The sequence below is a fragment of the Tanticharoenia sakaeratensis NBRC 103193 genome (assembly GCF_000963885.1).
In the GTDB taxonomy this organism is placed as follows: domain Bacteria; phylum Pseudomonadota; class Alphaproteobacteria; order Acetobacterales; family Acetobacteraceae; genus Tanticharoenia; species Tanticharoenia sakaeratensis.
In genome coordinates, this window is sequence record NZ_BALE01000019.1 from 1 (window position 1) to 111870 (window position 111870).

Consider the following 111870-nt stretch of genomic DNA (forward strand, 5'->3'; position numbering starts at 1 on the left):
AAGCAGCAGGATATGAACCGGATTAACGTGGAACGGCTCTAGGAGACACCAATTATTACCAGCTCAACTCCGAACAGCGCCATTCGCTGATCATCGGAGCGCCCGTGTCGCTCAATCTCGGCCATGGCCTGACGCTTACGACCGAGCCCTACTGGATGCATTTTCACGGGGCCGGAAATGACGGCCAGGACCAGAACGAATATGGCTATAACGGCACGCAGCCGACCGGAAACCTGAATATTCCGGGCAACATGGACGGGCAGGCCGCCATCCTTGCCGTCGACAACTTCAACCAAACCGTCACCGGGTTCAACAACACGCTCTCATGGAAGCGCGGCCACAATGAGCTGCAGGCAGGCTACTGGTACGAGTATTACAATCACACGGAGCAGGCTCCGTTCGAACCGCTGGGCGCCAACGGGCTTGCCGCCAATTTCTGGGGCCAGTCGCCGATCCTGACCGACACCGGCACGCCGATCATGCAGTTCAATATCCATCTTGTCGAGCAGACCAATGCCCTGTTCCTGTCCGACACCTACAAGATGCTGAACGATCGCCTGGTGCTGAATGCAGGCTTCAAATACGTGATGCTGACCTATCACTCGACGAACCTGATCCCGGGCGACGACTACAATTACGGCCGCAGCGACGCCGAGCCGCTGCCGCAGGTCTCCGTCAGCTACAAGCTCACGAAGCATGACCAGATCTATTTCGACGCTGCCACGGCCTTTCGCGAACCCAGCGGAATCCTCGTCTATGGCAACCTGTGGGACGCCAACAGCCCGACCGTCGATGAAGAACACGCGACCAATCTGAAGGCGGAATATTCGATCTCGGAGGAGCTCGGATGGCGCCATACCGGCCTCGTGAACGTCAGCGCCTCGGTCTTCAATTACAACATGAGCAATCGCCAGAGTTCGACCTCGCAGTATTTCGGAGGCCGGCTGATTTCAACCTACATCAATGCGGGCGGCCAGACCTCACGCGGTGTCCAGGTGGCGCTGGGCCTGCGGCCGTGGCACTATTTCAGCCCTTACGTCTCGTTCCAGTATCTGCACGCGACGCTGGACAACAATCTCGGCAACGGCACCGACTATATTCCAAGTGCCGGAAAAATCGCGATCTACAGCCCGAAATTCACCGTCAATACCGGCCTTTCCTATGACAATGGCCATATTTTCGGCAACGGCTACATGAGCTATGTGAGCTCGCAATACTCGACCTTCATGGACAACGCGACGCTGCCGGCTTATGCGGTCGGCAATATCACGCTGGGATATCGCTTCCGCAATGTATGGCTTGCGAAATCGCCCCAGGTACAGCTCAATGTCCTGAACGTGACGGACAACAAATATCTCTCTTCCGGCGGCGGAAGCTTCACCGCGAAGACGATCAAGGGTGTCTACGGTCACACGATTACGGGAAGCCAGCCGCTCTATACGGTCGGCGGCGGTTTCGGCCTCGTGGTTTCGGTTTCAAGCGGGTTCTGATGACAGCAAAACGCCTTCTTCCTCTCGCTGCCCTTCTGTCAGGCACGGCCCTCGCCGCGCAGCCTCCGCTGACGACGGGCGCGCCGCGGACCACGCTTTCGGCGACAGGAGGTCAGTTCGGCAATGCCGCGATCGGCTTTACCTGGACCACGTCGAATAATCGCCTGACGGACGCCGCGATTATCGACCGTCTGCACGGCAATCGGAGCCTGCACCTCGTCGCACCGTTTTCGATCCGCCTTGCGACCGGCGAGACGATCACGAGCGCCATGCTGACGCTCGATCACGCGCCGGAACTGACACGGATCACGGCCGATCCGGAAGCTGCCAGGGCTGCGGATCAGAAAGAGGGTCTTGCACTGCGTGCGACATTCCACGATCCGAAAAATCGTCTGACGGTCGCATGGCGTCTCGAGCAGCGGGATCAATCGCCCTACCTGCGCGAGCTGATCTCCGTCACGGCGAATGGCGCCCCCCTCCCGATCAAGGGCGTTGACCTGCTGGATGCCTGGGACGACGACGGCGAGGTCTCGGGCGATGTCGACGGCTCGCCCGTCGTGATCGGGGACATGTATTTCGGCATCGAAAATCCTCTGTCCAACAATCTCGCGTTCAATGGCCGGTCCCGCCTGACGTTGCCGCAGGCGCTGCCGCTGCAGCCCGGCCATACGCTCGATGTGTCGGCGGTGGCAGGCGTTGTCCGGCACGGGCAGATGCGACGGGATTTCCAGCTCTATCTGGAGGCGCAGCGCGCGCACCCCTACCGGCCGTTCCTGAACTATAATTCGTGGTACGATATCGGCTATTTCACACCCTACACTCAGGCGCAGGCCGAGGATCGGATCCGCACGTTCGGCGACGAACTCGTGCGCAAGCGCGGCGTACAGCTCGACTCCTTCCTGTTTGATGATGGTTGGGACGACTACAAGGGAAACTGGGATTTCAGCCGCGATTTTCCGAAAGGATTCGCACCCCTCGCCGATCTCGCCCGACAGTATGGCGCGCAGCCGGGGATCTGGCTGAGTCCGTGGGGCGGCTACGGCAAGCCGGTGCAGATGCGCGTCGAGGCAGGGCGCAAACTCGGCTACGAAACGGCGGGAGACGGGTTTGCGCTGTCCGGCCCGCATTATTATCAGCGCTTTCATGACGTGGTCATGCATCTGCTGGACCAGGGCGTGAACCAGTTCAAGTTCGACGGCACCGGCAATGCAGACAAGGTCGTTCCCGGCAGCCCGTTCATGAGCGATTTCGACGCGGCGATTCATCTGATCGGCGACATTCGGGCCGACAAGCCGCAGACCTATATCAACCTGACGACGGGCACCTACCCTTCCCCGTTCTGGTTGTGTTACGCGGATTCGATCTGGCGTGGTGGCGAAGACGACATGCTGCTGGGCGTAGGCACGAAACGCCAGCGATGGATCACCTATCGCGACAGCGACACGTATCATAACATTGTCGTCCGGGCGCCGCTTTTTCCGCTCAACTCCCTGATGCTGCACGGCATCATCTTCGCGCAGAAGAACCAGCGGCTGAACACCGATCCGGGACATGATTTTGCCGACGAGGTTCATTCGTTCTTCGCGACCGGCACGCAGGAGCAGGAGCTGTACGTCACGCCATCCCTGCTGCATGCGCAGGATTGGGACCTGATCGCGCAGACGGCAAAATGGGCACGCACGAATGCCGATATCCTGCGGGACAGCCACTGGGTGGGCGGAGATCCCGGTCGTCTCGAAGTCTATGGGTGGGCCGCATGGACGCCGCAGAAAGCATTTCTGACATTGCGCAATCCTGACGACCGGCCGCAACGTTTCCTGCTCGATCTGCGTCGGGCACTGGAACTGCCGGACGGCGAGACCACCCGTTTCGCCGCGCATGCGCTGTGGAGCCACGGCAATACGCCCGGCACGCTGGATGCCGATACGCCTGTGGTCATCACCCTCGCACCTTTCGAATTGCGCACTCTTGAGCTGATACCAGCAAAGAACTGACGTTTCATGACCGGCGGGCCGACCAGACGGGATCTCCTGCGCATCGGCGTATTCGCAACGCTGTCCGCTCCGGCGGCGCGCGCAAGACCAGTACATGAGCCCGTTCCGGATGGGCGGCCGCATCATCTGACGTTCGTGCCCGACGGTTTTGCGCTCGATGGACAGCCGTTCCAGATCCGAGCCGGAGAACTTCATCCGGTGCGCATCCCGCGCTCCTGCTGGCGTCAGCGCATTCAGATGGTGCGTGCCATGGGGCTCAACACCGTGTCCGTCTACATCATGTGGAACGTCGTCGAGCCGCAACCCGGCCGCTTCGTATTCGACGATCGAGGCGATATTTCTGCGTTTCTCGAACTGTGCCGGGCGGAGGGCATGTGGGTCTATCTACGCCCCGGACCATATGTCTGCGCGGAATGGGATCTGGGCGGACTGCCGGCATGGCTTCTGTATGAAGGCGATGTGCGGCTGCGCACCACCGATCCCGCATTTTTGAGCCCGGCATCACGCTATATCGCCCTGATCGCATCCCTCGTGGCACCTTATATGGCATCGAACGGGGGCCCGATCCTGATGCTTCAGGTCGAGAACGAATATGCGTCCTTCGGGCATGATCGCACCTATCTCGAGGCGATCGCGACGTGCTGGCGTTCGAACGGCATCGAGGGCCCGTTCTCCATCGCCGACGGATTGCCGCAGCTACGCGCGGCAGGCACGACATTGCACGATGTGGCTGTCGGACTGGACGGCGAGACGGCACCGCCCGGAACGCTTTCGCCCGGCGGCCCGGTCTGGATCAGCGAGGCCTATCCCGGCTGGCTGACGCATTGGGGCGACAAGTCGATGGCGCGCGTGGATTTCGAGTCCGATTTCCGCACGATCCTGAAGCGGAACCTGTCCTTCAGCCTGTATGTCGCGCATGGCGGCACGAATTTCGGGTTTGGAGCCGGGGCCAATGCGGGACATGACGGCGGCCGGTTCCAGCCGGTCGTGACCAGCTATGACTATGATGCGCCAATCACGGAAAATGGCCACCCGAGCGCGAAATATCAGTCCATGCGCGCGATGCTGGCCGGCGTTACCGGGCGTCCTTCCCGGCCGCTGCCGGAGTTGTCACGCGCTTCGGATTTCCAGCCGGTGATGGCCCGCCACGGCGGCGACCCGCGACTCGCATTTGGTCGGGCGGTCTCCAGTGACATTCCGCAGTCACTGGAGACGGCGCTTCATCAGCCTCATGGCATTGGTCGCTATACGTGCATGCTCCCGGCGGGTCCTGCCGCCACCTTGCATCTGGGTGCCGTCCACGATGTGGCGAGTGTCTTCCTCGACCAGACCGATATCGGCACGGTCTCCCGCGTCTGGCGGGAGGGGCAGCCGCCACATCCGGATACCTCGATCGCTATTCCGGCGCGCGCGCATCCCGCCAGGCTTGAGGTGCTGATCGACAGCTTCGGCCATATCGGCTACGGGCCGGCGCTCGGCGACCGCAAGGGTCTGCTCGGTCCGGTGATGCTTGGCGACATGCCTGTCACGGGCTGGAAAATTCAGGGCCTGTCTCTGGACGAGGCTGATGTCGCTCGTCTGCGGGCTCTCCCTGAAACCACACCGCGCGCGGGTCTGGTCCTGTTCCGGGCGGACGTCCATCTGGAGACCGTTGCCGACATCTACGTGGATCTCGGGACATGGCCACGTGGCTATGCGTGGGTCAACGGCCATCTGCTGGGACGGTACTGGTCGATGGGCCCGCAAAGACGCCTGTTCTGCCCTGCCGAATTTTGGCGGCAGGGCTCGAACGACATCATGCTGCTGGACTGGCATGCGACCGACCCACATTCGATCTCGGGATTTGCCGACGCCGGAGACGCCTAGACGGAAACGTAACCGCGGCGGAACCACACGAGGCCGCGTGCATCATGGCCGGGCACCACGATCTGCTCGACCTCGGCGAAAATGACGGTGTGGCTGCCGACATCGGCCGTCTCCGTCACACGGCATTCCAGCGTCGCCAGGGCATCTTCCAAGATCGGCAGGCCCGTTTCACCGACCGTCCAGCGGCCCGAGGCAAAGCGTGTCTCCATGTCGAACTTGGAACTCGCGAACACGCCCGACAGCGCATCATGCGCGGACGACAGGACATTGACCGCCAGTTTCCCATGCGCCAGCAGATGCGGATGGGAACTGGCGTTGCGGTTGACGCAGACGAGCAGCGTGGGCGGGCTGTCCGAGACACTGCTGACCGCCGACACGGTAAAGCCATGGCGGCCATTGGGGCCGTCGGTCGTCACGATGGTCACGGCGCTCGCCAGCAGCGACATCGCCTCGCGGAAGGCCAGCGCCTGCGATGGCACGATCGTTTCGGTCATTTCGGATGCTCCACATTCATTACGTCTGCCGTATGGGCGCAGGATGCGATAAGTTCGCCTTTCCAACAACCGCAGAGAGTGGCCATGGACACGAGGCTCAACGAACCCGCCATCCTTCAGGAGTTGGAGATAGCGTCCGACGCTTACGAGCGCGCGCTGGCCGACAACGATATCGAAACGCTCGATCGCCTGTTCCATGACGGCCCGGAGGTCGTGCGCTACGGCGTCACCGAATGTCTTTACGGCGCGGAAGAAATCGCGGCCTTCCGGCGCGCACGGACCGGCGGCTCCCCGCCGCGCGAGAATCTGAAACGCGTCATCACGACGATCGGCAGCGACGTCGGCTGCGTCAATATCGAGTTCCAGCGGCTTGGCGGCAGCAAGCGGGGGCGGCAGAGCCAGACCTGGTGGCGCGGTCCCGATGGCTGGCGCGTGATTTCGGCACACGTGTCGCTGATGGGGTGAGCCGCGCCTGACATCACCTGCCCGGCGGCTTCAGTCCCGCTGCTCGCGGCGCCACGGCACACCCAGCGCCGCAGGCTGCCGGGCACGGCCGAAAAGGCCTGATATGGCGAGCGCCGACACCAGATAAGGCAACGCCAGAAACAACTGTGGTGGCATGCGGGCCGCGTCGAGCTGGATGACGAACTGCAGCGCATCCAGACAGCCGAACAGAACCGCGCAGGCTGCAACGGCAATCGGTCGCCAGCGCCCGAAGATCACCATGGCCAGCGCTGCAAAGCCCTGCCCCGCCACGACGGATTCCCGGAACAGCCCGATCTGGCACACCACGAGATAGGCGCCTCCAAGAGCGCCGGCGAGGCAGGACAGTCGCAAGCCCCACATCCGCAGACGTTCGACATCGAGACCGGCCGTCGCCGCTGCCTGAGGCGCTTCCCCGGCGGCGCGGAGGTTCAGGCCGACGCGGGACCGCCGCAGGGCGATCTCGGCGAGAGGAACCAGCAGGAGGAGCGCATAGAATGGCAGCGTGAGCCCCAGGGCGTCCGTCTTCGGAAGGGTCAGCGTCGCCAGCGTCACGCCTGGCGGGCAGTCCAGCCTGTAAAGGTACGCAGCCACGCCGGTCGCCAGTGCGTTGAACAATACGCCGACCACAAGCTGGCTTGCCCGCGCCCGGATGACGAACCATCCCAGCAGTTCCGCGCCCAGAAGACCCGTCGGAATCGCCGCAAGCAGGGCGACCACGACCGAATGCGTGTGCTCTGCCACGACGTAGCCCGCGAATGCGCCCAAGGTGAGCATGCCCTCGAGACCGATGTTGAGGACGCCTGCGCTTTCCGCGAATGTCTCGCCAAGTGCTGCGATCAGGATCGGCATGGCGAGCCGAAGCCCGGTCGCAAGCAGTGCCAGGATCGCACTCATGCGCGCGTCAACCGTCCGCGCCTGAGCGCCGGCAACGCAAGAGCCGTGAGCACCAGCAGACTTTCGAAGATCGAGACGATGGCGGACGGGATCTGGAAATCGCGCTGCATCGCACCGCCGCCTGCGATCAACGCGGCATAGATGAATGCCACCGGCACGGTGCGCAGGGGATGCAGTCCGGCGAGAATGGCAACGACGATGCCCTGAAAGCCGATGCCCTGTCCCATTCCGTCGATCAGCCGGTGCTGAAGCCCCAGCACGTCACACCAGCCGCCAAGGCCTGCGAGACCGCCGCCGCCGATCGCGGCCATGACCCACACGAGACCCGTGGCAATCCCGCCGTAGCGGGCAGCCTGAGGGCCCAGGCCCGTCATGCGCAGGACATAACCCGCCCGCGTCATGGACAGCAGCCCGGCCAGCAGGATTGCGGCCAGGACCGCCACGAGCACGCCGACATGCGCATGAAGGCCGGCAAGGCGCGGCATCCATTGCGCGCGTGCAAGGGCTGCCGTCTGCGGGAGATCGCTGCCGGCACGGATCGGGCCGCTCACCAGATACTGGACGATGAAGATCGCAACGAAGTTCATCATGAGGGAGCCGAGGACTTCGTTCCCGCCGAAGCGGGCGCGTGCGATGCCCGTCAGGGACGCCCAGAATCCGCCCAGGGCGAATGCGAAGATCAGCGACAGCGGCAGGAAAGCCCACGGGCTCAGGCCCGGCCAGACGATGGCCGTCAGGATCGCGCCCAGCGCGCCGCCCAGGTAGCAGCCGTCAAAGCCGAGATAGAGCAGGCCCGAGCGCCAGCAGACGATCGTCGCAAGCGCACAGAACTCCAACGGCGCCATGGCAATCAACGCAGCCGAAAGCCCGTGACGCGAGCGCACGGCGTAGGTCGCGATGTCCCACCATGCACGCCAGGGTGCGACATGGAATGGCAGGAGAAGCCCTATGGTCAGGGCGACCAGACACGCGACAGCCAGCCCCTGGCGCCATCGTTCACGCAGCATTGCCGTGCACTCCCGCCATTGCATGCGCCAGTTCACCAAGATCCGCCTCATCACGTGCAACGGCCGGCGTCAGGCGGCCCGCACTGAGGACGGCGATCTGATCCGCGCGATCAAAAATCTCGTCGAGATCGGACGAAATCAGAACGACGGCCGCACCCTCCAGACGCAGGGCATCGATTTCGGACCAGATTGCCGCAGCCGCCGCAACATCCACGCCACGGGTCGGATAGACCGCGATCAGCACGGTCGGTCTGCCCGACACCTCGCGCGCGACGATCAGCTTCTGCCGGTTGCCACCCGACAAGGACGCCGTGCGCAATGCCGGGTCGGCCGGCACGACATGACCTGCTTCGAGGATAGCGCGCGCGCGCGCGCGCAACGCATCCGGCCAGAGCAGGAATCCCCGCGCGCGTCTCCCCAGCTCGGCCGTCTCCTCCAACGTGGCTGCACCGATACTCCCGACATGCCCACGATCGGCGGGCACATACGCGACGCCCGCCGCGCGACGGTGCGCCACGCTCAGACCGGCAATGGAATGGCCGTCAAGCACGAGTGCGTCGCACGATGCGGGCATGAGACCCGCGATGGCATCGGCGAGTTCAGTCTGACCGTTCCCATCCACGCCGGCAATTCCGAAAATCTCGCCTGCCCTTACCGAAAACGTCACACCGATCCTGTTTCCCGGAAGACGAAGTCCACGCACGAGAAGCCGTTCGGCAGCGGGCGCGATCCGGGATCGGATCGGAAGCGCCGGCGCGTCACCCATCATGAGGCGCGACAACGCACCGAGATCGTAGGTTCCGCGTGCCCGGGTCTCGATGATCCGTCCGCGGCGCATCACGCTGACGCGGTCCGCCAGTTGCATGATTTCCGCGAGCTTGTGCGTGACGAGCAGCACGGCATGTCCTGCATCGCGCAGTTGCCGAAGCAAGGCGAACAGACCCGCGATCTCGTCGGGCGCCAGAACGGCGGTCGGCTCGTCGAGGATCAGGAGATCCGCTTTTCCGTAAAGCAGTTTCATGATCTCGACGCGCTGCCGCACGCCGATCGGCAGGGTTTCGATCCGTGCCGCGCAGTCGAGACGCAGCCCGTGCGCGGCCCCAAGAGCCTCGATCCTGCGTCGGGCCGCTGACCAGTCCGGAAACTGCCTGAAAGGACCGCGCCCTTCATCACGACCGAGCAGGATGTTCTCGATCACGCTCAGGGTCGGCACGAGCATGAATTCCTGATGCACCATGCCGATGCCACAGGCCTGCGCATCGGCGCTGCTCTCGAAGGCATGTGCCACGCTGTCGATCCGGACGCAGCCGGCATCGGGCCGGTAGAGACCATACAGCACCTGCATGAGGCTGCTCTTGCCCGCCCCGTTCTCGCCCAGCAGCACGTGGATTTCGCCGGGACGCACTTCCAGAGAGACATCGTCGAGCGCGACCACCTCACCGAATGTCTTGCTGACATGATCGAGTGCATAGACCGGCATGTCAGCCTCCCGTCGCCGGTTGCGGGTTGATCGTGCCGTTCGAAAGGCCGGACCAGATCTGCGCAAAACGATCAGCCGCCGCGGCTGTCACGAGAGCAGGATTGACCGTGCCGCCACGCCATTTCATGGCCCAAAGCTGATCGAGACGCGGCGCCCATATGCCGCCGCCCGGAAAGGCGCGCGCCTGCGTCAGACGAACAATCTCTTCGACCATCCAGGGAATATTGATGACCGTACTGGAGGCGACGGCCTTCGGCGCCACCATCCACTGATCGGTGTAGCAGCCGATGGCGCGCACGCCCGCTTCCTCAGCGCCACGAAGCGCACCCAGTCCCGTGACGTCCGCCGCATGCCAGATCACGCCGGCACCATGGCCGATCATGGTCGACGCCGCTTCCCGCCCCAGGCTCGCATTGTTGAAATCCCCCGGAACGATGCCCATCGCGTTGATCCCCGGAACGGTCGCGCGCGCACCGTCCTCGAAACGATACATCATGCGTCTCTGGGACGGGTTATCCTGGCCGCCGACAAATCCGACGCCGCGCCCCGCAGGAGCAATCAGCGCGGCCAGCGCACCGGCGGCGTAGGACAGGGCATAATAATTCATATCGACGAATGCGACATTTTTTGGAATCGTATCATCAGGCGCGAAAGCCGTCACGAAAAAGGACTGATCGGGATAATCCGGACCGATTTCCTGAAATGTCGCGGTAAACTCGAAACCGTGGCCGATCACCAGATCATAGCCGTCCTCGGCATACCCCCGGGACATGGCCATGACATCGGCCTGCGCTACGTTTTCGGCATAACCGGTGACGCAGCCTGCGCGGCTCACCTGCTGCAATCCCATATAGGCAAGCTGGTTCCAGCCGCCGTCGCCGATCGTCCCGTTCATGATCAGCGCGACGCGAAACGGCCGTGTCGCCCGGGCGAAACCGGGGATGGCAGCGAGTGCCAGCGTCGCGAATGTCCGTCGGCCGATCAGGGGCACGCGCGTAGGCTCATGCAAGCGGCGCTGTGCGACGGACGTCGAACGCATCGTCCAGCGTGTCCGTCTGCGCGCGCTGATACATCGCCTTGACCCACGGCGCGCTGACGGCGGCATGACGCGACAGCTCGGGGCAGATGACACGCTTGTACCATCTCGCCATATCGACGATTTCGGCGCGGATCGCGTCTTCATCGATCGTCGTCAGCCTGCGCTCTTCCATGACCACCCGGCCGCGAATGATCGAGGTGCGCACCACGTCTTCGCCCGCGCTGAACGCAAGGTGCCGGATCGGGTCGTACATGGGGATCATTCCCCATTCGTTGCGATCGAGGAGGATGATATCGGCGGATTTTCCGACCTCAAGGGAGGCGACCTCGTCCTGCATCAGGCTCGAGCGCGCTGCGGCGTGGGTTGCCATGTGCAGCACTTCGTGCGCGCTGACCCATTGTTCGTAATCCGGCGTGCCGATCTTGTGAATCAATGAGGCCAGCCGGAATGCCTGCAGAAGATTCGCCGTATCGGCCGATGCCACCCCATCGCAGCCGAGCGCCACGTTGACACCCGCACGCAGAAGCTTGCGCACAGGCGAGACGCCCGATCCCAGCTTGAGATTGGCCAACGGGTTGTGGGTAATCGAGCAGCGCGCCTGACCCATCATCGCGATATCGGCATCCGTCAGCCAGATCGCATGGTTCATCGTCAGCCGATGCGTCATGCATCCGGTCTCACGCAGCCAGGAGGGCAGGGTCATGCCGTATTTGCGCTGACCGGTGACGGCCTGCGTGCGCGTTTCCAGCACATGGCAATGAATGGGCGTATCGTCTCGTTCCGAGATTTCGGCCACATGACGCAGGAGCTTTTCCGAACAGCGCTGCGGTCCGCTCGGTCCCAGGATGATGCGGATCCCGTCGCGCCCGTGCCACATCGCGCGCAGTTCTTCATGCAGTTCGATCTGCGCTTCGGTGGCGGTGCCGTCCTGCGCGGCAATGCGCGCACGGACCTCGGCCGGCAGGATCTCGTCCATGTAGGGCAGACTTGCAACGTAATCCTCGTCCCACATCGACGTCGTGATCCAGCCGCGCAGACCGAGGTCCCGATAGGCCTGTGCCGCCTGATCGACCGCCGTCGGCTTGAAATGCAGGTCGATCAGGTCGTCCTGCAGGGACGTGACGCCGGATCGGATCGACACGATGCCGACCAGCATCGCGCGCAGGTAATGCAGCCGGGGCGGCAGATCAGGCAGATAGAAAAGCGGGTAGACCTCATTCAGCCAGAGTTCGAGGGGCTGGTTATCGTACCGCCCCATTTCGAACGCCTCGTTCGAATGCATGTGAGCATCGATCAGACCCGGCATGACGATGCGGTTCTGGGCATCAATCACCCGCGCGCCCGGCGGGACGGGCAGATCGACACCCACATCCGCGATCCGGTCGCCGTCGATCAGGACGTCTCCCCGCTCCAGAACGCGTCCGGCGATATCATTGACGATGACATGACCGCCCTTGATCATGATCATGACGCGTCGCCCCAGAATTCAGCCTGCAGCAGTGCCGCTTCGTCCGACAGCATCGGGCCGACGACCTCGACCATCTGCTGGCCCGCCGCGAACACGGTGCGGCAGGGAAGATCTAGCGTGGGATTTTCCGGATGCGCGCCGGTAGCGGCCTTCAGATCGGCTTCGGACTGCCCGTACACCACCCGGCCGATTCCGGACCAGTAGATCGCGCCCGCACACATCGCACAGGGTTCGGCCGAGCTGTAGAGCGTCGTGTTCCGAAGACGCGCGCTGCCGTATGTCCGGCTGGCACGACTGGCCAGCAGACGTTCGGCATGGGCCGTCATGTCGTGGCCCTCGGCCGAAAAGCCGTTGCCCTGCTCCATCAGCACCGTCCCGTCCGCATCGACCAGGATCGAGCCGAACGGATGGTCTCCGCCTTCGCGCGCGCGACGGGCCACTGCAAAGGCCTGTCGCAGGAAGAAGGCATCATCGAGCCCGCTCATGACAGAAGCCCCGCGCTGAGCATCTTGCCCGGATTCATCAGCCCCAACGGATCATAACGACGTTTTTCGGCCGCAAGGTCGGGCGAGGCAACGCGATGCATGCCCCCCTCCTCGATTGTCCAGACATGCGGATTGGCGATGAGCACGCCACGCGATTCATGTTCCGCGATGATGTCGTTCAGGCGCGCCTCGTCGCTGAAGCGCACGACAGGCAGAGCGGCGCAGGAAATCCCTCCCGCCATGACCATGAATTCCAGATGCATCATCACCTCGTCGCCGAACAGCGTGGCAATTTCCGCGACCTTGTCCAGTGTCCCGTCCGGCGGATATCCGCTTTGAAGATAAGTGTATCCCCGGTCCTTTTTCAGAACCTGCAAGGTCGTGTGGTTCCAGGTCAGCTCGTAGAGCGGCGTCTGGCCGGGCGTGTTCTCAGCTTCGAGCGTATCGGCCTCGTGAAACACCACGCCGCCCGCAGCCGTTGCCAGCTCCCGCGTCGTCTCGACGCCCGATGGCGCGATCATGAGCAATACGAGGGCCGCCCCGGCCGGCCCCTTGTCACGAAGGCTGCCGAAAAACGGCAGGAGCTTCTCGTCCATGACCGATACGAGCTTTTTCTGAACGCCCGCCTGCATCGCAATGTCGCGTCCGAATGCCGCTGCCTGCGCGAAATCGGGAAAGGCTACGGCCATGTCCTGCCATGCGACGGCCGGCTCGACCGTGATCTCGACTTCGGACATGAGACCCGTCGTGCCGTACGTATGCAGGATCGAGCGCACGGCCGGCCCACGGACCTCGACCGCTTCGGGCATGTCACCGGCACCAACGACGCGCCCCGCCAAGACATTGCCCGGCGTTGCAAGGCCGCCCCATCGCACCGACCCGATGCCGCCCGAGCCGCCGCAGAGAAAGCCGCCGATCGTCGCGGTGCGCTTGGTCGATGGATACATGCGCAGTTCCCATCCCTGCGCCCGCAATGCCCGGTCGAGTTCCAGCATGTTCATGCCGGCCTGCACCCGGGCGATCCCGTCCCGCACCCACAACAGATGCGATAGCCCCGTCATGTCGACGATGGCGCCACCTTCCAGCGGCACCGCCTGACCATAATTGCCCGTCCCGCCACCCCGGGGGGTCAGACTGGTTCCGGTTGCGCGCGCCGCCTCGACGATTGCGATCAGATCCGCCTCGTCGCGCGGCAGGACGACGATTTCACCGAACCGGTCGTCGAGCTGACGCTTCAGGACCGGGCTATACCAGTAGAAGTCACGGCTTTTCCGCTTCACGAGCGCGGGTTCGGTCTGGACGGGGATGTCGCCGAGCTGCGCTGCGAAGGCGTCCACGCCGCTCACAGCCCGAGCGCTCCATGCGCCGGCACGATACGGTCCAGCGGATAGGCTGCGATTTCCTCCAGCAGTTCGAGAAAGCCTGCAACCCACTGGTCCGCCACCGCGCGCCCTTTCTCGGCAGTGGCGATGCTGGCGTCGCCGGCTGCACCCGATGCGTGCAGATCCTGCGCGAGCCAGCCGAAACCCACCCGTCCCTCTGCTTCAAGCCAGCGCGCGCTTTGCGCAAGTTCCGCAGGCCACGGCGCGAAGTTTCCAGCGCGCTCCATCTCGACCAGATCGGGACGGAAATGCAGCATCAGCGACGTCTCGATATCGCCGCCATGGATACCGAAGCGCCGCTCCGCGTCGGTGAACAGGCCGTCAGGCACGCCGAAACGCGACCAGCCGACGCAGACGACGAACATGTCGTGCGTGCGACGCAGTGTGCGCGCCACGATATCGAGAATCTGCGGCTGCCCGCCATGGGAATTGAGCAGGACGAGCCTGCGCACGCCCGCGCGTGCGACGCATTCGCCGATTTCGATCAGAACGCGCGTCAGGGTCTCGGCACTGAGCGTCAGGGTGCCGGGATAGGCGATATGTTCCTCGCTCTTGCCGACCGACTGAATCGGCAGGGCCGTGGCCGGAACGCTGTCGGGCAGCAGATCGAGCGCGCGATCCAGAAGATGCTCGTTCAGGCAGGCATCGACATAGACCGGCAGATGCGGCCCATGCTGCTCGATCGCGGCCACCGGCAGGATCGCGACCGTCTCGGACGGAAGGGCACGGAACTGCCGCGAGATCATGTCGCACCAACGCTTCTTCGGCCAGAATACCTCTTTGCGCACGTCACTCATCGACAGATCACCTTTTTCACTCGTCAGATTTCAGCTTGATGGCGCGGCCATCGACCCACACCCGGACGATCGTCTCGCGGCCGGCGTGACAGACGATTTTCTGAACCAGCGTCGCGGCCGTGTCATCGTCCTGCAATCGAAGATGTCCCCGGCGGCCCGCGATGGCCACGGCATCGAACATCATGCCGGGTCGCAAGGCACCGGCGGAGACGCCCAGCGCCTCCGCCCCGCCGCGCGTCGCCAGATAGAATGCCTCGAGAAAATCGACGCGCGCACCGGCGACACCCCCGCGCAGCGCAGGCGGCTTGCCGGCATCGACGCCGCTTTCCCGCAGACGGCTGGACGTCACGGCCTGCCGGGCGTTCTCGAAAATCGACGGCGTGTAGCCACCCGCGATATCGGTGCCGAGGCCGCAGCGCACGCCTTCATCGAGGATCTCGCGGAGGGGCAGCACGGAATTTGCGAAATAGGCATTGGAAATTGGACAATGGGCGACGGCCGCGTCCCGTGCCCGGATCCGGTCGCGGTCGTCCCGATCGATGAAATTCGCATGCGCAAGGACCGTGTGCGGTCGCAGAAGGCCGAACCGGTCCAGTGCCTCGCTATCGGTGCAGCCAAGGCGCTCGATGACATGCTGATGCGCCCAGTCGCTTTCGGACGCATGCGTCTGCACCCGCACGCCTGTCTCGCGCGCCAGCGCGCCAAGGCCTTCCAGCAGCGCGTCCGAACAGGCAGGAATGAAGCGTGGCGTGATCACGGGCTGGACCAGGCCACGGTCGTTACCCGGCAAGGCCCGGACGGCAGCGATGAAGCGCCGCGTCGCATCGAGCGCTTCCCGGGCACTCGCGTGACGATAATCCGGAGGACAGAGGCCCGGATCGTCCATCGCGACCAGCCCGACAAAGCCCCGCTGTCCGTGCGCCAGACAGGCCCGCGCCAGCTCCAGACTGGCCTCTTCATGAATGGTCGAAAAATACAGAGCGCTCGTGGTGCCGCAGGCCAGCAGGGACAGCACGAGGTCAGCATATACCGCCTTTGCAAACGCAGGGTCGGCATAGCGCGCCTCGAGTGGAAAAGTGTAGGCGCCGAGCCAGTCTTCCAGCGGCCTGTCCAGCGCCTGACCGGCCTGTGGCCATTGCGGCGCATGAATGTGCAGGTCCGAAAGCCCTGCGATCAGCACATGATCGGGTGGAAGCACGATGGCATCGTCACGCAGGCGGAGCGCGTCGAACGCGTCCGTGCCGTCCGGCGCGCGTTCGACGATAACGCCTTCTGCATCGATCCGGAGTGCCGCGACCTCTGCCGTCGCCTCGCGGAGTGCGAGCGTGTCCAGCAACCGTCCGCAGACGACGAATTCGCTCATGCGGCGGCCCCGTATCGTACACCCCGTGCCTTGAGCCACCGGCGATAGGCGACGGACGATCGGTCCGCGAGCGTTGGAATTTCCGTCGAGGCATCGAGTGGCATCAGACGGGGCCGCTGGTTTTCGAGAACGATCCGGTCCTGAAGGAAGATCAGTTGCTGGAACTGCACGAGCCCGTCCTGTGCCGACGCCGCATCGACCAGAAACATCACCGGATGCGCGCGACAGACGGTCTGTGTCATTGGCTGGACGAACAGGGCAATCACATCCTGCCGGCCGGGTGCGGCGGGACAGGTCTTGTACAGGAGCGTCGAGAAGGGGTTCGCGACGCGATACGTGTAGTCGGTCATGATCCCGCCCGATGCGGAAAGCGCGGCCTGCGGCTGGAAGAAGGTGCAGTCGACTGCCCAGATCTCGGCGCCGTCGTCACGCGTTTCGATGCGGTATCGGGCCACCTCCGTCTGCGGCTCCGCACCCAGAACATCGGTGTGGATGAATGGGAAATGCGCAAGATCGAGGAAGTTTTCGACGATCCGCAGGCCGGAGGTGCGAACGGCGATCGATCCGCAGCAGACAAGCCTGCGATCCGGCTCTTCCGCTTCGGGAATGACCGCGATATCGCGCACCGGGTCGGCAAGTGCTGTCCAGAGATACCCGTATTGCGCGCGAGCCGGTAGGACAGTGCCGTTCGTCCTGACGGACCAGCCGTCGCCGACCGCGGCATATGAGACGTCCCGACCGAGCAACATGGTCGTCTGCGGCAGCGTATCGACGTCCGCCAGGCAGGCGAGCGGATACCATTGCGCGAGCGTCTCGGTCTCGATCATTTCCTCTTGCGCGGCATTGCACATCGGTCGAGGTTCTCCGGAACCGTTTCCGCAGCGGCACTGCTGTGGGACCGAGACACTAAACCGCATGGCCGACGCGGCAAGAGGCAAAATGTTCGCATCCGATAACGACCCGTTCCCGGATGCGCATTCCCGCCGGTATCGCATTCGCGGGCGGTTCGATTGCGCGCTCTTCGCCGCGTTCACGCGCCAGCGTGCCGCACTGCTGGCGCTTCGGATCGTTTCGCTCCGGACCGCTCCCGGACTGGTGGAGGCGCTCGTCGCGGGCGAACCTGCGCTTCTCGGCATGTTCGAGATGGCGTGCGCACTGGGACCGGGTAATTGTATCGTGGACGACATGACGAGCGAGGCTTGCGAATCCGACCGATGCCTGTGACGCTGTGGCCGACATGACGATGTGGCATCCCGTGGCGCTGGGCGCCGACATCCCCGCCGGCACCGTGGCTCCCGTCCGGCTGCACGGCGACGAAGTCGTGCTCTGGCGCGACGAGGCAGGCATTCTCCATGCCTGGGAAGACCGCTGTCCGCATCGCGGCATGCGGCTGAGTTTCGGGTTCGTGCGGAAGGGGCGCCTCGCCTGCCTCTATCACGGCTGGCAGTTCGACGGCGAAGGGCGCTGCCGCCATATTCCAGCGCACCCCGATCTCTCGCCGCCCGGAACGATCCGCGCCCGGACATGGCGGGCGGACGAGGCACACGGTTTTGTCTGGCTCGCCCACGACGGGTCGGAATCCCTGCCTGCGATGAAGGATGGGGCGTTCACGGCCGCCCGGAGCATTGCAATCGAGAGCGCGCGAGGGACGGTCGCAGCGGCCCTGGGCATCGGTCAGGATCCGGTGCTGTCTCGAGATGGCCTGATCTGCGCGGTTCATGCAGCCGATGGCGAAACGACCATGCTGCATGTCGCCGTAGCCAACCCCGCCGATGCAGCGGATGCGGCTCTCTGGGCGCAACGTACGCGCGATTCGATCGAGCGTGGGGAAGCGGTGGCATGGGAGTTGCACCTTTGAGCCATGCTGACATGATACTTCACGATTGGGCGCTGGACGATCGCTGCTACGCCGTGCGCCTCGGCGCGGCCCTGATGGGACGTCGGCTGACGATCCATACAACCTCCGAGGCTGCGGTACAGGGCCCTGTTCTGACCGGGACAGACGGGACGCATCGCGGGCCTCTGGCAATCCTCGATTTCCTGGCACGGGACACGCCATGGCGTGTCCCGACCACATCGCCCTGGGTCACCCGCGCGGACGAGATGCTGGTGACGTTTTCCGATCTGCGCCGGAACGCGCTGCTGGCATCCATGCCGCAGACGCCCAATCCGCCGGCCTGTCGCCGTCTGCTGCGCATGATCGAGGACCAGTTGAGCGCACAGCGCCATGCGGGCAGCGACTGGATTGCAGGCCCGGACGCCTCTATCGTCGACATCGCCCTGTTCCCGGTCGCGGCACTGAGCCATGACCTGGAAGTTCCGCACGACCTGTTCCCCGAACTGCGTCGTTTCATCCGCAGCTTTCGCGCGCTGCCCGGCTTCATCACGATGCCCGGCATTCCGGAGTATCACTGAGCGTGACCGCCCTTCTGACCCGACGCGCCACACTTCTTGGCGCTGGAGGCCTTGCTGCCCTGCGACCGGCGGCCGCATCCGCACTGCGACCGATCCGCGAGCAGGACGCACTGATCGCATTCGGCCATACCGGTCCGGTGACCGATGGCGGCTGGACCCATCAGCATGACCTGGGCGTGGAGGCCGTGCGTGCGGCCTTTCCGCGGCTCAAGACCATCTTCGTCGAGAGCATTCCTTATTCGGCCGATGCGACCCGCATCTTCCGCCAGTTCGTGGCCGAAGGCGCGCAGATGGTGATGGCCACGTCGAATTATGGCGATTTCATCCGCGATGTCGCCGACCGCGCGCCTGAGGTCGCCTTCATGGAATGCGACGGGCGCAACGTGAGCGGCAATCTCGGCTGGTATTACATCACTCACTGGTACGCGAGCTACATCATCGGCATCGCGGCAGGGCTCCTGAGCAAGAGCGGTCGGCTCGGCTATGTCGCATCCTTTCCGATCAGCTCGGTCTATGCGGGCGCGAATGCGACATTGCTCGGCGCGCAATCGGTCAACCCGAACGCCACCATGCAGGTCATTTCGATCAACGCATGGTTCGACCCGCAGGGCGCCAATCAAGCAGGAGCCGCGCTGGTCGACAGCGGCTGCGACTTCCTGTGCGGCATCATGGACGAACCGGCCTATCTGCGCGTCGCTCAGGAGCGCCATGTCTGGGCCGCAATGTGGAACACCGACATGCGGCGTTTCGGACCCGATGCCTATGTCAGCTCGGTCACGCTCGATTTCGCACCGTATTACGTGCAGCAGATCGGCGACCGCCTGCGTGGAACATGGCGGCCCGATGCGCACTTCCTGACGCTGGGCCACGGCGTGGACCGCGACGCCTGGGGGCGGAACGTACCGGAGTCGGTCCGGATGCAGGCCGATGCCGCGCGCACGAAGATGCTGGCAGGGTGGTCGCCCTTCGTCGGTCCGATCCACGATGCCTCCGGACGGATGCGGGTCGCCCCCGGCCAGACCATGGACGACATGGCGCTCTACAGCTGGGACTGGCCGTTGCGCGGAGTATCCGGTCTTGCTTGAGACACCGCCCGATCCCGCGACGCGTCCGGCAGGCCTCGCACCGGGTGTGCCCGCACTCCTCGGCTTGCGCGGGATTGCGAAATACTTCCCGGGCGTCATCGCCAACGAAGACGTGTCGCTCGACGTCTATGCCGGCGAGATCCACGCGCTTCTCGGCGAGAACGGGGCCGGCAAGTCGACCTTGATGAACGTCGTGACCGGGCTATACCAGCCGGATGCGGGCGAACTGATCCTCGATGGCTACGGCGTGCAGTTCGCAGGCCCCGATGCGGCGATCGCGGCCGGGATCGGCATGGTGCACCAGCATTTCAAGCTCGTGTCGCGCTTCACGGTCGCCGAAAACCTGCATCTGGGCTGGGGCGAAACGCCGCGACGCCTGTCGCCGCGCGCGCTCGAAGCCCGGGCCGATGCCCTGTCCGCGCAGTTCGGCCTGCCGATCCGCAGCAATGCGACGGTCGAGACGCTTTCGGCGGGCGAGCAGCAGCGCGTCGAGATCCTGCGCGTGCTGTCGCGCGGCGCCAGGCTGCTGATCCTCGACGAGCCGACAGCGGTGCTGAGTCCGGTCGAGGTCGCCGAACTGTTCCGCGCACTCCGGCGTTTCCGCGACGAAGGCGGGGCCGTCATCATCATCAGTCACAAGCTCGACGAGATCATGTCGCTGTCGGACCGGATCTCCGTGCTGCGACATGGCCGTCTCGTCGGCACCCATCGCACGGCCGAGACCACGATCCCGGATCTCGTCACCGAAATGATCGGCCGCCCCGCAACGCTCGACGAATCCTATCCGCGCAGCGTTCCACGTGACATGGCCGCTGCAACACCCATGGTGCTGCACGGCGTTTCGGCCCGGGACGACCGCGATGTCATTCGCCTGCATCCGCTCGATCTGGAGTTGCGCGCAGGCGAGGTGCTGGGCGTCGCGGGTGTCACCGGCAACGGCCAGCCGGAGCTCGGCGAGCTTCTGACCGGGCTGCGCGCGCCGTCCGGCGGCATGATCACGCTGAACGGGCGCGACGTGACCGGCGCATCCGCCCGCGTTTTTTCCCATAACGGCGTCGGCCATGTGCCGGAGGATCGCCTGCGCCATGCGCTCGCCCCATCGCTGTCCGTCGCGGACAACGCGGTGCTGCGCGAATACGATCGTCCGCCCGTTGGCGGTGGCGGCCGGTTCTCTGCCACACAGGCGGCGGATTTCGCCCGGACGCTTGCCGAACGCGCGCGTGTCATGCTGCCCGGCGTGCATGTCGCGATCCGGGCCCTGTCCGGCGGCAATCAACAGCGGCTTGTACTGGAGCGCGAAATCCGCATCGCATCTGCGGTTCTGGTGGCCAGCTATCCGAGCCGCGGGCTCGATATCGGCGCGATCGCCGCCATGCGCGCGATGCTGGCGCAGGCACGGGACCGGGGCGTCGCCGTCGTGCTGATGTCGGAGGACCTCGATGAAATTTTCGCCCTGTCGGACCGAATCGCCGTGCTGTGCGCAGGCAGGCTCATGGCCGTGATCGACCGCAGCGAAGCTGACCGCGACCGGATCGGCGCCCTGATGAGCGGGCGCACGGAAGGGAGTGTCGCGGCATGAGCGTGCACATGACCCGCCTGTCCATCGTGCCCGCGCGCCGTGTTGCGATCGGGCGGGCACTCGGCCTGCTGGTCGCGGTCATGATCGTCGGGATCACGCTGGCCGCGATGGGGCGACCGCCGCTCGAACTCCTGACGCTGATTCTGCGCTCGACGGTCGGCTCCCGCTTCGGGATCGAGGATCTGGCGCTGTTCATGACGCCGCTGATGCTGACCGGGGCTGCCGTCTGGGTGGGTGTGCGCGTGGGCTTGTGGAACATCGGCGCGGAAGGGCAGTTCTATGCTGGCGCAGTTGCGGCCTCCGCGATCGGGCTGTTCGGCACGATGCCTGCGATCGTCGAAATTCCCCTGATGGCCGTGGGCGGCATTCTGGCCGGGATGGTCTGGATCGCGCTTCCGGCGGCGGCGCGCGCCTGGCTCGGGGTCAGCGAGATCGTGACCACGCTGCTGCTGAACTTCGTGGCCAGCCTCATTGTGTTCTATCTGGCAACCGGGCCGTGGGCCGACCACGTCACCGGCGCCCTTGCCTCCACCGAGCGTCTGCGCGTGGGCCTGCCGGAAGTCTGGGGCGCCGTGCATATCGGCTTCTTCCTGAGCCTGCTGGCCGTGATCGCACTGGCCGCGTTTCTCTCGCGCAGCCGGTTCGGATACGAATCGGCCGTCGTCGGTGCCAATCCTGAAGCCGCGCGCTATGCGGGCATGGCGGTCTCCCGCAACGTGCTGATCGTGCTCCTGCTGTCGGGTGGCCTGGCAGGCCTTGCCGGCATGATCGAGGTCAGCGGCACGGTGCATCGGCTTCAGGGTGGTCTTGCCAATAATTACGGCTATCTCGGCATCGTGGTCGCGATCCTTGCGCGCCGCAGCTGTCTGGCGCTGATCCCGGCAGCCCTGCTGATGGGCTTCATCCTCGATACCGGGATCGTCCTGCAGACGGCGCAGATCAGCGCCTCCGCCGTGCTCGCGATTACCGGCCTCGTGATGATGGCCATCGCCGTGGGTGACGAACTGTCGGCCTATGCGCGGCCTGCGATCCAGCCCAAGACTTCGGGACAGACATCATGATGGCGCTGCTGAGCGGGCTTCTGAGCCATGCCGTCCTCTCCGGCGGCGTGCTGGCGCTCGCGGCGCTGGGCGAGGTCATTGCCGAGCGCGCAGGCGTGGTCGACCTCGGCGTCGAGGGCCTGATGTCGGTCGGTGCGGTGATTGCCGTGCTGATGGTCAATGTCGTGCCCGATCCATGGGTCGGGCTGCTGGCGGCGATGGTGGCGGGTGGCTTTGGCGCATACCTCTTCTCGCTGGCGGCCGTCGTGCTGCGCGCCAACCAGGTGCTGTGCGGCGTTGCGACCACGTTTCTCGGCATCGGCCTCAGCGCCGTCATGGGTCGCTCGGTCGCGGGCATGCCGGTGCCCGCGATCTTTCAGCCGATCGCGATCCCGGGATTGTCCCGCCTGCCTCTGATCGGCCCTGCCTTTTTCGCGCAGAACCTGCTGGTCTATCTGATCTTCGCGATACTCCCGGTGCTGGCACATGTCTGGCTGTTCCGCACGCGCATGGGCCTCGACCTGCGCGCGGTCGGCGAAAACCCGGCCGCGGCCGATGCGGTCGGCATCCGGGTCACGCGCCTGCGGGTTCTGGCGGTCGTGGCCGGTGGCGTTCTGGCGGGTGCCGCAGGTGCCGACCTGACGCTGGCGGTCGTGCCGGTATGGTCGGACGGCATGGTTTCGGGTCGTGGATGGATCGCCGTCGCCCTCGTGATTTTCGCAGGCTACCGACCGGGCATTGCCGTGCTGTCGGGGCTTCTGTTCGGCCTTGTGACCGCTATCGGCTTCATGGGGCAGGCGCGCGGCTGGCCGGTAGCCCCCGCGATGCTCAACACGCTGCCCTATCTCGGCACGATCCTGTGCATCATCGTTCCGGTCGTGGCCTTGCCCCGCCTGCGCCGCGCCATGGCGGCCCCCGCTTCCCTCGGCATGCCCTATCACCGCAGCGCCCGCTGACCCGCTTTTCAGGAAAGATCAGACATCCTCATGGCCCTTCCCGCCTTCTCCCGCCTGCAGCGCTCAGTTCTCGGACTGGCGGCGGCCCTCGCTTTCGGCGCCTCCGCCCACGCGGCCGAGCCCCGTCTGGTCATCCTCGACGATGACGGTTTCGCGCTGGCCCAGTGGATGGTGCTCAAGGCGCCGGGCGTGAAGGTGCTGGGCGTTGCGACCGTCAGCGGCGATCTGTGGCAGAAGGAGGCGACAGCCCATGCGCTGCGCGGCGTCGAGATCGCAAATCGCACGGATGTGCCGGTTCTGGCGGGCGCGACCTATCCCCTGCTCAACTCCGAGAAGCTGACCGACCGCTGGGAAGGTCTGTACGGGAAGCTGACCTGGCGCGGCGCGTGGATGCGCCAGTGGGTGGAGCCGACGACGCAGCCGCTGCCACCCTATCACGGTCCGGACGTCGTGCCCGACCTGCCGGAGGGCAATCCGCACATCAGGCCGTCGTCCGAGCGGGCTGCGGACTTCATGATCCGCATGGTGCATCAGTATCCGGGCCAGGTCAGCATCATCGAGACCGGCCCCATGACCAACCTCGCCCTGGCCCAGCGGCTCGACCCGGAGTTTGCGGGCCTTGCGAAGGAGCTGGTCTACATGGGCGGCAGCCTCGGCCCGCGCCGCAAGCTGACCAGCGAGGCCTCGGCGCAGTTCGCACGCGAATTCGTCAATTCGCCGCGTCGCGAGTTCAACATCCGTTTCGATCCCGAAGCGGCGAGCATCGTGATGCGGGCACCGTGGCGCAGGATCGTCATGGTACCGGCCGATCCGGCAACGGAAACCGAAATGAATGCCGATCTTGTCCACCGCCTGAGCACTGCCGATACACCGATCGCGCACAATCTGCGCGGCAAGGCAACGAATTTCCCGCTCTGGGACGAGATGACGGCGGCGATCTGGCTCGATCCGAGCCTGATCAAGACGAGCGCCAGTCTCTATATCGACGTGAACACGCAGTTCAGCGCGGGTTATGGCGACATCCTGTCCTGGACGCCCGGCTATCAGCCCGATCTGGACGAGCAGCGCGAACAGGTCGTCATGACGGTGGACGTGCCGCGACTGGAAGCGCTCATGGTCAAGCTGGTCGCAACCAAGTGAGCATCCCACGCCGCTGGTTCCTCGCGGGCGGCACGGCCGCCCTCGCCACGGGTGTGCGCGCGGATCCGCTCCCGCTGGCCGCGCGCCTCGCTGCCGACCCGTTGCGACCGCAATATCACTTCATCGCACCCCATGGCTGGATGAACGACCCATGCGGCCCGATCTATGTGGGCGGCCGATACCATATGTTCTACCAGTGGAACCCGGACCGGGCGGCCTTCGGCGACGAGCACTGGGGCCATGCAACAAGCCCCGATCTCGTACACTGGCATCATGAAGCCGCGGCCATGGCGCCGACACCCGGTGGCGCGGACGCAAAAGGCGTGTTCAGCGGCAGCGTTGTGATCGACGGGGATCGCGCGGTCGCGCTCTATACCGGCATCGAACCGGCCGTTCAGTGCATGGCGGTCTCCGATCTCGGCCTCATGCACTGGACGCGGCAGAAGAACGCCATCCTCGAGCAGCATCCGCCGGGGATCAAGGCGTTTCGCGATCCGCAGGTGTGGCGTGACGGTTCGGGCTGGTCGATGGTGCTGGGCGGCCTGTCGGACGGGTCGGTCTATGGGATCGGCGGCGTTGTTCTCCATTATCGCAGCGCGGATCTGCAGCACTGGACGTTCCAGAGCGTCATCTACGGCCCGAGCCACCTGCATTCCTCTTTCGATGACACGCTGGAATGCCCTGACTTCTTCCAGCTCGGCGACCGATGGGTGCTGCTCTATTCGATCAGCCGGATCGTCTGGGCGGCCATTGGCACATGGGATGGCAGACGTTTTACGCCGGAACGGGTGACGCAGATCGGCCACGGATTGTTCTATGCCGCGCGCTCCATGACGGACAAGAATGGCCAACGGGTGCTATGGGGCTGGATCAGCGAAACCATGGCGCACAGACCGGCAGCGCTGGTTGCAGGCTGGGCCGGTGCGATGTCGCTGCCGCGCATCCTGACGCTGGGCGCCGATAGCCAGGTCCGGATGCAACCCCACCCGGCGATCGCGTCGCTCGAAGGCGCCCTTCTGCATGACGGCACGCCCGGGGGCACGATCACGCTTGATACGACAGCCGCCCGGATCAGTCTGGAGTTTTCGGGCCGCGCGGCCGGAACGTTCTCTCTCCAGCACAGCGGGACGTTTCTGTCGGTGGATTTCAATCCGACGCGCGCGGGATCGGAACTGATTGCCAACGAGGTCACGGCTCCCTTGCCGCTCGCGGATCGGCTGACCCTCGATATCCTGCTCGATGCCTCTGTCGTCGAAATCTTCGCATCCACCGGAATGGCGCTGGTCGCGCGCGCCTATGGCGATCCCGCGACGCCTCTGCGGATCGTATGCAACGGGACTTTTGCAGAGGCTCACCTGCGGTGTCGGAAAATGACGCCGATCTGTACCGATCGGCTGACGTCCGGCGGATCGTCCACGCCGATCTGATGCATCGTCACAGGGTTTGGCGGGATGCTTCGGGCCGCCCGGACTGGTCCTTCTGACCGACGCTTATGTCAGAGGCGACTGCGCTTGATCCGGGGCCCGGGGCGGATCCGCCCCGGCTTCGGTTACTTCGCAGCCGTTGCCGGCTTTTTCAGCGATGCGGCGACCCGGCGATCCACCTCCGTTTCGACGCGCTGCATGTCCTGATGCAGCAGGCGGCCATGGTCCGTCATCTGCACGCCGCCGACATAGACGCGCGCCAGATCCTGCTCTGATGCGACGAACACGAGCGTCGCGTACGGATCGAAGACATGCGCGAAATGCGTCGGGTCGATCACGAGAAAGTCGGCAAACTTGCCGCGTTCGAGACTGCCGAGACGCGCCTTTTCGCCGATGACATCGGCACTGCCGAGCGTATGCAGCCGCATCACGTCATACGGGCTCATGATCGCGGCGTTCTGGTATTTGTCGCGGATCGCATAAAGCCCCGTGCGCATGTTTTCGAACGGGTCGACGAGATCAGCACTTGCTTGCCCGTCCTCGCCCATGCCGACCCGGATGCCGGCCTTCAGATAGGCCGGGATATCCGCAACACCTGAAGCGAGGCGACCGTTGGACAACGGGTTCCACGCCATTGCGCCGTGTGCCGCCGCGGTCTTCGCAATGATCTCCGGCGTCGTATGGATGAAATGGCCGAAGATCAGGCTCGGGCCCAGCAGGCCTGCCTTTTCGAACCAGGGAAACTTGTCCTGCTCTTCGCGGATGAGATCGGGCGGCTCCAGATAGTGAGACTGGTTGCCAACGTGAAACTCCCGCATCAGGGTCGCCTCGATCGTGGCTTCATCCGGCGTGTCCACGAAGGCCGTCGAACCGTTGATCATGACCGACAGGAAGTGCGGATCGCGCGGGCGGCGCGCCGTCCAGTCGAGGAAGCTCTTCAGGTGCTGACGGGCCACGTCGAGTGATGGTTTCGGCTGGTGCGGCATGTCGATGCCGTGGACGAAGCGGATGCCCGATGCGAGCTCTCCGTCGAATTCCGCGCGGTTGATGTCGGGACTGCCGGGCGGATCGTATGGCGAGTTGCCGCGGTTGAAATCGTAGGCCGCCGTCACGCCGTGCTCGAGATGATCGAGCGCACCGTCGAGCGTGAACCAGTAGAAATCCCCGTCATCCGCGCGGGACGCCACCTGTCCATACAACACGCCAAGCCAGCCGGTCAGCGTCTGGTCGGGAGCCAGCCCTCGATAGGCGGCCTGCCAGAGATGGGAGTGCGCCGAAATGAAGCCCGGCATGATCCATGCGCCATGGGCGTCGAATGTCTGGGCTGCGTGGAGGGAAGCCGGCGGGTCGCCCTGCCCGACATCTGCGATTTTTCCGTCCCGATCGACCGTCATGTAGCCATGAAACGGCGTTTTCTGATCCGGCGCCATGGTGAAGAACGTTGCGTTCCGCACGAGCAGTGCCGGATCCGCACGCTCCGCGCCCCCTGCGGCAAACGGTGCCGCGAGGCACGCGATCATCCCGAGCGTATGACGGAGCAGAGACGGCATGATGGTCAGATTCCCGGCAGAGGTGGCTTGCTGGCAGGCTGATAAGACGTTTCTTCCTCGCCGTGGTCGCGCAGCAGTTGCAGCAGGCGGCGACGCATGATGAGACCGGGCCGGTCCGACTGCATGTGAACCTCGATGCGCCGCGAGATGTCGACGATGGCGTCGCAATCGGTCGCTTCCAGGATGTCGCGGTCTTCCTCGACGATGGCGCGATCCCAGGCGATCAGCTTCTCCGTGCTGCAATCCTCCTCGCGATCGTTGCGATACAGCAGCTGGATGAGCTGGATCCTGCCGTCTTCGATCGGGGTCGCGCAATTGATGATGATGTGCCGGATGCCCGATGGATAGAGCATGTCCATCCGGCGCGAGAACGGCAGGTACCAGTGATTGCGCATGGTACGCGTGGTGGTCGGCGATGTATCCCCGGTGATCTCATGAGCATTGGGCGGATTCATCACGTCGACGATGGTCGTCGCCTCGAAACCGTAATCGGTTTCCTCGACCCTGTAGACTTTCGGCACCGGCTGGGTCGCGTCGCCGAACGTCGCGCGGTGGACGAACGAGAAATGCGCGTTGTCGAACGAATTTTCCATCAGGCGCAGCGGGGCCGTGTTCCACTGGTCGTAGAACTGGAAGATCCGCCGGAAGCCCGGGTCACGGTCTTCGGGAATGTCGAACAGGTCGGCCAACGGCTCGTCGAGCGCTACCCAGGCGTAACCGTAGCGACCCTGGCAATGATACGCTTCCGTCTTGTGCGAGGGCAGCGCCGCGTCCGGCTTCGACTGCGGGATGGCGACCACGGCGCCTGTCCCGTCATACCGCCAGCCGTGATAGCCGCAGACCAGAGTGTCGCCATCGCACCAGCCCTTGGACAGCTTCGCCGTGCGATGGCAGCAGCGGTCACGCAACGCATGCGGCGCGCCCGTGCTGTCCACGAACAGGACGATGTCCTGCCCCATCAGACGGAACGGCTTCGGCCCGTCCTTGAGGTCATGCAGCGGGATCGTTGCGTACCAGAAGCGGCGCAGGACGGGCTGTTGCGTCGTCAGCATGGCGTGATTTTCCTATGTCTCGTTCAGGCGGGCGACGGTTTCGGCAGCGCGCGCGATCAGTGCCGGCATGTCGAAGCCCGGAATGGCGCCGTCCACCACGACCCGGCGCCCGGCGCTCAGCACCTGGCGCACGGAACTTGCGCCCGATACGACGGGCGCGATCAGCGGATCGTGCAGTCCGGCATGGCGCGGCGCATCAAGCGCATGAATGGCGATGTCTGCGATCTGGCCGACCGCGATGCGCCCCAGTTCGGAAAAGCCGAGGACATTTGCGCAATCGGCCGTGGACCAGCGCAACACGTCTTCGGCCCGCACGGCGTCCGCCCCGCCGATCGCGCGATGCACCATCCAGGCCGTATGCATCTCGGCCGCCATGTCGCACGCCTCGTTCGACGCAGCACCATCGACGGCGAGTGCTACGCGGCCGCCGGCGCGATCCAGAGCCGGCGCGGGTGCGATCCCCGAGCCCAGACGGCAATTGCTTTGCGGGCAGTGCGCCATGCCGGTGCCGGTTTCGGCCAGGATCGCGATCTCGCGCAGGTCGACATGCACGAGATGGGCGAAAAACACGTCCTCGCCCACCCATCCGCAGGACGCGGCGAAGTCGACCGGACGGCAGTCGTGCACGTCGCGGCAGAACGTCACGTAGTTGTCCGTCTCCGACAGATGCGAATGCAACCGGATGCCCAATGCGCGCGCGGACTTCGCCATTTCGCGCAGTTCGTCCGGCGTCGCGCCCCAGGTCGGCGTGTTGGGGGCGAGGATGATGCGCCGGCGGCTGTCGGACGACGGGTCGTGATACCGGCGCACGAGGGATTCCGTATGCGCAAGCATGCTCTCGAGCGGCTCGACGGGCATCGGCACGAGCTCGGGCGTATCGAAGTTGCGCTGCCGCGTCGTGCCGCCACGCGACAGGACGAGCCGCATGCCGAACCGCTCCGCCGTCTCGAACAGGATATCGGCCGGATCGTAATCGTAGCGATCGGAGAACAGGTAGTGATGGTCGTTCAGCGTGGTGCAGCCGGACAGCAGCAGCTCGGCCATGCCGATTTCCGCAGCCGTGCGCAGCGCATCCGAATCCAGACGGTGCCAGTACTGCGCGGGCACAAGGCGCAGCCATGTCTCCAGCCGGGCGTCGATCGCGGACGGGACCGCCTTCAGCACGCTCTGGAACAGATGATGATGCGCACAGACAAGCCCCGGCGTGACCACGCAGCCCGCAGCGTCGATCACGTCATCACCCGGCTCGGGTGCGATCCGGCCGATGGCCGCGATACGACCGTCGCGGATGCGAATGTCGCCGCTCGCGCGCTCATCCGAACCGCGCAGCCCGGTCAGGATTCCGCGTGCGTTTCGGATGACGATCGAAGGCGCCTGGTCGGACGTCACATCGGCCATCATGCGGCCGACACCGCTGCCTCGTCCGCAAAGCGGGTCGAGAACGCATCCTGCCACGGCACATCAGCCGCCAGCAGACCGTTGGCCACCATGAAATCGCGCGTCGCCTGCCAGCGCGCCGCCGTCATGGTGCCGAGTTTCGCAACCGGGTCCGTCTTGCCGGTCAGCACCTGAGCCGTGCGCAGCGCGTCTATGCCGAATGCGATCCGCTCGGGGCTTTCCTTCGACGAGGCCTGGCGGATCAAGGCATTGCCGGGTCCGGGATCGCCATGCAGGTAATCGCGCCAGCCGAGCATCGTTGCGCGGATGAAGGCGGTGACCACCGAAGAATTGGCCCCGGCGAACGGCTTCGTCGTGACGATGGTGGTGCCGTAAGGTGGGTAGCCTGCGTCCGAGAACTGAAAGAAGGCAGCCGGAATACCCGCCTTGTGCACGTCGAACATTTCCGAGCTGGCATAGCCCTGGAAGGCGACGTCGGGCGATGTGAAGAAGGGCTGGAGATTGAACGTGTAGGGTGCGAGCTGCGTGTCGCTCAGGCCGTAGCGCTTGCTGAGCCACGGCCAGAAGGTCTGGTGCGAGGAACTGGCAATCAGGATCCGCTTGCCCTTCAGATCTGCCAGGGACGCCGCCGGCTGATGCAGGATCATGCCCTGTACGTCATGCTGGAAGGAGGCGCCGACCGTCAGCAGCGGCATGCCGCGCGCAACCCCATTGAGCGTCTGAAAATCATAGCCCGTGATGAAATCGCAGCGCCCGGCCAGCATGAGCTGCACGGCATTCACCTGAGGCCCGCCCATGGCGATCGTAACGTCCAGACCGGCATCGCGATAGAAGCCGCGCGCCAGTGCCTGATAGAAACCGCCGACCGGCGCCTGCGCATACCAGGCGAGGTTGATCGTGAGAGGCCGCAGGCCTGAGGCGCGCGCGGCGCGAGAGAGGCCAAAGGCCGCGATGGCCCCGGCCTGACCTGCGAGCAGCGTGCGTCGGGTAATCGGCAGCATGGGACGAAAGCTCCGGTGGTGATGCGGGAGACGCAACACTACGCCTGACACCGCACGAAAGCCGAGGGTCCCGATCCGCACAAAGCATCAAATTGCGCCCGGACCGATGCCTATATCCGCACGGTCCGGACGCTCGACGGACGCCCAAACTACAGGCAAGGTCCATGATCGTTGTCGGATCGTATGGATGGGATGTCATGACGGATACACCAGCGTTGCGGGCCCGCGCGGCCAAGACCGCGATGGTGGCGTCCCTGGGCATCTTTGGCCTTCTGGTCGCATTCAACAACGTCACCGACTACGGTTCGAACTTCGCCTTCGTGCGGCATGTCCTGCTGATGGACACGACCTTTGCCGGCAATGCCCTGCGGTGGCGCGCCATCAATGCCCCCCTGCTGTGGCATCTGTTCTATGCGCTCATCATCGCCTGTGAATTCGCAACCGGCGTGCTGTTCTGTCTGGCGGCATGGTCGATGGCGCGGGCGATCAGGGGAGATGCAGGCACTTTCCGGCGCGCGCGGTCGCTGGTTCCGGTCGCCACGGCCCTTGGGTTCCTGTTGTGGTTCTTCGGGTTTTCCGTCGTGGGCGGAGAATGGTTCGTGATGTGGCAATCCCACGACTGGAACGGCCAGCAGCCGGCCTTTCGCTTCTACATGACGATGCTGGCCGTGTGCATTTTCGTGCAGGCTCCCGAATGACGCGCCTTCACAACGTGGCCTGCACCCCGTTACGCTCCGTTGGCATGAGGCGAGGCGATGAACGCATGACGATGGCACCCGGACGACGCGAGGTTCTCGGCGGACTGGCGGCAGCCTTCGTGGGAGGCGGCACGGCACGCGCGGCAGGCGCGCCGCTCACGCTGCTGACGAACTGGTGTGCGCAGGCCGAACACGGCGGGTTCTATCAGGCGCAGGCATCCGGCCTGTATGCCAAAGCGGGGCTGAACGTGAACCTGCGCATGGGCGGGCCGCAGGTGAACGCCATGCAGCTTCTCCTGGCGGGACAGTGCGACTTGGCCCTGCTTCAGCCGGAAGAGGCGATCCGTGCCGGCATGCGCGGACTTCCGGCCGTCGCTGTCGCGACCACGTTCCAGAAAGGTCTTGCCGGGATCATGACGCATCCCGACATCCATGATCCGGGGCAGCTTCGCGGACACCCGATCTTCATCAGCGCGGAAGGGCGCAGCAGCTTCTGGCCATGGCTGAAAGCGCGCTATGGTTTCACCGACGATCAGGCGCACCCCTACACCTTCAACCTGCAACCTTTCATGTTCAATCCGCAGGCTGCGATGCAGGCGTTCGTCTCGTCCGAGACCTATGCCGCGCGCAAACAGAACGTTCCGTTCAATTTCTATCTGCTCTCCGACCTGGGCTATCCGACGTACGGCAACGTACTCCTCGCCTCGCGCTCAGCACTGCAGACCCGAAAGGACGAGATCGCCGCGTTTCTCGCAGCCAGCAGCGAGGGCTGGCTGCAGTATATCTACGGCAACGGTCAGGACGGAGACCGTGCCATTCTCGCGGCCAATGCGCACATGACATCGGATCAACTTGCGTTTTCGCGTGCGACGCTCAAGCGCATCGCAGCACTCGGCACGAATGGTGCATCAATCCTGTCCATGACGGACGCTCACTGGATGGATATCCACAAGACGTTGCTCCAGTCAGGCCTCATCACGGACGATCCACGCTGGCGGGACGGCTATACGCTGTCGTTCAACGGCGCACTGACGGCGCGCGTGCCGTCATGAGCGATACGGTCCTGTCTCTCGATGCGGTGGAAAAGGTTTTTCCAAATGGCGTGCGCGGCCTTGCACCGGTCGATCTCACCGTGCGGGCCGGCGAATTCGTCAGCCTGATCGGACCTTCGGGGTGTGGCAAAAGTACGCTGCTCAAGCTGATCGCCAATCTGCACGGGCCAAGCGCCGGCAGCCTGCGCTGGTGGGGCAGCGATTTTCGCGGCGTCGGCCAGAAGGGCCGGCGTCTTGCCTTCGTGTTCCAGGATGCGACCCTGATGCCGTGGGCCAATGTCGGACGTAACGTGCGGCTGCCGCTCGATCTGATGGGGGTTGATCGGGCCAGTGGTGACGCGCGCGCACGGACCGCGCTGGCACGTGTGGGACTGGGCCATGCGGCCGAGCGCTATCCGGCGCAACTCTCGGGCGGGATGCGCATGCGCGTCTCCATCGCCCGTGCGCTGGTGACCGAGCCGGACCTGTTGCTGATGGACGAGCCGTTCGGGGCACTCGACGAATTCACCCGCAATCGCCTTGACGAGGAAATGGCCCGCCTGTGCTATCAGGACGGCCTGACGACCCTGTTCGTCACGCACGCGCTGCATGAGGCTGCTTTTCTTTCCAGCAACGTCATGGTCATGGCGGCTCACCCGGGTCGGATCCATGCGCGCTATGCCATCGACCGCACCATCGTGCGCGACGAGGCGTTCCGCCTGTCCGAACGGTTTGCCGAGATCAGCCGGGAACTGGCCGTGCTGCTGGAGGCAGCCAGTCATGAAAGCCATCTGGCAGCGGAGATGCAGACATGAGATCCGCGCAGGCCATTTCCATTCTCGCCCCTGTTCTTCTGGGCATCGTCGTGCTGGCGCTCTGGCAGGGCGCGTGCCGTCTTTGGCATATTCCGCCCTATCTGATGCCGAGCCCGTCCGACATTGCCGCAGCCCTGTGGCATGACGGACCCGCGCTCCTGCATGCGCTGCTCAGCACGCTGGAAGTCACGTTCGCCGCACTGGCAGCCGCGGTGATCGGCGGCGTGCTGGTGGCATTCCTGCTGGTGCAGAGCCCGCTGATCGAGCGCTGCCTGATGCCCTATGTCGTCATCATGCAGGTCACGCCCATCGTGGCCATTGCGCCGCTCATCATCATTCTGGTGAAGACGACCCCCGTCGCGCTGACGCTCTGCGCCGCGCTGATTGCAATCTTCCCTGTCATCTCCAACACATTGCAGGGACTGCGCAGCGTCGATCCTGACCTCGCGGCCTATTTCCGGATGTACAAGGCCAGCCGCCTGCAGACATTGTTCCGGCTGCGCGTGCCGAGTGCCTTGCCGATGTTCATGGCCGGCTTGCGCATTGCGACCGGGCTTTCCCTTGTCGGCGCGGTGGTCGCCGAGTTCGTGGCCGGCACCGGCGGCAACAGCGCGGGTCTCGCTTATGAAATTCTCCAGTCAGGCTTTCAGATGGACATCCCGCGCATGTTCGCAGCCCTGTTCCTGATCACGGTCGCGGGCCTCGCACTGTATGGCGCAACCGCGGGACTGCAGCGGGCCGTACTGAGGCATCGGGCATGACCGCGCCTGCCGCCCTGCGCCATGCGCGCGTGCCATCCTGCCTTCTCGACCCGGCATCGAGGCCAGAGTCCGACGGGCTCGTCTCGTGCGACATCGTTCTGTCGTCAGGCCAGATCGCGGACGTCCTGCCTGCCGGGACGTTACCCGCGGCAGGGGCGGAAGACATGGAAGGGCGGATCGTCTGGCCGTGCTTCACGGACATCCATACGCATCTCGACAAGGCCCTGATCTGGGATCGTGCCCCTAATCCGGACGGCACGTTCATGGGCGCGATCACGGCGACCAACGCCGATCGGGAGGCCAACTGGACCGTCGAGGACGTCTCGGCCCGGATCGAGTTTTCCCTGGGTTGCGCCTATGCACACGGCACGCGCGCCCTGCGCACGCATTTCGATACGCTGGGCGCCCATGGCGCGCGCATCTGGCCACTGTTCCGCGAAATTCAGGCGCGCTGGGCGGCAAAGATTGCTCTGCAGGCCACCGCTCTCACGATCCCCGAACGCTATCTCGCCCCTGATGGCGAGACCATCGCGCGCGCGGTCGCGGATACGCCGGGCGGTCATCTCGGCTGCGTGCTGATGCGCGACAATACGACGCCCGAAGCGCTCGACGCCCTGTTCGGCATGGCGATCCGCTTCGGCCTCGATCTCGATCTGCATGTGGACGAAAACGGCGATCCGGACGGCACCGCGCTGGAAGCGATCGCCGACGCAGCGCGGCGACACCGCTTCGCGGGCCGGATCCTGTGCGGGCATTGCTGCAGTCTCGCGGTGCAGCCCGAAGAGGCACAGGCGCGGATCATCTCCAAGCTGCGCGACACGGGGATCGGCATCGTCAGTCTGCCGCTGTGCAATCTCTATCTTCAGGATCGCACGGCCGGGCGAACGCCCCGCCGGCGGGGCGTGACGCTGTTGCACGAGCTGGATGCGGCCGGCGTGCCCGTCATGTTCGCGAGCGACAATGTCCGCGATCCCTTCTATGCCTATGGCGATTTCGACATGATGGAAGTCTATCGGGAATCCTGTCGGATCGGCCAGCTCGACCATGGCCACGCCCTGTGGCCGGCAGCCGTGACGACACGAGCGGCGGACTGGATGGGGGCATCGCATCGTCTCGCTCGGGGATGCGCGGCCGATCTGGTGGTCTTTCAGGCGCGCTCGGAGAATGCTCTCCTGAGCCGCACGCAGATGGACCGCCGGGTCATGCGGCAGGGCGTTTTCATCGACGCCATTCCGCCCGCCTATGAAGAGCTGAGGGCCAGTCTCGCATGAGCGCGATCACCGTCCGCACTGAAACCATGATCGCGCGCGACGGAACGCCGCTTGTGGCCGATATCTGGCAGCCCGAGAGCGGCGGCCCCTACCCCGTTCTGCTGATGCGTCAGGCCTACGGGCGCAGGATCGGCACATCCCTGTGTTACGCGCCGCCGGAATGGTACGCGCGGCACGGCTATATCGTGGTCATTCAGGATGCACGCGGGCGCGGCGGTTCAGGCGGCGCTTTCGAACTGTTCGAGCATGAGGCCGCCGACGGGTCCGATACCATCGCCTGGGCCGCCGGACTGCCCAACAGCACCGGCGAGGTCGGCATGTTCGGCTTCTCGTTCCAAGGCAGCAATCAGCTTCTGGCAGCCGGCATGGCACCGGCCGCCCTGCGGGCGATCGCCCCCGCGATGATCGGCTGGGATCTCCGGCAGGACTGGGCCTATGAAAACGGCGCCTTCGCCCTGCGGGCCAATATCGGCTGGGCCACGCAACTCGCGGCCGAGACCGCGCGTCTGGCCGGTGATGAGGCCGCCCACGCCACCCTGTATGCCGCAAGCCGGGGGAGCGCGCCGGGCGGCGCGCGTCCCGCCTATCCGCCGCATGAGACACTGCTTGCACGCTACTCGCACTATGTGAGGTGGCGCGAGACGCCGGATGCCGGATCTTATTGGGATCGGATTTCGCCCGCGGCCCATCTGGAGGCGATCACGGAGCTCAAACCGGCCGTCCTGCTGATCGGCGGCTGGTATGACAGCCATCTTCCCGGCACGCTGGCTGCCTTTCGTGCCCTGTCGCCCGTTCTCGATGCCCGGCTCATTGTCGGACCATGGGCGCATTTTCCGTGGGATCGCTATGTCGGGGAACGCGATTTCGGGCCGGAGGCCATCACCGACATCGATCAGCGTCAGATCGCTTTTTTCGATGCCGCGCTGAAAGGGCGCACATGGGATGCACCGCGTGTTCGCCTGTTCGACATGGGTGCGGACTGCTGGCGCAACCTGTCGGACCTGCCCACGCCCACGACGACGTTCTCGCTGTCCGGAAGCGGACGCGCGGCCATCGACACGCGCGATGGCAGGCTCACTGAAACAGCAGACCACATATCGACCGAGCGACTGACGCTCGACCCCTGGCGCCCGGCGGGGCCATGTGGCGGCAGTTTCGGCCTGCCGCCGGGACCTGTAGACCGGGCGAAGACCGATGCGCGCTCCGATGTCCTGACGTTCACGACAACGCCTTTCACGCAGGCGCGTCTGCTGGCAGGAACGGTTTCGGCGACCCTGGCGGTCGAGAGCGAGCATCCGTCCTTCGATCTGCATGCCACGCTTTCGCGTATCGACATGGCAGGGCATGTATGGCCGTTGGCGGAAGGATTTACCGTCGCAGCCGAGGGACGGATCACCGTGCCGATGCGCGGCACCTGCGCCACGATCGGTGCGGGCGAACGCCTGCGCGTTTCGATTTCGCTCGCCTGCTTCCCGGCTTTTCCGCTCAATCCCGGAGATGGAACGCCCGCGCCCGAAGCCTCCATCGGGCAGTCTCTTGTGACCATTGTTCACCTGCGGTGCGGCGCCGGTGAATCCGAACTTGCACTGCCCTGGCACGACGAACTTCCAGCCTCCGGAGATCCGCTATGAACTTCATGAAATGCTCGCCTTCGGACATCAAGGCGTTTCGCATCACGCCGGAATCCACGAATTATTTCGCGCTCCTGTTCGACCGCGAGAGCGGCGGCACATCGTCGGTGGCCGTCATCGAGATTTTCGAAAAAGGCGGCGCGACGCCGCCGAACACGCACAGTGCGGCGGACGAGATGTTCTTCGTCCTGTCCGGCGAAGGGCGCGCCTGGTGCGACGGCGCCAGCACGGAGCTGCGCCGCGGCGATTCGCTCCTGGTGCGGCCAGGGTCTGAACATGTCGTGGAGAATACCGGCGAAAAGAAGCTCTACACGCTGACGGTCATGACGCCGGACGAGGAATTCGGTGCACTGATCCGCTCGGGCGTTCCGGTCGAACTCGATGCGGAAGACATGGCCGTCCTGTGCGGCGGTGCGGCATGACGCGGCTCGGCAGCGTTGCCGCCAACAGCTGGGGCGTCAGTCACACCGCGGTCGATCTGGTGCGCCCCATCGTAACGCCCCGGCCGGTTTCCCTCCCGGCGACACCGCAGACGCTCACTTTCGATCTGGCACGCAGCGCGATCATCGTGATCGACATGCAGAACGATTTCTGTCACCCGGACGGCTGGCTCGCCTCGATCGGCGTGGACATCGCGCCTGCCCGGGCACCGATCGAGCCTCTGGCCGCGCTCTTGCCCGCGCTGCGCCGGAACGGCGTCCCGGTGATCTGGCTCAACTGGGGCAATCGCTCCGATCGCCTCAACCTTCCGCCGTCGCTTCTGCATGTCTACGATCCGGCAGGACAGGGTAACGGCTTGGGCGCGGCGTTAGGCGGAGAAGATCGCCACGTTCTGGAACACGGCTCCTGGAATGCTGCGATCGTGGACGAACTGAGCCCGGAACCGTCCGACATCCATGTCGCGAAATACCGGATGAGCGGATTCTGGGACACGCCACTGGAGAGCATCCTGCGCAATCTCCGCTGCGACACATTGCTGTTTGCCGGCGTGAACTCCGATCAATGCGTGCTCAGCACACTGACCGACGCTGCATGCATCGGTTATGACTGCATCATGCTGGACGATTGCGCGGCCACCACATCGCCGGGTTTCTGCGCGGACGCCACACGCTACAATGTGCGGCAATGCTACGGTGCGGTGGCAACGGGCGCGGATCTGATCACTGCCCTGACTTGAGAGACGATTTTCGGCAGCCTCTGGGGAATTTCACCGCGAACCTGCACAGGAGCCCATCGTCGGTCTGCCTTCATGACGATGTGACACGACCTCGCTTCGGCTGGAAGCCTGGCCCGGGAAAACTGCAAGGACATGCAAAGTTTTCCCAAACGGGATCAGGCCCGCAACACCTCGCCCAATGTGTCCGCAAAGATCCCCGGCAATGGCGCTTCCGCACGGGCTCGGTGGGCGAACAGCCGGAGGGTCTGGGTGGGGGCGGCGCCGTGGATTGGACGAAAGACCAGTTCACCGCGCGTCAGTTCGGTTTCAATATTCAGACGGTTCAGGATCGCGACGCCTTCGCCTGCCACCGCCAGACGTTTCATGATCTCGACTTCGTTGGTCGTGACGATCGGCAGGATATTGTCCGCGTGTTCTCCGAACAGTTCCGTTATCTGCGCATGCAGCGACATGCCGACGCTCGGCAGGATCAGAGGCTGGGCCAGCAGATCGCTGGCCCGCACGCCGGGACGCGATGCGAGGGGGTGATCGGGTGCCATGACCGCGCCCAGCGGGCACTCGATCGCGAGCAATGCGCGCAGGTCTGACTGGCCTTCCGTCCCGAACCCCAGACCCAGCTCCGCACGGCCGTCCCTGACAGCCTCGATCAGGTGCTCGCGCGAGAAACGCTCGAACTGGAGCATGACTTGTGGCCGTCTCAGATGAAATGCCCGCGTCGCCCGCGCCAGCAGGTCGGCCCCCAGGCCACCCATGATACCGACATGAACCGTGCCGCGTTGCGTGCCACGCAACGCCTCGAGATGCGCACGTGTCCGCTCGAAATCCGTCATCGTGCGGCGGATATGGGCAATCAATGCCTCGCCCGCTGCCGTCAGGCGCATCTTGTGCGGCAGGCGCTCGAACAGCGGCGCTCCGATATCGGCCTCGAGGCCCAGTATTTGTCTGTTGATCGATGAAGCCGCCACGTTGAGCTGCTGGGCCGCCCGTCGGATCGAACCGAGCCGGACGACAGCATCAAGATAAAGCAGCAGGCGGGAGTGCAGCGTGCGCATGCAGACCAGAATGAGCGTCGCGATGCCTTTCGCGCAATGGCTCGTGCGGAAAAAACCGCACACCGCATCGCTGCGTGATGGCCTAGCGTTGCATGATCGGAGACCCGCCATGCCTCATCCTGCTCTCGCCGCCTTCCTCGAAACGATCGGCGACGTGCCGGTGCTGACCGACCCTGCGACGATCCGCCGCATGAGCCGCGACATGAGTGCGGCTTTCAGCCCCGTGCTGAAACGCGAGGCGGAAGGACGCGTGGCTGACGTGATCGTGATCCCGCGCGATCGCACGGATCTGCATCGGATCGCGGCCGCAGCAGCGCGATCGCGCCTCCCCGTGATGCCAAGGGGAGCCGGGAGCTGCAATTTCGGCCAGAGTATTCCGCTTCAGGGCGGCGCGGTCGTCGATCTGACCGGGTTCGACAGGCTTCTGTGGCAACGCGGCCCGGTCGTGCGGGCCGAATGCGGCATTCGCCTGGGCGCTCTGGATGAAGCGTTGCGCTCTTCGGGCTGGGAACTGCGCATGCACCCGTCTACGCGCAGGATCGGCACGCTGGGCGGCTATCTTGGCGGCGGCCATGCGGGCGTCGGAAGCTGTCAGTATGGAATTCTGCGCGACACCGGCAACATTCTCGGCCTTCGCATGCTCAGCATGGAGGAGACACCGCGCGAGATCGAACTGCGAGGCTCGGACGTCAACCTCGTGCATCACGCCTATGGCGCGAACGGCCTGATCCTGGAGGCGGAAATGCCGCTGGCGCCCGCCTGGGCATGGGAGGAGGCGATCGTCTGTTTCGAAGACATGATGCAGGCCGTGCGCTTTTCGCACGCGCTCATGGCGGCCAACAGTCTGGTCAAGAAGCTGATTTCCATCCAGCAATGGCCTTTGCCTGCCATGATGAAGCCGCTTGCACCCTTCGGACGTCCGGGCGAACACATGGTGCTGTGCATGGTGGCACGCGATTTCTTCGGAAGTTTCGAGATTCTGGTTTTAGAATTTGGCGGGCGCCTGTCATGCCGCGCGGCTGAGGGTGATGGCCCTTATGGTGCGCCCCTGTATGAGTTCTCGTTCGGCCATACCCGCCTGCAGATCAACAAGCACGACCGCTCACAGGTCAGTCTCGTCGGGCTGTATCGCGATCCGGACGCGGTAGCGGCCATCGCGCGATCGGTGCAACGGTTCAGGGACGTGGGACCGATGCATCTGGAGGCGAAACGAATGGGCGGTCATGTCGCGTTTCAGGGCGCGCCTGTCTTTCCCTATGTGGATGACGCCCAACTGGCGCGAATTTCGGCCGAGATGGAAGAAGACGGCGCACAGGCAGCCAACAACCATACGTTTCTCGTGCGCGAGAACGGCATGAAACCCGTCGATGACATCGAGATCGCATTCAAACATGCCATGGACCCGTATAACCTGCTCAATCCCGGCAAGTTGACGATCGATCCCGAGATGGTCGATGCAAGCGCCGGTGCCCGGTTCGGCAACACGGGCTGGTGGCCGGATCGTGCGGTCGTGAACAAGGACTGATCTGACATGCCACTTCCAGATTTCACCACGTCGCTGCCGACCCCCTATACGCTCGGCGACGCCCGCGTGCCCGCGTGTCTGCTTCCGGCGGAAGTCGCGCGTGATGCAGCGGTGGAACAGGGATGGGCACGTGTCGATCTCGGGATCGCAGACGGCGTGATCGCCTCGGTCGCGCCGAGCGGACGCGCACCGGCCATGTTGCCGGTTCTCGATATGTCGGGCCGCATCACCCTGCCGACATTCGTCGATCTGCACACGCATCTCGACAAGGGCCATATCTGGGACCGCGCACCCAATCCTGACGGCACACATGCGGGCGCTGCCATGACCGTCGCGCGTGACCGGCAGGCGAACTGGTCGGCGCAGGATGTATCGCGCCGGTTCGGCTTTGGACTCGCCTGCGCCTATGCCCATGGGACATCGGCCATTCGCACGCATCTCGATTCCTACGAGATCGAACAGGCGCGGATTTCATGGGGCGTTTTCGCGGACATGCGTGCGACGTGGGCAGATCGGATCGCGCTGCAGGCCGTGTGCATGGCCCGCATCGACGCCTACGGCGGCCCCGACGGACGCGAACTGGTATCGCTCGTCGCACGTCACGACGGGCTGCTGGGCGGCATCCTGCGTCTTCCGCCGGGACAGGAGGCAGCACTCGATGCGCATCTCGATACGCTGTTTCGACTGGCCGCCGAACACGGGCTCGACATCGACCTGCATGTCGACGAGACCGGCGACCCCGCAGCGGACGGACTGGATCGCGTGGCGCGCGCGGCATTGCGCAACCGCTTCACGGGGCAGATCAGTTGCGGGCACTGCTGTGCCCTGTCCGTACAGCCGGACCACGCGATGCACGAGACGATGGCCCGCGTGCGCGATGCCGGGATCACGATCATCACGCTGCCGATGGTGAATCTCTATCTGCAGGACCGCATCGCCGGTCGCACGCCCCGCTGGCGCGGCATCACGCCAGTGCAGGAACTGAGTGCAGCGGGGATCGACGTGATTGCGGCCAGCGACAATTGTCGTGATCCGTTCTTCATGTTCGGCGACCATGACATGATGGAGACATTTCGCGAATTCGTCCGCATCGGTCATCTCGATGCCGACATCGCGGATCGGATCGCGCACGTCTCGCACATGCCGGCACGGTCCATGGGCCACACCGCCCATATCGCGCCCGGCGCATCGGCCGATCTCGTCCTGTGCAATGCCGCATCGTCCGACCAGTTGCTCGCCCGTCCGCAGAGCGATCGCAAGGTCCTGCGCGCAGGGCGCCCGATCGTCACGACACCGCCCGACTACGATCTGCTTTCGGCATGATACCGACGCCTGGCGATTGACGGCGTCATGTTGTCTGACCTAAGTCAGATAATATGACGAACGATCCTGTCGCCCGCCTTCGCCGTTTCAACCGCGCCGTCACGCGTGAGACCGGCGCGCTCGATACGTCCTTTCTGGGACGCGGCCGCCCTCTGGGCGCGGCACGCGTGCTGAATGCGATCGGCCATGGGCGGTCCGAGGTGGGCACGCTGCGCAGCTACCTTGGTCTAGATTCCGGTCTCCTGAGCCGTCTTTTGCGTGGGCTGGAGGACGAAGGCCTGATCGTAACCGAACCACATGCCGATGATGCGCGGCGCCGCGTCGCCCGCCTGACGACTGCAGGCGCTCGCGAATTCGCGGCTTACGAAACGCTGTCGGACACGCAGGGCCGTGAGTTGCTGGGCCGCCATCCGAATCCGGATGCACTCCTGGCAGCCATGGACCTGATCGCCACGGCGTTTGGTCGGGACCGGATCACCATCGTCGAGACGGACCCGCAAGGGCCGGATGCACGCGTCTGCCTGGATGCCTATTTCGCCGAATTGTCCCGCCGCTTCGAGACGGGTTTCGACCCCGCGCAGGCGGCCATGCCGGACCCGGCTGCGCTGATGCGTCCGCGCGGCGCATTCTTCGTCGCGCATTCGGATGGCCTGCCGATCGGGTGTGTCGGATTGAAAGGCGAAGGCAATGGCACTGCCGAGATCAAGCGTCTGTTCGTGGCGCCACCGGCCCGCGGCCTCGGGTTGGCCCAGCGGCTCATGGACGAAGCCGAGGCCACGGCGAAGGACCTGTCCATTACCGTGTTGCGCCTCGACACCAATCGCGCCCTGCCGGAAGCCGCGCGATTCTATCGCAGGGCAGGCTGGGCCGAGATCGCGCGCTACAATGATAATCCCTATGCGGATTTCTTCTTCGAAAAGCGGCTGGCAGCCCCATTCACCCGGTAATGGCGCTGTCACCCCTTGCAGTTCGCCAGCGTCTCTGTTTCGCTATCGCCATGATTGCACGATCGTTTTTCACAGTGGCGCTGTTTGCATGTACAGTGCATGTTGCACAGGCTGCACCGCTTTCGATCGTTCGCGACGGGCAGGACACACCCAGGACCGCCGATGCGCTGGCAGGGCTGCCCGGCCATGCAACGCTGGACCTTTCCGCCACAACCGAGCCGCTTGGCCACGCGGTCATGGCTCTCCCGCTCGATGCGCTGCTTTCTCTCGACAAGCCCCTGAAGTTCACGGCATCGGACGGGTTTTCCGTCAATCTGACACCTGCCCTGTTCCAGGACGCTGCGCGTCGTGGCGCACGGCCCTGGATTGCGATCGAACAGTCACCGCATTCATGGCAGACCAGAGACGGGCAGGATCTGGGGCCCTATGCCCTCGTCTGGAGCGGGCCGGGCGCGTCCGCGATTCCGCGTGAGCGCTGGGTCGACCGGCTCGTGGCCGTTGTGTCCCAGCCGGATGCGGCCGATCCCGCGATGCTTTTGCCCAAGGCCGGTGCGCATCACGCAGGCGCCGTTGCCTTCGTGACGAACTGCCTGCCGTGCCATCGGCTCAAAGGTCAGGGCGACGGAGACAAGGGCCCGGACCTGGGAAAACCCGTCAACGTCACACGTTACATCACACGCGCGGGTTTCACGGCAATCGTCCGAAACCCGGGCAGCGTCCGAAGCTGGCCGGCGCAACGCATGGAGGGCTTCCCGGAAGAAGCGCTGAGCCGGAAAGATCTCGATGCGATCTGGGCCTATCTCAAGGCGCTGGGCAGCAGCACGCCCCTTCACTGACAACCGGCGGCAGCGTTTCCGCCATCGGACGCCAGCCGGCCCCATCGCGCACGAAACGCGGGGTTGCGAACACCGCGCGCACCGGCACGCGCACCCGATCCATCCATGCCCGGGTCTGCGTCATTGCACAGACGGCACCCGCGGGGGTGATATCGGCACGCGTCATCAGCGACACGGCGGCGGCAAGCGAGACGCCCGAACTCGTCACGTCGTCGACGAGAACGACACGCCGTCCTTCGAGAAGAGGCAAAAGGTTCGGATCCAGCCCCAGAGTTTTGGACTGATCCGGCGTAGTGATGGAGGAAATCGGCACCGATAGCGCAGGATCGTACCAGAACTTGCGTGACGTCGAGAGGGGGACATAGCGGTCATGGCCCAGCGCGTGTGCGATCGCGGGCGCCAATGTCAGACCCAGCGTCGGCACTCCCACGATCACGTCTGGCGCAAATGCCCGCGCGGCATCGGTCATTTCGGCCACGATCGCGTCCAGCACATCGAAGGACGCATGATTGACCAGAAGGGACGCGACCGCGTGCGTGCCATCCGGCAGCGGGCGGATCGGCAGATCCAGCATGCGCTTGCCGACCTGGACCGGAAAGCGGTCGTCGTAAGGCGCCTGTGCCGACGGGCCTGTGCGAAATTCCTGCCAGAATTCGAGGGTTTTGGCGTGCTCCACGCTCATCGGTTCTCCACGAAGGCCTGCATGACCGAAACTGCGACCGGCAAGGCGGCCTCGTCGAAATCGAACGCGCTGGCATGATGCGCATCGGCCAAATCAGCGCCGATCAGGCAGTAACCGGCCCTGCCACCGTGTTCCTGCACCCGACGCATCAGATAGGTCGCATCGTCACCACCACCGATCGGAGCCGCCTCGACGATGTCCAGTCCGCCAACCGCCAGCGCCGCCCGGCGCAGCCGCTCCCGGATCTCGCGATCGGATTCGATGCTGATGGACTCGCTACGCACGCGCGTCGCAACCGAACACCCTTGGGTCAGGGCCGCGCCCTCCAGCACGCGGTCGGACGCCGCCGCGAGACGGGCAAGTGCCGCCTCCGTGCCCGCGCGCAGTTCCATTTCCATTTCGGCGTGGTCCGCAATCACGTTGCGCGCCGTGCCCGCCACCAGGCGCCCGACATTGACACGTGTCATCGTCTGCCCATCGCGCGGCAATGCGTGCAATCCGAGCGTTGCCATGGCGGCGGCCAGCAACGCATTGCGCCCTTCCTCAGGCGCCATGGCGGCATGGCTGCCACGACCGGAAAACGTGACGTCCCGCTTCGTGGCCCACAGGAAACCATCTGCCATCAACGCGATTTTTCCGCTCGGCAACTGGCATCCAAGGTGGGCTGCCAGGAAAACGTCCACATCGTCCATCAGCCCCGAAGCCACGATCGGCAGCGCGCCGCGCCCACCCTCCTCCGCCGGCTGGAACAGCAGCCGCAGCGTCCCGGACCAGCGCGCATCAGGCCGGGCGAGCGCCTCCGCGACCGCAAGCCCGATCGCTACATGTCCGTCATGGCCGCAGGCATGCATCAGGCCGAGACGGATGGACGCATAACCACCGGAAGTGGGTCGATGCGTGCGATCGGATGTTTCCGTGACGGGCAAGGCGTCCATATCGAAACGCAGCACGGTTACCGGACCGTTCCCGCGCCGCAATTCACCACACACAGCCGTCTGGCCACCCGGCATCCGGTCGATCAGTGCCGGATCGGCGCCTGCGCGTCGCGCCTCGTCCTGAGCCCGCGCAATGTCGGCGGCACTCGGCAGAATGGCGGGATCATCGATCCGCATGATGTCCGGACCGATCCGCAGGCCATAGCCGAGTTCAGCCAGACGCTCCGCCACGATCGCGGCCGTGCGGTATTCGCGAAAAGCCAGCTCCGGATAACGATGCAGCGCACGCCGCATTGCCGCCGGATCGCGTGGAAACGCTTCGTTCATTCCGCCGGCACCAGCATGTCGGTCACGATCCGCCCGGTCATGCCATCGGTAATTCCGAGATCCGTCACATGTGGTCCCGGATTGCAGGCAAGGCTCGCGCCGATTACGAGCTTGACGATCGGAACCGCCAGTTTTTCCGGAACGATCGCATCCGACGCCGCACGCAACTGCGCGAAACGTGTGGCCACGACCTCAGGCGCCTCCTCGGACAGAAGACCGCAGACCGGGAGGGCAAGTTCGCTGATTACCTCGCCGTCTTTGGCAACCGCCATGCCGCCGCCGCATGCGATCAGCGCATTTGCCGCTGCCGCCATGTCAGCCGGATCGCGGCCGAACACCGCCAGATTGTGACTGTCATGCAGGATCGTGGTCGCAAACGCGCCCTCCCAGCGCCCCCAGCCCTCGAGCACACCCAGGCCCGGTGTCGAACTTGCGCCGTAGCGATTGAACACGGCCATCAGCAAAGTGTCTTCAGGCAAGACGACATGGCCTTCTTCGACCGCAACCTCCCGTTCGCCCCATCGGGTAAAGCGCGGGGTATGAACCGTCTGGATCGTCGCGCGCGTGCCCTTGGCGCGAATACGAAAAGCGTCGGGCGCGACAGGATCGAGGTGCATCGTCTCCGTCGGTGCGCGCATGCTGTCCGGACGCGGCGGGGCGCCCACAAGACGCCCTTCCGCCGCGACCTCCCGCCCGGAAGCGAAGACACGACGCACGGCAAAATCGTGCAGGTCCGCGAACACCACGAGATCGGCGCGCCGCCCGGGCGCGACGGCCCCGAGATCGCGCCGCTCCAGACGCATGGCCGCGTTCAGGGTGGCACAGCGCAGCGCGTCGAGGGGCTCCATGCCGTTGGCCGTCATCAGGCGCAGCAGATGGACAATGCCGCCATCACGCACGAGATCGTCCGGAAAGATGTCATCGGTGCAGAAGGTGACGGTCTGCGGCACACGGCCGATCTCACGGAATGCGGCAACTGCTTCCGGCAGCACACTCGTATGCGAGACGCGCAGTTCGAGCGTCAGCCCCGCTCGCAGCTTGTCCAGAATGTCCTGCCGTCCGGTCAACTCGTGATCGGATTCGATCCCGGCTGCGACAAATGCCTGAAGCGGCGCGCCGGTCAGATCGCGGGCATGACCGCAGATCAGCTTGCCGCTGTCGATCCCCGCCTGAACGATGCCGCGCATATGGGCCGAGCGTTCGATGACGCCGCGCATGTCCATGATTTCGGCAACACCGATCACCTCCGGCCAGGACAGCATCTCGGCCATTGCATCCGCATCGAAGACGGCACCGGCCCGCTCCAGCCCCGGTGCCGACGGCACGCAGGACGGCGCTTCGACCAGAATGCGCAACGACAGGTCGCGTGCCGCGGCGACAGCCCAGCGCACGGCATCCAGCCCCCCGACATTGCCGACCTCATGCGGATCCCAGGCAATGGTGGTCGTCCCCTGCGGCACGACGGTTTCCGCGTAGGTGCGCGGCGTCATCATCGAGCTTTCGATATGCAGATGCGTGTCGATCAACCCGGGTGCCACGACCGCACCATCCAGCGCCATGGATGTCTGTGCATCCGTGCGCGTGCCGCGCGGGTGAACACTGGCGATCAGCGGGCCCACGATTCCAATATCGGCCTCACGCAGTTCGCCCGTCACGACGTCGGCCACGACGCCGCCGCACAGCAGGACATCGAATGGCTCCCGGCCCGCCGCAGCCCGCACGGCACGATCGCGCAAAGCCGGAGCGTCCAGGTCGGTCCAGGCGCGGGTCATGGCAGAAATTCCTTGCTAGATGGCGGAAGGGCGCGAGGATAAGACGAGCCATTCCGGCTGCGCAATTGCAATCGACCGCCCGAAACTACGGTTCCGGGCACACCAGTTTGACAAGCCGCCTCCCCGGCTCCTACCTGTGGTCAACGACCGGGTAGCGAGGCATCCGCCAGCAATCATGGCTCACGCCAATCACCTTGCGAAACAGCCCGCTCTCAACCGCTGGCTGCTCGTCACACTTACGCTGCTGGGTTTTCTCGGCCAGCTGCTGATCGGCAATCAGGCGCGCCCCGATGAAACGCCGCGCGCCACGATCCAGCGGCTGACCGGGATCGATATTGCAGCGGCGGACCATGCGCCCGTCTCCGATACGGCGCCGCATGTCATGCACATGCCGGGGATGACGTCCAAGGCCGGACCAGCCCGATCTCATGCGCCCGGCCATCATCATGATGGGTCGTGCCCCCTCTGTCCCCTGCTCCATCTTCCCGTCATCGTCCTGACGGGTCTGATCATCCTGCCGCGCCTCCCCCTGTGCTGGGCGCCGTCGGCGCACCATCTCGCGCAGCCGCGCGCCCCGCCGTCATCGGCGCGTCGCATCCTGCCGCCGTCGCGCGGGCCTCCTTCGTCCTTCTGAGCTTTTCGAGCGCCGTTTCCGGCCGATGCGAAACGCATCCGGCCGGACGCGACCGCTCCGCCGCCAGAAGATCCGATGCGTCCGCCTGTCGCTCGCGACCATCCGTATGCCTCTCACGCGTTGCCCCGAAGGGTGCGATGCCGGGAGGCACACCGATAGTCATTGAACCGGGCCATTCGAATCCACTGGCATTTTTCCAAGGCCAGCTCAGGACACGATCATGCCCGGCCCAACCGCGCCCTGCTTCCGAAGAACCGGCATGCACCCAGGGGTGCTCGCCATTCTCATCATGTGCGCGCATCCCGTAGCCGTCCCTGTCCGCGCGGCGGAGACCGTCCCGCCGCCGCAGAGAAAGACGTCGGCCCATCCGCCACCCGCGCGGACGCCATCAGCAACCGTGCCCGCGTACAGAACAGAGACGATCGTGGTCCGGGGCCGCGCCGCGGCACCCGAGATCCGGCGATTTGCGTTGCCGCAGACAACGGCAGGCATCAACCGGCGGCAGATCGATGCAACGCTCAACATCATCGATACCGAAGACGCGCTCAGATACATGCCAAGCCTCATGCTGCGGAAGCGCTACAACGGCGATACGCAGGCGACGCTCCAGACGCGCACATGGGGCATTGCCTCCAGCGCGCGCAGTCTCGTCTATGTCGATGACGCGCTGATCTCGGCCCTGATCTCCAACAACACGACGACGGGTGCGCCGCGCTGGGGCATGGTGGCGCCCGAGCAGATCGAACGGATCGACATGCTCTATGGCCCGTTCGCGGCCGAATATCCCGGAAATTCCATGGGAGGCGTCGTTCTCATCACCACGCGCATGCCGGATCATTTCACTGCGACGATCAAGCAGACCGGCAGCGTGCAGACCTACGGCGACTACAGGACGCACGGCAGTTACGGCACCTCGAACAGTGCCGTCACCCTTGGCAACAGGATCGGCCGGCTGTCCTGGCTGTTCAGCGCCAACCGGGAGGAGACGCTCTCCGAGCCGCTCTATTACGTGCTCGATTCCACGTTCCCGACCGCAACGACGGGTGGCATCCGGGCGCTGAGCAAGACGGGCACGGCCGCCAATGTCATGGGCGCCGGCGCCCTGCTGCACAGCACGATGAACAACGTGACGCTCAGGATGGCCTACGATGTCACACGCTGGCTGGGCCTGAACTACACGATCGGCTTCTGGGACAACCAGACACGGGCGCGGTCGCAAACCTATCTGACCACCGCATCGGGCACCCCCACGTTCGGCGGCGTCGCCGGTTTCGCCAACGACACCTACAGCTTCAACGAAGATCATCTGATGAATGCGGTCTCGCTGAAGACCAATACACAGGGCCATTGGGACGGTGAGGCCGTCTTCACGGATTATGATTATCTGAAGGACATCCAGCGCAATCCCGCAGGCGTTCTCGGCGGGACCACGTTCACCCGCAACGGCTATATCGCGCGAATGGACGGATCAGGCTGGCGCACGGGCGACCTGAAAGGCATCTGGCGTCCCGCCGGCCCGACAGGCGCTCATGAACTGAGCTTCGGCGGCCATCTGGATCGATATCACCTCGAAAATCCGACGTATAACACCGGCAACTGGGCCGCCTCCTCCGATGCCGGCAACGGCACGCTGCACAGCGCCGGTCGCGGCACGACGACGACCTATGCGCTCTGGGCACAGGATGTCTGGAAATTTCTGCCGGGCTGGACACTGACGCTGGGCGGACGCGTGGAATTCTGGGGCGCGTCGAACGGTTTCAACAGCGCAGGCAGCGTGGCGACGAGCCAGCCGACCGCCCATTCCACTAATGGATCGCCCAAGGCGACCCTGGCCTGGCGTATCAATCCGGGCTGGACCACCAAGCTCTCGTTCGGCGAGGCATGGCGTTATCCAACAGTGTCCGAACTCTATCAGATCGTCTCGACAGGCGGCACGTACGCCGTTCCGAACGCCAATCTGAAACCCGAGCGCGTCTTTTCGGGAGAAGCGATGATCGAGCGTCGCCTGACAAACGGCAGCCTGCGGCTGTCGCTGTTCCAGGAAAACACGCGCGATGCGCTGATCTCGCAGAGCACGCTGCTGAACTCGATCTATACGACGACATTCCAGAACGTGAACGCGGTGCGCAATCGCGGCGTTGAGTTCGTGGCCGAACGGCACGATCTGCTGATCCGGGGCCTCGATCTCTCCAACAGCGTCACCTACGTCGATTCGCGCATTCTCTCCGACCCCGGCTTCAGGAGCAGTGCCGGGACAAGTGCAAACGGCAAGCATGTGCCCTATGTGCCGAAATGGCGCGATACCCTGCAGGCCACTTGGCATGCGACACAGCGCCTCGATCTCTCGGCCGCGCTCCGTTATCAGGGCAAGATGTATTCGACGCTGGACAATACCGACAGCGTCAGTCACGTCTTCGGCGCATTCGACACATTCCTCGTCGTGGACGTGCATGTTCACTGGCACGTCGCAGGCCCGCTCACGCTGGATGCAGGCATCGACAACATCAATAACGCCCGATATTTCGAGTATCACCCGTTCCCGATGCGGACCTATGTCGGGGATCTGAAGGCCGCGTTCTGAGCAGGGCCGCCTGCGCGACAGAACAGGACCCTGACCGCATCAGGGCGAGGCGGGGTCCGACGTTCCCGGAAACGCTCAGTGTCCGTGCGGATGCAGACCGGCGGATACGAGAAAGAACAGCCCGAAGATCACGCCCAAGGCCCAGATGACGGGCGACATCTCCCGCGCTCTGCCGTGCGCCGACATCAGGGCGATATGGGCGAACACACCGAATGCCATGCCATTGATCAGATTTGCGGTCATGGCCGCGATCACGATGGTCAGAAGGGCCGGGCCGCATTCGGCAAGATCGCTCAGGTCCAGCGCGCGCAGCCCTTGGAGCATCATCAGCCCGACCACGAGCAGCGCAGGTGCCGTTGCCTGCGCCGGGATGATCATGAAGACGGGCCAGAAGAACAGGGCGAGGCAAAAGCCGCCCGCGATCACCAGGGCCGCAAGCCCGGTCCGCGCACCGGCCTGCACACCGGTCACGGATTCCGAATAGACAGTCACGACGGACGTACCAAGCAGGGGCCCTGCCATCGATCCGATCGCATCGGTTGCGAACGTGCGCCGCGCATGGGGGATATGACCGTTCTCCGCGACCAGCCCCGCCGCGCTCATCGCACTCAGCACGTTGGCCAGTGACCCGAACAGTTCGGTGCAGAGGAAAAAGAACATCATCGGCATGATCGACACGACATGCTGTGCAAGCCATGGCCAGTCTTGATGAAAGGCCGTTGCCCGCGGCCAGACCGGCAGCGCCACGATGCGCGTGGGCCAACGGGTGATCGTCCCGCCATGCCCGTCCGGCAGGAACAGCCCTGCGATCGTCAGCACGGCGATCGACAGGATCAACGCGCCCGGGACCCGTCGCGCGACGAGCACAGGTGTCGCGATAAAGCCTGCGAGCGTCAGGAGCACGCGCGGATCGCCGATCGGCCCCATGGCAACGAAGGTCGAGCGGTTCGGCACCACGAAGCCCGCGTGACGCATGCCGATGAACAGGATGACGAACCCGACGGCGCCCTGAATGCCGACGCGCAGCGACAACGGGATCGCCTGCGCGATGCGCTCGCGCAGGCCCGTCATCGTCATGACCAGAAAGATGCCGCCTGTCAGGCTGACCAGAGCCAGCGCCGCGGGCCAGGGCATGCTCATCTGGCGCACCAGGACGACGGCGAACACCACGTTCGATCCCATAGCGGGCGCCAGACCGAGCGGCAGGTTGGCCCAGAGCCCCATGATGGTCGTGCAGATGATGGCGATCAGGCAGGTCGCCGAGAGAACGCTCGCGCGATCCATCCCTGCGTCCTGCATGACCATGGGATTGACCGCAACGCAATACGCCATGGCGGCAAACGTCGTCAGCCCGCCGATCACCTCGCGCGGGATGGTGCTTCCACGCGCCCGAACCGAGAAACGGCGGTCGAGAAATCCACGATCAGGCAATGCTCGTGGCACTCAGATACAGATACAGCACCAGCATCGCGTCGATGAGCAACAGGACCGGCGTCAGCCGCCGCCATTCACGCAAGCCCACCATCATCAGCGTGTAGGCGAAGCAGCCGGTGCAAAGGCCGACCATGAGATTGCCGGTCGTGACCGTGAGCAGCAGGATCAGCACCGCGCTGACCGGATTTTCGAACCGGCTGTGATCGATATGGCGGATCCCGTCCATCATCAGGATTCCGACCATGACCAGCGCGGGACACGTCGCCTGCGCGGGGATGGCAGCGATCAGCGGCCAGAAGAACACGCTGAGCCCGAACAGCGCCGCAACCACCAGCGCTGTTAGTCCCGTCCGGCCGCCGCTCTCGACACCGGTCGCGGATTCGACGTAGGCGGCAACGGTCGGACTGCCGATGCAGGCGCCGATCAGCGATGCGATCCCGTCCGCAAGATAGGCGCGCCGGGCATTGGGAAACTGCCCGTCCGGCGTCATCAGCCCGGCGCGACGCGTGACGCCGATCAGCGTCGCCGTCGCGGAGAAGAAATCCCCCAGGAAGAAATAGAGCGCCACTGGCAGCGCGAGGAAGAAATGGTCCGCGAACTGTCGGAAATCGAAGCCGAACACGAACTGGCGCGGCAGTGACGGCCATTGGACCGGGCGGCTCGGCAGAACGGTCAGCATGCCGCCATGCGGTCCCGGCACCACCAGCCCGCACAGCGTGATGGCCACGATCGAGAGGAGGAGCGCGCCTCGAACCCGCATCAGCATCAGGACAGGCGTGATGAGCAGCCCTGCGAACGTCAGCAGGGTTGCAGGCATCGTCAGGTCGCCGAAGGCCGGCGCACCGGATGGCGCATGTCGCACCAACCCGCCCCCGACGAGGCCCAGATAGGCGATGAACAGGCCGATACCACATTGAAGGCCGACACGGATGGATTCAGGAAACCCGCGAACGACAGCGGATCGCAGGTTGCTGACCGACAGGAGCGTGAACAGGACGCCACCCAGCAGCACCATCACCAGCGCCGTTCCGTAGGACAATCCCATCCGGACGACGACGACCTGGGAGAAGACGATGTTCGATCCCATGGCCGGGGCCAGCGCCACCGGCAGGCGCGAGAAGATCGCCATGACGATGGTGCCGAACATGGCAGCAAGTGCTGTAATGACGATCAGGACATGTCGGTCCGCACCGGTCGCCGACAGGATCTGCGGGTTGACGATGACGATGTAGCCCATCGCCCCGAACGTCGTCAGGCCCGCAACGATCTCTCGCGAAAGACTCGTCTCGCGGGCCTGCGGCATGTCGGAAACAAGGAAGCCGAGCGCGCTCGGCAGACCGGGCAATCGGGCCACGAGCGGCGAACCTTTCGTTTCAAGCCGAAAATCGCCGGCCTCGGAGCGGAGGCCGACGTCGGGAAAAGCAGGATCAGAAACCGGTGGTGAATGTGCCCATCACGGCGAAGTTCGTGTTGATGTAGTATTCCGGCTGCGTGCTTGCGATCGTGCTGCCAAAAATACCGGTCGTGTTGTTCGAGTTCGTGCTGATGGATTCAACACCCGAGCGATAATGCCAGTTGGCCAGGTTGATGAAATTGACCTGGAACAGGGGGTGCTTGAGGCGCCAGACATTCGGCAGACGCCGTCCCAGGCTCAGGTTGATCTCGCCATGCGATGGCAGGGCCTGCTGGTCCATGAAGTCGGCGTACTGCTTGGCGACCCAACGATAGGTGAATGTACCGAAATTCTTGGAATCATCGTAGGTCAGGGCACCGGTCACGCTGAATTTCGGTGCAAGAACCGCCGTCTTCCCCTTCGTCGGCAGATAGTCGTCGATATAGGCGCCCGAGGCGGTCGTACCACCTGCAGCCAGATTGTTATCCGTCGTGGCGTGCAGATACTCGCCCGAGAAATAGGGGCTGAAATGATGCCACGGGCGCGTACCGAACTCGGCGTCAATACCGCGAAGCGTCGCGCCGCCGCCATTCAGCGTCGTGGAGTAGTTATATCCATTCTGGTAAAGAGACGACTGGATATTACGGTTGGTGATGTTCGTGTTGAAGAACGTCACCGCTGCCGTGATCAGGCCGTAATGTCGGAAGCCAAGCTCCTCGGTAATGGCATATTCGTTTTTCAGGCTCGAAGACGGCGGAGATGCCGAGCCACCCGAGTAGGTATCAAAATAGGTATTCGCCGTTGGCATGTGGAAATTGGTTGAGCCCGACACGAAGACCTGATCCGCGCGATCGATCTGATAGCTGGCCGAGAACCGCGGCAACGGCTCCGCCGTGTTGGTCCCGACATTGTATTGAGGACCCGGCAGGTTGTTCGTGCCGTACCGATTGACCATCACTTCCTTGAAGCCGACGTTGATCTTCAGCTTGTCGTGCAGGTAGGACGCGGAATCACCGATGAACAGACCGTTGGTCTGGGTAATCAGGTGATAGTCCTGTCCAAAAAGCGTCTGCCCGTCAGCATACTTCAGCGCGGACGATCCCCAGTATGACGCGGGCGTACCATCACTCCCCAACTGCGTGTAGATCTGAGACTGACGATCATCGAGATAATCGTAATACCAGCCGAAGACGATCTTATTGTGTGAATCCGGCTCGTAATCGATGGACGAGCTCAATCCTGGATGAAATTCCTCAGCAATATAGTATGCCTGAGTATTTGTCGTCGGGACCCCGTTATCGTTATATACAAGACTCTGATTAGGAACGACCACCGAGTCCGCCCTGTATTGCGTCCCGAGATAGTTCCCGGCCAAAGCCAGGGTCGTGCCATAACCACCGCCGCCGCTACCCCAGTAGTAATAGGGCTGAACGTGCAGATGAAGGTCGTGGCGCAACGTGAACGTGGATGGCATCGAAAGGATCAGGTCGCGCCAGCCACCTTCGTGGACCGGCCAGTAGTCCAGGCTTCCCGGGTTGCTCGAGAAGTTGTTGCCGCCATCATCCACGTTGCCCTTGGAGCCGTGGGCGTACCACTGCGCCTGGGTGACGTTGTTGTAGCTCTGCGTATTGTTCTCGTTATAGGCCTGAACGAAGCGGACCTCGTTTCCGTCTCCCCACCGCTTCAGGAAGCTCGAATCGACGTGACGGCGCTGGCTCATGCCCGGACCGCGCCACTGGCCATATGTCGCGTTCGAGTAGGAGACATAGCCGGTGATGCCGGTATGCCCGATTTCGCCGGTATCGATCCGGAGGAACTCACGATTGGTCTTGTGTGAGCCGTAGGAATAGTCGATCAGCCCACCGAACTCGCGCGACGGGTCGCGGGTCTGGATGTTCATCGTGCCGGCCGTGGCATTCGCAAGCGGCGCTTCCAGATCGGACTGGCCGGGCGTCAGCTTCACTTCCTGGTAGTTTTCGGTGTCACCCCATTCCGAGGTGTACGGCGAATAGGAGTCGACGTCCGCGATCGGCGCGCCGTCATAGAGATATCCGATTTCGGACTGCTGCATGCCGCGGATATTGATCATGACGGCATCGGAAAATCCGAACGGGTCGGAGGAGCCGACATCCGCACCCGGCGCATACTGCATCATCTGTGCGGCCGACGTGGACGGCGCGAGCTTTGCGATGAAGTCCCGGGAAATCGTCGTCTGGCTGTGCGCGCCGGTCTCGACCGCCATGAGGCCGCCGCCGGGGGACCGGCCAGTGACGCCGTTCGGGCTCTGCACCGGATTATGGCTGACCACCATGATGGACTCGGCCTTGCTCGGGGCGCTGACCGGTACGGGACGCGCCGGCGCGCGAGCGGCCGTGGATGCAGGCTGCGGCGGCGCTGCGGCATGCGACGCGGCGGCGGCACGCGTATGGGTCGTCTTGCGATGATGAGGCACGCTCTGCGCCGAGGCCGCATCGACCGCCACTGCCGAAATCGACAGCGCAGTTCCGGCGACAAGCAGCCGGCGGGCGGACGACAAACCTATCCTCATCATGGATCCCTTACGTATGACGGCGTATCGGCCGATAATCACTCGGGTTCGATACCAACGCAATTCGTTTCGCTTTGCGTCGTCGGTTTTTTGGGTCGACCTCATGTTTTTCAGCCTGAAGTGGCGGTTTTCCGCCAGCCCTGAGCATTTTCGTGGCGGATTCGCCACATATTTCACAATTTTTCTCAAGCCCGAAGACCGCCGTCTGCCGCTTCTCGCGGCGTCGGAAAAACTGTTGACACGTCTTCCAAACTGGCTACGTAGCCCGCGTTTCGTCATCTGGCTTGCGAGGCATCAGGCCAGTGCGAAAACGAGACCGGGGCATTGCGAAAATGAGCGCAGTCTGATGCGCCGTTGACTAAGCCATGTTCGGCCGGATCGAAAAGACTCGCACCATCGGTTTTTGGCTGAAAGGAACGTTATTTTAACGATTTCCAGATTGCGCGTCGATGCGTGGAAGTCCGCTTCCATGCGGACATAGCACGCGCGATCCGATCTCCCGGAAGCCTGCCGCTCCGTCCGGATCTGTGTACCGAGGACGGCTCTCCCTCACAGCTCTCGCTTTCCATAGAAGAGCTTGTGTCTTCGAAGTCTTTCCGGTGGCGACTTCTTTGCCCGTCCCGACGGACCGATACACAGTCGCCATCATATCCTGGCAATGATCGCACAGTTATCGTGCAGGTCTTTAAGTGTTCGCGGCGAAATGCCGCTGGCAGTGCGATCTGGGCGGCCTACGCGGTTCATGAGCCAGACGATCAGGAGCCTGGTACAAAGTCTTTCATGCCGCCGTCCATCCAGATCGATGACGACGGCAGTGCATATCGATATTCGTCAGACCCGATCGCCCCTTTACGGTTTACCAGACGATCGGATGCGTCTTCCCGGTCTGCACGTTGACGAATCCCTCGGGCGCACGTTCCGGATGAGGTGCGACAAGCACCCAGCGCCACGGGGCACAGGTCAGCGTGGCGAAAATCAGACGCTCCGGAAACCCTTCCGGCCAGCCGTCGACATAGGTCGGCTCGTGCATCCAGTCGACCTCTTCCGCCGCTGCATAAAGATCCTGCATCTCCGCATCGAGTTCCTCGGCCGTGCGCGCGGACATCAGACCACCGATTTCGTAGCGCACGGTGGCTGCGACTTCGCCTTCGCGAACCAGGGCCCATCCGCCCTGCTGGGCCGCGATCGCATTGACGGCCTGGGCCATGGCGGCATCCGATGAGCCGACCACCCAGATATTGTGCTGGTCATGGGCCACGGAACAGGCCAGCGCCGTATCAGGCGTGCGTGGGCCACAGCCGCGCCAGAACATGCGCGCGACCTGCGCCTTGCCGGAATAGCGGTCCACGATAGCGAATTTCGTGATGCAGCGATCACTGTCCCGCTGCACGAGACCATCTTCGACGGCAAGCGTCTCGGTCAGGAAATCGTCCGTCCAGTGAAAGGGCCGCAGGACGGCGGCATTCATGGTCGCGCGGCCGGATGCGGCGGGAATTTCAAAATCCTGCGCGGTCAGATCGCGCCCGACATTGATCGTGCGCCGTGCCCAGTCCGGCCAGTCGATCTTCGGCAACGGGCCGGTATAGGTCGTCCCCTGCGAAACCTGCTTTCCATCAGCCCAGACTTCGGCGATCTGAAGCGTCGCGACATCCGACAGCAGCACGAAATCGGCAAATCGGCCGGGGCTGATGCTGCCAACCCATGGTGTCAGGCGCATGTGACGGGCCGGATTGATGGTCACGCACTGGATCGCGACTTCCGGCGCAACGCCGGCCTCGATAGCCAGGCGCACATTGTAGTCGCTGGCACCCAGCCTGAGCGTATCGCTGGCGGAGCGGTCGTCGGTCGTCAACGCGATCTGGGAGAAATCCGCAAGCCCCGCCTCCAGCAGCGCCGGGACGAGTGTCGGGATCGAGACAGGACGGATTTCGACGAAGACGCCGGCCGCAAGCTTACGGAACATCTCTTCCGGCGTGCGGACTTCGTGATCAGAGGCCAGGCCTGCCGCGGCAAACGCGTTCACGACTGAAGGCTCACGCAGGCCCGCACCATGCCCTTCGACGACGCCGCGCTGCTCGAACGTCGCCTGGATCATGCCCCACAGACGGTCATAAGACGGCGAGGCCGGGTCCGACACGCTGGGCCAGTCCATGACCTCGTCGAGGCCTGCGACCATCAGATTGGTCTTCAGAAAGGCCCGCTGTTCATCAAGGCCGAAATAGCCGCCGCCTCTCTCGTATCCCGTGGGCGGCACGGCCGAGCCCGGCAGCGGAAAGATCTTGAGCGGAGAGCCATTCTGCCGGGCGGCGAGCCAGAAGGCGAGATTGTTCGGCCCGTCCACGTTGGACATTTCGTGGCTCGCCTCGCACGTCCACGTATTGCCGCGCGGCAGGACCAGCGCCGCTTCGTATTCCGGCGTCAGATGCGAACTCTCGATATGTTTGTGCACCTCGCCGAAGCCGGGAACAGCCGCAAGATGCGGCCGCGCCTCGCGCATGCGCACCTCCCCGGGATAAGTCCCGGCCGCACCGACCCAGGCAATCCGCCGATTGGAGATGACGATTTCCTGGTCGTCCAGCCAGCGGCGCGTATGGACGTCAAGCAGCCGCCCCACCCTGATTGCGATGTCCGCGGGCTTTCGTCCGAGTGCCACCTGCACGAGCGCCTGACGGATCGCAACCTCGTCGGGAGCCGTCGTGATCAGGTCGGCGGGGAGAACATCCGTCATGAGAACTTCCTTCAGGAGAGCTGTTCGAGAGGGGGAATTTTTTCAAAGGCTGCAAAAAAATTCCGGGTCGTCTGCTCCGCAATCGTCTCCGCCGACGTGCCGCGCAATCTCGCCAGACAGGCCACGACATGCGTGAGATAGGCCGGCTCGTTTCTCTGATCGAGATAAGGCACAGGGGCGAGTGACGGCGCATCGGTCTCGACGAGAATACGATCCGCTGGAAGATCGCGTGCGATCTCGCGCAGATAATCCCGCTCGGGAAATGTCAGCATCCCCGAAAACGACAGGTAAGCACCCAGATCGAGGCATGTCCGTGCGAGCGCCGGACCACCCGAGAAACAATGCATGACGATCGGGAAGGCGCCGGACGCGCTTTCCTCGCGGAGCACCTGCGCCATCGCCTCGTCCTGCCGGACCGAATGAATGACCAGCGGAAGCCGGGTTTCGCGCGCGGCCACGATATGGGCGCGCAGGTTGCGCATCTGCGCATCCCACGGTGCATTGGCCAGAAACGTATCGAGCCCGACCTCTCCAATGCCCACGACTTTCGGGTGGTGCGCATGGGCGATCAGATCGTCGGCCGAGATGTCGGTCTCTTCATCCGCATAATGAGGGTGGGTCCCGACCGTGCAGAACACGTCGTCATGCGCCTCCGCCTTGGCCAGTACGCGCGCATGCTGCCGGACGCGGACGCCGATCGTCACGAACCGTCGGATGCCGACCGCACGGGCACGCGCCATGACCGTATCGAAATCCGGTGCAAGCTCGTCGAAATCGAGATGACAATGGCTGTCGGCAAGAATCACGGCGCATCTCCCTGAGGGCGCATGATGACGGCGGCAAACGGTTGCCACGTCAAGAGCCATGCACCCGGGAATCGCGCGTAAAACTGTAATCCAGACGCCCGGTCGGTCCGGCGCCGTAATGTCACTGCCGCAATGTTACGGCAGATTCCCCCCGATCGGCGGGATGTCATCTTTACCCGGCCGCACCGATCCCGGCCGCCGCGCACGGGCTTTGACCTGTCCGGAGTTCAGCAGGTTCACGATACATCGCTGCCCGCGCGACCCGGCCAACATGATCCGCGGAGGAAGAGACGCTCCATGTCGGCATGGACCCGTTCGTCAGGCTGGCCGCAAAGATGCGCCCTGTGGTAGTCGGAGGCCCGAAATAACCGCCGATATCGGACCTAGCGCGTGATGTTGTGATCCTTTTTCTTGCCAGCGCCTTCGCCATGACCGTGGCGATCCTCGTCTCGATCCTGATTTCCCTGTCCGAAATCTCGTTCGCGGCAGCCCGTGATGCGCGATTGCGCGCCCTGGCCGAAGCCGGCGACGTGCGGGCATCGGCTTTTCTCAAACTGCGTCGCAACAGCGGGCAGGTCATCACGGTCCTGCAGATCTGTCTCAATGCCGTGGGGGTTGCCGGCGGCATCATCAGCAGCGACCTGCTGGGTCCGGCTTTCGGCACGCTGTTCGTCTCGGCCGGGATGTCTCCCGCCACGGCGCTCCATCTCGCCGCCGTCCTGTCCTTCGTGCTCGTCACGGGGCTGTTCGTCCTGTTCGCGGACCTGCTTCCGAAGCGAATCGCCCTTCATGCACCCGAGCGCGTGGCAATCCTCGTCGGCTGGTTTCCGGGGCTGGCGCTCAGGGTCCTTTATCCTGCTGTCTGGGTCTTTTCGCGGATTTCCGACTGGCTTCTGAATGCACTGCATATTCCCGCAGCCTCCGCCGTCGAACCGGTGACGCCGGAGGATCTCAGCGCGATCCTGGCCGCAGGCACCGCATCGGGCGTCCTGCTCGAGCAGGAGCATCAGGTCATCCAGAACGTCCTGGGGCTGCAGGACCGGTCGGTCACATCCGCCATGACGCCGCGTGACGAGATCGTGTTCCTCGACGTCCAGGAAAGCCCGGACGTTCAGCGCGACAAGGTCCGTGTGCGCCCCTATTCGCGCTATCCGTTGTGCGACGGCGGCCTGGACCATGTCATAGGCTCGATCCGCGCCGAGGACGTGCTGGTGACCGTGGTCGGCGATCCGGATGCGCGCCCGACCACGCCGACCCGCAGCCCGCTGCTGAGCCGCAGGCGCGATGTCCTGTCGCTGCCCGAGACCCTGAACCTGTGGGACACGCTGGCGCAGTTCGATGCGCACAGCGCAGGCTTCGCGCTGATCGTCAACGAATATGGCCTCGTCGTCGGCCTGATCACCTTCAAGGACATAATGGGTGCCCTGATGGATGGGCTCGCCAATCCCTTCGAGGAGCAGGCGATCGTGCGTCGCGACGAGAACTCGTGGCTGATCGACGGGGCCGCCCCGATTGGCGACGTCCTGCGCGAGCTGCAGATCGATCTCGGGCCGGAACGGGATCAGTTCGACACGATCGGCGGCTTCGTGATGCATCGCCTGCGCCGGATGGCCCGCAAGGCGGACCGGATCGATCTCGCCGATTACCGCTTCGAAGTCGTCGACGTGGAAGGCTTCCGCATCAACCAGCTTCTGGTCTCCCGCCTGTCCTGAGCCACGGCCTGCGTACGGCGATGACAGAAATGTCTGCCCCCGCCGCGTATCGCAGAACGCGGACAGTGTGCCGCGGCATGAGGTGAAGCTGGCCTCGCGCCGGGCCGGACATTGCACGCCGGGTGCACCATTGTTTGGCCGCCCCTGCTCCCACCTGCTATTCGTGTAGGCAAAGGGAGACGGCAATCCATGGCGACAGGACCATCGGCGACCCAGGAGGCCGTCGGCTGCGCGCAGTGTGACCGCCAGGATGCGGATCACGAGATCCGACGTGTGGAACAGCCGCAAAAGAAGGCGCTGCTCAACCGCGTGCGCCGGATCGAGGGCCAGGTCGGCGGCGTGCTGAACATGATCGAGCAGGACCGCTACTGCGTCGACATCATCACGCAGATTTCCGCCATCAAATCCGCCCTTGACGGGGTCGCGGTCCAGATCCTCTCGACGCATGCCAACGGCTGCGTACGCAAGGCCGTGCTCGAAGACGGCGGCGAAGAGGCGATCGACGAACTGCTGGGGGTCGTGCGCAGATTGATGCGCTGACAGACTTCTGCCCGCGATGCCTCCCGCCCGTCCTACCGGTCCAGTGTCGCCGCCGGCGCGGGCATGGAGGTCGGCGCCATGCTCATCCGGTCGCAGGCCTCGGCCTGTCCTGCCATGACGGGCGAGAGAGGCTGACCCTGTCGACGCCTGTCGGCCAGGCGTGCGCAGACCGCCATCTGCTGGTCCATCGTCATGCCGGCCAGGGGATCTTGTGCGGCCTTCTCCTTGGATAATGCGACAGAGCTGCCTTGAGGCTGATCTGTCCGCGGGCGGGATGTGGCACGCGCGGACGGCGCCAGCATCAGGACGATCATGAACAGTGCGACGTGCCGCATGGTGGCATTCCTGTATTCGAAGGTCTTGCGGACACACATCAGAACCAGCTCCGGATGCCGAACGTGAACCGCACGGCTCCGGTCTGTTCGTCCTGCGCACGGACGATGTGCCGGGCCTGTGTCAGATACCCGGCATAGGTGACGGCAACGTAAGGCGCGAATTTCCGCCAGACCTCGTAGCGCAGGCGCAGGCCTGCATCGACGTCGGAGAGCCCGGCGCCGACCTGCCGCGCCGGATCGGCCTTCGTGTAGAGATTGAATTCCGCCTGAGGCTGAAGGATCAGGCGATTGGTCAGCAGGAGATCGTATGACCCCTCGATCCGGCTGGCGAAACGTCCGCGATCGCTGACATAGCCGGTGGCCTGGATTTCGAACTGGTAGAGCGCCAGCCCCTGGACGCCGAACGCCCCCCAGGTGCGGGTCGGACCGCTGTCCAGATCGACGCGCACGCCGCCCTGCAGGTTGAAATAGGTCGAGATCGCCCGGCTGTAGAGCGCCTCCTGATCGCCGTCACTCAGCCGGCCACGCTGCAATGTTCCTTCGGACTTGAGCCACAGACGATTGTAGTCACCGCCGTACCAGGCTTCGCCATCCCAGCGGAAATCCGAGCCGCCCGGGGCGTAACGCCCTTCGAACTCGTCCAGGATTCCGTGGAACCAGTTCATCTGGTCCATGACAGGTGGAATCCCGCCCAGAGAGACGATACCGTCCGGCGCCTGCGCATCGGCTGCGTGGTACACGGGACGCGAAGCGGGCCGTACCGCATGCGACGCTGTTTGCGCAGGGGACTTCGCGACCGGCGCCGCCGTGGACTTCCGGGTTTTTGTCTGCGCTTTGACAGGCTGCGCGGCGGGCGCTGACGGCGGGCCATCCATCGCCATGCCCGGCATCGTCCCGTTCGGCATCGCCCCATCCGACATCGCACTTTCGGACATGCCGGCCATCGCGCCCGGTTGCGCCAGAACGGATCCCGGTGCCAGCAGCGCAAGGCAGAGAATGCGCGCCCTCACGACACGGCCACCGTGCGGAACATGCCCAGATCCATGTGGTACAGCAGGTGGCAGTGATAGGCCCACAGACCCGGCGAATCCGCGGTCACGAGGTAGCTCAGCTTCGAGCCCGGCTGGGAAATGATCGTGTGCTTGTAGGGGCGGAAATCGCCCTGCCCGTTCTCCAGTTCGCTCCATAACCCGTGCAGATGGATCGGGTGTTCCATCATGGTGTCGTTGATGAGCGTGAAGCGCACGCGTTCGCCGCGCTTCAGGCGGATCGGACCGGATTCCGAGAATTTGCGGCCGTTGAACCCCCAGATATAGCGCTCCATGTTGCCGGTCAGGTGCAGGATGATCTCGCGCGACGGCGGACGCGGATCGGCACCGGGGCGGGTTGCCCGGAGTTGCCGGTAATTCAGGACGCGCCGGCCATTCCTCTCCAGCCCGTCGCCGGGGCTTCCGAGACGGTCCACCGGCATCATCGCGACATTCTGGTTTTCGACATTGACCGGGGGCGGCCCTGGATCGTCCACTTCCATGGGTGACGTGGCCATGCCGGGCATCGCACCCGACGACATGTCCATACTCCCCATGTCCGACCCGGCATTGTGGCCGCCGTCTTTCGGCATCGCGGCCATGTCCATGCTGTCCGCCGACATGTCTCCCATGCCCATGTCGATCATCGTGCGCACGGGGCGCGGATCCATCGACGGCGTTGCGGCCGTCATGCCAGGACGCGGGGCCAGAGTGCCACGGGCATGACCGGTCCGGTCCTCGCTCTGGGCGAAGATCGCATAGGCCCGATCCTCACGCGGACGGACGATCACGTCATATGTTTCGGCAACGCCTATGCGGAATTCGTCCACCGCGACCGGTTCGACATCGTTCCCATCCGCTTGCACGACCTGCATCTCGAGCCCGGGAATGCGCACGTCGAAGAACGTCATGGTGGCTGCATTGATGAAGCGCAGCCGCACGCGCTCTCCGGGCCGGAACAGGCCGCGCCAGTCCATGTCCGGCGCATGACCGTTCAGCGTGTAGGTGTAGATGACGCCCGTGACATCCGCGATGTCAGTCGCCGCCATGCGCATCTTCGACCATGCCAGACGCGAGCCGAGTGCTGCCATGGTGCCTCCGGCCTCACGGGCTTCCCGCGGGAATGACGCGGCGGTGCGCTGGCGGAAGACGTAATAATCGTCCTGCATCTTGAGATTGCTGACGATGTCGTGCGGCGGGACGTCCGTCCATTCGGCGAGGACGATGACATAGTCGCGGTCGCATGCATTCGGATCAGGGCGTGCGGGGTCGATCACGATGGCGCCGTAAAGCCCTTGGGCTTCCTGCATGCCCGAATGGCTGTGATACCAGTAGGTGCCGCTCTGATGCAGGCGAAAGCGATAGCTGAATGTCCTGCCGGGCGGGATGCCGGCAAAACTCAGGCCCGGCACGCCATCCATGTCCGATGGCAGGCGGATGCCGTGCCAGTGAATGGACGTCGTCTCGGCGAGGCGGTTGGCGATATTGAGCGTGATGGTGTCGCCCTGGCGCCAGCGCAGGATCGGACCCGGCACGCTGCCCTCGAGACAGGGCGCATCCAGCGCCTTGCCGCCGACCTCGATCCGCGTGCGTCCCACGCTGAGGTTCCACATATCGGACGCCGTGGGGGGTATGATGCCGGACGGCGAAAACGCACGCGCCGGGCGGCCGGACGCAGCCAGCAGGCCACTGGCCGCGCCAAGCCCCGTGACGAAGCGGCGACGCGTCAGGCCGTCCGCAAAGGAAGACGGAACGCTCATGAGCAAAATCCGGGTCTTTGAAACGATGGATGACGGATCGAGCCCATTCCCCGAACCGGGACAGGCCGCCGCCGCGACGATCAGAGGATCGTCAGGCGCGGAGGACGATGTGGCGGCAGCCAGTCGGCGCCCGGCACATGCATGTCCGATTCCATCGTGACCAGACGCACGACCGCCCGGCGCGGCGCCTGGGTCGCATGATCCGTCAGCGGCAGCATGAAGCCCGAGGGGACGCCATGGTCATGACAGCAGAGACCGCCCTCAGCTCCATGATGCACAGGGTGATCCGTCGCGTGACACGGCGTCGCCATGTCCGCCGCCATGCCGCAGCATTCCGTATGCGCGGGTGCTGCTGATGCCACCTGCGCGCTGTTCGGAAGCAGCGCGCCCAGCACCATCACCTGCAGCAGCAGGCAGGTCATCCGACCGATCCAGTGCAGGGTCCGTGTGGCGGGCATCCGATTGTCCGTCGGCCAGTTTCGCGGCAGTGCCCGAGCCGGCCGCCGCACGCCCGACCCATGGCCGTACGCATCGCCACTATACCCGGGTGGGGGTTCGGGGCAACACATGTTGGCCGACATCGCTGAACGCCATGCTGATTGCAGTAGCGCCGGACCGGCAGCCCGCCCCGACCTCCCGAGACGGCTTGAACATACCGGCACGGGGTATGATATGATCAGCCCAGACGAAGGAGCCCGATCGTTGTCCAACGCCATCAGCCTTCCGATCGGCGGCATGTCCTGCGCCGCCTGCGCAACCCGCATCGAGAAGATGCTGAACCGGCGCGATGGCATACAGGCACACGTCAATTTCGCGACCGAACGCGCCCGGATCACCCTCGACGAGCCACGCGGGTCGATCGACGATGCGATCGACACCGTGAGGAAGGCGGGTTTCGCCGTCGAGACCCGGAGCGTCGATCTGGCGCTGGGCGGCATGACCTGCGCGTCCTGTGCGGCGCGGATCGAGAAGATCCTGAATCGGGTTCCGACGGTGCATGCCTCGGTGAATTTCGCGACCGAACGCGCCCATGTCACGTATGTGCCCGGCGTCACCGACGCGGCCGACCTTGTGGCACGGATCGAGAAGGCAGGTTTCGGCGCAAAGTCGCTCGATGAAGTGGCGCCGGAAGATCCCGCGGCGCAGCGCGCGGCCGCATGGCGTCTGGAGCGCAACCGCTTTGTGCTGACGGTCCTGCTGTCGGCGCCCCTGTTCTACAACATGATCGCCATGCTCGCGGGCCACGTTCCGATGCCGGGCGGCTGGTGGCAGTTCGCATTCGCGACCCCGGTGCAGCTCTATTGCGCGCGATACCTGTATCAGCGTGCCTGGAACGCCGTCCGGAGTGGTGCGGCCAACATGGACGTGCTGGTCGTGCTCGGCACCAGCATCGCCTATGGCTTCAGCACGATCGTCCTGTTTCTCGGCTTGAACCAGCCCCTCTATTTCGAGGCCAGCGCCGCCATCGTGACGCTGATTTCGCTGGGCCGCCTGATGGAGGCGCGCGCGCGCATGCGCACCAGCGCCGGGATCGAGCGCCTGCTGCAGCTTCAGCCCGCAACGGCGCACAGGGAGCACGACGGCGTAATCACCGATTGTCCGGTTGCCGCCCTGCGTCGCGACGACGTGTTCGTCGTGCGTCCAGGTGAAAGCCTGCCGGTCGACGGGACGATCCTGAGCGGCACGTCCGAAGTCAACGAGTCCATGCTGACCGGCGAAAGTGCCCCTGTTCTGAAGAACACGGGCGACCGGGTCTTCGGCGGCACCATCAACGCCCATGGCGCGCTGCGTATCCGCGCCACGGGCGTGGGCGCGGATACGGCGCTGGCCCGCATCGTTCGCATGGTCGAACAGGCACAGGGGTCGAAGCCGCAGGTGCAGCGCCTGGCCGATCGCATCTCGGGCATCTTCGTGCCGACGATCATCGGTCTTGCCGTCCTGACGTTCCTCGTCGGCTGGGCCGCCACGGGATCGGCGACATGGAGCCTCGTGTCCGCCGTCTCGGTTCTGGTCATCGCCTGCCCGTGCGCACTTGGTCTTGCAACACCGACGGCAATCATGGTCGGCACCGGGCGCGGCGCACAGGCGGGCATCCTGTTTCGCAATGCGGACGCTCTGGAACATGCCCGGACGCTTTCGACCATCATTTTCGACAAGACCGGCACGCTGACCGAAGGCCGTCCCGCCGTCACTGACACGGTCAACGCATCAGGCATCGACAGCGCCCATCTGCTCTCCGTCGCGGCCGCGCTGGAGCAGAATTCGGAGCATCCGCTCGCTCGCGCCATCGTCGATCATGCCAGAGCCGAAGGCATCGATGCCGCCGTGATGACGGGTTTCACCGCCGTCCCGGGCCGCGGCGTCACAGGCGAGATCGGAGGCGAGACCGCCCGTCTCGGCGCGCCTGCGTTCCTGCGGGACAGCGGCGTCGTGCTGGATGACGACGTCGTTCATACGCTCGAAAGCGCGGGCAAGACCGTGATCGCCGTCGCCCGCGGCGACCGGTTTCTCGGCGTCATCGCGCTGGCCGACCGGCTGCGCGCGGATGCGGCGGCAACCGTGGCTGCCCTCAAGGCCGCGGGGATCCGGGTTGCGATGCTGACGGGCGACAATGAACGCGCGGCAGGCGTGGTGGCCCGTGCGGTCGGCGTGGATGATTACCGCGCCGGTGTCCTGCCCGGGCACAAGGCCGATGCGGTCGCGCAGTATCGCGCCCGCGGCGGGACCGTCGGCATGGTGGGTGATGGCATCAACGATGCGCCTGCGCTGGCGGCAGCCGATGTCGGCTTCGCGATCGGGGCAGGGGCCGCGGTTGCGGTCGATACGGCCGATATCGTCCTGATGCGCAGCGAGCTTGCCGGCGTGCTGGACGCCATCTCGCTGTCCCGCGCGACCCTGTCCAAGATCCGGCAGAACCTGTTCTTTGCCTTCATCTATAATCTGCTGGGCCTGCCGCTTGCAGCGTTCGGGATGCTCAATCCGGTGATCGCGGGCGGGGCCATGGCCATGAGTTCGGTCTCGGTCGTCAGCAATTCGCTGCTGCTCAACCGCTGGCGTCCGCGCGCACGATAGAATGGGGCGGCCGTCAGGCCACCGGGAGATTGTCGATCAGCCGGACATGGCCCAGCCATGCCGCAACCAGCAGCCGCGCCGGCCGATAGGTCTCATCGCAGCGCGTAAGGTCGTCCGCGCGGCGGAGTTCGGCATACTCGACGGGACCGAAACCCGTCTGTTCGAGCGCCGTGCGCAGCCGGGGCAGGACGGAGGTCGACGCTTCGCCGTTTTTCAGGGCCTCAACCGCGTCCTGCATCAGGTGCGGAAGCCGGGCGGCCTTCTCACGATCTTCGACAGGCAGACGACGGTTCCGCGAGGACATTGCGAGCCCATCCCCCTCCCGTACGGTCGGGCAACCGACGATCGTGACCGGAAGGTCGAGATCGGCGGCGACCCGACGGACCACCTGAAGCTGCTGAAAGTCCTTCTCGCCGAAATAGGCCCGGTCCGTCCGGGACTGGATCAGCAGTTTCGTCACAACCGTTGCAACACCGTCGAAATGACCCAGACGATGGGCGCCGCACAGACCCTCGGACACGCCGCCGACATGGATCCGTGTCGCAAATCCGGCCGGATACATCGCGTCCACATCCGGCATGAACAGCGCGTGCGCACCCGCGCCGCGCAGCATGGCCGCATCGTCGTCCGCCGTGCGCGGATAAAGCGCCAGGTCGGATGCGTTGTCGAACTGCGTCGGGTTGACGAAGATCGAGACGATGACGCGGTCGCATTCCGCAAGCGCACGCCGCACGAGGCTGAGATGGCCGTCATGCAGGGCCCCCATGGTCGGCACCAGGCCGATCACCAGCCTGTCCGCCCGCCATTGATCGACCACGCCGCGCAGGTCCGCGACGTTTCGGACAGTCACCATGCTGCTTGTCATCAGATCGTCTTTCCGTTCCGGCCATGTCCATCGTGCCGCTCCCGCAGGTCGGAAGCGCGCGGTCGCCCGGCAATACGCGCGGGATGAAAACGAGGCAACGTCACGCGGCCCGGGCCATGGCCGATCATCCTCCGGCTTCATATCGCCCATAAGCCGTCCGGACAGAAGCCGGACCGGAAGTCTGCAGCGCCGGTTAACGGAGTTTGTCGCTTCGTTGCAGTTTCACAGAATCATCACACACCCCGTTTCACGGGTGCGATAGCAAACGGCGCAGTCCTCAACCGATTTCAACCGCAGACATATCTGAACGAGGCCGAATCCCCCTTTTTCGCACGCCGGTGTCGGCACACGACACAGGGCGGACAGCCGTGCCCACACCTTCCGGCATGCACGCGAATCCGGCCGCGTTCAGGACTTGAGCATCATCAGGAAAGGCCGCCCGACGTGTTCTCAACGAGAGCAAAACTCGCAGTTTCCACGCTTTTGTCCCTGTCGCTGATGACCCCGGCCCTCGATGCCGTGGCGCAGGCGCACTCGTTTGACAGACATGGCGACAATGCCGGTTTCGGCGGCGGCGCATCGCATGTCAGAACCCGCACGCCAATCAAGCATCTGGTCGTGATCTATCAGGAGAACGTCTCCTTCGATCACTACTTCGCAACATACCCCAACGCGGCCAACCCCTCGGGCGAGCCGTCGTTCCGTCCGTCCCCGTATGACCGCAAGGTCAACAATCTGCGGACCGCGAACCTGCTCGCGCAGAACCCGAACACGAACACCGCCAACGGCACGGGTGCGGCATTGCCGTTCCGTCTCGATCGCACGCAGGCGAGCACGGCCGACCAGAATCACGCCTACACGGCCGAGCAGATGGCCTACGACAACGGCAAGGCCGACCTCTTCCCGCTCTATACCGGTTCGGGTTCGTCGGGCGGCGTCGGCGCGTTCGGCACCAAGGGACAGGTCCTGGGCTATTTCGACGGCAACACCGTGACGGCGCTGTGGAATTATGCGCAGCGCTTCGCGATGAGCGACAACATGTATACCGACACCTACGGTCCCTCGACCCCCGGTGCGCTTGAAGTCGTCTCGGGCCAGACCAACGGGATGTCGATCCGCTTCACGACGCAGAAGCCTTCGACCAAGACGACCTCGTCGTCCTACGTCAATGACGGGCAGGGCGGCTACACGATGGTCAACGACATCGACCCCGCCTACGACACGTGCTCGTCGACCACCAACCAGGCGTCGATGACCGGCCGCAACATCGGTGACCTGCTCAACGAACAGGGCATCACCTGGGGCGGATTCATGGGCGGCTTCGACCTGACGTCCACGAACACCGACGGCAGCACGGGCTGCAGCCGTCAGACCTATTCGTCGACGGTCGCGGAAAATGTCGCGGACTACATCCCCCATCACAACTGGTTCCAGTATTACGAGACGACCGCCAACCCGACGCATGCGCGGCCGGCCTCGATCCGTTCCATCGGCTACAGTGTGGTGCCCGGCTCCAGAAAGGCAGAACCGGCGAACCACGAATACGACCTGAACGACTTCTACGCGTCCGTGAAAGCCGGCAATTTCCCGGCAGTGTCCTTCATCAAGCTCCCGGCTTTCCAGGACGGTCACGCCGGTTACTCGGATCCGCTCGATGAACAGGCGGGCGTCGTCAAGCTCGTCAACTTCATCCAGACCCGCCCGGAATGGAACGACACGGCCATTATCGTGACGTATGACGATTCGGATGGCTGGTACGACCATGCCTATACCGCCCCGAGGCACGGGTCGGCCGATGCGTCCGCCGACCAGCTCAACGGTGCAGGCAAGTGCAACGGCCCGCTGCCGGAAGGCGTGTCGGGCAAGACCGTGAACGGTCGCTGCGGCCCGGGCACACGCATCCCGCTCATCCTGATCTCGCCCTGGGCCAAGCGGAACTACATCGGCCATACGCTAGTGACGCAGGCGTCCGTCACCCGCTTCATCGAGGACAACTGGCTGAATGGCAAGCGCCTAGGCGGCGGCTCGTTCGACGCGAGCACCGGCAGCCTCGACGATCTGTTCGACTTCTACAGCTTCCCGAAATTCGAAGCGCTGATGCTGGATCCGGGAACCGGTGAAGTCCGCGCCTCGCGCCATGACCATCATGGCGGCCACGGCGGGTTCGGCGGCTTCGGCGGGTTCGGCGGCTTCCCGTTCTGATCCCAGCCATGAGGAACGCGCACGACTTGTGCCTCGCGCGTTCCTTGATCCGGACAGTCAGGAACTGACGTGGAAGTCAGCGGAGCCTCGGCTTCGCTGACTTTCTTCATTTTGGCGAGCATATTTCCCACACCATGTTTTTCTTCCGATCTCCCGAACGGCTTCCCGCATTCCGTACACTGGCCCTGATGGCGGCGCTGCCGTTCATGGGGCTGGCCGGTGCCGCGCGGGCGCACGCGCAGACCCCCGGAACCTGCGCGCCACGAACGGACGGATCGAACCCGTGTCCGAGCGCGCTCCGCCTGCCGCCCACACAGCCTCTGTCGCTGATGGCGCAGATCGGCAAGGCGATGTTCTACGACAAGGCCCTGTCGGGAAACGGACAACTCTCCTGCGCGTCGTGTCACGACCCGCACCATCATTACGGCCCCGCGACCGACACGCCCGTCTTTCTCGGGGGCACGAAACTCGACCAGCAGGGGCGCCGCGCGGTGCCCTCCCTGACCTATCTGGATCGTGAGCCGAGCTTCAGCATCGGCCCGGACAATCCGGTCAGCGAACAGGGACCGCCGCCGCTCGCGCCCCCGACGGGAGACGCCGCACACGGGCCGAAGAGCGCGGCCAACACATCCAGTTCGGCAGCAAACATGGTGCCACAGGGCGGTCTTTTCTGGGACGGTCGCGCCGATACGTTGCAGCAGCAGACGCTCGGGCCGCTGTATGACCCGGCGGAAATGGCATCGACGCGCAAGCGCGTTCTCACGCGCATCTCACACGCGCCTTACACCGCCGCCCTGAAGCAGCTCTCCGGCATGGCCGGCGCCGCGGAACCCGATTTCCTGCTGAACGAGGCCATGTTCGCGCTGGCGCGCTACCAGATCGAGGATCCGAACTTTCACGCCTATTCTAGCAAGTTCGATGCGTGGCTGCAGGGACATGCGCGTTTCACCCCGCTCGAACGCGAAGGCTATCTGCTGTACAATGATCCCGGAAAAGGGAATTGCGCGGCCTGTCATGTCGATACGGTCCCATCGAACGGATTGCCGCCGTTGTTCACCGATCATCAGTACGAGGCGCTCGGCGCCCCGCGCAACCGCGACCTGATCGCCAATCATGATCCGGCCCATTTCGACCTGGGTGTCTGTGACCGTGAACCTGACGGCCGCAAGACGCTTGCGCCCTATTGCGGCATGTTCGCAACGCCCACCTTGCGCAACAGCGCGACGCGCCACGTCTTTTTCCATAACGGCGTGTTTCGCTCGCTCCGGCAGGTTCTCGATTTCTACGTTCTGCGCGATATCGAGCCCGAGCGGTTCTATGCACGCGGCGCGGACGGCAAGGTGCAGCCTTACGACGATCTTCCCGTTCAATACCGGAAGAATATTGACATGACCGATGCGCCGCTCGATCGCAAACACGGGGATGCACCGGCCCTGAACGATCATGAGCGCGACGCCATCGTCGCGTTTCTGCAGACACTCACGGACCGGCCGGGACACTGACCCCGTCACATCAAGCAGACTGATCCGCCGCGACAGGGATGCGACGGATCAGAATGCTCATGTTATCAGAGCGCATGCTTCCCGCGCGGAGCGGATACAGTGCCCTACAGGGTTATCCACCTTCCGGAGTCGTGACCGGATATTCGGCTTCACCGAGCGTGTGCATAAGCCGGTTCGCCCAGGCGAACATCGAAGCAGACAAGACGAGATCGAGAATCTGCAGATCCGACAGACCGGCCTCACGCAGTCTTTCGTGGTCGTGCGCACCGACAGCCCCGGGTTCTCTCGTGAGCTTGACCGCAAACGCAAAGACCGGCTGCCATTCCGGCTCGAGCTTCGCGTCCGCACCATCTGTGAAGATCGCCTCAACAACATCCCGGCGCCCCGTCAGCTGCACGAACCGCGCCGCATGGGTCGACGCACAGAACACACATCGGTTCAGCACGGATGCCACAAGCGCACCCAGCTCGCGCAGCGGCCGTCCAAGGCCGCCCCGTCCATACATGACGGCATTATAGAGCGGCGTGCGAACAGCCAGAACCTGCGGATCATGAGCCAGCGTCAGGATGTAATCCGAAACCTTCATGTTCGACGGCGTGGTCTTCATGGCGGCATGCTGGGCATCGGTCGCGTCCGCGAGGATGACGGGATGCACGTAGGAGCGCCAGTCGAGCGCCTCGGTCGTGAACGGATGAGTGGATGTCATGCGCCCGCTCCCATCATCGCGACGCCCGCGGACAGACGCACGGCATAGTGCACGCAGGCGACCAGCTCCGCGAGCCTGACGATATCGGCATCTGCAAGGCCTGCGCTCGACAATTTCCCGATCAGCGCGCGTGTCGCGGCTTCAGGCGTGCGCGTCACCAGATCCACATAATGCACACAGGCCTGAACGGACGCATTGCCGTCATCCGGCAGAGCGCCGTCCGCAATCTGGCGATATGCCTCGGCGTTCCCTGCCGCTTCCAGACGCGCATTAAACCATGTCGCGGCCTGTCCAACGCCCGACATGGCCGCAATGCGCACTGCGATCGCCGCACGAAATCCGAGACTGAGGCCCCCCGGGTCATCCGGTTGCAATACCGCCTCGATGGCCTCGCGGCTCATGTCGAAGATCGGGCGGCGCACCGCGAATACTCCGTCGGCGTCCGCGGGCGCTGGTTCGAATACGGAATGCATCATGGCACGGCCCTCAGAACGCTTCGTTATCGTTTCGATCAGGTTCTTATCATATAGACGGGCTGCTGGACGGTTCCTAGAGTATCGGCACGATACAGGCGCCCACACGGATTTTTTGCGGAGCAACCATGCCATGACTTCAGCGAGCGATATGGCGCCGGGACTGGATGCACTCAATGCCCGTGTTCGCGAGGAACTGGGCTGGATCGACGTCCCGGCCCAGAACTGGGTGCCACCAATTCGCTGGAACGGACAGGACGTGCGCGATGTCGTCATCGTCGGCGCTGGCATGGCGGGACTTGCGGCCTCAGGCGCCCTGCTGAAGGCCGGAATTCGCAATCATGTGGTCTATGATGCCGCGCCTGAAGGACAGGAAGGGCCATGGGTCACCTATGGCCGCATGGAGACGCTGCGCTCTCCGAAGACGCTGCCCGGCCCCTGTCTCGGCATCCCTGTCCTGACATTTCGGGCGTGGTACGAATATCGCTTCGGCCGCATGGCATGGGAGGCGCTTGGGTTCATTCCGCGCGCCCTCTGGATGGATTATCTGGTCTGGATCCGCACCATTCTCGACATACCCGTCGAAAACGAGACGAGACTTTTGTCCGTTACCCAGGCATCTGACGGGATACTCGCGCTTCATCTCGTGAAGAATGGCGTGCCACGCGTCGTTCTGACACGATGTCTGGTCCTTGCGACGGGACGGGACGGACTGGGCGGTCCTTATCTCCCGCCCGTTCTGGCAGCCCTGCCGGCTACGGTCTGCGTCCATTCGTCGTCACCGATCGACTTCGACGGTCTGGCCGGCAAGCGCGTCGTCGTGATCGGTGGCGGGGCTTCGGCCATGGACAATGCGGCTGAAGCGCTGGAGCATGGCGCGGCGCGGGTCGACATGCTGGTGCGCCGGCCGGACCTGCCGCGCATCAACCGCTTCACAGGGATCGGCAGTCCCGGCGTGACACATGGGTTCGCCCATCTGCCGGACGACTGGAAATGGCGGTTTCTGGACTACGCGACGAGCGAGCAGGTACCGCCGCCGCGCCTCAGCACGCTGCGCGTCGCCCGTCATGACAACGCGTTCTTTCATCTGAATTGCGCGGTCGAGAGCGCTTCGCTAAATGATGGTGTCGTGAGGCTGCAAACGTCCCGTGGTGCGATCGAGACGGATTTCGTCATTGCGGCAACGGGTTTTTCCGTCGATCTCGCACACCGGCCGGAACTGGCGGCGTTCGCCGACAACATCCGTTTCTGGCAGGATCGATTCATGCCGGAGCAGGACAATCGCGTGAACGGCCGGATCAATCCCGAGCTTGCACTGTCGCCGGACCTCGATCCTGCCTTTGCCTTTCAGCCACGTGATCCGTCCGCAACGCCCGGTCTCGGGCAGATACACTGTTTCTGCTACCCGGCCACACTGTCACACGGAAAGATCAGCGGCGACATTCCGGCCATCAGCGATGGCGCCGACCGGCTTGCCCGCGGGATCGCAGGCGCCCTGTTCGTCGCAGACCGGGCAAAGCATTTTCAGGCGCTGCAGGATTTCTCGCGCCCGGAACTGCAGGGTAATGAATGGACCGACAGCCCGCTTCCGGGCTGACTGGCCTCGACTCTGCCGGAGCGTCAGCCGCCCTTCAGAACGGCCGTTGCGATGATCTCGACACGAATATCCGGCAATGCCATCTCGACCTTTCCGCATGCTCTGGCCGGCGCACGCCCCGGCACGATCCACGCGTCATAAACGGCATTCATCGCCGCGAAATCGTCCATCGAGGCGAGCCAGATCGTCACGCTCACCAGATGATCCTTGCCTGACCCGCATTCGTTCAGCAGGGCTTCGATCTTTCCCAGAACATTGCGCGTCTGTTCGGAAACGTTTGCGCTGCGATCGTCGGCCGTATGACCGGCAAGGTAGACCGTGTTGCCGGCGATGACGGCACGAGAGCGTCGGGTATTCTGGTCGACATAGGCGATATCGGTCATGAATATTCTTTCGTGTTGGTGGTCAGGAACCGGAGGCGGAGCCGGCTGGGCTGTCAGCCTCGGCCATGATCCATTTCACGACCGCATCCACTGCGGAATCGTGGGATTTCTCGGTGGGTGTCACGACATAATACGCACCCTGCCCCGCGATGTTGTTGGCGACCGGCCGACAGAGCGAGCCATCGTCGAGCTCGCGCTGGACGAAGATCGACGGCACCAGTGCCATGCCCAGACCGAGCATCGCCGCGTCGATCGTCGCATTGAACTGGTCGAAAACATGTCCGCAGAACGGGTTGTCATGCACGACGGACACACTGTCGAACCAGTATTCCCAGACGGCCGGCCGGGTGCTGAGCTGGATCAGCGCGGCGCGGGACAGATCCTGCACCGAATGCAGTCCGAGGCGGTCGCGATAGGCCGGGCTGCAGACCGCCACCAGTTCCTCGTCGAAGAGATGGTTGAGACGTCCGTTCGGCCAGACCGGCTGACCGTAGTGGATCGTGACGTCACACGGGATATCCTCGAAACTGAAAGGTTCGAACACCGTGCGGACATTGATCTGCAATTTGGGATGCCGCGCCAGGAAGCGCGGCAGGCGCGGCATGAACCAGCGTGAGGCGAACGTCGAGAACAGGGCGATGTCGATCGTGCCGACATCGTCGCGCGTGGACAGCACGCGATAGGTCGTCGCCGCGATCTGCTGGAGGATCTGGACGACTTCGGGCAGGATCGCCCGGCCCTGCCGGGTCAGCACGATCTGCTTGCGTCGCCGTTCGAACAACGACACGCCGAGTGTGATCTCGATATTGCGGATCTGCTTGCTGATCGCACCTTGCGTCAGACACAATTCTTCCGCCGCTGCACTGAAGTTTTCGTGCCGCGCTGCAGCTTCGAATGCCACCAGCTCCGGAATCGAGGGCATGAGGCGGCGCGGAAGCAGCATCAGGACCGTCCGATCGGGAGTGCGGCTGCCGGAAGCCAGGCGCGACCGGCACTCAGAACGGCTGCGACCCAGGCCGTGCCGGCGCCCGCCAGCAGGCAGACCGTCGTGCGATCCTGTGCGACACGGGCGAACACGAAGGCCGTGGCCATCGCGCCGCAGGTCTGCCCCAGCAGGCGCGCAAGTGACAGCAGGGCGCTCGCGCCGGCGGAACGGGCATGCGGCGCGGCCAGCATCAGCGCGCGATTGTTGGGCGATACGAACAGCCCGAAGCCGATCCCGGCCAGCAGAAACCGCGCGAGGATGGAAAAATCGCTGCTTTCGGGTCGGATGAACGCGGTCATGCTGTAGGCCGCGCCCACGATTCCCAACCCGCAGGACGAGACGACGCTTGCGGAAAGACGATCGCTCAGGCGTCCCGCGACTTGTGCGATGAGGACGATCCCGACGGGCCAGCCCGTCAGAAGCAGACCGCCCTCCTCCACGCTGCGTCCTGCATCGCGCGTCAGGGCAAACGGGATCGAGACCATGAAGAAATTGGCCGCGAGATAGCCCATCGCGCAGGTCAGGGCCGCGATACTGAAGGCCGGGCGTCCCAGAAGGTCGAGCGGCAGCATCGGATGCTCCCGTCGCCGCTCGACCGTCACGAAGGCGGCCAGCGCCGCACATCCCGCTGCAAGCAGGCAGAGGCCGCCTGCACGGTTGCCGCCATGGGCGAGCCAGTCGCCGCCCAGCAGCACGCCGCCGAACGCAAGCGCGTTCAGGATTACGGCGCGCAGATCCAGCCGGGCGGATGCAAGACCTGACGCGCGCGGCAGAAAACGCCATCCGAGGCCGAACGCCACAAGACCGAGCGGAATGTTGAAGAGGAACAATCCCCGCCACGACATGACATGCAGCACCACGGCCGCAACGGAGGGACCGATCGCCACTGCGATGGATGCCGTCATGGACGACAAAGCCAATGCCCGACCGATCGCAGCCGGGGGGTAAAGGCGCCGAAACAGATCCGCACTGACCGAGAGGATCGCAGCACCACCGAGCCCCTGCACGATCCGTGCTGCGGCCAGCATCGTGATGTCGCGTGCTGCCGCGCATCCGACCGAACCCGCAATCAGCACGCCGAGCCCCGTCAGGCAGATCCTGCGCGCGCCCCATCGCTGGGCCAGCGCACCGGCAGGCAACAGCATCGTGCACGATGCAATCTGGTAGGCATTGACCACCCATATGCTGGCGGCGGAAGTTGCTTTCAGGGCCTGCGACAGGGCCGGCAGCGCCACGTTCACGACGGAGTAGTCAAGCACGGCCAGCAGAACCGCCAGCATCAGTGCCGCAACTCCCAGGCGATCGTACACTGCGTTCATGACGTCAGACGAGGAGACGCTTGAAGCGTCCCGGATCGTAGGGCTGAACGTCGATGCCCGGCGGACGCCCGTCGATCATGTCCGCAATCAGCTCGGCCGTCAGAGGCGCGCTGACCAGCCCCAGATGGCCATGCCCGGTCGCGTAGAATACGCCCGGGGCACGCCGGGACGGCCCGATCGCAGGCAGGCAGTCCGGGGTGGACGGCCGACTGCCCATCCACGACGTGACGGATGCATCACCGACGTCCGGGACCGCAATCTTCAGGCACGCACGCACGATCTCCGCACGCGCGCGGCTCGGACGACGCCAGCGCGGCGCGAACTCGACCTGTCCGGCTGCCCGCAATCCGCCTTGCATCGGCGTCACGCCGATCTTCAGATCGCCCGGCATCACGGGCACGCCGAACGTCGGCATCGGCGTGGTCGTCTGCACGTGGTAGCCGCGTTCGGCCACCAGCGGGATCCGGTCGCCGAACCGACGCGCCAGCCGCCCGGAATTCAGACCCGCCGCAACCACCACCTGATCGCAGGCGATCTGCCGCGCGCCGCAGTCGAGGATCCACATGCCTGCACGCGCCCGAACCCGCCCAAGTGTTGCCGCGTGGAACACCACGCCCTGTCGCGTCGCATGGGCTGCAAGGGCCGCGACATAGCCGCCCGGATTGGCGCAGTGGCCGCCATCGGGCAGGAACGCACCGAGCGTGTAGTCCGTCGACAGACCGGGCGATGCGGATCGCAGCGCCTCGCCTTCAAGGAGCGTCCAGTTGACCCCGTTCTCCCGACGTAGCGACCATGCGAAGGCGTCAGCCTCGTAGGCTGCCCGATCGCGATAGGGGATCAGCAGGCCGTCCTGCACGATGAGTTCAGGCGCGCCGATGCGGGCGGCGAGCGTTGCATGGCGCGCCGCCGCATCGCGAAGGAAAGGGCTCAACGCAGCCGCGATCCGGCGCGCGCGCCTCTCGGTCGCCCCTGCGAAAGTGAAGCGCAGCAGCCAAGGTGCGATGGCCGGCAGAACGGACGGGCGGATCGTCAGCGGTCCTCGCGGGTCGAGCAGATACTGCGGCACCTTGCGCCACATCCCGGGCGTGGACATCGGCACGACAGATCCGGGGCTCAGCCAGCCCGCATTGCCGAAACTCGCGTCCCGACGGCTGCCGGGCGCGTCCCGCCCGATCACCGTTACGTCATGGCCGCGTGCGCGGAGCTCGATGGCCGTCGTGATGCCGACGATGCCGGCACCAATGATCGCGATGTGCCCAGGCATCAGGCGCTTGCCCCCAAATGGAAATGCCGCAGGAATTCCTTCGTGCGCGCCTCGTTCGGCGCCTCGATCACCTGGCGCGCCGCACCGCGCTCGACCACGTATCCGTCCGCCATGAACACGACCTCATCGGCGACATCGCGCGCAAATGCCATTTCATGCGTCACCACGATCATGGTCATGCCGTCATCAGCGAGGGTGCGCATGATCGACAGAACCTCGCCCACCAGGGCCGGATCGAGCGCCGAGGTCGCCTCGTCGAACAGCATGATCCTGGGGTCCATCGCCAGCGCACGCGCAATGGCGACACGCTGCTTCTGCCCGCCCGACAACATGGCGGGCGACGCATCCGCCCTGTGGGCAAGGCCCACCCGATCGAGCAACGCACGCGCCCGTTCCATCGCCGTCGCACGCGGGATGCGCCGCACGTAAATCGGCCCGCTGGCCACGTTCTCGATGACGCTCATATGCGGAAACAGGTTGAAGGACTGAAACACCATGCCGGCTTCCGCACGGATTTCCGCAAGGGCCCGCGCGGGGAGCGCGGATTTTCGACCCACACGGTCGAAATCCAGCACGGTTCGATCCACCCGGAGCGACCCGCCATCGGGTCGCTCCAGCAGATTGATGCAGCGCAGCAGCGTCGATTTTCCCGAGCCGCTCGGGCCGATCAGTGCCGTGACGCCACCTTGCGGCACGTCGAGCGACACATCGTGCAGCACCACGTTCTGGCCGAAGCTCTTGCGCAGCGCGCTAACGGCGATCATCGGTTCGCCCGGGATGGTCGCGTCGCTCATGCCACCCCCCGATCCAGCAGGCGGGCAGCCTGCGTCAGTGGAAACAGCAGGCAGAAATAGATCACGGCGATCGTGCTGTAGACCTCGAGCGGCCGGTAGGTCGCGGAAGCCACGAGCTGTCCCTGATAGACAAGATCAGGCACGGTCACGACAGACACCAGAGACGTGTTCTTGAGCTGAAGAACACCCTGACTCACCAGCGGTCCACGCATCCGGCGCAGCGCCTGCGGCAGGATGATGCGCAACATCAGCACCGCGGGTGTCATCCCCAGCGCGCGTCCCGCGTCCCATTGCCCGGGCTCGATATTGGCCAGACCGGACAGGAAGATTTCCGCATAGAACACGCCTCCGTAGATCGAAAGCGCCATCAGCGCCGCCGTGGCCGGCGACAGCGAAATGCCGAGCAGGACGGGCAATGCGTAGTAGAACCAGACAAGCTGCACGAGTGCCGGCGTGCACCGAAAGATTTCGGCGAACAGGCCGAGCGGGAGCGTCAGCGGTCGAAAACCCGTCCGGCGCGCCAATGCCAGTACAAGGCCGAGCGCCATGCCGCAGAGCATGCTGACGAGGGTGAAGCCCAGCGTATATTCGATGCCCGTCCTGAACAGCGGCGCATAGTGCCAGATCTGCGCGAAATCCCAGTGATAATGCATGATCCCGGCTCAGAACTCGAGACCGGGCGGCAACGAATCCGCCGCGACGCCCTGCTCCTGCAGGGCATCGATCATCCATTTCTGGATCATGCCGGACGAGCGGTTATAAAGCAGCCAGTTATTGATATAGACCAGAAAACGCTCGCTGTTCTCAGCCGGGATGCCGATGCAGCTGGGCTGATGCGACACGGGCTTCGGCATCACGAGCGCCCCCATGCCGGGCGCACGGGCATGCATGACCGCCGCCATCACCACGACCTGCACGACGCAATCCGCACGTCCTGTCTGCAATGCCATCGCGGCATCCGTGGGCGTCGCGACGGCAACGGGCGTGCAATGGGTCAGTGTGCGCCGGACGAACACGTCATGCGAGGAGCCCGCATCGAAGGCGACCCGTATCTCGGGCTTGTCCAGGTCGGACCAGGACGACACGTTCAGGCCGGGACGGACGATGGCCGTAAACGGGTTATTGAAGGCGATGTCACTGAATTCCATGACGAGTGCGCGCTGCGGCGACGGGCTGAGCGCGAACATCACGTCGATCTTTCCGGCCTGCAGGTCCATGACCGACGTGCCCCACTGGGCTTCGACCAGATCCAGCGTCACGCCAAGGCCGGCCGCGAGGTCATGCGCCATGGACAGGCAGGCGCCGGTCCATGTTCCGCCGACCAGATCCTTGTGAAAGAACGGCTCCGCGCCCGCGATGACACCGGTGCGCAGATGACCGCTCGACCGGATGCGGGCCAGCATGTCGTCGTCCGCCGCGTGTGCGCCCGAAGAGGCCCCCGCGACACCGAAAAGACCAGCGGACGCCAGAGCGGTCGAAAATGTGCGGCGGGTCAGCATGGCTTTTTCTCTCTTTCGATATCGCCTCGGAATGGAACGGTCGCTCACACCGCCTGGTTGGTCAATGCGCTTCCGGTCTCCATTGCGGCAATATTCGCAAGCAGAATATCGACGACATTGCGTTCGTAGAACTGTGTCTCGCCTGCCGCGTGGGGCGTGACGATGACATTCGGCAGGGTCCACAGCGGCGAATTCGGCGGCAGGGGCTCTTCCACGAAGGTATCGAGCGCTGCGGCCTCGATCTGCCCGTCCTTCAGTGCCGCGATCATGGCCGCCTCGTCCACGACGCGCCCACGCGCGACGTTGATCAATGCTGCATCCGATCGCATGGCCGCGAATGCTTCAGCACTCATCAGGCCCTGCGTCTCCGATGTCAGCGGACAGGCCAGCACAACGAAATCGGCCTCCGGCAGCGTCTTGATGAAGGCGTCGGAAGAAATCAGCCGCAGGCCGCCATCGGCTCCGGCCGATGCATTGCGCCGCATGACGATGACATTCATGCCGAATGCACGACACAGACGCGCAATACGAGCCCCGATATGGCCGTAACCGACCAGCAGCACAGTTTTCGTGCTCAGTTCCTGAAGCCGCTGGGCCGGGTCGGAACTTGTCGGACGCCAGTAGGATCTGGCCTGATCGCCGAAGGCTTCCGGAAGCCGCCGACTCATCGCCAGCATGAGAGCCAGTGCATGGTCGGACACGGCATTGGCATTCACGCCCAGGGCGCTGCACAGATGAATGCGGCGCTCGCGCAGGGCGTCTTTCGGATAATGATCGGTGCCGGCGCTCACGGACTGGACCAGCTTGAGCCGGGGCGCCATTTCCAAGATCCTGTCCTGCCAGAGCATCGAGATGACGAGCACATCGATATCGGCGGAAAAAGCCGCGAAATCGTCGAGGTTGGTGGCCTGCCGGCAATCAGCGTCCGGGATGCGACGCAGAATTTCGGATTTCATGTCGTAATGGGAATGGGCGATCCCGATTCTTGGCCGTCCGGCCGGCCACACATTGCTCATCAGGTCAAACCTCGTTCCTGTTTCAGAAACCCTGGACACGCCTGTGAACGCTCACCACCGACGCGCCATGCACGTCGAACATCCCTTCCGACACCATGGATGCGCAACGATAATAGATCAAAACATTATGGGCCAGACATTCCGGATTGGAATGTCATGTGCGGCATCAGAATGTTCCGGCGAAATCTCCGCCGTCGACCAGAAGGTTCTGGTTCGTCACAAAACCGGCGAGAGCACTGGCAAAATAGGCCACCGCCGCACTGATTTCCTCGACGGAACCGAACCGCCCTGCCGGATTTGCAGCCGCGCGCGCAGCCCGGATGTCCGCAACGTCGCGTCCCGATGCCGCCGCCAGAGATGCGATATGCGCATGTTGCGCATCGGAATCGATAATTCCGGGAAGGATGTTGTTGATGGTCACGCCATGGCCGATCAGTTCACGCGCCATGCTTGCGCAATAGGCCGCGACACCCGTGCGCACAGCCGTGGACAGACCGAGCGGCGCATGTGGCGACTTCACGCTGCGCGACAGGATGTTGATGATCCGGCCATATCCCCGTTCCGCCATACCGGGCGCCTGCAGCCGGATCATTTCGACCGCCGGCAGGAGCATCAGATCAAACGCCGCCTGCCAGGCAGCCCGGTCCCACTCGGTGTAATGACCGGGCGACAGGCCGCCTCCATTATTGACGAGAATATCCGGCGCCGGACAGGCCTCGAAGGCCGCATGCCGGCCAGCCTCCGTTGTCAGATCGGCCGCGACCCAGGCGACGGGCGCATCGCGCAGGGCCGAGAGATCCTGCACCACCGCTGCCAGACCATCCGCGGATCGCGCGACCAGCACGACGGCCGCGCCTTCTTCATGCAGGCGTGCGGCGATGCCGCGCCCCATGCCCCGGCTCGCACCGCAGACCAGCGCACGGCGCCCTGCCAATCCGAGATCCATCAGTCCTCCCCTTCCCGAACGAGATAGCGCGCATCGACATGAAACCGCCGTGGCACAAGCCCGGCCATGAAGAATGTCACTGCGGAATAGATGTCATAGACCGGCAGTCCCGTTGCAGCCGCCACGGCCGCCGCATAAGGCGGCATATTGGTGCACTCCAGAACGATGGCGCCGACATCGGGATGGGTTGCCATCAGCCGCAAGGCCGCCTCCACGACATCGCGTTCGGCCTGATCGAGATCGAGTGTGGTCTTTTCCGCCCGGATCAGGACACGGAAGAATTCATGACCTCCCTCGGTGCCTTCGATCGGCGTATCGGCAGGCGCACCGGCCGCCGCCAGATGGGCCGGCGTCAGCGCGGCCCGGCTGATGGTCACGATGCCGACCCGCCGCCCGGGTGGGAGCATCGCCTGCACCCAGGGCACTTGCATCAGGGAAGATGCCAGGACCGGCACGCCGACCGCGGCTGCAAGTTCGGTCTGCAGGACCGCCAGGAACCCGCAGTTCGTGGTGATCGCGCGCACGCCTTCTGCGACCAGCGCGCGGGCTGCCTCCACGAAGGCAGGCAGAAACGCGCGGGGATCGCCGAGAACGATCTCTTCAGGGGTTGCCGAGCGCACGATCGAAAACCGCACCGGAAACGGCCACGTCTCGCCGTTTCCCATGTCTCCGGGAACGCGCGGAAAACGCGCATCGAGCATCAGGATTCCCAGAGGCGCGCCATAGACGGCATCGCCACCACGCGCGATGCGACGCACGACATTGCGGGGATCGGACGTCATGGCAGAGCTCCTTCTCCGTGCAACACTGCCTTATTGCATCAGATGCGCAACACCCTTGGCCAGGCGATCCATGGCAGATATCAGCTCCGCTTCGGACGCCGCAAAAGACAGACGAACATATCCGGGCGCATCGAAACAATAGCCCGGGATGAGGGCCAGGTCCCATTTGTCGAGCAGGTAACGACAGAACGCAGCATCATCCGTAATGCCCGCCTGCCGTGCACCGCCACTGCCCAGAAGCTCGGTACAATTGACGAAAGCATAGAAGGCCCCGCCGGGCGGAAAGCAGGTGAGACCCGGAATCGCACCGATGGCCGCAAGCACCAGATCACGCCGGGACTGAAAGGCCTCCCGCCGGGCAGCCACGACGTCGGGCGGCCCCGACAGGGCTGCAATCGCGGCGGCCTGGCTGATGGAACACGGGTTGGACGTGCTCTGGCTCTGGACGATCGCCATGCCGGCGATGAGCTCACGCGGTCCGGCGGCATAGCCAAGTCGCCAGCCCGTCATCGAGTAGGCTTTTGCCACGCCGTTGACGATGACCGTGCGTGCCCGAAGCTCGGGACATACGGAAACGATGCTGGGCGGCAGATCGCGAGCGAACGCGATGTGTTCATATATCTCGTCGCTGACGACGCCGACATGCGGGTGACGCGCGAGCACCTGGCCCAGTGCCGCCAGTTCTACCCTGGAATACACGGCACCGGTCGGATTCGACGGCGAATTGATCATGAGCCAGCGGGTCTTCGGTGTGATCGCCTGCTCGAGCTGGTCCGGCGTCAGAACGAAGCCGCGACTTTCAGTGAGCGGAACCCGGACAGGGACGCCGCCGGCAATGCGAACCATGTCGAAATAGGATGTCCAGCACGGCGTCGGCACGATGACCTCGTCCCCCTCGTCGAGGGTCGCCATGAAGACATTGTGAATGACCTGCTTGGCACCTGCCCCGCAGGAGATTTCGCCGGCTTCGTAGTGCAGCCCGTTTTCACGTGCGAATTTCCCGACGATCGCACGCTTCAGGGCAGGCGTGCCGTCGAGTGCGGTATAACGGGTCTCGTTTTCGATGATCGCGCGGCATGCGGCGAGCTTGACGTGATCGGGTGTCGGAAAATCCGGCTCGCCTGCGGCCAGGATGATGATATCGCGCCCTTCCGCTCGGCGTTTCGCCGCTTCGGCCACGACACGAAGGATTTCCGAAACTCCGATTTCCGCCAGGCGGCTCGCGCGCGCAATCGGGGAGTGCGTCTGCATGATGTCCACCGGAAACTGAAGGCCTGCGGGCCGACAGGTCTGCTTCGTGCCTGCCGCCCCGGTTCCCCGTCTCTACGATGGGACGCGGTTCCCGACGATCCGGTATTTGTCCGGACTGAGCGAAACTCTGTCCGCCGATAAGAACCGAACGGAATATGACTGTCGTTACAGCGTGTTTGCGGATGGCGTTCCGCTTGCCACCGGCGCCCGCGCCTTTCATGATCGTTTCCAGAGCGACACGTCGAACACATCGGGAGATCAGGCACATGATCGGACGCAGACAGCTACTGGCCACGGGCGGGGCACTCGGGCTCTCCGCCATACCGAGACTCGGTCGCGCCCGGTCACCGACGCGCGTGGTCGTCGTGGGTGCGGGCATCATCGGCGCATCCGTGGCCTACCACCTGCAATCCTATGGCGCCGCCGTCACCATCCTTGAAAAGTCGCAGCCTGCATCGGGGACGTCACGCAATTCATTCGCGTGGCTGAATGCGTTCAGCAAGACGCCGCAATCCTATTACATGCTCAATCTGATGGGTATTCTGGACTGGCATCGCCTGCAGCAGGAAATCGGCCCGAAGCTCGAGATTCAGTGGGGTGGCGGCATCGCCTGGCATGGAACCGCACCGGGCGAGATTCAGAAGATGCGCGCGACACTCGCCCGCCTTCAGGAATGGGGCTACCCGATCGGCGAGATCGGGCGTGCCGATCTTCTGGGTCTGCTGCCGGGCGTGGATCCGGGTCCGTTCGGTGCCGCATGGCGGTCGAGCATCGACGGGACGTTCGATCCTGTCGCCACGACCCATACCCTGGTCGACGCCGCAACGACGAAGGGCGCCGTGTTGCGAACCGGCGTGTCGGTGACGGGCTTCGATATTCAGGACGGAAGGATCGCCGGCGTAAAGACCACGCAGGGCCTGGTCGCTGCCGATGCCGTCGTTCTGGCGATGGGCAATGATGCGCCGCCCATTGCCGCCATGGCCGACATCAAGCTTCCGCTCAAGCGCTCGCGTGGCGTTCTCGCCCACACGGCACCGATGCCGCAGATTTTTTCGCGGGTTGTCATGCCGCCGGATTGCGACATCAAGCAGAACCCGGACGGGCGGATCGTCACCGGTTCGAATTTCGGCGACAGCGGCGATCTCGCGCCGAGCCCTGAAGTCGGCCAGCGCTTTCTCGATCGACTGCATCAGTATTTTCCGAAAATGCCGAAGCCCAAGCTCGACTACATGACACTGGGCTACCGTGTCCTGCCGGTGGACGGACATCCGGTCGTCGGACGCGCAAGCGCGTTCGGCAATGTCCATGTCGCCTCCATGCACAGCGGCATGACGATGGCGCCCGTCATCGGGCGCCTGCTCGCAATTGAGGTTCTCGATAACGTCGAGACCCCTTTCCTTGCGGATTATCGTCCCGGGCGCTTCGCCTGACGCCACAGGTCGCACACCCGCGGGCCGCCTGAAAGGAATCGGCACACAGTTGCACCCTACGCGATGGCACAATCGAAAGAGCACTGCGTTTCAAACGTTTTCCGCGCTCTCCCGAGCCCCGTCAGGCAAGCCAGCGCGCAAAGAGACGCGCAAGGCCGGGTCCGGTAAACAGCACCAGAACGAACCGAACCGTCTGCATCGCCATGACGAAGGACATGTTCACGTCCGGGCATGACGCCGCGATGATCGCGACCGTATCTTCCCCGCCCGGGCTGGTCGCCAGAAATGCCGTCAGTGGCGTGACGTGTTCCCATCGCACCAGGATCGCCGCCATGATCCCGCTGACGGCCATCAGACATCCAATCGCCAGCAGGACGAACGGCATCGATTTCGCCGCGTGGCGTACGATGGCCGGTGTGAAGCGCAGGCCGATCCCCCAGCCAAGAATGGTATAGGCAACGATCAAAAGCCACGACGGCAGCGCGATGACCAGCATGCCGGTATCCTGCAGCGCCACGCACAGGATTAATGGCAACATGAGCTGCGCCGCGGGCCGATGGAGGCGTCGTGCAATGGCGACGCCTACGGCGATAACCACGACGGTCTCGATCAGCGCTCGCCACGACCCGGCACCGCCATGCGTGACGGCTCCATTTGCCGCATGCCCCCAGAGACGGGCCACGACCGTCGCGCTGATCGCAACACACAACACGCGGGCATACTGCATGAACGCGACGAGCCGCATGTCACCGCCATATGCTTCGGACATCAGCGTCATGGCCGTCGCGGCCCCGGGCGAAGATCCCCACAGCGCCGTCGTGCCCGGCATCACGCCGAGCCTGGCAAGCACAAACCCGCTGCAGGTGGCGGCCACGATGACAAACAGGACGCCTGCGAGAAACAGCGGCCCCTCGTGAAAGACCTCCGTCAGGATGGCAGACGTCAGCACGCTCGCAATCAACGCCCCCAGCACGCCTTGCGCCAACGCGAACGGAACCTCCGGGATGCGGACGGACCGGCCGGACACGCTCATGACGATCCCTGCCAACATCGGCCCGATCAGGATCGATGCCGGCAGGCCCGCAAGCCGCAGCGGTGTCGTGAAAAGGACCGACAAACCGAGCAACAGCGCCCAGCGTGCGGGTAATGGCAGTGGGGACACCTAACCCAACAGGTCGGTCGTCGGCATCGGGCCGAAGGCGGCCCGGCGTGCCGTGGGCTCACGCGCGATCGTGATGGCACCCAGGAATCCGAGACTGACCGCACCCAGCACGAACATGGCCGGCGCCATGGGAGATGCGGTCCAGCGCCACAGGAGCGTCACGACCAGCTGGGCTGTCCCGCCGACGATCATGACGGAGATGTTGTGCACGGCGGACAGGGTGGTCGTCCGCAGACGGGGCGCGAAGAGATCGACGAGGACGGTGCAGTAGCTTCCGAGAAACAGGCCGATGACGATCGACATTCCGAACTGCACGACTTCGAGCCGTGTCAGCGAGGGCGCCGCGGACAGCCATGCATAGGCGGGCCAGATCGACAGGAGGTAAACGGCGAGCACGGTGGCCAGCAGACGTCGGCCGCCCCAGACATCGGCGAGCAGACCGCCGACCGGCACGATGAGCATCAGGATGAAGGCCGCCGGGATCTGTGCGAAATAGACGGCCGCAATCGGAAGATGCAGCATCATCGTCGCGTAGGTCACGACATATCCGTACAGGATGTAGACCGATGCGGAGCTGGTGCCGATGAGCCCGAATGCCGCAACGGCGCGCACCCACTGTCTGCCCACGCTGTGCGCGATGTCGGTGAATGCCGCGCGTTCCGTGGGGCGTGCATCATGCGGGGCACGCATCATTCCGCGCCGCATGATCATCACCGCGGGCACGATCGAAAGCCCGACGGCAAATGGAATGCGCCAGCCGAACGCATCGATCTGCGCAGGGGTCAGCGTGCGCGTGACCGCATATCCGACCGCGCCGCCCAGCAGGAGGGCCGCGATCTGGCCGACCATCTGCCAGGAGCCATAAAACCCGCGTCGGGCATGGGGAGCCGCCGTGACGAGCACGATCGTGGACGTCGCGAATTCCGCACCTGCCGAAAAGCCTTGGCACAGTCTCGCAATCGCCAGCAGACCGGCGCCGAACAATCCGGCATGGGCGTAATCGGGCGCACAGGCAATCAGCAGCATCGACAGGGCCATGAGCCCCATGCCCAGCATCAGTCCCCGTCCCGGACCATGCCGCTCGGCATAACGACCGATCAGAAGGCCGCCGAGCGGTCGGGTCAGGAAGCCGATGCCGAACAGGGCGCTGACGAACAGGATGCCATTCTGTGGATTACGGAAAAAGACGCGACTGACGATCGGCCCCAGCGACGCGAAGACCGTGAAGTCGTACCATTCCAGCGCATTGCCCGCGACGGCGCCTGCGACCGTGGACCATGCCACGCGATTTTCCCGCACGGCACTCATCCGGCCGGCTGGGGCATGGCGTGTGTCGCGCTTCGCGAAGGCTGTGCGAACCGATCGGGCGAAAACGCGGCAATCGGATGGGTCATGTCCCGCTCCGCTGCGAGATCGGCCGCAATTCGGCCGGTCAGTGGCGCGAGTTCGAACCCGTGCCCTGAAAATCCGCAGAGATACACAAGATCCGGCGCGCGCGAAGAGCGGCCGATGACCGGAATTTCGTCTGGCATGATGGCCTCGATTCCTGCCCAGGCATGGACGATCGCCGCATGGCGGATCGCAGGAAAAAGGTCCCGCGCCGTTCGCGCCGATGCTGCCAGCCGGGCTATGTCCAGACGCACGCGGCCGGTATGGAGATCGGCAATGCCCTTGGGCCCTCCTCCGATCATGACATGGCCCTGCGCCGTCTGCTTGAATGACAGCGGGCGCGACGTCGCGCCCGCAACCTGCGTGATGAACGGTGGCAACGCTTCCGTCAGCATCATCATCAGGGCATTGAACCCCAGCGGAAATTCGTCGCCGAACAGACGCGCGGTCCGCCGCCCCCATGCGCCTGCCGCATTCACCACGGCCCGCGTCCGGACATCGGACCCGTCCGAAAGCCTGAGCTTCCACAAATTCTTTACATGATCCGCCCCCACCACGGCCCACCCCTCGCGGATGTCCGCGCCCGCTTTCATGGCAGCCCGCCCGAAGGCACGGGTCGTCCGATAGGGTTCGGCATAGCCGTCACGAGCCGCTACGAGACCGCCCGCGACTGACGGATCCGCACCGGGCACAAGCGCACGGATCGACGGCCCGTCATGCAGAACCTCATGCTCGAAGCCATGCGCGCGCAGAAGAGCGACGCGCTGCTCGAGGATGCGCATGTCATCCGGGGTTTCGGCGAGCTTGACCTGTCCGGAGGCAACGAAACCGCAATCATCGCCGATGAGTTTGTCGAGCTGCGTCCAGAGATCGAGCGCGTCCAGTGCAAGCGGCACTTCCGGGAGTGCGCGGCCGAGCGTGCGAACGCCGCCGGCCGAAAATCCGGACGCGTGACGACCGATCCGGTCGCGCTCGAGCACCAGAACACGCGCGCCTTCCCGCGCGCTCCAGAAGGCGGTGGAAAGCCCCTGCAGACCACCGCCGATCACGACCAGATCGTATGGCTTCATGGTTCTTCCTGCCGCGGCCGGGGCGGTGGCTGGCCTGTCCCGTATGCGGCAAGCCGGGCCACGGGAATGGCGCGCAGGAACGCGACCGGGCCAATTTCCTGCCCCTGTGCCAGCAGCTGCGCATCGCGCTCCGGTGTCGCCGGACTGTCGAGCAGGGACGCAAGGCCAAACGGGTCGATCCGTTCCGCAATCGGCGCCTCGGTCGTATCCTGTACCAGACCTATTGCCTGGCGCAGACGCAGGGCGGTTTCCGGCAGATCGACATGATCGCAGGTCAGTTCCACGATCCCGTCAGGCTCCGAGATCCACACAGCGCCCGGTTCCGCATGCCAGATCGTGTTCAGCGCCACGATCGCCACGTCCCCGTCGCGCGCCGGCGCTGTGTCCTCGGTGCAGACGATAATCCGCGTATAGTGGCGCCGCAGCGCGCTCACGCCGTGGCACCATAGTCGCCATAGCGACTGACAGGCTGCGGCAGGCCGAGATTGTCGCGCAGCGTCGTTCCGACATAACGCTCCTTGACCAGGCCGCGCCTGCGCAGTTCGGGCCAGATCAGGTCCGCGAACAGCGCGAGATCCTGCGGCAGGACGGGCAGGCAGAGATTGAAACCGTCCACGGCGCCGCTCTGGAACCAGCTTTCCATCTCGTCCACAATCTGGCTCGGCGAACCGATCATGACGTGGGACCCGAACCCTGCCGCCGTCACACGAGCCAGTTCGCGAATGCTCCACCCATTGGCCCGCGCGAGCTTCACCATGGATTCCCCCATGCTGCGCACCATCGGGTTCACCGGGTCCGGCACCGGCCCATCCAGCGGATAACCCGAAAGATCACCCAGTTGCTGATAAAGATAGGACAGGCCGAGAGTATCGGGGATCAAGGCATTCAGCGCGTCATATCGCGCGCGGGCCTCGCTTTCGGTCCGTCCGACGAACGGCGTGATGCCCGACATGATCCGCACCCCATGCGGATCACGGCCGGCGGCACTGACCGCGTTGCGCAGCCGCGTCGCGTAGGCCTTCGCACTGTCGATGTCATGCGCGATCGAATAAACGACCTCGGCACTGGGTGCGGCGAGCGCGATACCGGCATCCGATGCGCCAGCCTGCACAAGCACAGGCCGCCCCTGCGGGCTTCGCGGCACATCCAGCGGGCCGCGCACAGCAAAATGTTTGCCGCGATGTCCCAGGACATGCAGCTTGCTTGGGTCGAGAAACTGCCCGGTCTCGCGATTGACGACCAGAGCGCCGTCGCCCCAGCTATCCCACAATCCTTTGACGACATCGACGAATTCGACCGCCCGATCATACCGCGTCTCATGATCGAGGTGGGATTCACGGCCGAAATTCCAGGCTTCGGGCTGCGACCACGACGTTACCATGTTCCACCCGGCACGACCGCCGCTGATCCGGTCGAGGGACGCGAATTTCCGCGCCACGTGAAACGGCTCGTTATATGTCGTCGATGCGGTCGACACGAGCCCGATATGATTGGTGATCGCGGAAAGCGCTGACAACAGCGTCGTCGGTTCGAGATCGGCGATCTGGGACGATTGCGCGAACGCTCCCGGCGGCTCGTCACGTACGCGCACCCCGATGCCGTCCGCCAGGAACAGCATGTCGAGACAGATTTCTTCCGCACGCTTTGCCAGAGCCGCAAAATGCGCGAACTGCGAACCGCCCAAGGGGGTCGAATCCGCCTGACGCCACCCTGCGGCATGATAGCCGAGGTAACGCATCGAGAGCCCAAGGGCCATCTTGGCATCACGCATGGAAAATATCCTTCTATATCACAGCTTGTAATCGAGCTGCAGATAATAGTATCCGCCGAACAGGCCCATCTGCTGCACGTCCGTATTGTAGATTTCCGAGCCGAGATACTGCACGCTGTATGGAATCTTGCGCGGATAGGCGTTGCCGATGTTATTGCCGCCAAGCTGGAGATGCAAACGCGGCGTCACATTGTAGCCGATCGCAACGTTGGTCTGGAATTTGGGCGACTGCACCCACCGCAGGAAGCTGTGCACCGAGTTGATCATGCTCGCCGGCACGTCGTTCCAGTACGTGTTGTTCGACGTCGTGCGGCCGTAGCGGATTTCATGAACCGTGAAATCGAGGTTTTTCCAGACCCATGTGCCGCCGAAGATCTCCTTGTTGCGCGGCATGTAGGACGTCAGAAACGACTGCTGCTGCGCATTGAGTTCGGGATTGCCGTTGAGATCGCGCGCGATCGAGCGGATGTTCGTCTGGTTGAAATTGACCGCAACGTCCCAGTTGATGTGGCCGTAACGGCCGAGATCCGTGAAATAGGTTCCGGTGATGTCCATGCCGCGCGTGCGGGTCGAGGCACCGTTGGTCTCGTATTGCGCCGTGGCCGTGGCCGACGTGGACGGAAAATACAGCCCCGATGCTTCCATCGCCGCGATCGCATTGGTGCCGCTATAGACGCCGCCGACCACGATCCGGTCACGGATGTCGATCTGGTAGGCGTCGAGCGACAGGTGCATGCTGCGGACGGGGTTCAGCAGGATGCCCGCGCTGAAGCTCGTCGAACGCTCGGGCTTCAACGGACGTGCTCCGAGAATTCGCCCGCCGGGCGAGTCCACGGCCAGAACACCCGAGGCCGACGTCGGCGATTCTGTCAGGCTGGAGAAGTGTTCTTCGGCAAGGGTCGGCGCACGAAACCCGCTGCTGATCGTGCCGCGGAATGCCAGCATCTTGTTCACGTCATAACGGGACGACACCTTGCCGATCTCGGTGTTGCCGACGTCGGTATAATGCTCGAACCGCCCCGCCAGATCGACCTGCCAGTTCTTGATGATCTTGGTCGAGACGTCCGTATACCCCGCCGTTACATCGCGGTTGGACGTGCTGGCGAGGCCGGGCGGAATCGCATGTTGCCCCTGGGCGCCGGAAATATAATAGGCGTTGTAATCACCGGCGCCGATCTTGTAACTTTCGTAGCGATATTCGGCACCGATCGCGAAATTGATCGGCCCCGCGAGGACCGGCGTATGGAAGCTGCGACGCAGATCCAGATTGTTCGTCCACTGCGTGTCGGTATAGGCGGTCTGGTGGAACTGCGTTGGTGTATAGCCATATGTTGACAGATAACTCTGGCTGCCGGTATTGGCGATTTCCACGTCGTTATGGTTGCCACCATACGTCGTGGATGCGTCGAAGTCGAAACCCAGGAACGTGTCGCCCTTGAATCCCAGCGTCACACTGTAATCGTTTTCAGCATTTTCGATGATCGGCACATAACCGTTGGGATAGAGCGTCGGGAACGTGGCACCGGACACGTTCGTGCCTGTCCGGTAGTTCTGGAGCGCATCCGCGTTCTTGTGGCTATCGGTCGAGAACGAATACAGCTTCAACGTATCGTTGATGTTGTATTCCATATTGTATCCGATCACTTCCTGCAGCTCGCGCGGAATGCTGATGATCGGATTGTCCACAACCTTGGTGCGGTTGTCATACCCTCCACGAACGGCGTGATCCTGAAACTTCACCTCGGCGCCGATATTGAAGAAGCCGCCGTTCGGAAGCTCTGTGGCGCCATTGATGGATTCACGCGATGTAAAACCGTCGCCCTTGTAGTAGCCGCCGTTGTCGGCATGAAACTGAACACCATGCTTGCGCCGCGTCAGGATCACGTTGACGACGCCTGCAATCGCATCAGAGCCGTACTGCGCGGCGGCGCCGTCTTCCAGAACCTCGATATGATCGATTTCGGATGTCGGGATCATGTCGATGTCGACGGGCGTCGTGCCCTGCTGCGGTCCGGGCGCGTAGTAAACCGTCGATGTCGGATGCCGGCGCTTTCCGTTGACAAGGATCAGCGTCTGGTTGGATGTCAGGCCCCGCAGGTTGATGGAGTCGATCGTGTTCGCCGTACCGGTTCCGACCGTCTGGTGCGTCAGGGACGGCACGAGCATCGTCAACGCGTCGCGCAGATCGGCCTGACCCGTCGCACGTAGCTGCGCTCCGGAAATCACCACCACCGGTGAGACACTGTCGCGAGCATGCTGATGCGGATCACGCGTTCCGGTCACGATCACCTGCTCGTCGGACGCCACCGGATGCGCCACCGGACGCCTGACGACGGCAGCGCGCGAAGCAGACGCAGAGGAACGCGCGGGTGCGGGCGCCACCGACGGAGTGCGGCGAGGTGCAGGTTTCTGGCCCGGGGGCGTCGTGGTCTGGGCACTTTGGGCCATGGCGCTTCCCAGCGGGACAAGCGCTGTCAGAAAGGTCGCGACCAGGAGAACGTTCTTTTTCATCCGACTTTGTCCCATCCCATTCACCCGAACCTCGCAGCTCCAATACCCAACGCACACGCAGTGAGACGGAATATCCCGCGACGTTGCGCCGTCGGTTTTTTCCGGCTCCGGAACATATGGGGCGAATTTCCGCTTGCCCGGAAGCGATCATGTCGCCCGCTCGCTTGGTATGTCACCTTCCTTCGTCTCCTGACGCAAATGCTATCATAACGCTTGCGAAAGACTTTTTGGAATAGGTTCATCGCAATCCGGAACGTTTCGATATATGGGGACATCAGGTCGGCCGAGACCCCCAATTTATCTCGCAATCTTCGAACCTTGCCGATCTGGTGCGCAATATGTGGCACCGGGCGTAGGCAATTCCTGATCAATGGCTCGAAGAAATATAGGCAACGGCACGCGAGATTAAACATTGTCCAAAGCACCGCGGGAGGCTCTGAAGCCATCCATCCAGAGCATCACTTTCATTGCGGCAGATATCCCGCCCGAAACATGCCCGATGGCATCAGCGCCTTGAGCAGCATGAGGCACTTCTGTACCGACTATCAGCTTTCCATTCGGAACAGGCACGGCCCGGATGACAACGGCAGCCGTGGCATGCTGACATCCGCATCATCGCCCATTTGCCTCAAACCGCCTTGCCGACAGGACATCACGCGTGACGATGCGTTCTCTTCCCGGATCCCCGCAGCGTTCGCATCAGCTTCTGGCCGCCCTGATCTGCATGGTCGCCGCCTCTTCCCCTCAATATGTCTGGACACTGTTCACACCGGCGCTGCACCGTGATCTGGGCGTCAGCCTGCCGAAGCTTCAGGTCACGTTCTCGCTTGTCATCGTGGTGCAGACATTGTTCTCGCCGATCCAGGGCTGGATCGGCCGCCATGTGAAACCGTCTCTCCTGATCGGGGCCGGCAGCCTGATCACCGGCCTAAGCTGGATGACCGCAGGCCAGGCCCGGACGCTGGCGGAACTCTACCTGACCTATGGTGTCCTCGGCGGGATCGGGACGGGTATCGTCTATGTCGGTGTCGTCAGCCTGCTCATGGGCTGGTTTCCCGAACGCCGCGGCTTCGCGGCCGGCGTGGCCGCGGCCGGATACGGCATGGGCGCCATGATCACGACTTTTCCAGTCGCTCATGTCGTGCAGCAGGATGGTTACCGAACAGCCCTTACCGTGTTCGGCGCGATCATCGGGATCGTGGGTCTGGGAGCCGCCTGCTTTCTGCGTCGTCCTCCTGATGGTTGCGAGACCGCGACTCTCTCCCTGCCGGCATCTCATGTCCTGAAGACACCGGTCTTCTGGCTGATGTTCTTCATGATGGCGACGATGGCAACGTCGGGCCTGATGGTCACGTCCCAGCTCGCCCAGATCGCCGCAGATCACGGCGTTGCCCATCTCACGATTCTTGGCCTCGCGGCGCTGCCTCTGGCCATGACACTCGACCGGATCGCAAACGGGCTGACCCGCCCGCTGTTCGGCCTGGTGTCCGATCATATCGGGCGCGAGGAAACCATGGCGATTGCCTTCGGTGCCGAGGCAATAGCCCTGATCGCCTGGATCAGCCTGGCCCATGACCCGGTCTGGTTCGTTCTCCTGTCCGGCGTCGTGTTTCTGGGGTGGGGCGAGATTTTCTCCCTATTCCCCGCGACCCTGACGGAGACGTTCGGCACACAGGATGCATCGCGCAATTATGGCCTGCTTTACCTGTCCCAAGGGCTCGGCGCGGTGTTCGGAGGGCCGCTTGCCGCCTGGCTGCATCAGTCCAGCGGCTCCTGGACTCCGGTCTTTGCCATCGCCGTCGGCGGCGACGTGCTGACGGCGGTACTGGCGATCACGGCCCTGCGCCCGCTGCGTCGCGCCTATCGTGCGCGCAGGCCCTGACGCAGCCGTGCGCCACATGCATGAACCGCCTCTTGATTTGAGAACGAATATCAGTTGCAATGACGTTCATCACGCGAGCCGTTGGGGATTCCCGTCAGCCATGATCGTCTGCTCATGCAATGCGCTTACCGACACCGATGTTACCAATGCCGTCAGACAGGGCGCCGAACGCCCGCGTGAGGTGTATGCTTCGAAGAACTGCAAGGCGCAGTGCGGCAACTGCGTTCCGGGCGTGTTATGCATGCTGCGCGAAGCCCGGAAAGCGCACGCCTTCCACCTCGCGCATGTGCCGGCTGGCGAAGGACGGCAGGCTCTTCGCGCCTGAGGCAATCCACTGTCCACTCAGCCTGATCGATACAGGGGCCGATTGAGGCAGGGCGGTTGAGGCGGATCATGTTTGCCCCTGACATCAGGCGGCGGCTTTTAGCGCGCTTGTGCTGGCAGCTCTGCGGGACGCCAGCGCCGGCCGCTGCACTCCCCCGAGGAGGCGCAACGGCCGGGGAACGTCAGATATCGGCTTCGGATGCGGCATCCGAGTTCAGCGTGATGTAGCGCGGCAGGCCGACCTGCTTGATCAGGTCGAGCTGGCGGTCGAGATAATCCTCGTGCTCTTCCTCGTTCGCGAGGATCTTCAGAAGCAGGTCGCGTGAGACATAGTCACGGACGCTCTCGCAATAGGCGATGCCCTCGCGGAGATCCTCGAGCGCCTTTTCCTCAAGCTTGATGTCGCAGCGAATGATCTCTTCCACGTTCTGACCGATCAGGATCGTGTTGAGTCGCTGAACGTTCGGCAGGCCGCCAAGATAGAGGATCCGCTCGATCAGCCAGTCCGCATGCCGCATCTCCTCGATCGACTCGTCATATTCCTTCTTGCCGAGCTTGGTCACGCCCCAGTGGCGCAATGTCCGGGCGTGCAGGAAATACTGGTTGATCGCCGTCAGTTCGTTGGTGAGCTGAACGTTCAGGTGTTCGACGACCTTCGGATCCTTGATCATGCGCGCAATCCCTCCTTCGTGTGAAACATGGTGTCAGTCGCGCGGAAGATGGCATATGCGCGCACCAACGCAAAACATGCCTCCCGCCAGCCCCCAATATCCCGCCGCTTCAGGCCCGGGCCGTTGCCGCTCAGCTCCGACGAGCCTATCGCCTCGGTGCCGCGCATGTCGTGTGATGCAGGAAGCGCGTCGTGTAGAGGCCGGAGAAATCCATGGTCTTCGGATAAAGCCCGGTCGGCTGCATCTGCTGCAGATAGGCCGACCACCGCGCCGACGTCATGATGCCGAGGCCGCCGGTTCGGGCATCTCCCCCCTCGATCAGATCGTAACGCCGGATCGCATCAATGGCATCCTGGGCATTGCGCGGCGCGTAGTCCGGATTGCCCTGCATGATCAGCCGGTCGGCAGCGCTGCGATCCCCGTGCAGGTAATGACACCAGCCGGTCAATGTCGCATCCACGAACCGCTGAACGATTTCCGGATGCTGATCGACGAGCGCCCGACGCGCCACGATCATCGGCCCGTAGGAACTGTATCCCGCCTCGAACAATGGAAAGATCCGGATCGGGACCCCGGCATCCACGAAACGCGGCACGTCGTTCGTCAGATAACCCTGCTGGGCGATATGCGGATTGGCGACAAACAGGGCGCCGGCTCCCGTGTATCGACGGATCTGACGCGTGGTGTAAGCGAATTTCTCGGTCAGGAACGCCCAGTAATTGTCCTGGGCATCGGGGCTGATCATGATCGGATAATCGCGCAGCTCGGCGAGGCTCTTCGGAGCGCCCGGCGCGTCATGCACGATGATCGCGGTCGGATCCTGCTGGTCGATCGCGGCCACGACCACATACGGCAGATGAACGTTCGCCATGTCCAGCGCGACACCGCTGTTGAACAGCGTGACGAAATCATATGCGCCGGTTGCCAGCAGCATGATCGCGCCGTTCTTCATGTTGCCGGGAACGATTTCGACATCGAGACCCGCGCGGTCATAGAGCCCGTCAGCCTTTGCCGCGAAATATCCCGCGAAATCTCCCTGCGGCAGCCAGCCGAGGGCGACCCGCACATGCGTCTGCGCGCAGGCCTGCGACACCAGGCAGATGATCGCGACAAAAGCCGCGATCATCTGCCGCGCGCATTCAGAACGAATAGGAAATCGTTCCGAAAATCTGGCGCGGCGGGATGTACTGCTCACTGGTCTGCCCGGTTCCATATGGATCGGTAAAGCGGGAGTTGACGCCCGCAACGTTCGTCAGATTGCTGCACGTCACCGAGAAAAGCCAGCCGGTATGATGCGGCTTGTAGGACATGTAGAAGTTCCACAAATCATAGGCCGGTGTGTTGTCGAGGGCGGGATTGTTGAAAATCCGCGACTGAAGCGGCCCGCGATAGACGAACTGAATCCGCGTCAGCAGGTCGCCATACGGCACATCCCAGGTGTAGGCAGCGGACAGCGACCCCTGGACATGGGGCATCTGCGGCGGCGTATTGCCCTTGATATTGGGGGCTGCAGCTTCCACCGCAGCCCAGCATGCCGGATTGTAATATTCGCCGCCATAGGCACAGGCCGCGGAACTGGCATAGGCAGCCTGCTGGGTGACGGTATCGATCGCCCGATAATTGCTGGTGACGCGACCGTCTTCCAGCGTCAGGTTGCCATCCAGACGCAGACGTCCATGAAACGCCAGATACGTCCCTTCGGATTCAAGGCCCCACATCTCGACATTCGGCACGTTCGCGATGCCATAGGCATAAGGGTACGGATCGTCCTCGACATACTGCATGTTGTGATATTTTGAGAAGAAGGCAGCAAGGTTCAGGCGCAGGTCATGATCGAAGAACCAGTTCTTCGACCCCAGTTCGAACGTCGTGTTGCGCTCGGGCTGGAAATTGATGCCCACGACCTTGGATTCCGGATTGCCGTTCACGCCACCCGGCTTGTAGCCCGTCGCCACGTCAAAATAGACCATGTTGCGCGGCGTGATGTCATAGTCAGCCTCGGCCTTCCAGGTCGGCGTGCTGGTATGAAACGTGTTGCTCAGGCTCGAGCTTCCGAACGCCGAGAAATTGCCGTCGTAGTGCACGAAGTGATCGTAGTTGTAGCGCGCGCCACCCGTCAGATGTAGCTTCTTCGTCACGTCGTAGGTGAACTGGACATAAGGTGCGACTGTGAAGCGGCTGACATTCGTCAAATTGCCGTAGGACAGATTGGACGGCGGATTGGTCATGACGTCAGCCGGCACCACGAGGTCGGCAGGTGTCGGCGCTGTCGTGCCCTCGTATTCCACGACGAACTGCTGGCTGCGCTGTCCGAGCAGGAACACGCCGCCGGTCCACGTAAACGGCCCGTGGCCGTTCGAATGCAACGACAGCTCCTCGGTATAGGAATTCATGTGCGTGGACCACGCCGCATCGTTATCGTAGAAGCCGAGGTCGGCAAATGCGCCGCGTGAACTGTTCATCGTGATGAAATTGTTCAGATGCTGGAAGCCGGTGACGGATGTCAGCGTCGCCCAGGGCATCCGGTAATCCAGATTGAGATGATAAAGCTGCGTGTGCAGATTGAAGACCGACGGATAATCCTGTGCAACGCGACGCGCGCCGGACGTCGTGTCGAGAATGTTCTTCTGTTCCGCCCCTTCGTTGGTCTGCCCGTACCATTGTCCGGTCAGCGTCGCGGTGAAATTCTCGATCGGCTGCCACAAGGCCGCGAGCTTGCCGCCCGTGCTTTCCTGTCCGTCCAGCCCGAAACCGTAGGTCGAGTGGGCGAACGGAGAATGATCGTATTGCTGGAACGATCCCCGCAGCGCGAAATGATCGCCGATCGGCACGTTCAGGATCATCCGGCCACGCGCCATTGCGTAATTGCCGCCGCTCGCCTCCAGCTTTCCGCTGAACTTCTGCAACTGTGGCTGGACGGTGTTCACGACAAGCGCACCGCCGGTCGAACTCTGCCCATACAGCGCGCCCTGCGGCCCGCGCAGCACCTCTACCTGATCGACGTCGAGCATCGTCTGATCCAGCGTGATGGTGTTGGGAATGAACACGCCGTCGGTATAGAACGCGACACCCGATTGCGCGACCAGGGCGTTCTCGGGCGTCTGCGACCCGACACCACGGATCGACACATTCGTTTCGAAGCCCGCCGTTTTCGCAATACTCAGGCTCGGCACCATGCCGTTCAGGTCGGAGACCTGCGTCACATTGGACTGATCGAGTGCTGCACCCGAAATCGCCGTGACGGCGATAGGCGTGCGCTGGAGATTGGAGCGTATGTGCGCGACCGTGACCGTCACCTGCTCGATCTGCGGCCCGGATGCCTTGCCCGACCCGGCAACCGCCGGCGTCGTGGCCCCGATACGCTTCCGATCCATGGCGACAGTGGCTGGCGCAGCCTGCGAATTTCCTGCAGCCGTTGCCACGGGGGCTGCGTGATGTGCCTTGCGGGACGCGCCATGATGCTGCGACGTGGACGTCGTCTGGGCGATTGCCGGCGCGGTCAGACCGCCGAGACACGTCATCAGCAGCAGAGCCCGCCGCCCGCCACGCCCCTCAACAGATCTGGACAGGTCAGTCATGGCTGCCGGCTCTCCACCTGAATGCGTCCCGAATGACGCGCTTGTTGTTCATCGTGCACGCCGACTGGATCACGGGCATGCCGCGCACGTCTTGTCGGCACAAGCCCCTATCTTGTCTCCAAGTGTTATGTTTCGCTTTCATACCGAACGAATAACGATCTTGCCGAAGAAATTGCCGGATTCCAGCCGCGCCATCGCATCCGGCAGTGCCGTGACGTCCCAGACCGAATCGATCACGGCGCGCAGTTTTCCGCACAGATAGGCCTCGATCGTCGCCTGCATGTCATGCCGCGTATATCCGCCGTGCCCGATCAGGGTGCGTCCGTAATGAAAGATGGAGGTGTTGCGGATCGTGGAGTCATTGCCGGCCGTCGTGCCTGACATGACGACCCGCCCCCCGATCGCACAGGCATCGATCGCCTGCTGCAGGAACGCGCCCCCGACATGGTCCCACACAAGATCAGCCCCGAGATCGGACGTCTCGGCTCTCGCGGCACCGACCCAGTCACCCGCGCTGCGATCAATCGCAACGTCGGCCCCAAGTTCGCGAGCGCGCATGCATTTGTCTGACCCCGACGCCAGGGCGATCACGCGCGCGCCGCGGGCACGGGCGATCTGGATGCCGGCCGTCCCCAGGCCCGAACCTGCACCCGGAATGACCACCGTCTCGCCGGGCTCGAGCTTCCCGGCACCCAGCAGGCCTCGCCATGCCGTGACCGAGGCCACAGGCACGCTGGCCATGTCGACGGCCGACAGGCTCTCTGCGTCGTAAAGATGGCAGTTGCGCACAGGGGCCGTGACGTAATCCGCAAACCCGCCGTCACGGCTTGATCCGATGGTCCGAAGCGTCGGACAGAAGCCGGGAAGATCCCGCGCACACCATGCGCATGCTCCGCACGTCACGACCGGATCGAGCACGACCGATTGCCCCAGCAGGGACTCACCTTCCACGCCGCCGCTCGCGACGACAATACCTGCGATGTCCATGCCCGCGATATGCGGCAGGCGAAATCCGCCGACAAGCGCGCTCTCGCGCTGCAGCAGATCGAGGCGATTGAGCGCGCAGGCCGCAACGCGGATCAGAACCTCGTCGGATGCCGGCACGGGAACGCGCACCTCCTCACGCGATACAACGTCAGGGCCGCCGAACCCCCTCTGCACCCACGCTGCCATCATGCCGCTCATCCTTCGGCCTTGACCCAGAGACGATGCAGCAGGCGTTCGTAGCGCTGGTCGTCATACATCGTCGCGGAATGCATGGTCTGGAGGTTGTTCCAGATCACGAGATCGCCCGCGCGCCACTGATGCCGATAGACCTGCTCCGGCCGCGTGACAAAATCGGTCAGTTCGCGCAGGAACGCGCGCCCTTCCTCGTCGCTCATGCCGTCAATGCCACGCGCGCTGCCGTTGCTCATGTAAAGTCCCGGCCGCCCGGCTGCGTCGCGCCGCACGAGCCTGTGCCGCACTTCGGGATTCTCGGCTCTCTGCCTCTCCGTCACGACATAATCGGGAAAGCGTGTCTGCATGTAGAAAATGAAGTCGTACACCACGACCATATCCTCGATGCGCGCCTTCGTCGTCTCCGGCAGGTTGTCGTAGGCGCGACATGTGTCGGCGAACAACGTGTCCCCGCCCACCGGCGGCACGTCGAGTGCATACAGCGTCGTCGCCGCCAGTGGACGCGCGAGGTAGGTCCCGTCCGAATGCCAGCCCAGCCCGTCGAGATGCACCCCGATCATCTTGCCGTCCTGTTTCTTGTTGGACAGCACATAGACTTCCGGATGGCCGGGCACGGTATATTCGAGACGCGTGTGCGGCACGAGCTCGCCGAGCGCCTCGCCGAACGTGACGTAATCCTCGACCGACAAGGCCTGGTCACGCAGCACGACGATGGGATTGCGGTCATACACGTCCCGGATGGCCGCACGTTCGGCATCGCTGCTGCGCGCGAGATCGACGCCTGTGATTTCGACGCCGGTGCCGCCTGCGATCGGCGTGACGGTCAAGGCACTCATCGCAAAGGATCCTTTTTCAACGGTCGCGTACGATCGCGGCTTCGTGCCAGCGACGCAGGCAGAGGTATTGCACCAGTGACAGAAGGCCGGAAATGCCGACGCCAAGCAGCCCGAGCAGGAACAGGCTTGCGAACATGCGTGGCGTGTTCAGCCTGTTTGCCGCCTCGCTGATCCGCCAGGCCAGTCCCGCATCGGTCCCCGACCCCGCCACGAATTCTGCGACCACGGCACCCACAAGTGCCAGACCGCCCGCGAGCTTCATTCCCGACAAGGTATAGGGCATCGCAGCCGGAAGTTCGAGAAGGACGAGACGCTGCCATGAAGACGCGCGTCGCACCGTGAACAGGTCATGCAGATCGTGGCTGACGCTCTTGAGGCCCATCATCGTGTTGGCCGTCACCGGAAAGAACGCGATGATCGCAGCCAGGATCAGGATGGCGGCGTTGACGTTGTCCACACCCACCCAGACCAGCACCAGAGGCGCGATCGCGACCGTCGGCGTGACCTGCGTCAGCACCATCAGCGGCGACACCGAAAGGTCGAGCAACCGGGAACGCGAGAACAGGATCGCAAGCACGATCCCGGCCACACTGCCGATCGCAAATGCCTCCACGGTCACGACGAACGTGTTCCAGGTGGACCACAGCAGCGTACCCGCATGGAGCCAGAGATCGGATGCAACGGCACTCGGCGTCGGCAGGATCAGGGGCGAAACGTGCCCGAGCCGCACGACCGCTTCCCAGATTGCGAGAAGGATCGCGAAAAATGCCGTGGGCAATGCGGTCCGCAACCATAGCGGCGGCCGCGCGAGGAGATAGGACCAGTCGCTCATGATCGATCGGTCCATGCGCCGCGCAGCCGGGCCGACACCTCGGCACGCACCCGCGCGTAGTCCTTCCGCTCCCGCAGATCCGTGCGATCCGGGCCGAAATCCACCGGAAGCTGCCAGTCGATACGGCCGTCACGCAGCGCCACGATCGTGGTCGAAAGGAAAACCGCTTCCTCGACACTATGAGTCACGAACACCACGGCCGGGCGCCGACGCTCGTAAAGCGCACGCAGATCGTCGTTCAGACGGTGGCGGGTGAGTTCGTCGAGGGCCGCGAACGGCTCATCCATCAGAAGCACATCCGGATCGGTCACGAGTGCTCGCGCAATCGAGACACGCATCTTCATGCCGCCCGAAAGCTCGCGAGGATAGGCATCGGCCCTGTCCTGAAGACCGGTGGCGCAGAGGCTTTCGAACACGGCATCGCGCGCAGCTCCCTTCGACTGCCCACGGAGCTTCAGCGGCAGATAGACATTGTCGAAAACCGACTTCCACGGCAGCAGCGTCGGCTCCTGCGGGACAAGCGCACAATCAGGCACGTGCTCCGCGCGCCCGGTGTAGTCGATCCTGCCCCGCGTCGGACGGTTCAGACGCGCAAGCAGCCGAAGGAGCGTGGATTTCCCGCAACCCGATGGCCCAAGGAGGGTTACGAACGCGCCCGCGGGTACGTCGAGATCGATATCGCTCAACGTATCGACGCTGCGCCCCGCGTAGCGTTTGCCAACGCCACGCGCCACGATCCCGGCACCATGGATGGTATCAGGCATGGAACGGGACAGGTTCGGAATGAAACAGTGTCGTCTCCATCAACGTCAGCGGAGCCAGAAGCCTAGGGGCAGTCCCCTGCCCGCTTCTTGCCTGTATGCGCATACGATCTGTTTGCGCAACAACTCTCGCACGCAATCCCGACGGTGCAACGGGAAGGCGCTATATCTGCGCGCCGTAGATGCGCAGCAGGTTTTTCATGACCCCGACACTCGATTTCCAGACGCATGAAAGTATCGTCAGGAAATCAGGGCAGTGAAGTGCTCCAATATTGTGCCTTCGCTGCATGAAATCACATGGCATTGCGTCCACAAGGCACCCGTCACGATCCCCGGCAACAGACATCACGGTTCCGTGACCTCCTGGGGGCCTGCGACATGTCGACACACCATTCCCCAAGGCTTGCCGACGGCGCACGCGGGCAAATCCTTGTTGCCTGTCGGCCGACAGGAGCTCTTGGGTTTTTCCTGAAACTTCGCTCGAAACCGGCTTCCGGAAGCACCTTGCGGCAACGAACACTTCCCGCGATCGGATCAGCTGCCGCTCGACACGTACCCTGCGACCCCGCGGCCCCAGGCCCACACCATGACGCCGAGAAACACAAACCCCAGAGCCGGCGATACTGCGCCGAACCACATCGGCATTCCGAGCGGATCGGCATGCCGCACCATGACAAGGGTCGGATAATAACAGATGCCCGCGATCGGCACGGCCCAGGTCAGGAACCGCCGCAGCCAGCGCCCGAACATCGGCAACGGATACTGCCCGGCTTCGACCCCGCCATAGGTCAGGATATTCACGACCTCCAATCCCTCGATCGTCAGGAAGCACAGGGCCGCCTGGCCGATCAGGATTCCAAGGAACAGGGCGGCACCCCCGGCCACGGCCCATGGGATCAGCCACACCGTGGCCCATCCGACATGCGGCGACAGATGCAGGCCGGCCGCCAGCACGAACGCACCCTGCAGGAAGCGGCCGACCGGCCGGAGACGCAGTTCGTGGCCGAGCAACAGAAGCAGGGTCGAACGTGGCCGCAGCAGGAGCCGGTCGAAATTGCCCGTCTTTACGAATTCGCCGCCGAAGATCTCGAACCCGCGCCCCAGCGTCTCCGCGACCGAAAATGCGACATTCACGAGCCCATACAGCACCGCGACCATGCCGATATCCCAGCCGCCGAGGGACCCGAACCGGTGAAACAGGCTCCACAGGCCAAAGAAGCTCAGCAGGGTCGTGACAAAATTGCCCGCAGCCTGCAGCACGAACGTGCCGGGATAGCGAAGCTGGGCTGCGATCGAGGCCGCGGCCATGCGGCGGTACAACACGAGCCCGTCAAGCACCCTGCACCTCCAGACGATCGACGGTCCTGCGCATCCAGGCCCTGCCGAACAGGGTCAGCACGGCGAGCCACACGATCTGGATCACGATCGCGGTTCCCGCACCCCCGGGAATGGCGACGCCGAGATAGAGACGGATCGGAATATCGGTGATGCCGGCGAACGGCTGCAGGAGCAGCAGGGTCTGCGCCCATGGCGGGTAGAGCGGCAGCGGCAGCAGCATGCCCGACAGCAGGACGGACAACGGCACGGCAATTGCATTGGCCCCGAGCGGCGAGAGTGTCCGTGCCGTCAGCACGTTCCACCACATCACGATCGTCGCCGAGATCAGTGCGCCCAGTCCGAACGAGACAAGCGCCAGGATCGCCGCCGTCATGGATACAGGCGGCGCCAGGCTCCACGCCTCCAGTCCCAGCAGGGCCGCCAGCGGGCCGGCAATCGCGGCGAGCAGGATCGCGCGCGGCACAGCGGCCCCGACAAGCCAGGCAAGGCTCGACGAGAGCCACCATGCCCACATGTCGACCGGCCGCAGCAGGTCGTAGACGATGGCGCCCGTCCGTGCGGCATCCCCGACCGATGGCAGACAGCCGATCGGCAGCAGCCGGAACAGCGATTGCTGCAACCATGTGTAGGTCATGGCCTGCCGCAGCGTCAGCGGGGCGTGCGCATCCGGCGCATGGTGATAGACCGATGCGTACGCCATCAGCGTGATGGCCCCGAACCAGAGCTGCGCGACCAGCCCGGCCGCAACCGCGATCCGATAGCGCAGGCCGATCCGGCCCTGCAGCACGAATGCCGAGAGATAGGCCCGCATGCTCACGTGGCATGATCCGCGTAGAAGCGCGTGATGATCTCCTCGATCGCCGGGCGGCCGATCCTGAGATCGTCGAGGCCTGGCACCGCGCTTAACTGCGCGACCAACACCTGTGCGGGCACGAGACGCGGATCGAAGGTGATCGTGACACTTCGCCCGTCCCGCATGGTCTCGGTGGCGCCATGCGGGAGGTCGAGCACCGGCGGCTCCGTCACGAAATCCGCTTCGAGGATCCGCTCGGACAGCGTGGTCGCGCGCAGGTCCTGGAACGGGCTGTCGGTCAGGATGCGTCCATGGCCGATGACGATGACACGTTCGGCCAGCGCCTCGATATCGTGCATGTCGTGCGTCGTCAGCAACACCGTCGTGCCGCGCTCCCGTCGCAGGTCGCGCACGAACGCGCGGACGGCGAGCTTGGATGGGGCATCGAGCCCGATCGTCGGTTCGTCGAGGATGAGCACTTCAGGATCATGCAGGAGGGCCGCGGCAATCTCGGCGCGCATGCGCTGTCCGAGTGACAGCTGACGCACGGACTGATCCATGATCCCACCCAGATCGAGCGCCTCCGTCAGCCGGGCGCGATTGCGGGCGAAACGCTCGGGATCGACACCGTAGATGTCGCGCAGGAGTCCGAGCCCCTCGGCGACGGAGAGATCCCACCACAGCTGCGTGCGCTGGCCGAAAACGACACCGATCCGCGCCACATGCGCGCGACGATCCTGCCATGGCACGAGATCGCCCACCCGGACGATGCCGGATGTCGGCCGCAGGATGCCCGAGAGGATCTTGATGGCGGTGGACTTGCCGGCACCATTGGGACCGATGAACCCGGCGATCTCCCCGGCCGCCACGGAAAAGGAAATACCGTCGAGTGCCGTGATCTCGCGCGTGCGGCCGCGCCAGCTGCCGCCCTCCCGGACGTGATAGACCTTGCGCAGGTCTTCGACTGCGATGGCAACCGTGCCGCGGATCATGCCGGAAGAGCCCCGCACTGCCGCATCACGCGCTTTCTGAAACACCGCCGCATGAGCCTCGAATCCTCGAACATTCAAGGCGCAACCGTTCCCGATCCTGCGCGTCATGCCAAGGGGCTCGACGTGTCGGAGTCCAGCACGCAAAAATCTAGGCGATGCTACATTTATGACCGAATAATAATTGAAAATCAAGACTGAAATTTCGCAGACTATTATTATAACTTCTGCGTGATCCTCAGGAGGACATCAGACACACTCAGCGATCGGAGATCAGTCATGACTGCTGTTCAGAACAATACACATCAGGCCCCGTCGTCCATTCAACCGGACGGTCATCTTGAAATGGTTATTTTCGACTGTGACGGCGTGCTCGTTGACGGTGAAAGACTGTCCACGAACTTGATGGCGCAAGAAGCGCGCAAGTATGGCTGGAACATCTCCGACGATGAGGCCCACGCCCTCTTCACTGGCGGAGAGCTCGCCAAGATCCGGGACCGGATCGCGCAGGAAAGCGGCAAGACGCTGCCGGACGACTGGGACATGATGCTCCAGAACCGGATCGTGCGGATGATGAAGACCGACGCCGAGACGGTGGACGGCGCGGAAGACATGCTGGCGGCCGTGCTGTCGCTCGGCCTGCCGATCCGCATCGGATCGAACTCGTCGCTAGCCGAGATGGACGCGAAGTTCGCAGCCACGGGCCTTGATTCGATGCTGGAGCGCGATCGCATCCATTCCGGGCGCGATCTCGACATGCCGAAGCCACGTCCGGACATTTACCTCCACGCGGCAGCCGAGGAAGGCGTCGAGCCGGGCAACTGCATCGTGCTCGAAGACTCCGATGCCGGCGTGGAAGCCGCCCGTCGCGCCGGAATGGCCTGCGTCCTGCTGCGCGATCTGTCCAAGCCCGGTCCGGAATGGCCCGGCCTGCTGCGTATCGGCCACCTCTCCGAGTTTCAGCCGCTGCTCTCCCGCATTCTGGAATCGCAGAAGGTCGCAGCCTGACCAGCATGCTTCGACGGCGAGAGCCGACCCGGCACATGTCGGGCCGGCTCTCGCCGTGGAGCTTTTATCGGAATGCAGCTTTCAACGACTGACAGGCGGCCAGCCGAGCCAGACACCGTTGGGAAGTAAGCTTTGCTGCGTTACGGCAGCAGCGTCATGCGGGCGATTGCCTCGGCCATGCCCGTGGGCGGCGCAGCCTCCGCCGTGATGATCTCACCTGCGACATCGAGCATGATCCGGCGGCTCAACAGCTGCATCGGCATGCCGCCTGTGCCGTAAACGGGGTCGCCGGCGATCGGGCATCCGAGCCAGGCGCAATGCACCCGCGCCTGATGCGTCCGTCCGGTCAGCAGGGTCAGCTCCAGAAGGCTGCGCCCGCCCCCTGATCCCAGCAGGCGCCAGAGCGTCCGCGCGGGCACGCCTGCCGGATCGACGGCCATCCGCCATCCACGCCTGTCGCCACGCTTTGCCAGTGGCTGTGCAATGTCCCCGGATTGGCCGGATGGCGTGCCTTCAACGACAGCCCAGTATACCTTCCGCACTTGGCCTCCAGCGAAGCAGGCCTGCGCCGCGGCCAGCGCCTGCTTGCGCAGGCCGATCAGAAGACAACCGGACGTATCGGTATCGAGGCGGTGGGCAAGCCAGGGACCATCATGCCCGGCACGACGCCAGGCGGGAAATGCATCCTCGATGGATAGCCGGCCGGACCGGTCTGGATGAACCGGGACGCCAGCCGGCTTATCGATGACGAGAAATCGGTTCGACCGGTAGAGGACCGGATAGGGATCAGTCCTCGACGGGTTGTTCACGCCGGATCAGCACCTCGCGCCGCCCCACATGGTTCGCCGCGCTGACGATACCTTCCTTCTCCATCTGCTCGATGAGCTTGGCTGCGCGATTGTACCCGATCGACAGATGTCGCTGGATGAAGGAAGTGGACGCCTTGCCTTCCCGCGCGACAACCTGGACCGCCTGATCGAACAGGCTGGTCTCGGCGTCGTAGCCACCCCCGCCCATGCCGTTGCCGGAGGCGCCGGACGAGGAGGATGCGGCCTCTTCCTCCAGGCTCGACACCACATCGTCATTGTAGACGGGCTCGCCCTTCGATCGCAGGTCGGCCACTACTGCCTCGACCTCATCGTCCGCCACGAACGGCCCATGCACGCGGGTGATCCGTCCACCGCCCTGCATGTAGAGCATATCGCCCTGGCCCAGCAGCTGTTCGGCGCCCTGCTCCTGAAGGATGGTGCGGCTGTCGAACTTGCTGATGACCTGAAAGCTGATGCGCGTCGGGAAGTTGGCCTTGATCGTCCCGGTGATGACGTCGACCGATGGACGCTGCGTCGCCATGATGACGTGAATACCCGCTGCACGCGCCTTCTGCGCCAGACGCTGGACTGCGGATTCGACCTCCTTGCCGGCCACCATCATCAGATCCGCCATCTCGTCGATCACCACGACGATATGCGGCAGCGTCTCGAGCGTGAGCTGCTGCTCGTCGAACACGGGCCGCCCGGTCTCGGGATCGAAGCCGGTCTGCACGCGGCGCGTCACAACGTCGCCCGCATCCCGCGCCTGCCGGACGCGGTCGTTGTAGCCCGCGATGTTGCGCACCTGCAGATGGGACATCGCGCGATACCGCTTGTCCATCTCGCGCACGGCCCATTTCAGGGCCGCGACCGCCTTGGTCGGCTCGGTCACGACAGGTGTCAGCAGATGCGGGATGCCTTCGTAGATCGACAGCTCGAGAATCTTCGGATCGATCAGGATCAGGCGGCACTGGTCGGGCGACAGGCGGTAGAGCAGCGACAGGATCATCGCGTTCACACCGACCGACTTGCCCGAACCCGTGGTGCCCGCGATCAGCAGATGCGGCATGCGCGCCAGATCGCCATAGACCGGCCCGCCGGCGATGTCCTTGCCCAGCGCCAGACACAGACGCTGCGACGAATCGTGCCAGGCATCCGTTTCCAGAAGCTCGGAGAAATAGACCGTCTCGCGATGTGCGTTCGGCACCTCGATGCCGATGACGTTGCGGCCCGGAACGGTCGCAATACGGACGCTCAGGACGGATAGCGAACGCGCGATATCGTCCGCAAGGCCGATCACACGGGCCGAACGGATACCCGGCGCCGGCTCGAGCTCATACAGCGTGACCACGGGACCTGCATGAATGTCCCCGATCGTTCCCTGCACGCCGTAATCGGCCAGCACCGTCTCCAGAAGCCGCGCATTGGCCTGCAGCACTTCGCGCGACGGGCCCGCCTGCGTGTGCGGGGGCGCGCGATGCAGCAGGCTGAGAGGCGGCAGGATCCAGGATGCCTGGTCCGTGCCTGACGGTGTCTCGCGCCTGGCCTGAGGCGCAGCCTTTTCGCCGCGCAGGCGATCGAAGAAGCTGCGGCGCGGCGCTGTATCCGCGACCGCCGGGCTCTCGTCCGCGTCGTCGGTGAACGTCGCGACGGCGGGTGCCGGAGCCGGATCGCGAACCGGAGCGGGAGCCCGCGTGGCCGGCCGCGCCGGCGC

Annotated in this window: 97 protein-coding genes; 37 read left to right on the forward strand and 60 right to left on the reverse strand. The window is 64.1% G+C overall.

All coding sequences use genetic code 11. The features are described from left to right. The first annotated feature begins 89 nt into the window (after positions 1–89). Genes B8446_RS08155 through B8446_RS08165 form a run of 3 tightly spaced genes read left to right on the forward strand, consistent with a single transcriptional unit; the run spans position 90 to position 5350 of the window. A complete protein-coding gene (locus B8446_RS08155) occupies positions 90–1490 on the forward strand; it encodes a TonB-dependent receptor (protein WP_373277140.1) in 1401 nt (466 codons plus the stop codon). Continuing rightward, the gene (locus B8446_RS08160; RefSeq protein WP_053053768.1) at positions 1490–3484 is read left to right on the forward strand and encodes an alpha-amylase family protein; all 1995 of its coding nucleotides are present in this window, start codon (positions 1490–1492) and stop codon (positions 3482–3484) included. Before B8446_RS08155 ends, B8446_RS08160 begins: the two co-directional genes overlap by 1 nt. Before the next feature lie 6 nt (positions 3485–3490). After that, positions 3491–5350 (forward strand): beta-galactosidase, encoded by a 1860-nt coding sequence (locus B8446_RS08165; protein ID WP_048848868.1) that lies wholly within the window; start codon positions 3491–3493, stop codon positions 5348–5350. Here the strand turns inward: B8446_RS08165 and B8446_RS08170 are convergent. Further along, positions 5347–5844 carry a flavin reductase family protein gene (locus B8446_RS08170; RefSeq protein ID WP_048848869.1) on the reverse strand — a complete coding sequence of 166 codons (498 nt, stop codon included), beginning with the start codon at positions 5842–5844 and terminating at the stop codon, positions 5347–5349. The two genes, B8446_RS08165 and B8446_RS08170, sit on opposite strands and share 4 nt — an antisense overlap. An 84-nt stretch (positions 5845–5928) precedes the next feature. On the opposite strand from B8446_RS08170, the gene hpxZ reads away from it, so the two are divergent. Beyond that, positions 5929–6309 (forward strand): oxalurate catabolism protein HpxZ, encoded by a 381-nt coding sequence (gene hpxZ / locus B8446_RS08175; protein ID WP_048848870.1) that lies wholly within the window; start codon positions 5929–5931, stop codon positions 6307–6309. Between the two features lie 30 nt (positions 6310–6339). Here hpxZ and B8446_RS08180 read toward each other — a convergent pair whose 3' ends face one another. Genes B8446_RS08180 through B8446_RS08225 form a run of 10 tightly spaced genes read right to left on the reverse strand, consistent with a single transcriptional unit; the run spans position 6340 to position 17096 of the window. Beyond that, positions 6340–7224, reverse strand: a complete 885-nt coding sequence (locus tag B8446_RS08180) for an ABC transporter permease (protein WP_048848871.1) — start codon at positions 7222–7224, stop codon at positions 6340–6342. Further along, positions 7221–8231 carry an ABC transporter permease gene (locus B8446_RS08185; protein WP_048848872.1) on the reverse strand — a complete coding sequence of 337 codons (1011 nt, stop codon included), beginning with the start codon at positions 8229–8231 and terminating at the stop codon, positions 7221–7223. The genes B8446_RS08180 and B8446_RS08185 overlap by 4 nt, the downstream gene beginning before the upstream one ends. After that, positions 8221–9711, reverse strand: coding sequence for an ABC transporter ATP-binding protein (locus B8446_RS08190; RefSeq protein WP_048848873.1), 1491 nt, complete (start codon positions 9709–9711; stop codon positions 8221–8223). Before B8446_RS08190 ends, B8446_RS08185 begins: the two co-directional genes overlap by 11 nt. Before the next feature lies 1 nt (position 9712). Then, a complete protein-coding gene (locus tag B8446_RS08195; protein ID WP_048848948.1) occupies positions 9713–10702 on the reverse strand; it encodes a BMP family protein in 990 nt (329 codons plus the stop codon). A 10-nt stretch (positions 10703–10712) separates the two neighbouring features. Further along, positions 10713–12218: an amidohydrolase family protein gene (locus B8446_RS08200; protein WP_053053770.1), complete on the reverse strand. Its 1506-nt coding sequence runs from the start codon at positions 12216–12218 to the stop codon at positions 10713–10715. Continuing rightward, complete coding sequence (locus B8446_RS08205; RefSeq protein ID WP_048848874.1) at positions 12215–12703, reverse strand: nucleoside deaminase; 489 nt, start codon at positions 12701–12703, stop codon at positions 12215–12217. Before B8446_RS08205 ends, B8446_RS08200 begins: the two co-directional genes overlap by 4 nt. Then, positions 12700–14049: an FAD-binding oxidoreductase gene (locus tag B8446_RS08210; protein ID WP_048848875.1), complete on the reverse strand. Its 1350-nt coding sequence runs from the start codon at positions 14047–14049 to the stop codon at positions 12700–12702. Before B8446_RS08210 ends, B8446_RS08205 begins: the two co-directional genes overlap by 4 nt. Further along, a complete protein-coding gene (locus tag B8446_RS08215; protein ID WP_048848876.1) occupies positions 14046–14882 on the reverse strand; it encodes a creatininase family protein in 837 nt (278 codons plus the stop codon). Before B8446_RS08215 ends, B8446_RS08210 begins: the two co-directional genes overlap by 4 nt. Before the next feature lie 16 nt (positions 14883–14898). After that, positions 14899–16245 carry an amidohydrolase family protein gene (locus B8446_RS08220; RefSeq protein ID WP_048848877.1) on the reverse strand — a complete coding sequence of 449 codons (1347 nt, stop codon included), beginning with the start codon at positions 16243–16245 and terminating at the stop codon, positions 14899–14901. Then, positions 16242–17096, reverse strand: coding sequence for a (2Fe-2S)-binding protein (locus tag B8446_RS08225; protein WP_048848878.1), 855 nt, complete (start codon positions 17094–17096; stop codon positions 16242–16244). Before B8446_RS08225 ends, B8446_RS08220 begins: the two co-directional genes overlap by 4 nt. A gap of 88 nt (positions 17097–17184) precedes the next feature. Between B8446_RS08225 and B8446_RS08230 the strand changes: the two genes are divergently transcribed. Genes B8446_RS08230 through B8446_RS08270 form a run of 9 tightly spaced genes read left to right on the forward strand, consistent with a single transcriptional unit; the run spans position 17185 to position 25887 of the window. Beyond that, the gene (locus B8446_RS08230; RefSeq protein ID WP_148505911.1) at positions 17185–17469 is read left to right on the forward strand and encodes an acylphosphatase; all 285 of its coding nucleotides are present in this window, start codon (positions 17185–17187) and stop codon (positions 17467–17469) included. A gap of 13 nt (positions 17470–17482) precedes the next feature. Beyond that, a complete protein-coding gene (locus B8446_RS08235) occupies positions 17483–18103 on the forward strand; it encodes a Rieske (2Fe-2S) protein (RefSeq protein WP_048848951.1) in 621 nt (206 codons plus the stop codon). 11 nt (positions 18104–18114) lie between these two features. Beyond that, on the forward strand, positions 18115–18660 hold the full coding sequence (locus B8446_RS08240) for a glutathione S-transferase C-terminal domain-containing protein (RefSeq protein ID WP_048848879.1): 546 nt from the start codon (positions 18115–18117) through the stop codon (positions 18658–18660). 2 nt (positions 18661–18662) lie between these two features. After that, a complete protein-coding gene (locus B8446_RS08245) occupies positions 18663–19745 on the forward strand; it encodes a BMP family ABC transporter substrate-binding protein (RefSeq protein WP_373277138.1) in 1083 nt (360 codons plus the stop codon). Continuing rightward, positions 19738–21324, forward strand: a complete 1587-nt coding sequence (locus tag B8446_RS08250) for an ABC transporter ATP-binding protein (RefSeq protein ID WP_048848881.1) — start codon at positions 19738–19740, stop codon at positions 21322–21324. Before B8446_RS08245 ends, B8446_RS08250 begins: the two co-directional genes overlap by 8 nt. Positions 21325–21332: 8 nt before the next feature. Then, on the forward strand, positions 21333–22385 hold the full coding sequence (locus B8446_RS08255; RefSeq protein WP_373277139.1) for an ABC transporter permease: 1053 nt from the start codon (positions 21333–21335) through the stop codon (positions 22383–22385). Next, entirely contained in the window at positions 22382–23320 is a 939-nt protein-coding gene (locus B8446_RS08260) for an ABC transporter permease (protein WP_048848883.1), read from the forward strand. The genes B8446_RS08255 and B8446_RS08260 overlap by 4 nt, the downstream gene beginning before the upstream one ends. Positions 23321–23350: 30 nt before the next feature. Beyond that, positions 23351–24460, forward strand: coding sequence for a nucleoside hydrolase (locus B8446_RS08265; RefSeq protein WP_048848884.1), 1110 nt, complete (start codon positions 23351–23353; stop codon positions 24458–24460). Next, the gene (locus B8446_RS08270) at positions 24457–25887 is read left to right on the forward strand and encodes a glycoside hydrolase family 32 protein (RefSeq protein WP_048848885.1); all 1431 of its coding nucleotides are present in this window, start codon (positions 24457–24459) and stop codon (positions 25885–25887) included. The genes B8446_RS08265 and B8446_RS08270 overlap by 4 nt, the downstream gene beginning before the upstream one ends. A gap of 122 nt (positions 25888–26009) precedes the next feature. Here the strand turns inward: B8446_RS08270 and B8446_RS08275 are convergent, their stop codons facing one another. The 4 genes from B8446_RS08275 to B8446_RS08290 are packed head-to-tail and all read right to left on the reverse strand — an operon-like array spanning position 26010 to position 30885. After that, positions 26010–27434: an amidohydrolase family protein gene (locus B8446_RS08275; RefSeq protein ID WP_053053774.1), complete on the reverse strand. Its 1425-nt coding sequence runs from the start codon at positions 27432–27434 to the stop codon at positions 26010–26012. A 5-nt stretch (positions 27435–27439) separates the two neighbouring features. Beyond that, the gene (locus tag B8446_RS08280) at positions 27440–28486 is read right to left on the reverse strand and encodes an aromatic ring-hydroxylating dioxygenase subunit alpha (protein ID WP_048848886.1); all 1047 of its coding nucleotides are present in this window, start codon (positions 28484–28486) and stop codon (positions 27440–27442) included. Positions 28487–28498: 12 nt separating this feature from the next. After that, entirely contained in the window at positions 28499–29887 is a 1389-nt protein-coding gene (locus tag B8446_RS08285) for an amidohydrolase family protein (RefSeq protein ID WP_241767701.1), read from the reverse strand. Continuing rightward, positions 29884–30885 carry an ABC transporter substrate-binding protein gene (locus B8446_RS08290; protein WP_048848887.1) on the reverse strand — a complete coding sequence of 334 codons (1002 nt, stop codon included), beginning with the start codon at positions 30883–30885 and terminating at the stop codon, positions 29884–29886. Before B8446_RS08290 ends, B8446_RS08285 begins: the two co-directional genes overlap by 4 nt. Positions 30886–31082: 197 nt before the next feature. Here B8446_RS08290 and B8446_RS08295 point away from each other — a divergent pair, with 197 nt between their 5' ends. The 8 genes from B8446_RS08295 (at position 31083) to B8446_RS08330 (ending at position 38269) form a co-directional block, all read left to right on the forward strand. Further along, positions 31083–31583, forward strand: coding sequence for a DUF2165 family protein (locus B8446_RS08295; RefSeq protein WP_048848954.1), 501 nt, complete (start codon positions 31083–31085; stop codon positions 31581–31583). A gap of 65 nt (positions 31584–31648) precedes the next feature. After that, complete coding sequence (locus B8446_RS08300; RefSeq protein ID WP_084712191.1) at positions 31649–32635, forward strand: ABC transporter substrate-binding protein; 987 nt, start codon at positions 31649–31651, stop codon at positions 32633–32635. Beyond that, on the forward strand, positions 32632–33429 hold the full coding sequence (locus tag B8446_RS08305) for an ABC transporter ATP-binding protein (RefSeq protein ID WP_048848888.1): 798 nt from the start codon (positions 32632–32634) through the stop codon (positions 33427–33429). Before B8446_RS08300 ends, B8446_RS08305 begins: the two co-directional genes overlap by 4 nt. Further along, positions 33426–34190, forward strand: a complete 765-nt coding sequence (locus B8446_RS08310) for an ABC transporter permease (protein WP_048848889.1) — start codon at positions 33426–33428, stop codon at positions 34188–34190. The genes B8446_RS08305 and B8446_RS08310 overlap by 4 nt, the downstream gene beginning before the upstream one ends. Further along, positions 34187–35461 (forward strand): cytosine deaminase, encoded by a 1275-nt coding sequence (locus B8446_RS08315; RefSeq protein WP_048848890.1) that lies wholly within the window; start codon positions 34187–34189, stop codon positions 35459–35461. The genes B8446_RS08310 and B8446_RS08315 overlap by 4 nt, the downstream gene beginning before the upstream one ends. Beyond that, complete coding sequence (locus B8446_RS08320; RefSeq protein WP_048848891.1) at positions 35458–37092, forward strand: CocE/NonD family hydrolase; 1635 nt, start codon at positions 35458–35460, stop codon at positions 37090–37092. Before B8446_RS08315 ends, B8446_RS08320 begins: the two co-directional genes overlap by 4 nt. Beyond that, on the forward strand, positions 37089–37514 hold the full coding sequence (locus B8446_RS08325; protein ID WP_048848892.1) for a cupin domain-containing protein: 426 nt from the start codon (positions 37089–37091) through the stop codon (positions 37512–37514). Before B8446_RS08320 ends, B8446_RS08325 begins: the two co-directional genes overlap by 4 nt. After that, complete coding sequence (locus B8446_RS08330; RefSeq protein WP_048848893.1) at positions 37511–38269, forward strand: cysteine hydrolase family protein; 759 nt, start codon at positions 37511–37513, stop codon at positions 38267–38269. Before B8446_RS08325 ends, B8446_RS08330 begins: the two co-directional genes overlap by 4 nt. A 155-nt stretch (positions 38270–38424) precedes the next feature. Here B8446_RS08330 and B8446_RS16045 read toward each other — a convergent pair whose 3' ends face one another. Continuing rightward, complete coding sequence (locus tag B8446_RS16045) at positions 38425–39432, reverse strand: LysR family transcriptional regulator (RefSeq protein ID WP_148505912.1); 1008 nt, start codon at positions 39430–39432, stop codon at positions 38425–38427. Here B8446_RS16045 and B8446_RS08350 point away from each other — a divergent pair. The 4 genes from B8446_RS08350 to B8446_RS08365 all read left to right on the forward strand — a co-directional run bounded on the left by B8446_RS08350 (position 39431) and on the right by B8446_RS08365 (position 43952). After that, on the forward strand, positions 39431–40846 hold the full coding sequence (locus B8446_RS08350; RefSeq protein ID WP_048848895.1) for an FAD-binding oxidoreductase: 1416 nt from the start codon (positions 39431–39433) through the stop codon (positions 40844–40846). The genes B8446_RS16045 and B8446_RS08350 overlap by 2 nt on opposite strands. A 6-nt stretch (positions 40847–40852) precedes the next feature. Beyond that, complete coding sequence (locus B8446_RS08355) at positions 40853–42169, forward strand: cytosine deaminase (protein WP_048848896.1); 1317 nt, start codon at positions 40853–40855, stop codon at positions 42167–42169. A gap of 53 nt (positions 42170–42222) precedes the next feature. Further along, positions 42223–43116, forward strand: a complete 894-nt coding sequence (locus B8446_RS08360; protein WP_048848897.1) for a bifunctional helix-turn-helix transcriptional regulator/GNAT family N-acetyltransferase — start codon at positions 42223–42225, stop codon at positions 43114–43116. A 74-nt stretch (positions 43117–43190) separates the two neighbouring features. Beyond that, positions 43191–43952: a c-type cytochrome gene (locus B8446_RS08365; RefSeq protein ID WP_158507538.1), complete on the forward strand. Its 762-nt coding sequence runs from the start codon at positions 43191–43193 to the stop codon at positions 43950–43952. Here the strand turns inward: B8446_RS08365 and B8446_RS08370 are convergent. The 3 genes from B8446_RS08370 to B8446_RS08380 are packed head-to-tail and all read right to left on the reverse strand — an operon-like array spanning position 43918 to position 47668. Then, a complete protein-coding gene (locus tag B8446_RS08370) occupies positions 43918–44634 on the reverse strand; it encodes a phosphoribosyltransferase (RefSeq protein WP_048848899.1) in 717 nt (238 codons plus the stop codon). The genes B8446_RS08365 and B8446_RS08370 overlap by 35 nt on opposite strands. Further along, positions 44631–45896, reverse strand: a complete 1266-nt coding sequence (locus tag B8446_RS08375) for an amidohydrolase (protein ID WP_048848900.1) — start codon at positions 45894–45896, stop codon at positions 44631–44633. The genes B8446_RS08370 and B8446_RS08375 overlap by 4 nt, the downstream gene beginning before the upstream one ends. Next, the gene (locus B8446_RS08380) at positions 45893–47668 is read right to left on the reverse strand and encodes an adenine deaminase (RefSeq protein ID WP_048848901.1); all 1776 of its coding nucleotides are present in this window, start codon (positions 47666–47668) and stop codon (positions 45893–45895) included. The genes B8446_RS08375 and B8446_RS08380 overlap by 4 nt, the downstream gene beginning before the upstream one ends. A 175-nt stretch (positions 47669–47843) precedes the next feature. Here B8446_RS08380 and B8446_RS08385 point away from each other — a divergent pair, with 175 nt between their 5' ends. Further along, the gene (locus B8446_RS08385; RefSeq protein WP_048848902.1) at positions 47844–48302 is read left to right on the forward strand and encodes a DUF2946 domain-containing protein; all 459 of its coding nucleotides are present in this window, start codon (positions 47844–47846) and stop codon (positions 48300–48302) included. Between the two features lie 424 nt (positions 48303–48726). Then, positions 48727–50883, forward strand: coding sequence for a TonB-dependent receptor (locus B8446_RS08390; RefSeq protein ID WP_241767702.1), 2157 nt, complete (start codon positions 48727–48729; stop codon positions 50881–50883). 75 nt (positions 50884–50958) lie between these two features. Here the strand turns inward: B8446_RS08390 and B8446_RS08395 are convergent, their stop codons facing one another. From B8446_RS08395 to B8446_RS08420, 5 genes are all read right to left on the reverse strand, one after another. Further along, complete coding sequence (locus B8446_RS08395; RefSeq protein WP_241767703.1) at positions 50959–52314, reverse strand: NCS2 family permease; 1356 nt, start codon at positions 52312–52314, stop codon at positions 50959–50961. Next, positions 52307–53671, reverse strand: coding sequence for an NCS2 family permease (locus B8446_RS08400; RefSeq protein ID WP_148505913.1), 1365 nt, complete (start codon positions 53669–53671; stop codon positions 52307–52309). The genes B8446_RS08395 and B8446_RS08400 overlap by 8 nt, the downstream gene beginning before the upstream one ends. Positions 53672–53744: 73 nt before the next feature. After that, complete coding sequence (locus B8446_RS08405) at positions 53745–56246, reverse strand: TonB-dependent receptor (RefSeq protein WP_048848906.1); 2502 nt, start codon at positions 56244–56246, stop codon at positions 53745–53747. 868 nt (positions 56247–57114) lie between these two features. Beyond that, positions 57115–58986 carry an adenine deaminase gene (locus B8446_RS08415; RefSeq protein WP_048848908.1) on the reverse strand — a complete coding sequence of 624 codons (1872 nt, stop codon included), beginning with the start codon at positions 58984–58986 and terminating at the stop codon, positions 57115–57117. Positions 58987–58997: 11 nt separating this feature from the next. Beyond that, positions 58998–59792 carry a TatD family hydrolase gene (locus B8446_RS08420; protein ID WP_241767704.1) on the reverse strand — a complete coding sequence of 265 codons (795 nt, stop codon included), beginning with the start codon at positions 59790–59792 and terminating at the stop codon, positions 58998–59000. A gap of 428 nt (positions 59793–60220) precedes the next feature. On the opposite strand from B8446_RS08420, the gene B8446_RS08425 reads away from it, so the two are divergent. Together B8446_RS08425 and B8446_RS08430 are read left to right on the forward strand one after the other, a co-directional pair. Further along, positions 60221–61504 (forward strand): hemolysin family protein, encoded by a 1284-nt coding sequence (locus B8446_RS08425; RefSeq protein WP_048848957.1) that lies wholly within the window; start codon positions 60221–60223, stop codon positions 61502–61504. A 189-nt stretch (positions 61505–61693) separates the two neighbouring features. Next, on the forward strand, positions 61694–62044 hold the full coding sequence (locus tag B8446_RS08430) for a metal-sensitive transcriptional regulator (RefSeq protein WP_048848909.1): 351 nt from the start codon (positions 61694–61696) through the stop codon (positions 62042–62044). Between the two features lie 32 nt (positions 62045–62076). Here B8446_RS08430 and B8446_RS08435 read toward each other — a convergent pair whose 3' ends face one another. The 4 genes from B8446_RS08435 to B8446_RS08450 form a co-directional block, all read right to left on the reverse strand. Continuing rightward, positions 62077–62379, reverse strand: coding sequence for a hypothetical protein (locus B8446_RS08435; protein WP_148505915.1), 303 nt, complete (start codon positions 62377–62379; stop codon positions 62077–62079). A 38-nt stretch (positions 62380–62417) separates the two neighbouring features. Beyond that, entirely contained in the window at positions 62418–63260 is an 843-nt protein-coding gene (locus B8446_RS08440) for a copper resistance protein B (RefSeq protein WP_373277141.1), read from the reverse strand. Positions 63261–63385: 125 nt separating this feature from the next. Then, on the reverse strand, positions 63386–65167 hold the full coding sequence (locus B8446_RS08445; protein WP_048848911.1) for a copper resistance system multicopper oxidase: 1782 nt from the start codon (positions 65165–65167) through the stop codon (positions 63386–63388). A gap of 80 nt (positions 65168–65247) precedes the next feature. Beyond that, positions 65248–65625, reverse strand: coding sequence for a hypothetical protein (locus tag B8446_RS08450; protein WP_048848912.1), 378 nt, complete (start codon positions 65623–65625; stop codon positions 65248–65250). 244 nt (positions 65626–65869) lie between these two features. Here B8446_RS08450 and B8446_RS08455 point away from each other — a divergent pair, with 244 nt between their 5' ends. Continuing rightward, a complete protein-coding gene (locus tag B8446_RS08455; protein ID WP_084712196.1) occupies positions 65870–68239 on the forward strand; it encodes a heavy metal translocating P-type ATPase in 2370 nt (789 codons plus the stop codon). Between the two features lie 13 nt (positions 68240–68252). Here B8446_RS08455 and panC read toward each other — a convergent pair whose 3' ends face one another. Further along, complete coding sequence (panC, locus tag B8446_RS08460) at positions 68253–69092, reverse strand: pantoate--beta-alanine ligase (RefSeq protein WP_199484075.1); 840 nt, start codon at positions 69090–69092, stop codon at positions 68253–68255. A 510-nt stretch (positions 69093–69602) separates the two neighbouring features. On the opposite strand from panC, the gene B8446_RS08465 reads away from it, so the two are divergent. Together B8446_RS08465 and B8446_RS08470 are read left to right on the forward strand one after the other, a co-directional pair. Next, positions 69603–71306: a phospholipase C gene (locus B8446_RS08465; protein ID WP_084712204.1), complete on the forward strand. Its 1704-nt coding sequence runs from the start codon at positions 69603–69605 to the stop codon at positions 71304–71306. A gap of 329 nt (positions 71307–71635) precedes the next feature. Next, positions 71636–72808: a cytochrome-c peroxidase gene (locus tag B8446_RS08470; RefSeq protein ID WP_048848960.1), complete on the forward strand. Its 1173-nt coding sequence runs from the start codon at positions 71636–71638 to the stop codon at positions 72806–72808. Positions 72809–72920: 112 nt separating this feature from the next. On the opposite strand, the gene B8446_RS08475 is transcribed toward B8446_RS08470, so the two are convergent. Then, positions 72921–73514: a peroxidase-related enzyme gene (locus tag B8446_RS08475; protein WP_048848915.1), complete on the reverse strand. Its 594-nt coding sequence runs from the start codon at positions 73512–73514 to the stop codon at positions 72921–72923. Continuing rightward, entirely contained in the window at positions 73511–73990 is a 480-nt protein-coding gene (locus B8446_RS08480) for a hypothetical protein (protein ID WP_048848916.1), read from the reverse strand. The genes B8446_RS08475 and B8446_RS08480 overlap by 4 nt, the downstream gene beginning before the upstream one ends. A gap of 130 nt (positions 73991–74120) precedes the next feature. Here B8446_RS08480 and B8446_RS08485 point away from each other — a divergent pair, with 130 nt between their 5' ends. After that, positions 74121–75584 carry an NAD(P)-binding domain-containing protein gene (locus B8446_RS08485; protein WP_048848917.1) on the forward strand — a complete coding sequence of 488 codons (1464 nt, stop codon included), beginning with the start codon at positions 74121–74123 and terminating at the stop codon, positions 75582–75584. 23 nt (positions 75585–75607) lie between these two features. Here B8446_RS08485 and B8446_RS08490 read toward each other — a convergent pair whose 3' ends face one another. The 11 genes from B8446_RS08490 to B8446_RS08540 form a co-directional block, all read right to left on the reverse strand. Beyond that, on the reverse strand, positions 75608–75967 hold the full coding sequence (locus tag B8446_RS08490; RefSeq protein ID WP_048848918.1) for a RidA family protein: 360 nt from the start codon (positions 75965–75967) through the stop codon (positions 75608–75610). 22 nt (positions 75968–75989) lie between these two features. Further along, positions 75990–76910, reverse strand: a complete 921-nt coding sequence (locus B8446_RS08495) for a LysR substrate-binding domain-containing protein (protein WP_048848919.1) — start codon at positions 76908–76910, stop codon at positions 75990–75992. After that, entirely contained in the window at positions 76910–78271 is a 1362-nt protein-coding gene (locus B8446_RS08500; RefSeq protein ID WP_048848920.1) for an MFS transporter, read from the reverse strand. The genes B8446_RS08495 and B8446_RS08500 overlap by 1 nt, the downstream gene beginning before the upstream one ends. Positions 78272–78275: 4 nt before the next feature. Continuing rightward, complete coding sequence (locus B8446_RS08505) at positions 78276–79535, reverse strand: NAD(P)/FAD-dependent oxidoreductase (protein ID WP_048848921.1); 1260 nt, start codon at positions 79533–79535, stop codon at positions 78276–78278. Next, on the reverse strand, positions 79535–80329 hold the full coding sequence (locus B8446_RS08510; RefSeq protein ID WP_048848922.1) for an amino acid ABC transporter ATP-binding protein: 795 nt from the start codon (positions 80327–80329) through the stop codon (positions 79535–79537). The genes B8446_RS08505 and B8446_RS08510 overlap by 1 nt, the downstream gene beginning before the upstream one ends. Beyond that, positions 80326–80982 (reverse strand): amino acid ABC transporter permease, encoded by a 657-nt coding sequence (locus B8446_RS08515; RefSeq protein WP_048848923.1) that lies wholly within the window; start codon positions 80980–80982, stop codon positions 80326–80328. The genes B8446_RS08510 and B8446_RS08515 overlap by 4 nt, the downstream gene beginning before the upstream one ends. 9 nt (positions 80983–80991) lie before the next feature. Next, positions 80992–81828, reverse strand: a complete 837-nt coding sequence (locus B8446_RS08520) for a transporter substrate-binding domain-containing protein (protein ID WP_048848924.1) — start codon at positions 81826–81828, stop codon at positions 80992–80994. Between the two features lie 44 nt (positions 81829–81872). Then, positions 81873–82844, reverse strand: coding sequence for a D-2-hydroxyacid dehydrogenase (locus tag B8446_RS08525; RefSeq protein ID WP_048848925.1), 972 nt, complete (start codon positions 82842–82844; stop codon positions 81873–81875). 166 nt (positions 82845–83010) lie between these two features. Continuing rightward, the gene (locus B8446_RS08530; RefSeq protein ID WP_048848926.1) at positions 83011–83790 is read right to left on the reverse strand and encodes an SDR family oxidoreductase; all 780 of its coding nucleotides are present in this window, start codon (positions 83788–83790) and stop codon (positions 83011–83013) included. Continuing rightward, positions 83790–84572 carry an aspartate/glutamate racemase family protein gene (locus tag B8446_RS08535; protein WP_048848927.1) on the reverse strand — a complete coding sequence of 261 codons (783 nt, stop codon included), beginning with the start codon at positions 84570–84572 and terminating at the stop codon, positions 83790–83792. Before B8446_RS08535 ends, B8446_RS08530 begins: the two co-directional genes overlap by 1 nt. 30 nt (positions 84573–84602) lie before the next feature. Then, complete coding sequence (locus B8446_RS08540; protein ID WP_048848961.1) at positions 84603–85823, reverse strand: pyridoxal phosphate-dependent aminotransferase; 1221 nt, start codon at positions 85821–85823, stop codon at positions 84603–84605. 266 nt (positions 85824–86089) lie between these two features. On the opposite strand from B8446_RS08540, the gene B8446_RS08545 reads away from it, so the two are divergent. Then, entirely contained in the window at positions 86090–87253 is a 1164-nt protein-coding gene (locus B8446_RS08545) for an NAD(P)/FAD-dependent oxidoreductase (RefSeq protein ID WP_158507540.1), read from the forward strand. Positions 87254–87374: 121 nt separating this feature from the next. Here the strand turns inward: B8446_RS08545 and B8446_RS08550 are convergent, their stop codons facing one another. From B8446_RS08550 to B8446_RS08575, 6 genes are read right to left on the reverse strand one after another with little or no spacing between them, the layout of a single operon-like run. Continuing rightward, positions 87375–88415 (reverse strand): AbrB family transcriptional regulator, encoded by a 1041-nt coding sequence (locus B8446_RS08550; protein ID WP_048848929.1) that lies wholly within the window; start codon positions 88413–88415, stop codon positions 87375–87377. After that, on the reverse strand, positions 88416–89699 hold the full coding sequence (locus tag B8446_RS08555) for an MFS transporter (RefSeq protein WP_158507542.1): 1284 nt from the start codon (positions 89697–89699) through the stop codon (positions 88416–88418). Positions 89700–89719: 20 nt separating this feature from the next. Further along, entirely contained in the window at positions 89720–90874 is a 1155-nt protein-coding gene (locus tag B8446_RS08560) for an NAD(P)/FAD-dependent oxidoreductase (RefSeq protein WP_048848931.1), read from the reverse strand. Next, on the reverse strand, positions 90871–91308 hold the full coding sequence (locus B8446_RS08565; protein ID WP_048848932.1) for a hypothetical protein: 438 nt from the start codon (positions 91306–91308) through the stop codon (positions 90871–90873). The genes B8446_RS08560 and B8446_RS08565 overlap by 4 nt, the downstream gene beginning before the upstream one ends. After that, positions 91305–92645 (reverse strand): LLM class flavin-dependent oxidoreductase, encoded by a 1341-nt coding sequence (locus tag B8446_RS08570; protein WP_048848933.1) that lies wholly within the window; start codon positions 92643–92645, stop codon positions 91305–91307. Before B8446_RS08570 ends, B8446_RS08565 begins: the two co-directional genes overlap by 4 nt. 18 nt (positions 92646–92663) lie before the next feature. After that, positions 92664–95156 (reverse strand): TonB-dependent receptor plug domain-containing protein, encoded by a 2493-nt coding sequence (locus tag B8446_RS08575; RefSeq protein WP_048848934.1) that lies wholly within the window; start codon positions 95154–95156, stop codon positions 92664–92666. A 664-nt stretch (positions 95157–95820) separates the two neighbouring features. Here B8446_RS08575 and oxlT point away from each other — a divergent pair. Continuing rightward, entirely contained in the window at positions 95821–97038 is a 1218-nt protein-coding gene (gene oxlT, locus B8446_RS08580; protein WP_048848962.1) for an oxalate/formate MFS antiporter, read from the forward strand. Positions 97039–97138: 100 nt separating this feature from the next. Further along, positions 97139–97363 carry a (2Fe-2S)-binding protein gene (locus B8446_RS08585; RefSeq protein ID WP_048848935.1) on the forward strand — a complete coding sequence of 75 codons (225 nt, stop codon included), beginning with the start codon at positions 97139–97141 and terminating at the stop codon, positions 97361–97363. Between the two features lie 181 nt (positions 97364–97544). On the opposite strand, the gene bfr is transcribed toward B8446_RS08585, so the two are convergent. The 10 genes from bfr to B8446_RS08635 all read right to left on the reverse strand — a co-directional run bounded on the left by bfr (position 97545) and on the right by B8446_RS08635 (position 108420). Further along, positions 97545–98033 (reverse strand): bacterioferritin, encoded by a 489-nt coding sequence (gene bfr, locus B8446_RS08590; RefSeq protein WP_048848936.1) that lies wholly within the window; start codon positions 98031–98033, stop codon positions 97545–97547. Positions 98034–98178: 145 nt separating this feature from the next. Further along, positions 98179–99159 carry an ABC transporter substrate-binding protein gene (locus B8446_RS08595; protein WP_048848937.1) on the reverse strand — a complete coding sequence of 327 codons (981 nt, stop codon included), beginning with the start codon at positions 99157–99159 and terminating at the stop codon, positions 98179–98181. A gap of 13 nt (positions 99160–99172) precedes the next feature. Next, the gene (locus B8446_RS08600) at positions 99173–101611 is read right to left on the reverse strand and encodes a TonB-dependent receptor (protein ID WP_053053776.1); all 2439 of its coding nucleotides are present in this window, start codon (positions 101609–101611) and stop codon (positions 99173–99175) included. Between the two features lie 138 nt (positions 101612–101749). Continuing rightward, entirely contained in the window at positions 101750–102787 is a 1038-nt protein-coding gene (locus tag B8446_RS08605) for a zinc-binding dehydrogenase (protein ID WP_158507544.1), read from the reverse strand. A gap of 5 nt (positions 102788–102792) precedes the next feature. Next, the gene (locus tag B8446_RS08610) at positions 102793–103626 is read right to left on the reverse strand and encodes a TauD/TfdA dioxygenase family protein (RefSeq protein ID WP_048848939.1); all 834 of its coding nucleotides are present in this window, start codon (positions 103624–103626) and stop codon (positions 102793–102795) included. A 16-nt stretch (positions 103627–103642) separates the two neighbouring features. Continuing rightward, positions 103643–104458: an ABC transporter permease gene (locus B8446_RS08615; RefSeq protein ID WP_048848940.1), complete on the reverse strand. Its 816-nt coding sequence runs from the start codon at positions 104456–104458 to the stop codon at positions 103643–103645. Continuing rightward, positions 104455–105222 carry an ABC transporter ATP-binding protein gene (locus B8446_RS08620; RefSeq protein ID WP_048848941.1) on the reverse strand — a complete coding sequence of 256 codons (768 nt, stop codon included), beginning with the start codon at positions 105220–105222 and terminating at the stop codon, positions 104455–104457. Before B8446_RS08620 ends, B8446_RS08615 begins: the two co-directional genes overlap by 4 nt. Before the next feature lie 531 nt (positions 105223–105753). After that, positions 105754–106557 carry an ABC transporter permease gene (locus B8446_RS08625; protein WP_241767708.1) on the reverse strand — a complete coding sequence of 268 codons (804 nt, stop codon included), beginning with the start codon at positions 106555–106557 and terminating at the stop codon, positions 105754–105756. Then, positions 106550–107368, reverse strand: a complete 819-nt coding sequence (locus B8446_RS08630; protein ID WP_241767712.1) for an ABC transporter permease — start codon at positions 107366–107368, stop codon at positions 106550–106552. Before B8446_RS08630 ends, B8446_RS08625 begins: the two co-directional genes overlap by 8 nt. A 2-nt stretch (positions 107369–107370) precedes the next feature. Beyond that, positions 107371–108420, reverse strand: a complete 1050-nt coding sequence (locus B8446_RS08635; protein ID WP_241767709.1) for an ABC transporter ATP-binding protein — start codon at positions 108418–108420, stop codon at positions 107371–107373. Between the two features lie 264 nt (positions 108421–108684). Here B8446_RS08635 and B8446_RS08640 point away from each other — a divergent pair, with 264 nt between their 5' ends. Then, positions 108685–109347: an HAD family hydrolase gene (locus tag B8446_RS08640; RefSeq protein ID WP_048848965.1), complete on the forward strand. Its 663-nt coding sequence runs from the start codon at positions 108685–108687 to the stop codon at positions 109345–109347. Between the two features lie 140 nt (positions 109348–109487). Here the strand turns inward: B8446_RS08640 and B8446_RS08645 are convergent, their stop codons facing one another. Together B8446_RS08645 and B8446_RS08650 are read right to left on the reverse strand one after the other, a co-directional pair. Then, entirely contained in the window at positions 109488–110156 is a 669-nt protein-coding gene (locus B8446_RS08645) for an RluA family pseudouridine synthase (RefSeq protein WP_048848944.1), read from the reverse strand. Beyond that, positions 110134–111870: DNA translocase FtsK (locus tag B8446_RS08650; RefSeq protein ID WP_048848945.1), on the reverse strand; the 1737-nt coding region annotated here is incomplete at its 5' end. The genes B8446_RS08650 and B8446_RS08645, both read right to left, overlap by 23 nt.

Coding starts and splice junctions, on each gene's coding strand:
- bfr (WP_048848936.1), bottom strand. CDS start 98,033: ATGATCAAGGATCCGAAGGTCGTCGAACACCTGAACGTTCAGCTCACC.
- B8446_RS08265 (WP_048848884.1), top strand. CDS start 23,351: ATGGCCCTTCCCGCCTTCTCCCGCCTGCAGCGCTCAGTTCTCGGACTG.
- B8446_RS08290 (WP_048848887.1), bottom strand. CDS start 30,885: ATGCTGCCGATTACCCGACGCACGCTGCTCGCAGGTCAGGCCGGGGCC.
- B8446_RS08350 (WP_048848895.1), top strand. CDS start 39,431: ATGCCTCATCCTGCTCTCGCCGCCTTCCTCGAAACGATCGGCGACGTG.
- B8446_RS08465 (WP_084712204.1), top strand. CDS start 69,603: ATGACCCCGGCCCTCGATGCCGTGGCGCAGGCGCACTCGTTTGACAGA.
- B8446_RS08510 (WP_048848922.1), bottom strand. CDS start 80,329: ATGAGCGACGCGACCATCCCGGGCGAACCGATGATCGCCGTTAGCGCG.
- B8446_RS08620 (WP_048848941.1), bottom strand. CDS start 105,222: ATGCCTGATACCATCCATGGTGCCGGGATCGTGGCGCGTGGCGTTGGC.
- B8446_RS08475 (WP_048848915.1), bottom strand. CDS start 73,514: ATGACATCCACTCATCCGTTCACGACCGAGGCGCTCGACTGGCGCTCC.
- panC (WP_199484075.1), bottom strand. CDS start 69,092: ATGGTGACTGTCCGAAACGTCGCGGACCTGCGCGGCGTGGTCGATCAA.
- B8446_RS08440 (WP_373277141.1), bottom strand. CDS start 63,260: ATGGCGATGGATGGCCCGCCGTCAGCGCCCGCCGCGCAGCCTGTCAAA.
- B8446_RS08415 (WP_048848908.1), bottom strand. CDS start 58,986: ATGACGGATGTTCTCCCCGCCGACCTGATCACGACGGCTCCCGACGAG.
- B8446_RS08500 (WP_048848920.1), bottom strand. CDS start 78,271: ATGAACGCAGTGTACGATCGCCTGGGAGTTGCGGCACTGATGCTGGCG.
- B8446_RS08530 (WP_048848926.1), bottom strand. CDS start 83,790: ATGGATCTCGGATTGGCAGGGCGCCGTGCGCTGGTCTGCGGTGCGAGC.
- B8446_RS08495 (WP_048848919.1), bottom strand. CDS start 76,910: ATGCTGCTTCCGCGCCGCCTCATGCCCTCGATTCCGGAGCTGGTGGCA.
- B8446_RS08360 (WP_048848897.1), top strand. CDS start 42,223: ATGACGAACGATCCTGTCGCCCGCCTTCGCCGTTTCAACCGCGCCGTC.
- B8446_RS08165 (WP_048848868.1), top strand. CDS start 3,491: ATGACCGGCGGGCCGACCAGACGGGATCTCCTGCGCATCGGCGTATTC.
- B8446_RS08185 (WP_048848872.1), bottom strand. CDS start 8,231: ATGCTGCGTGAACGATGGCGCCAGGGGCTGGCTGTCGCGTGTCTGGTC.
- B8446_RS08295 (WP_048848954.1), top strand. CDS start 31,083: ATGACGGATACACCAGCGTTGCGGGCCCGCGCGGCCAAGACCGCGATG.
- B8446_RS08445 (WP_048848911.1), bottom strand. CDS start 65,167: ATGAGCGTTCCGTCTTCCTTTGCGGACGGCCTGACGCGTCGCCGCTTC.
- B8446_RS08545 (WP_158507540.1), top strand. CDS start 86,090: ATGATCGGACGCAGACAGCTACTGGCCACGGGCGGGGCACTCGGGCTC.
- B8446_RS08435 (WP_148505915.1), bottom strand. CDS start 62,379: ATGCGGCACGTCGCACTGTTCATGATCGTCCTGATGCTGGCGCCGTCC.
- B8446_RS08315 (WP_048848890.1), top strand. CDS start 34,187: ATGACCGCGCCTGCCGCCCTGCGCCATGCGCGCGTGCCATCCTGCCTT.
- B8446_RS08255 (WP_373277139.1), top strand. CDS start 21,333: ATGACCCGCCTGTCCATCGTGCCCGCGCGCCGTGTTGCGATCGGGCGG.
- B8446_RS08235 (WP_048848951.1), top strand. CDS start 17,483: ATGACGATGTGGCATCCCGTGGCGCTGGGCGCCGACATCCCCGCCGGC.
- B8446_RS08355 (WP_048848896.1), top strand. CDS start 40,853: ATGCCACTTCCAGATTTCACCACGTCGCTGCCGACCCCCTATACGCTC.
- B8446_RS08595 (WP_048848937.1), bottom strand. CDS start 99,159: ATGATCGCGGCTTTTGTCGCGATCATCTGCCTGGTGTCGCAGGCCTGC.
- B8446_RS08485 (WP_048848917.1), top strand. CDS start 74,121: ATGACTTCAGCGAGCGATATGGCGCCGGGACTGGATGCACTCAATGCC.
- hpxZ (WP_048848870.1), top strand. CDS start 5,929: ATGGACACGAGGCTCAACGAACCCGCCATCCTTCAGGAGTTGGAGATA.
- B8446_RS08540 (WP_048848961.1), bottom strand. CDS start 85,823: ATGCAGACGCACTCCCCGATTGCGCGCGCGAGCCGCCTGGCGGAAATC.
- B8446_RS08205 (WP_048848874.1), bottom strand. CDS start 12,703: ATGAGCGGGCTCGATGATGCCTTCTTCCTGCGACAGGCCTTTGCAGTG.
- B8446_RS08170 (WP_048848869.1), bottom strand. CDS start 5,844: ATGACCGAAACGATCGTGCCATCGCAGGCGCTGGCCTTCCGCGAGGCG.
- B8446_RS08605 (WP_158507544.1), bottom strand. CDS start 102,787: ATGATGGCAGCGTGGGTGCAGAGGGGGTTCGGCGGCCCTGACGTTGTA.
- B8446_RS08280 (WP_048848886.1), bottom strand. CDS start 28,486: ATGCTGACGACGCAACAGCCCGTCCTGCGCCGCTTCTGGTACGCAACG.
- B8446_RS08430 (WP_048848909.1), top strand. CDS start 61,694: ATGGCGACAGGACCATCGGCGACCCAGGAGGCCGTCGGCTGCGCGCAG.
- oxlT (WP_048848962.1), top strand. CDS start 95,821: ATGCGTTCTCTTCCCGGATCCCCGCAGCGTTCGCATCAGCTTCTGGCC.
- B8446_RS08630 (WP_241767712.1), bottom strand. CDS start 107,368: ATGCGGGCCTATCTCTCGGCATTCGTGCTGCAGGGCCGGATCGGCCTG.
- B8446_RS08585 (WP_048848935.1), top strand. CDS start 97,139: ATGATCGTCTGCTCATGCAATGCGCTTACCGACACCGATGTTACCAAT.
- B8446_RS08215 (WP_048848876.1), bottom strand. CDS start 14,882: ATGAGTGACGTGCGCAAAGAGGTATTCTGGCCGAAGAAGCGTTGGTGC.
- B8446_RS08190 (WP_048848873.1), bottom strand. CDS start 9,711: ATGCCGGTCTATGCACTCGATCATGTCAGCAAGACATTCGGTGAGGTG.
- B8446_RS08305 (WP_048848888.1), top strand. CDS start 32,632: ATGAGCGATACGGTCCTGTCTCTCGATGCGGTGGAAAAGGTTTTTCCA.
- B8446_RS08375 (WP_048848900.1), bottom strand. CDS start 45,896: ATGAACGAAGCGTTTCCACGCGATCCGGCGGCAATGCGGCGTGCGCTG.
- B8446_RS08425 (WP_048848957.1), top strand. CDS start 60,221: ATGACCGTGGCGATCCTCGTCTCGATCCTGATTTCCCTGTCCGAAATC.
- B8446_RS08320 (WP_048848891.1), top strand. CDS start 35,458: ATGAGCGCGATCACCGTCCGCACTGAAACCATGATCGCGCGCGACGGA.
- B8446_RS08615 (WP_048848940.1), bottom strand. CDS start 104,458: ATGAGCGACTGGTCCTATCTCCTCGCGCGGCCGCCGCTATGGTTGCGG.
- B8446_RS08640 (WP_048848965.1), top strand. CDS start 108,685: ATGGTTATTTTCGACTGTGACGGCGTGCTCGTTGACGGTGAAAGACTG.
- B8446_RS08560 (WP_048848931.1), bottom strand. CDS start 90,874: ATGAAGCCATACGATCTGGTCGTGATCGGCGGTGGTCTGCAGGGGCTT.
- B8446_RS08380 (WP_048848901.1), bottom strand. CDS start 47,668: ATGACCCGCGCCTGGACCGACCTGGACGCTCCGGCTTTGCGCGATCGT.
- B8446_RS08285 (WP_241767701.1), bottom strand. CDS start 29,887: ATGATGGCCGATGTGACGTCCGACCAGGCGCCTTCGATCGTCATCCGA.
- B8446_RS08325 (WP_048848892.1), top strand. CDS start 37,089: ATGAACTTCATGAAATGCTCGCCTTCGGACATCAAGGCGTTTCGCATC.
- B8446_RS08180 (WP_048848871.1), bottom strand. CDS start 7,224: ATGAGTGCGATCCTGGCACTGCTTGCGACCGGGCTTCGGCTCGCCATG.
- B8446_RS08470 (WP_048848960.1), top strand. CDS start 71,636: ATGGCGCAGATCGGCAAGGCGATGTTCTACGACAAGGCCCTGTCGGGA.
- B8446_RS08450 (WP_048848912.1), bottom strand. CDS start 65,625: ATGCCCGCCACACGGACCCTGCACTGGATCGGTCGGATGACCTGCCTG.
- B8446_RS08220 (WP_048848877.1), bottom strand. CDS start 16,245: ATGAGCGAATTCGTCGTCTGCGGACGGTTGCTGGACACGCTCGCACTC.
- B8446_RS08520 (WP_048848924.1), bottom strand. CDS start 81,828: ATGCTGACCCGCCGCACATTTTCGACCGCTCTGGCGTCCGCTGGTCTT.
- B8446_RS08275 (WP_053053774.1), bottom strand. CDS start 27,434: ATGCCGTCTCTGCTCCGTCATACGCTCGGGATGATCGCGTGCCTCGCG.
- B8446_RS08600 (WP_053053776.1), bottom strand. CDS start 101,611: ATGACTGACCTGTCCAGATCTGTTGAGGGGCGTGGCGGGCGGCGGGCT.
- B8446_RS08300 (WP_084712191.1), top strand. CDS start 31,649: ATGACGATGGCACCCGGACGACGCGAGGTTCTCGGCGGACTGGCGGCA.
- B8446_RS08525 (WP_048848925.1), bottom strand. CDS start 82,844: ATGAGCAATGTGTGGCCGGCCGGACGGCCAAGAATCGGGATCGCCCAT.
- B8446_RS08610 (WP_048848939.1), bottom strand. CDS start 103,626: ATGAGTGCCTTGACCGTCACGCCGATCGCAGGCGGCACCGGCGTCGAA.
- B8446_RS08490 (WP_048848918.1), bottom strand. CDS start 75,967: ATGACCGATATCGCCTATGTCGACCAGAATACCCGACGCTCTCGTGCC.
- B8446_RS08515 (WP_048848923.1), bottom strand. CDS start 80,982: ATGCATTATCACTGGGATTTCGCGCAGATCTGGCACTATGCGCCGCTG.
- B8446_RS08535 (WP_048848927.1), bottom strand. CDS start 84,572: ATGACGTCCGATCCCCGCAATGTCGTGCGTCGCATCGCGCGTGGTGGC.
- B8446_RS08260 (WP_048848883.1), top strand. CDS start 22,382: ATGATGGCGCTGCTGAGCGGGCTTCTGAGCCATGCCGTCCTCTCCGGC.
- B8446_RS16045 (WP_148505912.1), bottom strand. CDS start 39,432: ATGGCGGGTCTCCGATCATGCAACGCTAGGCCATCACGCAGCGATGCG.
- B8446_RS08240 (WP_048848879.1), top strand. CDS start 18,115: ATGATACTTCACGATTGGGCGCTGGACGATCGCTGCTACGCCGTGCGC.
- B8446_RS08570 (WP_048848933.1), bottom strand. CDS start 92,645: ATGCGTGATGCCAAGATGGCCCTTGGGCTCTCGATGCGTTACCTCGGC.
- B8446_RS08505 (WP_048848921.1), bottom strand. CDS start 79,535: ATGCCTGGGCACATCGCGATCATTGGTGCCGGCATCGTCGGCATCACG.
- B8446_RS08200 (WP_053053770.1), bottom strand. CDS start 12,218: ATGATCATGATCAAGGGCGGTCATGTCATCGTCAATGATATCGCCGGA.
- B8446_RS08230 (WP_148505911.1), top strand. CDS start 17,185: ATGTTCGCATCCGATAACGACCCGTTCCCGGATGCGCATTCCCGCCGG.
- B8446_RS08480 (WP_048848916.1), bottom strand. CDS start 73,990: ATGATGCATTCCGTATTCGAACCAGCGCCCGCGGACGCCGACGGAGTA.
- B8446_RS08330 (WP_048848893.1), top strand. CDS start 37,511: ATGACGCGGCTCGGCAGCGTTGCCGCCAACAGCTGGGGCGTCAGTCAC.
- B8446_RS08225 (WP_048848878.1), bottom strand. CDS start 17,096: ATGTGCAATGCCGCGCAAGAGGAAATGATCGAGACCGAGACGCTCGCG.
- B8446_RS08370 (WP_048848899.1), bottom strand. CDS start 44,634: ATGAGCGTGGAGCACGCCAAAACCCTCGAATTCTGGCAGGAATTTCGC.
- B8446_RS08385 (WP_048848902.1), top strand. CDS start 47,844: ATGGCTCACGCCAATCACCTTGCGAAACAGCCCGCTCTCAACCGCTGG.
- B8446_RS08310 (WP_048848889.1), top strand. CDS start 33,426: ATGAGATCCGCGCAGGCCATTTCCATTCTCGCCCCTGTTCTTCTGGGC.
- B8446_RS08160 (WP_053053768.1), top strand. CDS start 1,490: ATGACAGCAAAACGCCTTCTTCCTCTCGCTGCCCTTCTGTCAGGCACG.
- B8446_RS08575 (WP_048848934.1), bottom strand. CDS start 95,156: ATGAAAAAGAACGTTCTCCTGGTCGCGACCTTTCTGACAGCGCTTGTC.